This window comes from Actinopolymorpha sp. B17G11, assembly GCF_040196095.1.
Taxonomy (GTDB): domain Bacteria; phylum Actinomycetota; class Actinomycetes; order Propionibacteriales; family Actinopolymorphaceae; genus Thermasporomyces.
Genome location: NZ_JBEFTW010000024.1, coordinates 1 through 115,343 on the forward strand (window position 1 = coordinate 1; position 115,343 = coordinate 115,343).

Below are 115,343 nucleotides of genomic sequence, written 5' to 3' on the forward strand. Positions count from 1 at the left end.
GATCTCGGCCGCATCGGTGGGCTCGTGGGCGACCAACCTGCCGAGGATCCGCATCCGCTCGGCGAGGATGCGTTGCGACTCGCGGAACCGGCCCGCGCGGATGGCGGCGACACCGAGCAGGTCGAGGGCGGCAGCGATCAGGGCCGGTTCGCCGGTCTGCCGGGCCGCGTTCACGGCAGCGCGCGACAGCGTGAGTGGGTCCGTCGGGTCCGTCGGCGCGGTGGGCTCGGTCGGCTCGTGCCAGGCCCGGGAAGCGGCGAGCAGTGCGGCCGCCGTCGGATCGGCGCCGGCGGCCGCGGTCGCCTCCCGCAGCAGCTCCGACCGCTGCTCGGAGGTCACCGCGCCCCAGAAACCGTTCGGGTTGCGAAGGTTGACGACGACTGCCTGGGCCAGGGCGGCCGCTCGGGCGTTGTCCTCACCTTCGACGCGCGCCCGCTCGGCGGCGTCCAGGAGGAGGTCGAACGCCGCCGGACCGGCGGAGACGATGACGGCGGCATCGGCCGCGGCGCGCAGGTCACGACCCGCCGCCACAGCATCGGCGGCCCGGTCGGCGGCGGCGCGGTAGTGGCCGCAGGCCTCCACGAAGAACCGGCGCGCGAACGTCAGATGGGCCAGGGACCGGCCCAGGTTGTGGGCGGTGACGTCCGGGACCGGCTCCGTCCCGGCCAGCGCGGCGCGGAGATCGTCGGCGACGGCATCGAAGTCCGGTTCCCACGCGTGGGAGATCCGAGCCTCCAGCGCGGCCGCGGTGTCTGCCGCCCACTCCAGATGCCGCCGCCGGGCCGCGTCCGCCTCGCCCGCGTCGGCGAGTTGTTCCAGACCGAACGCACGCACCATGTCCAGCAGGCGCCACCGGCCCGGACTGGTGCCGTCGTGGACGAGCAGGCTCTGGTCTGCCAGCCGTCCGAGGAGGTCGGCCAGTTCGCCGCGGGTCGCGCCCGGTGTGGTCGCCTCCGCGGCGGCCAGGTCGAATCCTCCGACGAACACGGACAACCGGCGAAACAGGGCCCTCTCGTCCTGGTCGAGCAGGTCGTGGCTCCACCCGATGACCGCGCGAAGCGAGCGGTGCCGCTCGTCGGCCTGCCGACCGCCGGTGAGCAGGCGCAGCTGATCGTCCAGCGCCGCGAGCAGGCCCTCGATGCCCAGGGACGCCGATCGGGCCGCGGCGAGCTCGATCGCCAGTGGCATGCCGTCGAGCCGGGCGCAGATCCGCGTGACGGCCGACGGGTCGGCCGTGAAGTCGGGCGACACGGCCAGTGCCCGGTCCAGGAACAGGCGCTCGGCGTCGGAGTCCAGCGGCAGCGGTCGTACCGGCGCGACGTGTTCCCCGGTCAGCCCCAGCCGCTGCCGGCTCGTGGCCAGGACCGTGGTGCCCGGACACTCCGACAGCACCCGCTCCACGAACGTGCCGACCTCCTCCACGAGGTGCTCGCAGTTGTCGAGCACGAGCAATGACCGCCCCACGCCAAGCCGTTCGACGACGGAGTCCTCCAGCGACCGTGCCGGCCGTTCGGTGACGCCCAACCCACCCGCCACGGTTGGTACGAGGAAACCGGCGCGGACCGGCACCAGGTCGACGAACGCTCCGCCGCCGGGGTACGAAGGCGCGGCAGCCTCGGCCACGACCGCGGCCAGCCGCGTCTTCCCCACGCCGCCGGGACCCAGCAGCGTCACGAGCCGCGCCCGGGCCAGCCGCTCCAGTGCGACGTCGAGGTCTCGCGACCGGCCGACGAACGTGGTGCGGCTGTCCGGGATCCCGGTCAACCGGCCGCCGGTGGCCGGTGGCTCCGCCACTCGTGTGGCCAGAACGGCCAGCTCCCGGCGGTCGACGACACCGAGCTTGCGCAGCAGTGACGAGACATGGCTCTCGACGGTGCGTACGGAGATGTGCAGGTGGCCGGCGATCTGTGCGTTGGACTGGTGTTCGCCGACGGCAGCCAACACCTCCGCCTCCCGGGGCGAGATCTCCATCGGCTCCACCACAACATGGTCCCTCACCCGGTGTTCTGAGCTCGTTCCGTGCCCGCATTTGGCGGTGATCCGTGGTGGATCCGTGGTGGATCCGTGCTGGCCACGGATGGCCCACCTCGGCCGCCGGGGCCATGCTCGACAGGCCGGCAGATCGCCGGACCACCAACGAGATAACAGGGGTACAGACATGAGCAAGACCGTCTTCGACATCAGCATGTCTCTGGACGGCTTCGTGACCGCGTCGAACCAGACACCGGAGGAGCCGATGGGCGACGGGGGCCTGCGGCTGGTCGCCTGGGCGTTCGACACGGACGAGACGAACCGGCACTTCCTGGAGCGGTCCGGCGAAGCCCTGGGGGCCGTGATCTGCGGCCGCCGGACCTACGACCACTCGCTGCCGTGGTGGGGCGCGGACGGTCCGAGCGGGCTGGCCCGGCGGCCGGTGTTCGTCGTCACGCACGAGACCCCGGCCGACAACCCGCCGGGCGGGGTGTACCAGTTCGTGACCGACGGCATCGAGAGCGCGCTCGGGCGGGCCCATACCGCCGCCGGGGACAAGGACGTGTGCGTCATGGGCGGCGCCGACCTCGGGCGGCAGTACATCGAGGCCGGCCTGGTCGACGAGATCTCGATCCACCTCGTGCCCGTCCTGTTCGGCAGCGGCACGCGGATGTTCGAGGACCCATACGAGAAGCACGTACAGATGGAGGTGGTCGACGTGCTCTCCACGCCGTCGGCGACCCACCTCAGGTACCGGATCGTCAGGTAGCGAAGGATGTTGGGCATGACAGACCACGACATCGCGGCCCACGCTCAGGCCATCATCGACACGAACCTCTACCTGACGCTGGGGACGGTCGATGCGGCCGGCCGCCCGTGGACCTCCCCGGTCTACTTCGCCTCGGCCGGGGGCCGGGAGTTCTACTGGCTCTCGGCCACCGACGCCCAGCACTCACGCAACCTCGCCGAGCGTCCGCAGGTGAGCATCGTCATCTTCGACTCGACCGTTGCGCCGTACCACGGACGCGCCGTGTACGCCGCCGGCGAGGCGCGCGAACTGTCGGGGAGCGACCTCGACCGCGCGCTCGAGATCTACCCCCGTCCCGATGGAGAAGGCGTGACTCGATTCAACCGGGACGAGGTGGCCGCGCCAGCCCCGTACCGCCTCTACCAGGCAACGGCGGCGGACCTGTGGGTCCTGTGTCCCCGACAGCCCAGGCAGCCTTGCCCGCTCCACGGCCTCGCCAAGGACCACCGGACCCACGTGGCACCGCCCACCCCGTAACGGCACCATTGCACGATGGGTACGAGGGGTCGCGCTGGCCACTCTTCCCCGGCGGCAACTCTGCGGGGACGGTCCAGGCGAGGGATCGCCGGCCAAGATGGTGCGGGCGTCACATTTCGCCCCTGCACTCTGGTCCGCAGTGGTTGTAGCGTGATCCTGTGCTTGGCGTTGGCCGCGCGACCAGTGGAATCAAGCCGCCTGCATTACTCGGAATGCAGGTCTTCGGTGTGGCTGCGGCATATTACGCCGGTACGTACCTGGCTGTCCTCACGACACCGCCCGGTTTGCCGGTTACCTCGCTCTGGGTATCGGCGGGAGTTGCCTTGGCTTGCCTTCTGCTGTTCGGCGTCAAGGTGTGGCCGGGCATATTCGTCGGATCTTTCCTGTCAAATATGACGGCTGTGCCAGCACTCGAGGCGGTATTGGTCGCTTCTGGCAATACGATCGCCCCGGTATGCGCCTACTTACTCCTACGCCGGGTGGGCTTCCGGATCGAGTTGGATCGGATCAAGGACGCGGTTTCGTTTGTGCTCCTGGGCGCATTCGCGGCGATGTCACTGAGCGCCTCCATCGGCACTGCGGCTCTCGTAGCGGCGGAGTCCTGGCCGGCGAAAGACTTCCTGCGCCTGTGGTTCGCGTGGTGGTCGAGCGATGTGCTGGGCGTCCTGGTGGTGACGCCGCTCCTCCTCGTTCTGCGCGAATTTCGGCTCGCCAGGCACGTCGGATGGTCGAGACGGATTGAGTTCGTCGCCCTCCTCCTTGCCACCCTTGCTCTCACAATAGTCGCAAATTTCACCTTCGGCCTGGTATTTCTCGGTTTCCCGCTCATTGTGTTTGCAGCACTGCGGTTCCAGTTGGGTGGAGTGGCCCCCTGTGCTTCATTGGTGGCCGCAGTCACCATTGAATCCGCGGGTCGCGGGTATCGACCTTTCGAGGGCCGCGGCCTGCTGGAGAGCGTCTTCATCCTTCAAGTTTTCAACGGTGCCCTCGTGCTCACCGGCCTCCTCCTTGCCGTGGTGATAACGCAGTGGCACCGCGCGCGGGTCGACGTACAGCTCACCTGCTTCCAGTTGGCCGACGCTGTAGGCCGACTACAACGAAGCATGCTCCCGGACCTGGAAAAACACGGAGATGCGGGCAAAGTCCCTTCCCGAACAGTGGGTGAGGAGGGGAGTCCGCGCAGGCTGCGAGACTCTGGCCGGAAGTGGCGTGAAGCCAGCTGACAGTTCCGACCTTCCCCAACGATCAGAGGCTCCGGACCCGCCGCGGTGGATCATTGTGGCCCGCCAGCGGGTGGGTCGGGCGACGCTTGGGGCGCAGGACGGCGAAGAGGCCCGAGGCCAAGGCCATACCGACCAGCACGAGGAGGCCTCCAAGCACCTGACCGGTGGCGAGCTTCTCACCGAGGACGGTCACGCCCAGCAGGGCCGCCGTGACAGGGTTGAGGAGGAGCAGCGAAGCCGAGGTTTCCGCGCGCACACGACGCACGCTGGCCATCACGAGGGTCTGTCCGGCCACCATCACGAAACCGAGCCACACCAGCGCTACCACCGCGTCGACGCGCCAGTGTGTGGGCATGATCATGCTGCGCTCGAACGCCGCCAGCCAGGCGAGCACCACGACAACCGTCAGCACGGCAGCCGAAAGGGCGGTCTGTTCTGGCCTGATACCGAATGGACTGAGCCACCGACGGCCAAGGACCAGATAACAGGCGTAGCTGACGGCCGCGCCCAGCCCCGCCGCCATCCCCGAGGCACTCGTGTCTGCCAGGGAGAGCTGAGCGAGCAGACCCGTGCCTACCAGCGCGCTGACGAGACCGGCGACGGCGCGGGCGCGGAGCGGTTCGTGCAGAAGCAGCGGGGCGATGGCCGCTGAGAGGATGGAGTAGAGCGCGACGACGAAGCCCGTGATGGTCGAACCGACGCCTGCGACGGCAAAGTTCATGCCGACGATGAAGATCGGACCGCTGAGCGCACCGAGCACGAGTACGCGACAGCGGCGGGCCCAACGCGCAACTGGCTCCCCGTGCCCAGGTCGCGTCGCCCGACGCCTCCTGGTCCGCTGGACCAGGATGAGGGCAGCGAGGAGAAGGGCGCCGACGCCGCCGCGCCACATCGCCGCCGACGTGGGCGTGAAGGAGCGCAACTGGAACGCCGTCGCCACGAAGGCACTGCCGAACAACACCGCGGCAGATGCCGCCGCCCACGCGCCGACCCGCACCTGCTGAGAACTGGGCGTGGCCTGATGATCCGCCGCCAGCGGGCGTTCGCTCCCCTCGCGATCGCTCACGGATGGATGAGTGGGACTCATGGGCCGGCCTCCCCATCCCTGCACGATCCACACCGGCGCGCGGGGAGGTGCGGACGACCCACCTACAACACCTGGCCGGCCAGGGCTCCGGTGACCGCGCCATTCGCGACCGCGTGCTGACCGTTGACGTAGACAGCCGAGATCCCCCGTGGATTGCGGGCGGGAGTTCGGTAACTCGAGTCGGTCGAGACCGCGTCCGCGTCGAAGACCACCAGATCGGCGGCATAGGACGTACGGACGAGTCCTCGGCGTTCGAGGCCCAGACGTTCGGCTGACCGTCCCGTCATCTTGGCGATCGCCTGCTCGAGGGAGAGAACACCTTCCTCGCGGACGTAGTGACCGAGCACGAGGGGAACCCAGCCCCAACAGTTGGGGTGATGGGCGACTTCGCCCGGCCCGCCGTCCCTGGTGCCGCGCCAGCCATCCGATCCGATCGTGAAGAGCGGATGGGTCATGCAGTCGCGCACGTGCTGCTCGCTGAACAGGCGTCCGTTGACGGTGACACGGCCCATGCCTTCGCCTTCGTCCTCGAACAACTGCAGCAGGGCGTCGTACGCGTCGGTACCCAGCCTTTGGCCAAGGACGTCGAGACTCTCGCCGACCCATTCCGGATGGGCGCTGGAGTAGGCGAGGGTCACCCGGTCCCAGGCGCCGGTGGCCGCGAACCTCCAGTACCGGTCGTTGTCGTCGTGGATCCGGGCTCGCAGCTTCGGATCCTTCAGCCGTCGCAGCGTGCCCGTAGCCCCGCCCTCGAGAGCCCACCCAGGCAGAAACGCCGTGGCCAAGCCTGGTCCGGTGTCGAAGGGAATCATGTCCGCCTCGACGTCGAGACCGGCTCGACGTACCTCCTGTAGCTGGTCGAGGACCCGCTCCGTCGCACCTGGAGCGTGGCCAGGCTTCGCCATGAGATGTGAGAGTTGCAGTGTCGCCTGGGCATCGCGACAGGCGCGAAGAATCTCCGCCGTGGACTGCTCGTAGTGCTCGTCCCGGTTCCGCATGTGGCAACCGAGGAAGGCATCGTGGCGTCCAACGACCGTCGCGAGTGCGGACAACTCACTCACGTCAGCGCGGCGGGTGGGCGGGTATTCCAACCCGAACGAAAGACCGCGTGCTCCATGGTCGAGAGCCTGCTCGGCGAGCCTGACCATCGCCCTGACTTCCTCCGAGCGCGCGGGACGATCGTCGAACCCCATCACCGCACTGCGGATGGCGGCATGCCCGACGAGGTAGTAGCAGTTGGTGCCGGTACCTTCACGCACCCGTTGCAGATACTGGTCGACGTTCTGCCAGTCCACCCGTACGCCTGGCTGCCAGGCAAGGGAGCGCTGGGTCAGGCCATCGGCGTTGAGGTCACTGATGGGAGCGTAGGACTGGCCGCAGTTGCCGACGACCTCGGTCGTCACGCCCTGCCGCAGAGCCGACCTGCCGTGGCGCTCCTCGAGCATGGTGAAGTCGGAATGCGTGTGGATGTCGATGATGCCGGGAGCGACGACCTGACCCGACACGTCGACAGTGGTCCTGGCGGCAACGCCTTCGTCTGTTCCGACATAGGCGATCACGTCGCCCTGGATTCCGACATCGGCCCTGAACCGGGGCTGTCCGGTGCCATCGACCACGACGCCGCCCTCGAGCAGCACGTCAAGCGGGGCGGCGGTCACGACTGATCACTCCCCGCCGGAATGGGCATCTGGAACCGCGCCATCTCGCACAGGACTCCGGTGAGCTTCTCGACGATCAGGTCGGCCGTTCCGCGGCCACGCTCCGGCGTGGACTTGCGTGGGTCGCCCATGACACCGGTGGTCGAGACGTCCTGCGAAAGCCAGGCGAAGGTGACCGGTCCTCGCAGGGTCAGGTGCTCGATTCCGTCGGCCATCTTGGGGAGTTGTCCCAGCGACTCCGTCCGCTCTGTCCGGACCAGGTCCGGCGCGAGATGGAGCAGGAGGGATGTCTCCCACTCACCCGCATGGGTTCCCCATCGGGCTTCGTCATCATCGTGTTCTTCGTCGTGAAGACCCATGAGAAAGACCGTCAGAGGAAACACCATCAGTCCGGTCTTCTCCCGCACGTCGCGGGCAACGTGACTGAGAACACCGGGATTTCCACCGTGACTGTTGAGGAGCACGAGCCGTCGAAAGCCGCTCCTCGCCACCCCGTCCGCGATGTCGTGGATGACGGCGGAGAGCGTGGACGCCGAGAGCGTGAATGTCCCGGGAAACGCCCTGTGCTCGTTGCTCTTGCCGTAGACAAGGGGCGGCAGCACCCACAGGCGTGCGTTCTGCGGTGCGCGCTCGAGCGCTCGGCCGAGCAGGACCTGGCCGATCAGCGTGTCGCTCACGATCGGCAGGTGCGGTCCATGCTGCTCGATGGAGGCCACCGGCAGAATCACGGCGGCGTCGGCTTTGGGCAACCCCTCGATATCGGTCGTCGTCAGGTACGGCAGGTATCTTTCCTCCGGGATCGGCCCATGAAGGTTCATGGTGTTCTTCCCCACACAGGGCATCACTCCATCGGCCAAAGTTTGCGGACCTCGAGCCCGGTCCGCTCGTACAGGTTCCGGGAGTGCTCGGCCGCGTCGCGGAGCACTTCTTCCTCATCGATGTGAAGCAGGTGGCGGCCTTCCATCACGATGTCTCCGTTGATGACTGCCGTGTCCACGTCGGCACCCGTCGCTGAGTAGACGAGGTTGGAGACGGGGTAGTCCGCGGGCGTCCAGTGGGGGGCGTCGGTGCGTAGCACGATGAAGTCCGCTCGCTTTCCCACCTCGATGGAACCGATCAGATGGTCCATGGACAGGGCGCGGGCGCCACCGAGGGTGGCCATCTCCAGAACGGCCTCGCCCGGAACCACGGTGGGGTCGTGGTGACGGAGCTTCTGGAGATAGGAGACCCACTTGAAGTCTCGAATGAGATCGGCACCGTTGTTGGCGGCGTTCGCATCCGTCCCCAGCGCGACGTTGACGCCCGCGTCGACGAGCTCACGAACTGGCGTGATCCCGCTGCCCATCTTCGCGGGCCCGGTGGGGCAGTGGACCACGCTGGTACCAGTGCCCACCAGAGCGGGGATCTCCTCCGGGGGCAGGCCGCTGCAGTGTGCCAGAACGACGTCCGCGCCCACCAGGCCAACTCGGTGCAGATACTCCCCCGGCGTGGCGTCGAAGTTGTTCCTCAGATAGGCCAGCTCCCGGTCGGTCATCGCGTAGTGCTGGCAGATGCCCATGCCGCGTGACCGAGCGGTCTCGACGACCTCGCGGAGGAGGGGCTCGGGGCATCCACCGGTCGAGCGCGGACCCAACCAGATCTTGATCTGTTCGGAATCCTTCCACTGACCGGCTACGGCGACGGCCTCCTCCATCGCGATGTCCGGCGGCTCCCGTAGCCCTTCGTGCAGCGGCGCCTCATCGAGGTAACCCCCTCCATCTCCAACGGCGCGTGGCAGAACCGCCCGCATTCCGGTCTCGGCGATGACTTCGGCAAGTTCGCCCAGCGCGTGCCGGCCGAGCACCAGCGTCTCCAGGAAGGTGGTCGTCCCTGCCTTGAGCATCTCCACGATGGCCAGCCGGGTGGACACCTTCGCGTCCGCAGATGTGAAGTTGCCTTCGAGGACGAAGATCCGCGAGGACATCCACTGGTGGAGTGGGAGCTCGTCGGCCGATCCGCGGAGAAGTGCCTGGGGCAGGTGAACGTGCCCGTCGACGAGCCCAGGCATCACCAGCCAACCCCTCAGATCCTTGACCGGCTCGTCGGGGTACTGCGCTCGCACCGTCACGCGGTCACCCACCGCCACGATCGAGGACCCGACCACTGCGATCGCTCCGTCCCGCAGAATCCGCCGTCGCGGATCCATCGTGACGACCACACAATTGTCAAAGATCACGATATTATTTTATCTGCCGATAAGACCCCCATGCAATGCATGGTGGGTACGAGCCGCTTTTGTGGCCCGACCTATGGAGCAATCCGGACAATCTCTGAGCAGTCAGGCCAACGGCATGCGGCCCCGAAATGCGAAGGACTGTGATCAGCCCGCAGAGCGTTTTGTCCGCCTGGACCGCGGCTGTCGCATGCCGACCACGAAGCGTTCGAGCGGCTCGAGGTGGTCGTTGACCGCCTTCTCGATGATGTCGACGTCCCTGGTGATCAGGGCGTCCAGCAACTCCCTGTGCAGATCCAGCACGGTTTCGCGGCTCTCGATCCGTGTGACGTAGTCGCCGAACTGGATGACGAGCTGTTCGAGAATCTGGTGCTGGTATCCGGCAAGAGCTTCGCTCCGCGCACTTCGACCGATGACGTAGTGAAAGCGGTGGTCGTAATGCGTCCAGCCGTGCTTCCCGACTCGTTTCTTCGTTCTCATTCCTTCCATGCGTGCGAGCGAATCCTCGAGCAGATCGAAGTCATGCTGAGTCGCACGGAGGCCGGCCAGCCGAGCCAACTCGAGTTCGATCGGACGGCGAGCCTCGACGAGTTCGGCCGGCGTGAGGTCCCACCGATTCGCCGTCAACCCCAGGACGTCGACTGGAATGATGTCGCTGATGACAATCACGCCCCCCGTCGCCCCACGTCGCGTCTCGATCACCTTCGCCTGCGACAGAACCTTCAGCGCCTCACCCACGGTCGGTTTGCTGACGCCCATGCTCAGGGCGAGTTCGTCCAGGTAGGGAAGGCTGTCGCCAGGTGCGAAGTAGCCTGCGCGGATCGCATGAGTGATCTGGTCGACGACCTCCTCGTGCGCCCGGGAGTTCACGACCGGATGGAACCGTGCACGTGGCTCTTCAGAACGCATCACGTCTCCCCTGGCTGTCGCCTCGCTGGTCCGCACCAAAGGGAGTGAACCGCCTCCCCTGCGTGAGGCGTCGTGTCCCTGCCCTGCGCGACACCTCGTCGGCTCGAGCCTGCGCCTCGCGCATGAGCGATCCCTCGTCCACCCTGGTGGACACGCCATCCTGGATCACGATCTCGCCATTGACAAGCACCGTGTCCACGTTGGCCTGCGTCGCGCCGTACACGATGCTCGAGATGGGGTCGTGCACAGGCACTGTCTTCACGTGCCATGGGTCGAGGAGAAACAGATCGGCGTGCCGTCCGACCTCGAGCGCGCCCAGATGCTCAGACAGTCCGAGTGCCTTCGCCCCTCCCATGGTTGCCAGACGCAGCATGTCGCGGGCGTTCAGGGCGCGCGGGTCACGCTGCTGGGTCTTCGCCAACACGGCGCCGAAGCGTAGCGCCTCCAGCATGTCCTGGGTGTTCCCGCACGCGCCGCCGTCGGTCGCCAGGCTCACGTCGATGCCATGCTCGAGCATCCGGACGACCGGTGCGATGCCGTTGCCCAGGTAGCAGTTGCTCACCGGGTTGTACGAAACCTGCATCCCCGTCCGGGCCATGATCTCCATCTCGGCCTCGTCTACCTGAACGCAGTGTGCGGCAACGACGCGGGGACTCAGGAACCCGATCTCCGCACACTTCGCGAACGCGTTCATCCCCCAGCGATCGATCGCCAGGTCCCGCTCCTCGACGTACTCCCCCATGTGGATGGTGATCTGGGCGCCCTCGGCATCCGCGTACTCGGCGATGCGCACCAAGCCCTGCGTGGTGACCGTCCGGACCGTTCCTGGGGCCGGAAACACACTCGGGACAGGGAGCCCGCTGGGGAACTCGGCCGCGAGCTCGCGCATCTGGTCGAAGACCTCGTCCAGCGGGAGGTACCACGGATCGCGATAGCCACTGTCGGGATTGAGATCGCGGATGGCACGACCGAGGAACCCACGCAGACCGCTGTCGCGGAAGGCACGCAGCACCGCTCGGTGATATTCCGGGTCGGGCAGTCCGAACATGAAGTCCAGCAACGACGTGCACCCACTCTTGAGCGCTTCGACACAACCGAGCAGCGCGGCCGTGTAGACATCCTCGGGTCTCATCACCTCGCTCGTGGTGAGGATGATCGCCTCGACCCACGGCAGGAGATACATCTCGTCGCCCAGACCCTTGACGAGGTTCTGGAACAGGTGGTTGTGCGTGTTGACCAGTCCCGGGACGGCCATCTTGCCGCGCGCGTCGAGCGTCCGTCGGCTCGTCAGGTGGCGCGCCTCGCTGGTGGGGCCGATCCAGGCGATCCGGCCGTCGCGGATGCCGATCGCGCGTCCGTCGACGACGTGGTACTGGTCGCCGTCGAGGTCCCAGAACTCGCCCGTTCCACCGAGGACAGCGGTGGCATCCGTGAGGAGAAGGTCCAGCGGCGCGATCGGACGGGACTGCTCTGGCGGCGACTCCGACTGGTGGGAATGGGACTGTGCCTCGGTCATGTCAACCTCTTCCACGGAAAACGTACGAGAGAAGCAAGCCGCGCCCTTGTGGGTTGATCCCTCGATGATCGCGTCAGCCCGACGCCACCTCACATGTCCTCACGCTCCTCGACGCGGCGCCAACGGACCACTCGCCTCTCGACGAAGGTGACGACGGAGAAGAGCAGCACACTGGCAAGAGTTGCCACGAGGATGCCGGCCCACACGTTGTCGGAACGAAATCGGACGCTCTCGTTGATGATGTACTGCCCAAGGCCCTGCGAGGCGGTCAGCCACTCGGCGATCATCGCACCGGGGACGACGACACTGACGCCGACACGCAGCCCGACGAAGACGAACGGTAGGGATGCCGGCAGTCGCAGCTTCCACAGCACCTGAGGTTCGGACGCGGCCAGAACGTGCATCAACTCCCTGCCCTCGTCCGTCACCGAACGGAGACCGCGAATCATGTTCACCATGATCGGGAAGAACGAGATCATCCCCGCTACCAGAAGGGCGGTAAAGGTGTTCCTGCCCACGATGAGCGCGATGATGGGCGTGACAGCCACGATGGGTACCGCCTGTAGCGCCATCACCCAAGGCAGCAGGCTCAACTCGAACGTCCGCGAGCGCTGCACGCCGATCGCCAACAGGGCCGCCACGAGAATCGCGAGGACGAACCCACCGATCGCCTCCATCAACGTGGCCAGTAACGCGCTTCCGAGAGTGGGCATCTCATGAAAGACCGCCGCGGCGATGACTGACGGCGCGGGAAGGATGAACTCCCCCACGTCCAGGAGGTGAACCGCTGCCTCCCAGAACCCCACTACCAACGCGATGATGAAGAGGCTGATCCCCCTCGCGACCAGCTTCGTGGGCGACCAGCTCATCCTGGGCCCCTCAGGCGAGCCGACAGTCTGGGCCATCACCCGCTCCTGCCGGAGGCGAGGGTCGTCGCCCGCGTGGCTGAGCGGCGCTTCGCTGCCACGTCTACGACTCCAGTCGGGAGGTCTTGACCGACTCGTGCCAGGGAATGAGGACCTTCTCCGCCAGCCCGAAGATCCCGTAGCCGGCCAGCGCCACCACCGTCGTCAGGATCATGGCGGTCCAGAGAATGTCGACCTGATACTGGAACAGCGAGTACAGCAGGACGACACCGAGTCCCTCGTTGGCACCTACCCACTCACCGACGACCGCCCCGAAGACAGCGGCCGGTGCCGCGACCTTGAAGCCGTTGATGAGGTACGGAAGGGCTGACGGGACGCGAAGATATCGCAGGGTCTGCAGCGGACTCGCCGATACGACTCGCAGAAACTCGACTCGGTTGCGATCAACCGCCCGGAGCCCGCGGACCGCGTTGACGAGCACACCGAAGAACACGGCAAGGGCACTCAGCGCGACTCGCGGACGGGCACTACCCACCCCCAACCAGAGCACGAAGATCGGCGCGACAACGATGAGGGGCACTGCGTACAGTGCCAGTCCCAGACGAAGGACGGCGTGTTCGACTGACGGATGCACCAGCGACATGAGCGCCAGGATGATCGCCAGCGTGCAACCGATGACGAAGCCGAGGACGGCGACCGATCCGGTGCTCACGGTCGCCGACCAGAGTGACGCGGCACGATCGACCAACACCTGCACGATCTCCGATGGTGCGGGCAGGAACTCGAACACGGGGGCTCCGATGAACTGCCACCCGAGAAGTGCGCCCGCTGTGATCGCCACGGCCCGGGTGACAGGACTCCCGAGTCCGCCGGCGAGCCTCGGACGGTCCGGTCTGCCAGGTCGTTCGGCGGCTGCCGTCGAGATCGGGCCTGCCGGATCATCGGCCATACGTCACCTCTGGGCTGCCGGCAGTCAGGTGCAACGCGTCGCTGATCCGCGTCTCGAGCGCGAAGAAGCGTTGCTCGCGATACATCTCGATCTGCCGTGGTCGCGGCAGGTCGATGCGTACATCGTCGGTGATGGTGCCTGGGCGCGGTGACATCACGAGGACGCGGTCGGAGAGGAAGACAGCTTCTGACAAGCTGTGCGTGATCAGCAGAGCCGACGTGTGTGCCTGCGTCCAGATCCTCAGCAGTTCGAGGTTCATCCGCTTGCGGGTGATCTCGTCGAGTGCGCCGAAAGGTTCGTCCAGCAGGAAGAGTCTGGGCTCGAGTACGAGCGCGCGTGCGATGGCGACTCGCTGTCTCATGCCGCCGGAGAGTTGGTCAGGGCTGGCTTCGAGGAAGTCGCCCAGGCCGACGAGGTGCAGCAGTTCCTCACTCTGTCGGCGTGAGTCTTCGTTCAGCCGGCCGGCGATCTCGAGCGGCAGCGACACGTTGTCGAGCACGTTCCGCCACGGGAAGAGCGCCGGGTCCTGGAACACCATCCCGAGCTCACGCCCCAGCCGCGCCTCGCGAGGTGACCGTCCGTTGACCGACAGCTGTCCGCTCGTGGGTTGGTAGATGTCGGCGATGAGTTTCAACATCGTCGACTTGCCGCATCCAGACGGGCCGATGATGGAGACGAACTCACCCGGCTCGACCGCGAATGTCACGTCATCGACCGCGGTCAGGGCCTGCTTGCCGACGTTGAAGGTCTTCGTCACCGCATCCGCGTGGATCACGTGCACCATGGCGACATCCCCGGTCGCTCGTTCTCCATCTGACCGATCACTCAGACTTCCAACAGTGAGCTTGCCCCGTCCATGGCCTCGGCCTGAATCTCAGGCGTGAAGATGTCCGTGGCGGGAATGCTCTTCGGGAGGGAGCCGGCGTCGGCAAGGAAGTCAATCATGTCCTGCCACCTCTTCTCCCTCGTGTAGAACAGCCCGTTCTCGTCGGTGTCGGAGCTCGTCACGTCATCGACCTGGAACTCGCTCTCCAGCTTCTGCTGCTCGAGTTGCAGCTCGTCGGTGCCGTACTTGTCGACGGTGAGCTCCGCGGCCTTGGCCGGGTTCGCGACCACCCACTCCCAGCCCTTGATCGTGGCCCGCATGAACCGGACGAGCAGATCCCGCTCCTTCTGCAGGGTCTCTTCCAGCACGAAGATCGGTGCATCGTAGGGGTCGAAGCCGAACTGCTCGTAGGTGATGTAGTTCATCTCCATGTCCTGGAGCTCCAGGGCCACGCCCTGGTCGGTCCGAAAGCCCTGGAAGAAGTCGATCTCGCCCTGGACGAGAGGCGAGGGGTCGAATCCGCTCTGGACGAACTTCCAGTCTTTGCGTGGCAGCCCCGCATTCGCCAGCAGGGCTTCGATGAGTGGCACGCCTTCAGGCGTTGTCCCGATGCGCTTGCCTACGAGATCCGCGGGCTTGGTCCAGTTGTTCTGTCCCAGTGACATGAAGACGGCTGGCGTCTTCTGGTAGAGGCATCCGATGATCCTGAACTGGAGGTCCTGCTCGATCTTCCCCCGGATGATCCGGTCGGTGATGCCCTCACCTATCGGCACGCCACCGCCGGCGACCACCTGCTGGACGTCGAGGTTCGGGCCGCCAGCAATGACGTTGAGGTCGATGCCCTCTTCGGTGAAGTAACCGTTCTCTATCCCGGCCCACCAGCCGCCGAAGGCGACGGTCTTCAACCAACGGATCTGGAAGTCGAGTTTCCGCACCTGCGTGGCCCCGCTACCGGAGTTCCTCGCGCAGGCCGCGGGGCCGAAGGCAGTCACAGCCAGCAACGCCCCGGTGGCGCCGCGGATGAGCGTCCGCCGGTCGATGCCTCCGTTCGCGATGGTGATCTGGTCGAGCTGGTTCTTGTCGCTCATCGTGGTCCCTCCACGCCGTGCCGATGGGCAGACACACCTGCGACGCACCTGCCCTGACCCGCCACGGCGATCCGCCGATGTGCCGGCCGAGATGGCGCAATTGAAGTCATGGCCAGAGAAAAAGTCAAGTAGCTTAAACTTTGGAACATTGTGACGATATCGCGTGTCCTGCCCGGATATGCGTCGCGCATGGGGCGAGTCAACCTGCTCCGGCGCGGCGGAGGAAAAGAGCGAGTCTGGAAGAACCTGCGAACAATCTGAGGCTTGGCTACTTCCTCAGCGTCCTTGCCGTAGATAGGAATCATGAGGGCTCTGACCGAGTGGGGACCTTGGCCCGCTCCTCACCATGGCCATCGCTGCACGCTTCTTGCCATTCGAGTGAGCCTTGCTACGCTCCCCCTATTGCCATCTGTGAGCAGATCGATGTGCGACAACCCGCGGCCCCCTGAGTCAGTTGCGCTGTTCGTGCCGCATGTGTAGAGCGCTCCTCATGGAGGTGCGGCACAGCATCAGATGGGCCGTACGAGAAATGTGGCAATCAACAACTCGGTGGTCATATGGTCCTTCCGATCTCGTACGAAGTAGAGGATCGTTCGAGAAACTGGCTTATGGCGGCATCGGAGATTACTCGGGTGTTGCTGCGAGAAACCAATCTCCGAAAGTCGTTACGGGTGGTAGCTCGGAGGCTGCGGGAGGTCTCCGCGGCTGACTATGTATCGATCAGCCTGGCCGACCCGAGGTATCCGAGAGGAACCGCGATCGTCGAAGCTGCCGACGGAATGGGGGCCGAGCACCTGGCCGGCCATATCCTGTTGAACAACAAGCAGGCGTTGTGGACCCAGGTCGCCCAGTCGGGCAAAGGCATCATCAGCCGCGACATCACGAGTCATCCTGCCTACAACCCACCCAGTGAGTTGGCCGAGACCATGTCTGCCATCGGCCTTGCTATGTACCTTCCGCTGGTTGCGGGTGAGACCGTCCTCGGCGTCATGTGTGCCGGTTGGCGATGCGGCTCGCCGTATACCGATATTGCCGAGCAGGAAGTCCCCTGGATGGAAGTCTTCGCTGGCGAGGTGGCACTGGCCCTGCAGCAGGCCCGCGCCCAGATGCTGGTGATGGAGGATCGCGACCGAATCGCCAGAGAGCTGCACAACGTTGCTGTCACCCGGCTGTTCGCCATCGGCACACACCTGCACGTGCTCACTGGTATGGCCGGTCAAGCGGAGGTCCGCCGACGCCTGGGCCACGCCATCAACGACATCGACGAGACGATCCGACGGATCGGCCCTGCGGTCTTCGCCTGCAGTGAAGGCGCAGCCACGGACCAACAACCGGTGAGTGTGCAGTTGGTGGAGGAGGTCGACGCTGCCAGCAGTCTGCTGGGCTTCACGCCGCGCCTCGTGGTGTGCGGCCGACTGGATGACCGCCTGCCCGCGCACGTGGGATCTGAGCTCGTGCTCGCGGTCCGCGAGTCGCTTGCCGACGTCGCCACCCACACAGCCGTGAGCAGGATCGACGTGAACGTACAGGTGGCGGCGGACCAACTCACTCTCACCGTCAACGACAACGGCCAGTCAGGGGAGCGCATTGTCGGAGGCAGCACGCTTGGTTGGCTACGGGATAGAGCCGAGCGGTTGGGAGGAACCGTGGCGGTCCAGGCGGCAACGCCGCCGGGAACGACGCTTTCCTGGTGCGTGCCCCTCGAACGGCAGTCGTAGACCGTGATCAGGCCCGGAGTTGACGCATCGGGGAGGATGCGCGGAATCAGGTGGGAGCAGCACGGTCGCTAGAGTGCGGTCTCGTGATCACGGTTGTCGATTATGACCCTGCATGGCCGCAGCGTTTCGAGACCCTTCGACAGGAGTACGCCAAGGCGATGGCCGAGGCTGGCGTACCTGTCATGGCGATCGAGCACGTCGGGAGTACCTCGGTGCCTGGCCTGGCCGCGAAGCCGGTGATCGACTGCGACATCATTGTCGTGGAGGCTGATGTCGCTGCCGCCTCGGATGTCCTGGTGTCTTTGGGCTTCGGCCCGCTGGGTGAACTCGGGATTCCGCAGAGGTGGGCCTTCAAGGAGCCTGATCGGTTCGCCGGCACCAACACCTACGTGGTCGTCGCCGGGTCGTTGTCGCTGCGCAACCACCTCGTCGTCCGGGACACGCTCCGCTCCGACGCGGACCTGCGGGACGAGTACGCCGCGGTCAAGAAGCAGGTCGGGGCCACGGCGGCGAATATCGACGACTACGGCCGTGGAAAGAACGCCATGGTGCAGAAGATCCTCGCCGAAGGCGGTGTGAGTGACGCCGAACGCGCATCGATCGACGGTAACCAGGTGCCGTCGCACGAGGACGTTCCTCGGTAACTCCGGTCATGGATCCCCGGGCGCAACGTCCCGTGACGCGTCACGGAACGACCCACACTCACCTCGGTGGCCGTCGTCAGCCTCGCATCGCCTGACCACCATCGACGGTCAGGGTTGATCCGGTCATGTACGACGCCAGATCGCTGAGCAGAAAACACGTCGGCCCGGCGATGTCGTCGGGAAGCCCGGTCCGGCCCAGCGGACACCGCGACCGGATCGCCTCACGACCGAACTTGTCGATGAGGGCGGTCGCGGTCTCCGTTTCGGTCCATGCCGGCGCAATACAGTTGACCCGGATCTGGTCGGGCGCGAGTTCGCTGGCCGCCGAACGCATGAACGCGATCTGTGCGCCCTTGGACGTGGCATAGGCCGAGTTGCCGCCCGCGCCGGACTGGCCTGCTGTCGAGGTGTAGATCACCATGCTGCCGCCTCCGGCCGCGCGCATGTGCGGTGCAGCCAGTTGCACGGCGGTGAACGTCCCGCGCAGGTTGACCGCCATCACGAGGTCCCATGCCTCGGTCGTCAGGGTGTCGATGGGCAACCAGGTGTCGGCATAGATGCCTGCCGAGACGACGAGACCCTGCAACGGCCCGAGGGTGGCTACCGCGTCACCGAACGCCCGGGTCATCGCATCGGCGTCGGCGGCATCAGCACAGTAGGCACTCGCGCGTCCGCCCAGCTGCTCGATGTCCTTGACCACAGCGACCGCCTGGTCGGCGTGCTGTCGATAGGTCAACGACACCGCCGCTCCGACAGACGCCGCCATCCGTGCGGTGGCTGCGCCAATGCCGCGGCTACCGCCGACGATCATGACGTGGCGGCCAGAAAGATCGATCATCGTGTCTCCTGTCCAAGCGCCAGTGCCGTTTCGTACCCCGGCCTAGGGATACACGATCGGGTTCCTGGCGCCATCGAGCGGAACCTTCTCGCTTCCCCAGTTCTTCGTGACGCCGTGCGGCCAGCGGGTGTCTGCGGGTGTGTAGGAGAAGATGTAGCACCAGCGTGCCCGGTCACTCGTGTTCGGCGGCGCACCGTGAACCATGTAACCGTGATGGACGGTCGCGTCCCCGGGCTGGTAGTGGAACGGCGGCGACATCTCATAGAGATCCAGTAACTTCGGATACTGCTGGAGAAGGTCCCGCTCGTCCCTCAGCACGGCACCCAGCGGGCCAGCGCGGTGGACGCCGGACAGGAACCGCATCGCACCCATCTCCGGGGTGACCTCGTCCAATGCAAGCCAGAACTGCAGCTCTCCGGCCCGATCGGAGCCGTGCTCGACCGAGTCCTGGTGGTAGGGAGTTCCGTGGGCGCCGCCCGGCGGGCGACGGACGAAGTGGTCGGCCCGGTATCGCAACGGCACCTGCACGTCTGTCAGGCGCCTTCTGTTGATCAGTCGCTCAGCGTTGCGACCCATGCGTTCGCTGAACATGAGCGCCCGAAACGGCTCGACGCCGGGATCGGTCGCGAGGGAGTTCCACGAACCCGGCGGATGGATGCCGTCTTCGTGCGCTTCGCCCACGCGCCGAAGTTCTCGTGCGTACTCAGGAGTGACCAGCCGGTCCAACTTCACCCAGCCGTTCTCCTCGTAGAACGCGACCTCCTCAGCCGTCACGTCGCGGATGATCGCTGCCATGTCGACGGCATCAACGCTCTCCGCCATCACCATCGTCCCTTCCGCCACTCGTGTCGTACTGATCGTCGACATCAGTCTCACCTGCCACAGCTCGGCCAGGCAATGGCGAGTGTGGGACAGCCTGATCTCCCCTGATCCGGGTCGAGCACGCCAGGTAGTCTCCGACGGCCACCTCCCAGGTGAGCGTCTATGTTGGGTGCCTTGACGAAAGAACGGGGGCACATGGCCGAAGCAGTCGTCTTTCCGCAGCCAGGCAAGGTCGAGTTGTGCGAGGTCGAGCTACCCGGTCTCGATCCTGGTCAGCTTCTGGTACGCACTCGCGTATCTCTGATCAGTACGGGCACCGAGGGGATCGTGTACAACGGCACCTTCGCACCCGGAACGCACTGGGACCGGTGGTTCAGCTATCCCCATCGACCCGGGTACTCGCTCGTGGGCGAGGTCATCGACGTCGGCAGCGACGTCACGGGCGACTTCGGTCCAGGTGACCGGGTTGTGGCGCTCCTCGGCCACGCGTCGCACCATGTCGCCGACGCCAGCTTGTGCACGCGGGTGCCTGACGACGTCTCAGACGAGGATGCCGCGTGGTTCGCGGTGGCCAAGGTCGGGTTCGTCGGCGCGGAAGCCTCGCACGCCCGTCTTGGCAGTTCGGCGCTGGTCGTCGGGGCCGGCCCGATCGGTCAGATGGCCGTACGTTGGCTGGCGTCTTCTGGAGCGGCCGAGGTTGTCGTGGTGCACCGCAGCGGGCGACTACGGCTCGACCTCGCCCAGGCGGGCGGGGCCACCACGGTCCTGCAACAGGACCTGGCCGACGGCCTGTCGGGAATCGCGCCGCCGGACACCATCATCGACTGCACAGCCGACCCGAACGTTCTCACTCATGCGCTGGCTGCCGTGGCCGACCATGGCCGCGTGGTCGTCGTCGGCGACGTAGGTGATCCTTCCCAGCAGCGGCTCAGCTCCGACCTGATCGTTCGTGGCCTCACGGTGGTGGGCGCACATGGCCGCCACCTCCTGGGCGAACGTGAACACGAGGTACGCCGGCTGTTCTTCGGCCTCGTGGCGTCGGGGCGCTTCGCGGGAATGGCCAACCTCGTCACACACAGGTTCACGCCCCTCGACTGTGCCGATGCGTACGCACTGCTCGACGCCGACCGTTCAGCCACCATGGGCGTGATCTTCGACTGGCGGTAGAGGAAGCTCCGCGGGTGCCACCTCGCGTAGGTCAGGCGGGTCCTTCGAAGTCGGGTGGCTGTTGCCGGCCCTGGTAGGGGCGCACTGGGAGTGGATCGTCGGCGAGGAAGGCCCGGACGGTGGCGAGGAAGGCGTTCGGCCGCTCCTGATAGGCGTTGTGTCCAGCACCACGGAGGTAGACCAGCCGGCCCTTTCGAAGCACGTCCAGATAGCCGATCGCGGACGACCACGACAGGTAGTCGCAGGATCCCTTGATCACCAGCCCTGGTACGCCGGCGCGGGCAAGGTCGGCTCGGCGGTCGCGGGTCCGAGACCGGACCGCCGACTGCGGATACAGGTTGGCGTAGGCGCCCAGGCCGTGCAGCTCAGGACCGGGCCGCCCGTCGCAACGCAACGCCGAGCGGGTCCGGTTGTAATGGGCGTCGAAGCGGGCGTCCATGTCCGCGTCACCGGTCAACGTGTGTGCGGCTTTCGGATTGACCTGGACCACGGTGTACGCCAGCAGGTCGCGCGGCCGCATCAGGTACGCGTACACCTCCAGCTTCCGGCCGAGGCTGAGCCGAGGGGTGAGGCTCGCACCTCCCGCCGCCGGGTCGAGGTCTCCGGGTGAGGAGTACACCGTCTTCACCACCCTGGACGGGTGGTCAGCGACATAGGCGGCGGCCAGGCTCGCGCCGAAGGAGTGGCCGATCAGCGTCACCTGGTCGGCGCCGATGTGGCGGCGGAACGCCTCGAGGTCGGCGAGGTGCCGGTCCATGGTGTACCCCGCCGGGTCGGCCAGCCGCGCCGACGCCCCCGAACCGATGTGGGCGTAGACGTAGACGTCGTGGCCGTCGCGGGCGAGCTGGCCGAAGTACGCCGTGTCGCCGGCGAGGTCGGGCACGCCAGGACCGCCGTGCAGGAAGATGATCGGCTCGGCGTGCTCCCGAGGTGTCGCCGGACGCCGGACGTAGGCGATCCGCGAACCCGTCGGCAGGAGGACGGATGTCTGGCTGGCCACCGGCTCGGGTGGGAGCGCCGGCTCGGCTGGAGGTACGACGACGGTGAAGGTGAAGCCGATGATCCCGGCAGTCGTGCCGATGAGCATCGCTCGGCGTCGCCCGCGGGTCCGGTCGGGCCAGCCTCGGGTCACCAGAGCGACCAGGGCGATGCTCGCACCTACGAACACCACAAGCCCCGCGGACAGGTACAACGCCTGCGTCGCGCTGACCGCCGCGACCGCGACCAACGCACCGAGGCCGCCAAGACCGGAGACGCCGAACGCCAGAATGAGGGGAAGTAACCGCTTCATGGTGCCCGATCCTCGCCCGACGGCACCCTGCCGGCCATCTGCCGAAGGACGGATCCACCCCCTGTTCATCGCCGGCCGCAGACGGCACATTGGCCGCGACGTCGCAGGTAGTAGGCGTACGTGGCGGTACCGAGGCCGATGCCCCAGAGTGGCCAGAGGGCGCCGGGAGCGACAGTCCCCCAGTCCTCGCCCATCGCCCCCTCCGGGAAGTAGCCGAGTACCGCCGAGCGGACCCAGCCCACTCCCGGCCCGGTGATCAGGAACGCGACCGCGGTCGCGGGAATGATGGCCGTACGCGGGCGTACGGGCTTGTTCCGCAGCCACGGTACCCAGCGCGGATACACCTCGCCCCAGCGCTGCACGAGCCCGAGGGTCAACGTGGCTCCGCCCAGGGCCAGCGCGGCCATGAACGCTCCGGCGACGAAGATCTCGGGGGTGTCCACGGCCTGCTCGGTGAGGAACCTCCGGGAGACGCCGAGCGGGATACCCGCGGCCCACGCGAGGCGGGTGGCGGCGTACACGGCCGGGACCGCGATGGCGGCGCCCACTCCCCAGCGGCCCCACCGCGCGGCCGACTGTGGGGTCGTCCAACTCGCCGGGACCTGGGTACGACCGCATGCGCTGCAGGCCCCCACGGCGCGGCGCCGGAAGATGACCGCCGATGCCGCCCAGGTAGCGCCGAGGAACATCAGGATGAGCTGGTTGGCGACCGGCCATGACACCTGGCTGGAGATCGTCACCCCCGGCGGCCACCCGAACGGCTTTCCCGCCAGGAGAATCGGGATGTGCGCTGCCGCCACCAATGGTCGCCCGTCGGGGATGACGAGGGAGTACACAACCGCCTGGAGCCAGGCCGCGCCCAGGAGCAGCCGTCCGACGACTCCCATCGCGCGCAAGCGAACCATCGCCAGTGCGACGCAGACCCCGAACAGGCCGGCCGCCGCGACCCAGGGAGCGGCATTCACGCGGGTCACGTGTTCGAGGACGGACTGATGGTGGGCCAACGGATCGTTCTCGGTTCCGAACGGAAATCCATGACCTCCGCTGGTCCAGTACAACCCTGCCAGGGCGTAGCCCGCGCTCAGTGCCGCAGCGACATAGGGGACCATCCCCGCCCGGGCGCCAAGCCGGTGGTGCCGGCCGGGTGAGTGGGGCCCGCCCAGCTGTTGATCGGGCAACCCTTGTCGATCGTCGAAATGCGCGGTTCCTGAGGAAACGTCGATGCTGTTCATGGCAGCCACTGTCCGCGTCGCGGCCGAAGGCCACCATCCCCCGATCGGCAGGTTCGCAAGGCATCTGCCGATCGGCCGATGCGGTCGGCCGCCTGCCAGGCCCTAACCTGACGGGCATGCAGGTCATCCGATGGCGACCCGATCTTGCTCGGCCGCGCCCGTGGGTCGTCATCCCCGCGGTCGTGGTCGCCGTCGCCTCCCTCGCTGCCACGGCCTACGTCGTGCACACCGGCTCCGCACCCAGTCAGGTCGCTGGTCTCATCGGCAGCGTCGAGGTGGTTGCCCTGCTGCTCCTGCTCGCCTTCGTCGTCCGGTGGGCGCCGGCCCGTACGGCCTACCTGGTCGGCACGGTCATCGCGGCCGCGCAAACCCTGTGGATCGTGCGCTTCCTGCCGACGGAGGAGCTGACGCCGCTGAGCGTGATCGGTGGCTGCGCGTTGTGGTCACTTGCCTCGGTGGGTGCGGTGGTGACGGGCGGTTACCCGCGGATCGCGGCCGTACGACTGGACCGGTCGGTGACCGCTGCCCGGCAGGCGCAGCGGCTCGACCTCGCGCACGACCTCCACGACTTCGTAGCGCACGATGTCAGTGGAATTGTCGCGCAGGCGCAGGCCGCGCGGTTCGTCCACGCCGACGACCCCGCTCGACTCCGGGCGGCCCTCGAACGGATCGAGACGGCTGGCCTGCAGGCACTCTCCGCCATGGACGATCTGGTCGCGATGCTCGCCGACAGCCACGACTCCCACGACCACCGGCCGCCGTTGGCGAGGCTTTCGGACCTCCCCGACCTGGTGGAGCGCTTCCGGGTCGAACGCCCGCAGAGTCACGTGTCGCTGGCGCAGGACGAACGCAGCCAACGTCTGGTGCTACGACGACCGCAGGTGGAGATGACTGCGTACCGGATCGTGGTCGAGGCGCTGACCAACATTCGGCGGCACGCCCCGTCGACGGAGCAGGTCACCATCGAGGTGCGGGTCGATGACAAGGATGTCCTTCAGGTCCGCGTCAGCAATGACGTCGGCCACGGCGCTCGGATCACCAGCGTCAGCCGTACCCACGGGGGCAGAGGGCTGCTCAACCTCCGCGAACGGGTGCGCGCCCTCGGCGGCGACCTGAACGCCGGGCCAGACGAACACGGCAGGTGGACGGTTGCCGCCTGCATGCCCATCTCGCGCGCGGGAGCGAACCGTGGTTGACAAACCGATCCGTGTCCTGCTGGCCGATGACCAACGCGACATCCGGGTGGCGTTCAAACTGATCGTCGACTCCCAACCGGACATGCTCGTCGTCGGCGAGGCAGCCGACGGCCGCGCCGCGCTCGACCTCGCCCGCCATGTACGACCGGACGTCGCCCTGATGGACATCCGGATGCCGCACCTCGACGGGCTTGAGGTCACCCGTACCTTGATGGAATCTCCTGCCAGCGCAGGGATCCGGGTGATCGTGGTGACCACGTTCGATCTCGATGAGTACGTCGCGAAAGCGCTCTCGCTCGGCGCCTGCGGATTTCTGCTGAAGCGGTCCGGACCCCCGCTCCTCATCGAATCCATCCGCGCGGCGATGAGCGGTGACATGCTCATCAGTCCCGAGGTCACCGTACGCCTGCTCAGCCATCTTCTCGGCGGCACAGCCCGACCAGCTGGCGACACCGCACGAGCGACGTTGAGCAGCCGCGAGATCGAGGTCGCCCGCCATATCGCCATGGGAAAGACCAACAGCGAGATCGCGTCCGACCTCTACATCACGGCGGGAACGGTGAAGACCCACATCGCCAACATCGGCGACAAGCTCGGCATCCGCAACCGGGTCGGAATCGCCGCCTGGGCCTGGGAACACGGAATCGCCCAACCCCGCAGCGGTAACCGTTCCTGACGACGAGGTCCGTGCCGGCCCCGCATCGTGCCGCCGCGGCTCCCGGTCACGACTCGCCGTCCCCTCGAGGAGACCCCGCGTCCGATGCGGGGACCGGCGCCGCGATCATGATGAGGTTGCCGCACGTGTCATCGAGGACCGCCGTCATCATCGGCCCCATCGCCGTGGGCGGCTGCACGAACGTCACTCCCTTCGCGGTGAGGTCGGCGTGGGCCTTCTCCAGGTTCTCGACGGCGAACGACGTCGCCGGAATCCCGTCCTCCACCAGGGCCTGCTGGTAGGCCTTGGCCGCCTCGTGGGCGTTCGGTTCGAGGAGCAGCTCCACTCCATCGGGGTCGGACGGACTCACCACCGTGAGCCAGCGGTACTCGCCCGTCGGCACATCGTTCTTGGGCAGGAAGCCCAGTTTGTCGGTGTAGAACGCCAGAGCCCTGTCCTGGTCGTCCACGAAGACGCTCGTCACGTTGATCTTGAGCACGCCGGCTCCCCTGTCTCGGTTGGGCTTCCATCGCTGGCCGATGAGATCCAGCTCGTCAGTACGCAGGAAGTGCAGTTTCGTGCGACCCTCGCGCTGCACCACGAGCAGGCCGGCCTCCTCCAGCACACCCAGGTGATGGGAGACCCCTTGCCGGGTGATCGCGACGCCGTGTCGCGTGATCAGCCGCGTACACAACTCGAACAGCGCCTGACCATCCCGGGCAGCAAGCTCGTCGAGGAGCAGGCGCCTTGTCGGATCGGCCAGCGCAGCAAAGACATCTACCATCAAGGACATGATAGGCAAGTTGTGGCTTGCGTATCAAGTCTCAGGCACCACTACGCCTCGCCTGGGGCGCGACGTCGCTCTTTTCGGCAGTAGGGCCGGCCCGGGGACCGATGAGTTTGCCGGTTATCTGAGGTCTCCCTGTGACACTCCCGTTTCTACCGAGGATCGGGAACGGTCCCACAGTCATGGAGGAGAGATGGAGACCAGGGTGAGCAATCCGATCCGGCTGTACATGTCGATGTCGCTCGACGGCTATATCGCTGGTCCGGACGACCGACCCGGCCAGGAGCTCGGACGCGACGGTGGACGCCTCTTCAACTGGCTTGACGATCGGGAGTCCGACGGCCCCAGCGGGCAGGTATTCCGCGAAGCGATGGCCACCGGCGCGGTGATCTCCGGCCGTCGTACCTTCGAACTCGCCGGGCGTTGGCAGGGCGACCATCACGACGGCGTGCCGATCTTCGTCCTCACCCACCACGTGGACGACGAGGACGTGCCGCCCGGCCACGCGCGATTCGTCACCGACGTCGAGGCCTGTGCCCGCGAGGCTCGTGCCGCCGCCGGGGACCGCGCGGTCATGGTCCATGGGGCGGGCGCGGCCCAAGCGCTTCTTCGAGCCGGGCAGATGGACGAGATGGAGATCCACCTGGTTCAGGTCCTCCTCGGGGAGGGCCGGAGGCTGTTCGACCACCTCGGAAGTGATCACATCGAACTCGATCTCGTCCGCCGGCTCGAGGATCGAGACGTCACGCACCTCCGCTACCGCGTACGCCGCACCAACTGAGACCGCATGAAGCCGATCTTCGTCCCCTACCGCCATCGCGGATGAGCTGGAAGTCAGGCCCGGTCGAGGCGCTCCATCTGGTCCGGAGTCAGCGTCAGCTCCGTCGATCCGAGCGACTCCTTCAACTGGGTGACCGAACTCGCGCTGAACAACGGGAGGATCGACGGCGAGCTTGCCCGCATCCAGGCGAGCACCACCTGGTTCGGTGTCGCGCCCAGCTCGTCCGCAACCGAGCGAAGGGTCGCGAGTCGCGCGGACGCGCCGGGATGGTCGTACATCGGGTCGATCCGTTTGTCCGCGCGGCCGGTGTACGCGCCGCCCATCAACGACCAGTACGCAACCAACGTCACGTCTTCTTCTTCTCGTACGTAGTCGAGCAGTTCGTCGCTCGCGGCCGGCATGAACGCGTCGTAGGCACCGGGGCGCGGCTGCAGATACGTGTGGCGCTGCTGGACGCAGACATAGGACGGCCACGCGTGTGAGGCGGCGATCCGCCGGGCGCGCTCGATCCGCCACGACGGTTCGTTGCTGACGCCGAGCGCACGAGCCTTGCCGGACTCCGCAACCGAGGCGAACGCGCCAACCGTCTCCTCGAGTGGGACTGTCCGATCCTCGTGATGCGAGTAGTAGAGGTCGACGTAGTCCAGGCCCATTCGTCGCAGGCTGACGTCGACCTGGGAAGTCACCACCCGGGCCGAGAGCCCCTCGATGTTGGCCGGCCACGAGTCCCCGCGCCCTGGATCGGGCCGGGCGCCGGCCTTCGTCGCGATGACGATCCGCTCGCGTCCTGCTCCGGTGGCCAGTCCGCGGCTCTTCAGCCAGCGCCCGAGCAGCTCTTCGCTCTCATGCCCTTGCCCGTCGCCGGCCCAGAACTGATAGCAGTTCGCCGTGTCGATGAACGTCCCGCCTGCCTCGAAAAACGTGTCCAGCAAGGCGAACGACGTGTCCTCGTCCACCGTTGTCCCGAACATCATCGCCCCGAGACACAACCCGCTGGCCTCGATACCACCGATTGCTCGCTTGTCCATGCCGCATGACTGTACGGGCCGAATGGCCCACCAGGACCGCCAATCCGATCCCAAAATTCCAGACCAATACGCGTCACGCTGGTGCACCACGACGCGCGCGAGTCCGGAGCGCGTTACCTGATGAGCTGATCGCACGCCGCGAGTCGCCTGACCACCCGCTCGTTGGTGTCCACGCCAGCTCGCCGTAGGGCTAACAGTGCCGCGCCCGCAGCGGGCTTGAGCACCGGGTCGACAACGTCCATGCGTTTCCCTGGTGCGGCTGCCAGCTCGGTCTCGACACTCTTTGCAAATGCAGCGGACCGAGCTAGGCCTCCCTGCAGGGCTACTGAGACGGCTGTCGATTCGAAATGCCCGGCGAGCAGGCGAATACCCACACAGGTCGCCACGGCAAGTTGGCAGCATGCGGCAGTGGCAAGTGGAGACGTCTCCGCTGCGGCTGTTATCAGCTGAGCCATTCGGCCGTAGAAGTGTTTGACATCATTGCGGTCCGCAGACTCGTGGTCACGGACTATCTTGCGGAGCCCCTGCTTGTCGGATGCTCCCCAGAACTGGAACACCTCACGCACCAGGTCCGCGTCTGCGTCGGTGTCCTCGTCAATCAGAATGCGTGCCATGGCGTCGAAGGACAAGTGCCGAGCACCGCCGGCATAGTGGAAGTATCGGTCGTTACGAATCTGTTCTCCCGCTTCAGTAATTCCAAAGATCATGGAGCCTGTACCGGCCACCACGATAATCCCCGAGTTGCCAGCAAAAGCTCCAGCGTGGGCCACAACTGCGTCATTGACGATGTAGCGCGGGCACGCGAGGCCAACGACGTCGACATATTCCGAAGCCCAGTTCAGGTCGCGGTCGCCATCGAAGCCAGCCATGCCGGATACCAGTCCAACGGCGTTGCCAACCTCAACGCCAGCTCGTCGTATCGCCTCGTGAATGGCGGACTGAACATGGTCCTTAGCATTGACGTTGTGCGTAGGACTGCCCCCAGCGGCCTGCGACGACCCCCTCATTTGTCCGTCGAGGTCTACGCACACAACCCGAGTGTGGCTGCCGCCAGAGTCAACACCAATCACGTACTCGTCGCCCATTACCACCTGCCGTCGTCCTGCTGCGCTCGAAAGACCGTTGTCGTAGGCATCCCTCACACTACCGTGCGCCCGGCATTGAAGCTGTAGCAGATCGTCCGGAACATGGCCTACCGTGACACCCATGACAGAGTTCCGCGACCAGGACCTCACCGGCGCACGCTTCGAGCGGGTGAGCCTTCGGGACGCCACCTTCACCGAGGCGTACCTCAACAACTCCAGGATGCGCGCGGTCGACTTCACCGGAGCCCAGATCCGCGGCGGCCGGTTCAGCGAGAGTCAGCTGCGCGGAGTCGAGTTCGTGAACGTGGAGATCTATGGAGAGCTTCAGAACGTCGTCGTGAACGGTGTCGACATCGCACCGCTCGTCGACGCCGAACTGAACCGTCGCATGCCCGACCGGGCGAAGATGCGCCCCGACGACGCCGACGGGTTCCGTACGGCGTGGGCCATCCTGGAGCGGCTGTGGGAGGGCACCGTCGCGCGGGCGAGGACATTTTCCGAATCGGCGCTCCACCGCAGTGTCGACGACGAGTGGACGTTCATCCAGACGCTGCGGCACCTGAACTTCGCGAGCGCTGCGTGGGTGGATCGGATGATCCTCGGCAACGCCTCGCCGTGGCACGCGTGGGACCTGCCGTGGGACGAGGCGCCCGGGTGGGACGGCATCCCGTGGGACCGCGAGGCACGACCCTCACTCGACGAGGTGCTCACCGTCCGCCGCGAACGCCAGGCGATGGTCCGCCACGTCATGGAGTCACTCACCGACGAGTCGCTCGGATCCGAGGTGACGCGCACCGAGCCGGGCTGGCCCCGGCTGGAGAACTTCCCTTACGCAGAATGTCTGCGCATCGTCCTCAACGAGGAATGGGAACATCGGCTCTACGCCGAACGCGATCTGACCGCCCTGGAGAATGTGAACTGATCATGGACATCGTCCTCATTGCTGGTCTCTGGCTCGACGGATCCGTATGGAACGACGTCGTGCCCCCGCTCGAGAAACTCGGCCACCGCGCCGTGCCGCTCACGCTGCCGGGCCAGGGCGACGGATCCGCGTACGCCACGCTCGACGACCAGGTGGCAGCAGTGCTCGCCGCGGTGGACTCCTTGTCTGGAAAGGTCATGGTGGTGGGGCACTCCGCCGCCTGCACCCTTGCTTGGCTGGCCGCCGAGGCGCGACCGGACAAGGTCGCCAAGGTCGCCCTCATCGGCGGCTTCCCGTCTGCCGACGGGGAAACCTACGCCGACTTCTTCGAGTCGAAGGACGGCGCCATGCCCTTCCCGGGCTGGGAGCCATTCGACGGCCCGGACTCCGCTGACCTTGACGAGGAGTCCCGGCGCCGCATCGCCGCATCCGCGATCCCTGTCCCCGAGGGGGTGACCAAGGGCGTCGTACGCCTCGTGGACGAGCGACGATTCGACGTCCCGGTCGTACTCATCTGCCCCGAATTCACTCCCGCGGAAGCTCAGGAGTGGATCCGCGCCGGCCAGCTGCCCGAGCTGGCCAGGGTCAAGCGCCTTGAATTCGTCGACATCGACTCGGGTCACTGGCCGATGGTCAGCAAGCCGATCGAGCTCGCCCCGCTCCTTGTCGCGGCGGCCCCCGCGAAGTGACCTGGCTGCGCCGGCACTGCTCGTACGTACGCGGCCGTCCACGACCCGCCTGCGGCGGACCCGGTGACCTACTGGTCTGCGGCGAGATCGGCCACCTCCCCCGCCAGTTCTGTGCACATGTGGCTCAGGTGGCCGTTGTCATGCGGTAGTCGTTGCCGTCCTCGCGCAGTCGTCGGAAGCCGAGCCGTGCGTAGAGCCGTTCGGCATTCGGGTTGTCCTTGTTCACGTCCAGCTCGACAAGTCGACCAGTTGAGCAGGCCTCGTCAAGGACCTGTTTGATGACCGCGGTGCCGACACCCTGACTCTGCCACGCCGGGTCGATCTGGATGCCGGCGATCTCGATGTGTTGCTCGGTGCGGACGAGGCGAAGCCGCCCCACAGGTCGATCATCGACGCAGACGACATAGGTGATGCTGTTCTCGATCCGTCCTCGGATCTGATCGAGAGCGTCCGGGCGATGGCTGTCGCCGAGCAGGCCGACGAGGAAGTCAACGTCCGCCAAGGACGCGGCACGAGTCGTGATCTGCATGGGGGTCGTGTCTAGCACCTGGGAAGCGCCCCTTGCCAACGCATTTCTGCTCGTCAAGGTCACCAGCCCGTGTAACGCTGTGGTGATCACGAACGGACTGGAGTCCTGCGCGGCCGGGTCGACTACCCGGCCCGTTCCTCGTGAGGTGCCGATTGTTGTCGACCGACCGGCGACCGTCATATGATCTGCGGCCACGGCTGATCCTGGCCGGTGGACTCAACTTCACATCGTCGTACAGGGACAGAGGCGGGCACGCGTAGGAGGCATGCGTGCTCAACCGTCTCGATGGCCTGTGGCGACACCCTGACTTCCTCAAGTGCTGGTCCGCACAGAGCCTGTCATTGCTCGGTATCCAGTTCGGACGGATCGCACTACCTCTCGTCGCCATCCTGACGCTGCAGGCGACTGCGGCTCAAGTCGGACTCCTGCTGGCGATCGCGGGCTCACCCTGGCTCGTGTTCGGGTTGTTCACCGGCATCGTCATCGACCGACTGCCGCGACGACCAATCCTCATCATTGCCCACGCCGGTCGAGGCATCCTGGTCGGCTCGGTGCCAGTGTGTGCCGCGCTTGGCATCCTCACCATGAACCAGCTCTACCTCGTGACGTTCCTTGCCGGAACCCTGGACGTCTGCTTCCAGGTTGCCTATCGCTCCTACCTGCCCTCGCTGGTCCCGGCCGTACACCTCCCCGACGGATACGCCAAGCTGGCCGTTACCGACGGCGCCATGCGTACGGTGGGTCCGAGCTTGGCCGGCGGACTCGTGCAGATCCTCAACGCTGCGGCCGCCCTTGGCGTCCAAGCGCTGGCCTTCGTCAGCTCCGGCCTCCTTCTGTGGCGTATCCGCCACCAGGAGCCAAGCCGCTCGGCGACCACCCGAGAAAGTGTCTGGCCCGCGCTTGTCGCAGGACTGCGATTCGCATGGCGTCAGCCACTGGTCCGCGCGTTCACGCTGTCCGACGCCACCTTCGTGTTCTCCTTCGCCATCGTCTACGCGGTCCAGATGGTCTTCTTCGCCCACGACCTCAACCTGTCCCCCGCCATGATCGGTGTCATCTTCACGGTCGGAAGCCTCGGCGGACTGCTGGGTGGCCTGGCCGCTCGAGCAGTTGGCGTGCGGCTCACGACCGGACGAACCATCCTCACAGGATCGCTGCTCCGCGCGGCCGGCATCGCCCTGGTCCCGCTCGCTGCACTTGTCGGGCCGGCTGCCCTCCCGTTGCTGGTCCTCTCCCGCCTGGTGAACGCGTTCGGCTGGACCTTGTGGGAAGTCCACCAGGAGACGACACAACAACTCCTCACCCCGAGCACCCTTCGGGGAAGGGTCAATGGCAGCGTCCTGTTCATCGTCCAAGGCGTAGACGCACTCGGCGGATTCGTCGGCGCCGGATTGGCGGCGCTTCTGGGAGTCCTCCCCACGCTCGCAGTCGGCGCAATCGGCGCGCTGGCTGGGACTGCCTGGCTCGCCACGTCGAAGCTGTGGCGCCTACGAACGCCGCCGCCCCCAGCAGGCTGATCCCGTGGCGGACGCCTCGTCGGAGCCTTTGCGCCCGACGCCGCGTGCATGCACGGTGAGGATGATGACGGCCGACACGAAGGCGAGCGCCGCGGAGACGAGGAAAGACGCCGCCAGCGAGCCGAACGCGATCACGGCCGATGCGGTAATGAGGCCGACGGACTTCGACGTACGTAACAGAGCAAAGCCTTCGGCGCGTCGGGCCGGCGGGAGCACGTCGTCGATGAACAGCGAGAACGACATCCCGAGCGGGGCGAGAAACAAGCCGACGAGGACGACCCCGGCGATCACGGAGCCGATCCACGCGTCCCAGGCGACGGCGACCATGCCGACAACGGTCAGCAGCATCATGGCGACGACGGTCCGCTGCCGCAGGCGGCGGTTGCGGACACTGACCCAGACGCCTCCGAGCACCGATCCGACACACAGTGGAACCGTGAAAAGCAACGCTGCGCTTGGCGCGAGTTCGTGGCGCAGTGCCAGCGCCACGGCGCCGACCTCGACCGAGGCCACGCAGGCGGCAGCGCTGCCAGCCGCCAGCAACCAGACCATCGTGTCCACGCGTATCAACTCCGGTGGAACGCGGGTCGACGCCGGCGGTGTGCGATGCGCGATGCGAGGGAGCGCCACCAGGGGCAGCGCGCTGGTGATCGCCATGATGGCGACTGCTGCGATCACCGACGCGCCTCCGATCGTCGAGGCGAGAATCGGTCCGCTCACGAAGACGAGTTCGTTGGCGGTCGCGGCGACGCCGAGCGCGCGCGGCAGCTTGTTCGAGGCCACCATGTCGTTCAGGAGCGCCCGCAGCAATCCGAAGATCGCCCCATTGACCAGCCCGGCGAGACTGGCGGCGACCACCAGGACAGCCACCGGCGCTCCGCCTGCGATGGCGAGAACGAGGCCGACGAATGCGAGCGTCCGGAACGCGGTGAGAACTCGGGCGTAGGCAGTCACGCAGAACCGTCGGCCCGCAGCGGCGATGGGTACCGCACCGATCACCTGCGCGACGGTCATAGCCGTCATCATCAGGGCACCCCCGTTGAGGTCACCTTGCGACAGAGTCGCCAGCCCAAAGGTGATGGGCGCCATCGACTGAGGAACCGCCGAGCCGACATTCGCCGCGATCCAACGGGTGAAACCGCGCGGTCGATCGGGGGGCGCGGTCGTGGATGCAACCTCCGCGTTGGTACGCCCCTCTATGTCTGTCACCAGAACAGGGTCCCAGAGCCCACCCTTACCGGCCCGTTGATCTCGATCGCCAGCCGTCCCGGTCGTGTCAGACGGCAGCACGCAACAGGACTCAGGCCACATTCCACCGGCGAGTTGCGCCGACGACTGGGCCCGTACCGCGGCCGCGCTGCGGCACAGTAGAAGGACGGAGGACAGATCCAAGGTTCCCACGGTCGGTGTCCGATGTTCCGGTTCGGAGCGTTTGGGGGGAGGAATGGTGACTTCCATGAGCGGCGGAGCGTTCAGGGATGGAACAGCCGTCGGCGTCGATATCGGAGGCACAGGGATCAAAGGTGCGCACGTGGATCTTGGTGCGGGCCGATTGGTCGCCGATCGCGTCCGGCTGCGCACGCCGTCTCCAGCCACTCCCGACGCGACCGCAGGTGTGGTGGTCGCGGTGCTCGACCAGGTCGGGGTCGGTGGGCCGATTGGGCTGACCCTGCCCAGCGTGATCCGGGCCGGCGTGGTGGAGACCGCGGCGAACATCGACCCAGCGTGGGTGGGAACGAACGCCGCGGAGTTGTTCGCACACGCCACTGGGCGGGCCGTTGCGGTGGTGAACGACGCTGACGCGGCGGGGATCGCGGAGATGCAGTTCGGTGCCGGCAGGGGCCAACGTGGTGTCGTCGTCGTTGTCACGCTTGGTACCGGCATCGGCAGTGCGCTCTTCTCCGACGGGACCCTGGTACCGAACAGCGAGCTGGGCCATCTGCCGCTGCATCACGGCGACGCCGAGGACTGGGCCGCCGAGTCGATCCGGGAGCGCGACAACCTTTCCTGGAAGAAGTACGCGCAGCGCCTGCAGGAGTACCTTGCCCTGCTGGAGAAGCTACTCTGGCCGCAGCTGATCATCATCGGCGGCGGGGTCAGCAAGAAGGCCGAAAAGTTTCTGCCACGCATCAAACTGCGCACCAAGGTCGTCCCCGCACAGCTACAGAACAACGCCGGCATCGTCGGCGCGGCGTTGCTCGCTCCCAGTCTCCCCACCCAGTCGCTCGACCGGTGAACCCTGCGGCGTACACCGTCGTGCGCACGGCCATGGGTTGAAGGGGCCGCAGCGCAGGCGACTTCAGTCCACGGTGCAGGTCCGAACTCAGGGACTGCAGGCCGAATTCAATTCCTCAAGAAGGAAATAGTTAGACTGCCCTCATGCCTGCTCGCCGGCCGAACCCGCTCACCAGCCCCGCGGCGGCGACCGTCTTCAGCATGGTGCTCACCCAGGGGCCAGTCTCGAGGGTCGAGATCGCCCGCCGCACCGGGCTTTCCTCGGCCGCTGTCACGAAGGTGGCCCGTCCCTTCATCGAGGCCGGCTATCTCGAGGAACTGCAGGCGAGTGAGCGTACCGGGCCCGGGGCGGGGAGACCGGCGAGCCCACTCGCGATCCGGGGGGACCGAGAGTTCTTCGCCGGCGTGAAGATCACCGAGAACGAACTGATCGGCGTGGTCACGGACCTGCGCGCGCAGGTGCAGGCGTCCGCGCACAGGCAACTGACCGCTTCCGCGCCGGAGCATGCGGTCGCCGAGCTGGCTGGACTGGTGGCCGACCTGCTCGCGACCTCACCCACGTTCGGCGACCGCTGCCACTCCCTCGGCCTCGCGGTCTCTGGGGACGTCGACCGGGGGGCAGGCCTGGTCCGCTATTCGCCGTTCCTCGGCTGGCACCAGGTCCCGCTGGCGAAGCTGGCCGCGGAGGCAACGGGCCTCGACGTGACCGTGGAGAACGACGTCAAGTCCCTCACCGTCGCAGAGCAATGGTTCGGTGAGGGCATCGGCGCCTCCTCGTTCGCCCTGGTCACGGTCGGCATCGGGATCGGCTGCGGCCTGGTCGTGGGTGACCGCCTCGTGGCGGGCTCGCACGGTGTAGCCGGGGAGATCGGGCACATCCCCGTCGGCGGCGACGAAGCGCCCTGCCATTGCGGCGGGAAGGGCTGCGTGGAGGCGATCGCCGGAACAGGCCCCATTGTCGAGGCGGTACGCAGGGCCACGGGAGATGAGTCGCTGGACGTCGACGCAGCCATCAGGATCGCGCATGCGGGCGACCGGAATGCACTGGCAGTCTTCGCGCGGGCCGGGTCGGCGATCGGGTTGGCCATGGCGGCGATGGCGAACCTCTTCGGCCCCGAGCGCATCATCGTGACCGGCGACGTCGCGGGGCTGTCGGCGTTCGACCTGTTCGAAGACCCGCTCAGAAGCGCCTTCGCCAGCCAGGCGTTCGGCGCGGCCGCGGAATGCGAGGTGATCCTGCGTCCGAGACCCTTCGAGCAGTGGGCTCGCGGTGCCGCCGCGGTAGCCATCGAGTCGATGTTCACTCTGTAGAGCCCCGACGGTAGGAAAGGTGAATGACAAGCCCACCATCCGCCACCCCATCGCGAGGAACCCCCTCGCCCGCGACGGCTTCGCCGGGTCCGAACCCAGGCACGTCCCCTGAGACGGGCTGGCAGCCGTACGACCAGCTCCCGCGCGACACCACAACGGTGTCGTCCGGGCTGCTCGCCGGCGGGACCGAACTCATGCTCGACGTGACAACGTCCACGGAGGTCACCTGGGCCGTGCGTCCACTCGGCAACGGGATCGCCGAGGTCGAGATCATGCCCGACGCGCCCGCGGCCGTACGGGTCGCGTGGCAGGTCCCGTGTGTCGACACGACCGCCTACTGGACGCCGGACAGCAACGAGCACCGCGGTCTCCCCCAGTTCTGGCGGCGCCCCAGGACCTCCGCGCTCGAGAAAGCGGCGCCCGTGGGCTGCCTCGTCGGCGCCGACGATGTGGCGGTGTGTACGTTCGCCCTGCGTGAGGTCGTCCGGCCGGTGCGCATCTGCGCTGGGGTCGTCGAGGAGACGGGGTACTTCGGGTTCTGGGCCGAGCACGACGCCGAACCCGGAACCGGCCTGCTGCTCAGACTCGACCTCAGTGGGCGACCGTTCTCGCACACGTTGGCCGATGTCGCGACGTGGTGGCTGGCGAACGCCGTACCCACGTGTTCGGCCGTGCCACGGGTGGCGCGAATGCCGGCCTACTCGACCTGGTACACCATGCAGCAGCACGTCGACGCGCCCGGTGTGGAGCGGCAAGCCCGCCTCGCGGCCGAACTAGGCTGCCAGGCGATCATCATGGACGACGGCTGGCACAGCGACAACCGGCAACGTGGCTACGGCTACGTCGGAGAATGGGAACCGTTCCCAGCCTCGTTCCCCGACATGGCGGCGCACGTGGCACGGGTGCACGACGACGGCCTCGCCTACCTGCTCTGGTACTCCCTCCCGTTCGTCGGCAAGCACGCGGCACTGTGGGACCGGGTCCAGCCGTACATCTTGGCGGACAAGGACCGCATGGACGCGGCCGTCGTGGACCCGCGCTACCCGGTCATCCGCGACCTGCTGGTCGAGAAGCTCGCCAGGGCGGTGCACGAGTGGGGCATGGACGGACTGAAGATCGACTTCATCGACCAGTTCGCCGTCGACGATCCGCCGCCAGCGGGCCCGGACGCCGACTGCGCGACGGTGAACGAGGGCGTCCACCTGCTTTTGAAGGAGCTCGGTGCCGCCCTGCCGCCGGACGCGCTGGTGGAGCTGCGGCAGCCGTACGTGAGCCCTGGTCTCTGGCCGTACGCCACGATGATCCGGGCCTCCGACTGCGCGTTGAGCCCCGCGCACAACCGGCAGCGCACGGTGGATCTGCGACTCGTCGCCGGCCCGCTCGCCGTCCACGCCGACATGATGATGTGGCACTTTGCGGAGAGCCCGGAACGTGTGGCGGCCCAGCTCATCAACGTACTGTTCGCGGTCCCGCAGATCTCCGTCGACCTCGCGACGCAGACACCGGAGCAGCGTGCGGCGCTGCGGTTCTGGCTGCAGTTCTTCACCGAACACGCCGACATCCTGCAAGGTGGACTGTTCGAACCCATGCGTCCCGACCTCGTGTATCCGCTTGTCCGCGCGGTCGGCGAGGAGACCGTCATCGTCGGCAGGTACGGGCCGATCCCGGTACCTTTCGAGCCGGGCCGCACGCTGCTCCTCGCCAATGCCGACGACTCGACCGACGTACTCCTGACAGTCGCGCGGCCCTGTACCGCCAGCGCCACCGTGCTGGACTGTCAGGGACGACCGGTCAGTGAGCGAACCATCGAGCTGGCATCTGGGGTCCACCTGATCGAGGTACCGACCGGCGGGCTGCTCACCCTTGCCGACCTCCGGAAAGAAGCTGCCCGCGACTGCTGAGGTCGTCGCTCATGCGGTTGCCTCCGAATCGCCATGCCGCAGGCGGAGCGTGAAGCCGCCGTTGGCGGCGACCGGAACATCGACCTTGCCGCCGACGTCGACGGTGATGGTCTCGGCGATGATCCGGTCGACCGGGCCGTCCCGGTAGACGTCTGCCGTCCACGTGCCATCGCCCAGGAAGTCGAGCGACACGGTGGCGACGCGCGCGTTCCCGGAGAAGCCAGCGCCGACGTACCACTCATCGCCGCGACGCCTGGCGAGCACGACGTGACTGGTGGGGTCGCCGGACAGCAGCTTGGTGTCGTCCCAGGCGGTGGGGACCTCGGCGAGCAGCCGCCGCACCTCCGGCCTGGAGTCGTACGCCTCGATGCTGTCGGCGAAGTGCTGGACGCCGGATTCGAAGAGAACGGCCAGCGCGAGCTCGAACCCGGCAGAGATCTCGCGGACGGCCGTGAACGTACAAGGCGTGAAGTCCATCGGGCCCTGGACGTTGCGGGTGAAGACGAGCGACAGGTAGTGCGTTGGCGGATAGAGCGGTTCCTTGCCGGGCTTCGGCTTGATCCACTCCGCTCCCTTGACCGCCTCCGCGGTCATGAAATGGGGCCACGTACGCTCGGTGCCGCGCGGGATCGTGCCGCCATGGAAGACGACCATCAGTTTCAGCCGGGCGGTGGCGGCGAGGATCGAGTCGAACCATCTCATGCGGTCCTGTCCGTCGGACTCAGTGAAGTCGATCTTGACCCCGACCGCACCCCATTCCTTCCAGAGCGCGAGCTTCTCGCGGTGCTCGATCTCGCTGTCGACGTGCTGCCAGTGCGACCACAGCCAGATGCCCACGCCCCGTTCGGTGGCGTACGAGATCAGCTCGGGTATCCAGTCCGCGCGCCAACCCGCGTCGACCAGGAGGTACGGCCAACCTTGCGCCGCGGCGAAGTCGACCCATCTCCGCTGGGCCTCGGCGTCGCTCGCGGACGCGCCGTCGGACCACCAGGACCAGGCGGCTGCTCCCGGGTTGATCCACAAGGTGTCCTCGACCTCCGACGGCTCGGCCAGGCTGGTGACGAGGTCGCTCTCCACGATCGTGGCGAGGTCGCCCGTGATCATCGTGCGCCATGGCGTCACGAGTGGACTCGCGGTGGTGACGTACGAATCCGGCAGGTCCACCCGGAACGCGGCTCCGTCGAACCGCAGCCGGGATCCCGCATAGGTGGCGTCGAGATTCGACTCGGTGACCAGCACCCAGACGTCGCCGACCTCGAACAGCGCCGGGCAGCCGTACAACACCTCTTCCGCGTCGGCGACAGACGTGTGGTGGTGGATCTCCTCGTAGTCGCATCGACCGTTGTCGTACGGCAACAGCACGGCGCGGGCGCTTGACGGAAAGACGTACTCGGAGACCTCCTCGCAGACGGTCACCGGGCCGGTCCACGGCACGGAGTACCGATAGGCCACGCCCTGCTCGCTGATGCGTACCTGGAGGTCGAGGCGGTGGCCGCGCTTGGTGAACGACAGCGTCCACTCCTTGGCGACGTAGCGATGCTCCCGTCGCTTGCCCGTCACCGTGGCGTAGGAGTCGTCGATCTCGCCGGTCGTGATCGCCTCGAAGGCAAGTCCCTGACTGAGATCCTCATGGGCCGCCCGGAGTCCCAGCCTCGACGGTGCGATGACGTCGCGGCCGCCATGCCGTAACGCCAGCGAGAGTTCGCCCGCGTCCGAGAGCGTGACCTCGGCCTCCAGGTCATCCGCGGCGAGGGTCCAGTTCGGCATGCGGGCAGTCCTTCCACACGAGGAACGTCACACGGCAGAACACGGGAGGCGTGCCCGGCACCTCCCGTGGCCGTGCGGATCCGCCGACGCGCCTGTGTGGCCCTTCCCGCGTTCGCCCGAGCCTATGTTGCAGTCACGTTAGATTCAATTCTTGACGAAGTTAATTAGTGGGTCTACGGTTCCGGCAAGCCTCCGGACCGGAGGCACCACAACGACCGGAAGCGCCACCCAATCATCGGAGGCTCTCAGGTCGACCAGTCGCCGCCGCGAAGGCCGAGGTCGCACGAAGTGCAGACCGAAGCGACGGCCAGTTCGACGACTCGACCGGCAATGCCTCCACCAGCCGGCCGCACTCCACCCGTACTCCACCCCAGGGCCCTCCGCAGCCCACGGCGCTGACGATGCCACGGCTGGGCAACCGCTTTCCAGCGACGCCTTCCGCCGTGATCGTGCCGGTGATCGAGGTCTTCCCGCGAAAGGCAGCCGTTCCATGGACCAGCGCACGATCGTTCAGACCCTCCAGGGGTTGGACACCACAGGCATGTCCCGCCGACGGGTGCTCAACCTCGCCGCGATGGCCGCCCTGGCCGCGCCCCTTGCGGCATGTGCCGGCGACGAGCGGACCAGGCGAACCGCCCCGACAACCGACCCCGCCGGCAGTACCGCACCCGTCGACACCGATCGCCCGGAAAACGACACCTATCCGTACGACGAAGCAAAGACGCTCTTCGAGTCGCTGGACTGGCCGACGACCAACATCCCCGATCCCCAGTCCAAGGTCACCGTCACGATGGCGATCACCTCCGACGAGAACGCGGAGGTTCGGCACGCACAGTTCGCGAAGTTCTTCCGGGAACTGCATCCGAACATCGAGATCAAGCGCGAAATCACCCCGTGGGACGACTTCCTGACGAAGTACATGACGCAGGCGGCCGGCGGGTCACTGCCCGATCTGATGTACTCCCACTACAGCTGGGGCCAGAACCTCATCAAGAACAACATCATCGCTCCGCTCGACGACTTCATCGCCGCGACACCCGACTTCAACACCGACGACTTCACGGCGACCGCGCGAAGCTATTGGGAGAAGGACGGAAAGCTGCACGGCGTACCGACCGACTCCGCCCCGAAAATGCTCTGGTACAACAAGGAGATGTTCGACAAGGCGGGTGTCGAATACCCCGACGAGTCCTGGACCTGGCAGAAGGTTCAGGAGGCGGCGATCGAGCTGACGTCAGGCAAGGGCATAAAGAAGATCTTCGGTATGGTCCAGATGCCGGTTCCCTACCCCGACCTCACCCCGATCTATCTGCTTCCTTTCGGAGCCCGTTTCCTGTCGCAGGACGAAACCGAGGTGATGATCGATTCGGATACCGCGCGCGATGCGCTCAAACCATGGGTGGATCTGCAGGTGAAGCATGCGGCCATACCCAGCATCGCGGAAATGCAAGCTCGCGAGAATGCCGATCCGTATCGCGCAAACCAGGCGGCCATGGCGATCAATGGCACCTGGATCCTGAACGACCTCCTGAACCTGCCTCCGGAAACGGAGTTCGATTGGGGTATGAGTCACATGCCCTCAGGCCCAGAAGGACGGTCTGCCCCAGGTGTCGGCAGCGCCTTCGGACTCACCACCAAGGCAGCCAATCCGGAGGCGGCATGGATCGTGCTCAACGCCTTCCTGTCGTCGGCCGGCGCCCAGTACTTCAGGTTCAGTCCGCCGGCCCGACTGTCGGCCATCGACGCCAACCTCACGGCCATGAAGGTCCCTGACCAGGTCATCACGGACACCAAAGCGGCGCTACAGGACTACGCCACCAGCGACGGCGTGCTCAAGATGCCCGCCACGCAGAAGGTCGTCGACACCGCCACGCCGATCTGGGACCGGGTGCGGACAGGAAAGCTGTCGCTCGACGATGCACTGAAGCAGATCAAGGAACGCGTCACGCCGGTCGCCAAGGAGAACGTGTGAGCACGGCTGTCTCGCCGAGACGCCTCTCGCGGCGGCGCCAGGCACCCCTGGCCCGCCGCGAGGCGCGCAGGTTCCACCTGTTCGCGCTGCCGTGGCTCATCGGGTTCATCTTCTTCACCGGTGGCCCGATCGTCGCCTCGATCGTGATCAGCTTGACGAAGTGGGAGTTGCTGTCGTCCCCCGAGTGGATCGGGCTCGACAACTACCGGCGGCTGCTCACCGACCCGGACTTCTACGTGGCACTGAAGAACACCGTGTACTTCGGTGCGGGCTCGGCCCTCGTCGGCGTCGTCTTCAACTTCGTTCTCGCGCTGATGCTCAACATGAAGGTGCGCGGACAGGCGATATTTCGCACCATCATCTACATGCCGTCGGTGCTCAGCGGAATCGCCACCGCGCTGCTCTGGATCCACGTCCTGCATCCCGACTACGGCCTCATCAACCACCTGCTGGCCTATGTCGGAATCCAGGGGCCAGGCTGGCTGGTCGACGAGGCGTGGGCAATTCCCGGCCTGGTCATCATGTCGGTCTGGACTGCCGGGAACGCGATGGTCATCTTCCTGGCCGGTCTTCAGGGCGTGCCGCCGTCGCTGTACGAGGCGGCGGAAATCGATGGCGCCGGCTGGTGGGGGCGGTTCAGGCACGTCACAGTTCCGATGATGTCCCCCGTCATCTTCTTCAACATGATCGTCGGATTCATCGGCAGCCTTCAGGCGTTCACCCTGGTGCTCTTCATGACCGGCGGGGGGCCCGCCAACGCCACCCTGGTGCTGGGCTTGTACGTCTACCGTTACGCCTTCCAGTACTTCGACATGGGCTACGCGTCGACAATCGCGTGGGCTCTGTTCCTTCTGATCATCATCTTCACCGCCGCGCAGTTCTGGCTTGCCAGGCGGTGGGTCCATTACGAGTTCAAGTAGGGCGTCACGATGGCACTGGAGACAAAGCCCACTCGGCAAACAAAGCCCACCCGGCCCCGCATGCCGGTGGCGCGGACCGAGCCTCGCTCGCTGTCGGCGGAACAGTCCGCGCAGATACAGCGCATCCAGCGCGTCGGCGCGTACATCCTTCTCGTCCTCGCGTCTGCTGCCTTCATCCTGCCGTTGCTGTGGATGTTTACCACATCACTGAAGAGTTCCACGAGCGTCCTGGAGTTTCCCCCGAGGTTCTTCCCCAACGAATATCACTGGGAGAACTATCCGAATGCCTGGACGGCGATGCCGTTCACCAGGTTCCTCCTGAACAGCATCCTGGTCACCGTACTTTCCGTTCTGGGAAATCTGATCTCCTGCATTCTGCCGGCGTACGCCTTCGCCAGACTGCGGTCACGCGTGCGCGGGGTGATGTTCGCGGCCATGCTCGCGACGATGATGATTCCCGCCCAGGTCACCCTGGTCCCGAGGTTCCTTCTGTTCTCCCAGGCCGGGCTGGTGGACACCTACTGGCCCCTGGTGCTGCCCAACTTCTTCGGGACCGCGCTGCTCATCTTCCTGCTCCGGCAGTTCTTCACCACGATCCCTCAGGAGCTGGTGGACTCCGCCCGGATCGACGGTGCCGGAGAGCTGCGGATCCTGTGGCGGATCATGATTCCGTTGTCCAAACCGGCGATCGCCACCGTGACGTTGATGTCGTTCATCGCGACGTGGGGCGAGTATCTCGATCCGCTGATCTACCTACGCAGCACGGAGAAGTTCACCATTCCGCTCGGCATCGCGCTCTTCAGGGGCGAACACGATGACCAGTACCACCTCATGATGGCGGTCTCCATGATGGCGCTGGCACCGATCATCGTCGTCTTCCTCGGAGCCCAGAAGTACTTCATCCGCGGCATCACACTGACCGGCATCTCAGGACGATAACCGGAGGAACCCATGCATAAAATCACCCTGGCACAGTACCGCCCGCTGCCCGGCTACCGAGTCACCTCAGGTGGCGTCGCCGTCCTGAAGCCCGGCGAGGTCAGCCATCCCGGGCGGCGGCATACGCACCCGGATCCGGAAATCTTTCTCATCCTCGAAGGCCACGGCCGGATCCACATCGACGCGAGGCCCGTCGACATCGCCACCGGTGACGTACTCATTGTCGAACCCGGCGAGGACCACCACCTGGAGGCCGCTGACACCGTGGTGACCAGCTGGCTGCACCTGGAGCGGGCATGACTGTGCCACCCGTGAACCTGCCACAACTCGGTCTCGGCGGCGGCCCGCTCGGTAACTACCTCGTGCCGATCACGGACGACCAGGCGTACGCCGTGGTGGACGCTGCGTGGGAGGCGGGGATCCGCTACTTCGACACCGCACCGTTCTACGGGAACGGGCTGTCCGAGCGGCGGATGGGTATGGCGCTGCGGGCCCGCCCGCGCGACTCGTTCGTCCTGTCGACCAAGGTCGGTAGGCTCGTACGCCCGGGCCCCGGCGAGCCCGGCATCTTCGACGTTCCGCCTACTCATCACTGCGAGTGGGACTTCAGCCGCGACGGCGTGCTCCGTAGCGTCGACGAGAGCGTTGAACGGCTCGGAATCGACCGCGTGGACGTGGTGCTCCTCCACGACCCCGACCGGCACTGGCCGCAAGCCCTCGACGAAGCCCTTCCCACCCTGGCCGAGCTGCGCGCCCAAGGCGTTGTCAGGGCCGTCGGGGTCGGGATGAACCAGGCCGAGATGCTCGACCGCTTCGTGAAGTACGCCGATCCGGACCTGGTGCTGGCCGCCAACACGTGCACGCTGTTACGGCGTACGGCGTTGGCCGAGCTTCTGCCACGATGCGAGAGCCAGGGCGTGGCGGTCGTCGCGGCCAGCGTCTTTGACCGGGGGCTGCTGGCCACCGATCCAGGCGCCGACGCTCCCGGGGAGATCCAGCGCATCGGCCGGGTCTGCGCCCGCCATGGCGTACCTCTCGCGGCGGCCGCGATGAGGTTTCCCCTGCGCCAGCCGGCGGTCCGAAGCATACTCGTCGGTGCCCACCTTCCCGGTCAGATCCGCGCCAACATGAACGCGTTCGCGCGCGATATTCCCGACGAGTTCTGGGCCGACCTCGAACGCGTGCTGCCCTGAGTACCGAGAGAGCGCCCTGGGTCGCGAGGCGCTCAGCCGTCGGGTCCAGCAAGGTTGACCAGCCGGGCACGCGGCGGGCCGTCGCCCTCGTTTCGCCTCAGTACCGCAGGGCCCGCAGGTTCGCGTAGCTGGCCCTCGCCGAGGTGATGCCGTCTGGCTTCGGACTGTCGTTCTCGACGAAGTAGTACTCCACACCGGCCAGCTCGCTGTGGGCGAAGATCCGCGCGAAGTCGATCGTGCCCGTCCCCACGTCGGCGATGGAGCCGTCGGGCGCGCGGTCTTTCACGTGGAGCAGCGGGAACCGGCCGGGGTACTCCGTGAAGAGATCCACCGGGTCGACGCCGCCGACGACTGACCAGTACAGGTCGAGCTCCAGATCGACGAGGTCCGGGTCGGTCTCGCGCACGAGGATGTCGTACAAGCGTCCGCCGTTCTCGGCCTCGAACTCGAAGGCGTGGTTGTGGTACGCGAGCGTGACGCCGTCGGCATGGGTGCGGGCACCGGCGTCGTTGAGGACGCCGGCCACGCGCGAGTACTCCGCGGCGTCCCACGATCGGGAGCCGGAGATCCGCACGTAGCGGGCGCCGAGCGCCTTCGCGGTGGCGAGGACGCCGTCGAGGTCGTCCTCGATCTCACCGAGCCCGAGACCGACCGACGGTGCCTTCATGCCGGCGGCGTCGATCAGCGCACCCAGCTCCGCCCCGGTATAGCCGTAGAGCCCGCTCGACGGCTCGATGTTCACGTATCCGCACGACGCCAGTGCCGCGAGCGTCGCCTCGGTGTCCGGTGCCGGCATGGCGGCACGCACCGTGTAGCCGACGACACCGATCCGCTCGTTCGGTACAGCCCGGTCACCCGGCGCCGACCGCGTGCCGCTCCCGGATTCCGCGGCGTTCATGATCCTCACCCGCTCCCTCGAATGTCGGTCCCCGCGAGCCTACCGACGCACTCGCGCGCCCAGCCGAGGGTGAGCGGTAGCGGACAAGTTTCTTGACGGCCGAAAATAACGAACCTACGGTCGCCTGAGTCGCCTCGTCCACGCCGTCCATGAACGCGCTCGCGTTCCCGATCCGGCACGTGCACGTCCGCGACAGCCAGGACACGAGGGGCGCCAACGAGTCGAACACCCTCGGCTTCGTCGACCACCTCCAGTTCACCCGCGTCACCGTCCACGGGGACCAAGCCTGACGCCGTCGGTCGAGCGCCAGACAAGAGCAGCGAAAGGAACGCCTCATGGGCAACCGTGGTCCCCGTCGTCGTGACCTCCTGCGGATGGCAGGTGGCGGTCTCGTGGGTGCGGCCACCCTGGGCGGTTCCGCCCGCGGGGCGGTCGCCCAGCCGGCACCGCCGTACCTGGCACCTGCGCCCCACCCGGCACCGGCTCAACTCTGGCAGGAGTACCTCGCCGCACCCGACACCCATCCCCAGGTCCCGAACGTGTCGTACGCCGGCTACCGCCGCGGCGAGCGGGACATCCCGCGGCTGCCCGAACGGGTCAACGCAAAGACGTTCGGCGCGACGGGCGACGGCAACACCGACGACACCGTGGCGATCAACGCGGCCATCGACGCGACCGCGGCGGCCGGCGGCGGTGCGGTGGTGCTGCCGCCCGGCACCTACAAGACGTCCGGGCTGATCCGGATGCACCACTCCGGTGTGGTCCTGCGCGGACTCGGTACGAGCAGGACCGTGATCTTCTGCGACAAGTCCCTGGAAGAGGGGTACGCGTTCAACCGCAGGGAAGGCGATCTGAGCCAGTGGTCGTGGAGCGGCGGCCTGGTCTGGTTCGTACCGAAGCGCCTGCTCGAGTCGATGAGGGACGCCGAGTTCCTCGGCAACGAGGGCTGGATGGACAACGAGACGCTCACCCCGGTCGTCGCCGACGCTTCCCGAGGTGCGCGCACGCTCGCCGTCGAGGACGCCGGAGACATCCGCGCCGGGGACCATGTCCTCCTCGCCGTCCGCAACGTCCCGGACTCCAGCCTCCTGGCCCATCTGGCCGGAGACGTCGACGGCACCGCGGCCTACGACTGGAACTCTCGGGCCACCCGGCTGCGCCCGGAAATCAGTACGTGGGCTGGCGCACCCAACTTCGTCGACTACCGCTGGCCGGTCGAGGTGACCCACGTGTCAGGGGACCAGGTGACGCTGGCCCAGCCGCTGAAGTTCGACCTCCGTACTGTGTGGGAGCCGCGCCTGCAGACGCTCGGCCCGGTGGTGCGGGAGTCCGGGATCGAGGACCTCACCCTCCGGATGCGGCTCACCCAGCAGCAACCGCACAACCGCGACTTCGGCTTCAACGGCCCCGCCTTCTCGGCGGCCCTGAACTGCTGGGCGCGCAACGTCCACGTGGAGAACGCGGACAACGGCTTCGGCCTGCACTCGTGCAAGGGCGTCACCCTACGGGACGTGTCGGTCGGCGGCCGGCAGCGCCACCACTCCTACATCTGCCGGGTGCAGGCCCACGACAACCTCGTCACCCGGTTCCGGATCGACCGGGCCACCGTGCCGCTGCCGTCGGGCTCGACGCATCACGGCATCAACGTCGAGGGACTCGCGTCCGGGAACGTCTGGTCGGACGGCGTGATGGAGAACGGCACCTTCGACTCCCACCGGGCACTGCCATTCGAGAACGTGCGTACCGACATCACCGTGACCAACGACGCCTTCGTCGGTGGCGCTGGCGACGCGGGTCCGCGGTTCGGCGCGCGGTTCGCACACTGGAACGTCCGGGTCACCAACGGCCGTACGTACGCGGTCGCGATCCACGACATGGCACCACGGGCCGCCGTCGTCGGCATCGCCGGCGCCACCACCTTCGCCAGTGGGCTCCCCCGCGACTTCACCGGCGATCTGGGGTCGGTGTCGGAGGCGCTCGGCTCGGGAGCCGTCCCCGCGGATCTGCACGCTGCCCAACTCCGCGCGCGGTTGTGAGGCGGGCACTCGCCGCGGCGGCGTTGCCGGTGTGCATCGTCGTGGCGATGACACTGGGCGGAACCGGCGCGGCGGCCGTCCCCGCGGTCGAGGACACGCCGTCGACCGGGGCACGGCCGCCGGGAGAGCAGGTCCGCGGGTGGAACGTCCTCACCGACAGCGTGCCGGACGGCCTTCGCGCCATCGGCGCCGCGGCCGGTTACGACATCAACCACCTGCAGATCAGCCACGACGTCATCCACGACCTCCGGCACGTCAGGGACTCTCGCCGGCTAGGTATCGCGGAGACCTACACCGCCGCGGCCCGCGAGGCCGGCATCGCCGAGGTCGCCTTCTGGGACCACTCGCTGTACTCCCTGAGTTACTACCCCGACGAGTTCAAGACCGGCCCCGGCGGCACTCTCGACCTCGACGACCCGGCGTTCTGGGAATGGTTCAGGGCCGACTACCGCGAGATGCTCGACGTCGCCCCCGACATCGACGCGCTCATCCTCACCTTCGTCGAGACCGGCGCCCGGGTCGAGAACCAGCACTCCGACGTTCTCGTCACCGCTGAGCAGAAGCTCGCCTACCTGGTCGACCAGGTGGCCGACGTCGTGGTGGAGGAGCGTGGAATGAACCTCTACGTCCGCGACTTCGGCTACTACCCCGAGGAGATCCAGCGGATCCTGGGCGCGATCGAACTGATCGACAACCCTCGCGTCCGGGTCATGACGAAGGAGACGCCGCACGACTTCTTCCTCACCCACCCGGTGAACGCCTTCACCGCCGGGCTCGACCGCGGCGTGCTGGTCGAGTTCGACGCCACGGGTGAGTTCCACGGCCAGGGCATCATCGCCAACACGTTCCCCGAGGTGGGGATGCAGCGTTGGCGGGCGTTCGAGCGGCAGTCCAATGTCGTCGGGTACGTAGCCCGGACCGACCGCTACGACACCTCCGGGATCGTCGACACACCGACCGAGATCAACCTCTACGGGCTGAAGCGCGCTGTCGAAGACCCTGCGGCGACCGCCGACGATGTCTACCGGGAGTTCGTCACCCGGCGGTACGGGTCCAAGGCGGCACCGATCGTGGAGAAGGCGTTCCACAACGCCCGGAACATCATCACGTCCTCGATGTACACGCTGGGAACCAACATCGCCAACCATTCCGAACTCGACTACGACCCCTACTGCTCCAGCTACTACCGCCACGTGTCCGGGAAGTGGCTCGACCCGCCGGTCGTGGACGTTCGGCACACTGTCAACCGCAGCTTGCACTACTGGACGGGTGTGGTCGACCACCTCGGTCCGGTCAGCTGCAAGAGCGACTCCGGCGTCGCCCGCGAGGTGCCGTGGGTGCTCGAGAACGGCTGGCTCGACCAGGAACACGACCGGATGGACGCGACGTATCTCGGATACGTCGTGAAGGAGAAGGACCACGGCGTGCGGCTGGCCGAGGAGTCGCTGGGGCTCGTCGACTCGGCGCGGAGCGTCCTCGCGCCCGACCGTTACGCGGAGCTTCGAGGCTACTTCGAGCGAACGGTGCTGACCGCGAAGATCCATCGGGCGGTCGCCACGGCGTACTTCGGCTACCGGCTCTACGCACGCGGCGTACCGCCGGACGACGAGGAGGAGTTGGCCCGCACGATCTGGACCGGGTTGGACGAGGCGCACGCGGTGGCCGAGCAGATCCGCGCCTACCCCGGCCCGGTGTCGGAGGGGCAGTGGACCTGGAGGGTCGACGCCGACCAGGCCGACCTCTACATCGACCGGATCGCGAACGGCTGGGACAAGTACGGCGGCATCGCCGTGCCCCGGCCGGCATCGACAAGCTCATACGGGGTCGGACCTGAAGGAGGACTTCGATGAACGCTGCAGACGGTGCCGCGGCCGGTCGGTCGCGGTGGTGCCGGATGGCGGTGGCGCTCGCCGGCCTCGCGGTCGGCGCCCTGGTGATGGGCATGGTGGCGCCACCCGTCGCGGCCGCCGAGCGCTGGACGGTACGGGCGCCCGATCCGGGTGGTCCCGTCGCGGACCTGACCTACGACGCGGTCACTGGGACCGTGGCGCTCTCGGTGTCCCGGGGCGGGACGACAGTGCTGGAGCCTTCCACGGTCGGCATCGTGACCGAGCAGGCGAACCTGGCCGCCGGGTTGCGATTCACCGGACGGTCCGACCGCGTGGTCCTGGAACGCTATGCCACGACGGTGGGCAAGCGGATCCAGCGCCAGACTCCGATGACGGAGGCGAGGTTCGGCTTCGAAGGTGAGGGCGGCGCCAAGCTGTCGCTGGTCGTACGCGTGTCTGCCGACGGGGTCGCTTACCGGTACGTCCTGCCGGCCGACTACGGCGCGGTGACCGGTGAGGCGTCTGCGTTCACGGTGCCCGCGGATGCGTCGGCGTGGCTGGCCCGGCACCGGCGCGACTACGAGAACCCGTTCCTCGAGTACACCGCGGCGTCCGCGCCCTTGGCGGACTTCCAGGTTCCGGCACTGTTCGAGGTCGACGGCACGTATCTGCTGCTCACCGAGTCAGCCTTGGACGGGTCGTACTCCGGTCCGAGGTTGCTGCACGAGGCGGCAACTGGCACGTACCGCCTCGACGTGTCGTTCTGGGATCCGCAGATCGCGGTGGACGGGCCGCTGGCCACGCCGTGGCGGGTGATGGTGGTCGGCGACCTCGCGACCGTGACCGAGTCGACGATGGTCGACGACGTGGCACCGGCGTCACGGCTGGCCGACACGTCCTGGATCCGGCCGGGGAACGCGATGTGGACGTGGCTGGCCGGCGGCCGGTCCGCCCAGCAGAGCCTCGAACGCCAGCAGGGATTCGTCGACTACGCCGCCGCGCGCGGCTGGCCGTACGTCGTGGTCGACGCGGGCTGGTACGACGACCTGGAGACCGGCGAGCGGGCCTGGACCGACCGGGTTCCGGAGTTCACCTGGATGCCGGACCTCGTCGACTACGCCAATGCGCGCGGTGTCGACATCATGACGTGGCTGCGGTTCTCCGACTTCGACACCGCCCCCGAACGCGCCGAGCGGTTCGCGCTGCTGGAGCAGTGGGGCGTCAAGGGTGTCAAGCTCGACTTCATGGACTCGGAGTCGCAGGAACGGCTGCGGTGGTACGACGACGCCCTGGCCGACATGGCCGAGCACCACCTGCTGGTGAACTTCCACGGTTCCACGGTCCCCAAGGGCTGGCACCGCACCTGGCCGCACCTCATGACGATGGAGGGTGTCCACGGCGCGGAGAAGTCGAGCAACCTCACGACGAGCCACCTCACCGCCCTGCCTTTCACGCGGAACCAGATCGGCTCGATGGACTACACGCCGATGGCGTTCCAGCGCGAGAGTCGGCCGACCTCCGACGCGCACGAACTGGGACTGTCGGTGGTGTTCGAGTCGGGCGTCCAGAACCTCGCTGGCAGCCCCGAGGCGTACGACGCGCGGCCGGAGGCGCGGCGGTTCCTCGAACAGGTGCCGACCGTGTGGGACGAGACCAGGCTGCTCGCCGGCCGGCCCGGTGATCACGTGGTGATGGCTCGGCGCAGCGGTGAACGGTGGTTCGTCGGTGCGGGGACATCGGGAGCCGCGCGGACCCTTGAGGTGGCGTTGGACCTCCCCGACGGGCTCTGGCTGGTCGAGGTCGTCAACGACGGCGCCGCCGGGCTGGTCCGCGACCCGGAGGTGCTGAACGCGGGCGAGATGCTGTCGGTCGATGTCGTGGCCGAAGGCGGGTTCGCCGGTCTCGCCTGCCGGTGGACACCGCAGCGCACCACGTGCGACTCCACGGGCTGAGCGACGGCCCTCCGCCACTCCCAAGCCTCGATACGCGCGGTCGCGGGCCAACATGGCCACGAGGAGCTCACCCTGAAGCTGGGATCGGAACTGGAGGGAGCCAGGATGAGCAGCGTGGGGACGTAGACGTCGACCGCGGCCGGGAGGTTGCCGACGTGCTGGCCGGTGTTTACGGCCTCAGCGTGCGGCGACTGCGCCCGGGCCCGGACGGCACCCACACCCGCAACTACCTCGCCGACGCCCACGACGGGAGCGTGTGGTTCGTCAAGACCTACCCCGGGGCCGACCGGGCGGAGCTCGATCGCCAGCGCGCGGCCGTGGCGCTGGCGGCGTTCGCCGCCACCGGCAACGTGCCCGTACCCGCTGTATTGCCCGCCGAGAACGGTGAGCTGCTGCACCACGCGGCCCCACGCTGACGGCTTCATGGGCTGGGCAAGGCAGGCGATCGAGGAGCGGCTGACCTGGTGGCCGACCTTGGCGCGACTGCTCGACGGCGTGCCGCCGCTGACGGTCCAGGTGGTGCACGGGGACCTGGCCTCGCCGAACCTGTTGCTGGACGGGGATCGGGTGGCGGGCATCATCGACTTCAGCCCTCCGAGCCCGCGGCCGGCGGTGTGGGAGCTGGCGCGCATCGGCTGCGACCCGCGCACCGTGCTCGCCTGCGAGGACTGGCCGTACGGCGTTGCCCGGCTGGTCGCCGCGTACCAACACGCCTACCCCGCGGTCCCCGCCGCCGAGTTGGTGGCGTGCGTCCGGGTCGGGCTCGTCTACTCCGCCACCTCGTCCTATCCGCTCGCCGAACCGCTGGTGAACCCGACCGCCGTCACCCCCTCGCTGCAGACCTACGCCCGCGCCCGCCACCGCGCCGCGGAGTTGATGCTCGAACGACTTGCGGAGGCCGAAGCCGTGCTGCGCATGGGGACTGGAGAGATGCCGAGGTAGCCGGTTGTCAGGGCCAGGCGTGTTGTGACACGCTCGGCTCGTTGTTGAAGAGTCGTCTCGTGGCGTTCCGCCGTCGAGATGGCAGTTGCTCGCAGCTGCCCACTTCCCGATCGAGGGGTGGGTGGGATGCTGCGCTCTTTTTCTCAGCCGGCAGTTGGCCGTGCGCACCGCCGTCGTCTTGGCGAGCTGCAGGCGGCGCTCGAGGCCCATCAGGCGTACTGGCACCCCTCGCCGTTCCACGTGCGCCGCCCGGACTGGTGTGCGGCCCGACCTGAGTTGGCCGACGCGGTGCTCGGCATCGACAGCCTCACGGTCGAAACGCTGTCCCACGACCCCGACGCCTGCCGCGACTGGCTCACACCCTGGCTTCCGGTCGTTGACACACTCGGCCGGCTGGTGAACCTCCCGCCTCTGCCTGTCCGTGATCTGCCGGCCATGCCCCCTCGCCTCGACCGACGTATCCGCGGCCGCAAACGCGACCAGATCGAGGCCTTCGCCGCGCACGCACCGCCTGCACAAGGGCCCCTGCTCGAGTGGTGCGCCGGGAAGGGGCACCTGGGGCGGCGGCTCGCAATCGCCGACCGAGTACCCGTGCAATCGCTGGAGATCGACCCAAAGCTGTGCGCCGACGCCACCCAGCTCGCCGAGCGCGCCGGCATCGACCAGACAGTGCTCTGCGCCGACGCCCTGGACGACGACTCCCATGCATTTGTGAAAGGCCGTACGGTACTCGCCCTGCATGCCTGCGGCGAACTGCACCGCGCTCTCGTACGCGGTGCGGCACGCGCTGGCGCCAACGGCTACGTCATTGCCCCGTGCTGCTACCACCGCGGGATTGCTGACGCCTATCGTCCGCTCGCCCGCGACGCCTCGCTGCCTCTTGACGCCGACCTCATCCGGCTGGCCGTGACTGAAACCGTGACGGCTCCGCGTCACGACCGCCGGCGCCTTGCCCGTGACCAGGCCTGGAAGTTGGGGTTCATCGCCTTGCGCAACGAGCTCGAAGGAGAGGCGGCTCGCACCTTCCGCCCAGTGCCTTCGCGCTGGGTGTCAGGCGACTTCACCGACTTTTGCCGCACACTGGCACAGCGCGAGGGTGTAGACCTGCCGGCCGCAGTTCAGTGGGCGCATTGGCTCGCCGTCGGTGAGCAGCGCCGTGCCGAGATCCGCCGCCTCGAGCTTGTCCGCCACGCGTTTCGCCGCGCATTGGAGTTGTGGCTCGTCATGGATCTCGTCGTTGGACTCGAAGAGGCCGGTTTCGACGTGCAGGTCGGCGACTTCTGCGATCGCTCGATCACCCCACGCAACCTGCTCGTGCTTGCGCAACGCTAGGTCACTGCCCGTTGTTGGGCTCAGTTGCGCACAACGACGTCGGGCCAGCGTCGATGGGCGGCCCAGTCGTCAGCCAGGATTGCCATGATGTCAGCGTCGATCCAGGCTCCTTCCCAGCGCAGAGCATGGCGCTTGGTTCCCTCGTGGACGAAGCCGACCTTCTGATAGACGTGCCGGGCTCGAGGGTTGAACGCGAAGACTTCCAGGCCAACTCGGTGCACACCGACCGTCTCGAAGGCGTACGCCAACACCAGCCGGGTCGCTTCGGTGCCCAGCCCGCGTCCGACCGCGTGAGCGCCGATCAGCGCGATCCGGAACGAGCACGATCGATTGTCCTGATCGAGCTGCATCAGGACTACCTCGCCGACATACTGCTCCGTGGCCCGCTCCACGACCGCCAGATCGAGGCGGTCATCCTGCTCACCCCGCGTCGCATACCACCGTTCCAGCCGCTCCCGATCCAACGCCGCATGCGTGCCGGTTAGCCGGACCGTCTCCGGATCGGTGACCAACTCGGCCGCGCCATCGACGTCGGCCACACCGACCGGCCGCAGCAGTACGAGATCGCCGAGCAAGGTCGGTTTGGCAGCGAGCGTGATGCCGTTCACCATGACCACGATCCTGCCCTGCTCGATGATCCGAGCGCGAACTGTGCAGCGGCCCCTGCGTTCTCTGTCGTAGCGATCCGTGACGGTGTACGCAGGAAGGGAAATCGTGACGACCGTGACCGGCATGTTCCCCTCCTTCGCCGGTGCGACGGAACAGGCTCCAGGCGACCATCCGCCGGTGCCTTCAACTCCACTGGCGGAAGACGGGTGTGAACGGAAGGATGTCACCTCGTGTTCGCATGCCTTCCCATCCTCGTCGTCGTGCCTCATGCTGACGCCGGCGACCGCACCAAGTGGACATCTGATCAGGATCTCCGGCCGTTGACCGACCTGGGCCGCGCCCAAGCAACGATGCTCGCGGCGGCCGTGGGACGTGTCGATGCGATCGTGAGTAGCCCCGCTCGCCGCTGCGTGGAGACCGTCGAACCGATCGCAGCTGCCTCCGGTGCGGAGATCGAGTTGGATGAAGACCTACGCGAGCTGACCTATGTCACCGAGCACGAGAGTTGGGACGCCTGGACGCTCGATCCACGGTGGCGCGCCCAGTTGCTTGCCGCCGCAGGTCTCGGACGTGCAATACGGACGCTCGCGAGGATCGAGGAGTCCGTGGGCGCCGGCGGTCGTGTCGCGATCAGCGCGCATGGCGACCTCGTTCCGCTCTTCGGTCTGCTCGCGGCGGGATACTTCCGGGTTCCCGCTCCCGTGCCCGCCGCGCGCGGCGGGTGCTACGAGATCGACCCAACGAACGCGTCCCGCCCGATCAGAACGCTCGGCGCACTGGTTCCACGACCCGACCCAGCCTGACGTCTCGGCATCCGGTCGAGGAAATCGCCAGACCAAGATCCACCGTTTGGTCGGACGCCCGCTGATCGGGACCTGCAGGTCCTCGCTCGGAGCGCGGAGTCCACGCACCTGGATCTTCTTGCTGTAGGGCACCAAGTGCCCGCAGGGGTCCAGCTGGGCGATCAGGTCGTCGAGGTTTCCTCGGCCTGCGTGGTGTGCGGGCCTGCGCCGAGTTCGGTGTCTGGCTCGCCGTCGAGTGAGAGGATGCCGGTGACTCCTGCGGGGAGTTCGGTCTCGACCGTCAGCCCGCCGTTGTCGGTGCGCCAGCTGACCCGGATTGGGCCGTGTGGCGTGTCGAGACTGGTCTTGGCCCAGGTGAGGCCGCCGCCCGGTCGCGGTGCGATCAGGACCCGCGAGTAGCCCGGTTCGAGCGGCGCGATGCCGCCGATCACCCGGTGCATCCAGTCCGCGACCGCGCCGAGTGCGTAGTGGTTGAAGCTGGTCATCTCACCGGGGTTGATGGTGCCGTCGGGCAGCATCGAGTCCCAGCGTTCCCAGACCGTGGTGGCGCCCATCGTCACCGGGTACAGCCATGACGGGCACTCGCGCTGCATGAGCAGGGCGTAGGCGGCGTCGAGGTGACCGGTCTTCGTCAACGCGTCGGTGATGAACGGAGTGCCGGCGAAGCCGGTCGAGATCCGGTAGCCGCTCTCTGCCACCAGCTCGGTCAACCGCTTGCCCGCGAGCTGCTCGGCCGGCTCGTCAAGCAACCCGAAGGTGATCGCCAGCGTGTAGACAGTGGTGCAGTCGGAGACGATGATGCCGTCGCTGGAGACGTAATGGGTGTTGAACGCCGTGCGGGTCCGGTCGGCCAGCGCCTGGAAATCCGCCGCGTCCTCCGCACGCCCCAGCAGCGCGGCGGTCTCGGCGACGATCCGGGCGGAGCGGAACAGGCACGCGGTAGCGACCACACCCCTGTCGGCCTTGGCGTTCCACGGCTCGTGCGGTGAGGCGTCCGGGTCGAGCCAGTCACCGAACTGGAAGCCCGTGTCCCACAACCCGTTCGGCGACGTGAGTGTGCCGACCCGCCGCACGTGCGCGGCCATCGAGTCGTACTGGCGCTCGAGCACACCGCGATCGCCATAGGCCTGGTAGAGCGTCCAGGGCACCCACACCGCGGCATCGCTCCAGACCGCCGTGCTGTCAGGCTTGGGAAACTCCGGCGGGCTGGGCAGGAGTTTCAGCACGTCCGGGATCACGAACGGCACCACGCCCTCGTGGTGGCGCTGCTCCAAGGCCAGGTCGACCAGCCAGTCCGACAGGAACGCACCCACATCGAACAGGTACGCCGCCGACGGTGCGAAGGCGGCGATGTCGCCAGTCCAGCCGAGCCGCTCGTTGCGCTGCGGGCAGTCGGTCGGCAGATCGAGGAAGTTGCCCTTGGTACCCCACACCACGTTGCGGTGCAGCTGGTTGAGCAACGGCTCAGAACACTCGAAGAACCCGGTACGCCGCAGCTCGGAATGCACCACGACCGCCTCGACCGAGGCGGACGTCAGCTCCCCCGGCCAACCGCTGATCTCGGCGTACCGGAACCCGTGGAAGGTCATCGTCGGCTCGAAGAAGTCCTCGCCACCGCTGAGGATGAACCGGTCGGTCGCCTGGGCATCCCGCAACGGCCGGACGCCGAGCTCGCCATCCTCGAGGACCTCGGCATGTCGGATCCGGATCTCGGCGCCGCGCGGGCCGCGGACGGTGAACCGCAGCCAGCCGACCAGGTTCTGGCCGAAGTCGACCAGCGTCCGCCCCGATGGTGAGCTCCAGACCTTCACCGGCGCGAGCACCTCGTGCCGCTTCACCGGCGGACCGACGTACGGCACCAGCCGGGCCACCTCGAAGTCGAGCCCGCGCGCGTTCAGAACCCCCCACTGCTGCTTCGCGCCGAAGGCGTACCAGTCCGGGTCCCGCCGGCGGGCGTCGATGGTCTGCCCGTCATAGATGTCGTCAGCCAGGACGTCGGAGCCAACAACGGTCCAGGTCCCATCGCTCACGACCACCTGCCGGTGCCCGTCGGCGAAGCCGATCTCCAGCTGGGCGATGATGCCGAGCCGGTCACCGTACAGCTCGCGCATCCCGGAGAAGCCGAGCCGGCCGCGGTACCAGCCGTTGCCTACAGCAACGGTGAGGACGTTGCGGTCCGCCAGGTGTGCGGCGACGTCGTAGGAGCGGTACCGCAGCCGCCACTCGTAGCTGCTCCAGCCGGGGCTGAGCACATCGTCGCCGACCGGGCGGCCGTTGATAGCAGCATCGAAGACACCGAGGCTGCTGATGTGCAGCACTGCAGACTCGACGCGACCGTGACCGGCGTCGAGCTCGACCTCCTTGCGGAACAGCGGAGCCGAGCCAAGGTCGGCGTACGGCGTGATCATCGAGGCGGACCAGGAAACGGACATGTTCACCTTTCGGCCGGGCGGTCGCGGTGCGGGCTCAGCCCTCACGAGGTGCGCGCGCAACCGCGAGTGCGAGGTCCGCTGTGTAGGCGGCCTCGAGGTCTTCGTCCCATGGCTCTGACTCTGCTGCCAGCGAGTCGAGAACGGTTTCGGGTCGGGTAGCGCCCGAGACCACTGACAGCACGGGCGACGATGCCAGAAGAGCGCGTAGTTGCAGGCGTTGGAGTGAGACACCACGCGCGTTCGCCATGCCCGCGAGGCGTGGTGCCTGGGCCGCGGCCGAGGACCGCACGGGTGAGTATGCGAAGAACGGAACGTCGTTGGCTTCGCACCAAGCAAGCACGTCAGCTGACTCACGCCCCATCGAACTGTGGTGATTCTGTACGGCGTCGATGCGAGCGACTGCAGTAGCCCGCTCGAGCGCGCCGATGCTGACGTTCGACAGTCCGATTCGGGCCACCTTTCCCTCGTCGCGAAGCGATGCGAGAGCTGAGACGCCTTCCTCTACGGGTTGTTCGGCGAGATCGACTCTGTGCAGGTAATAGAGATCGAGGTATTCGCCGCCGAACACGCGCAGGCTTGTCTCGACGTCAGATCGGATCCGACGTTCGCTGATGTCCGCATCCCAGGAGGTCGCGCCGATTCGCGAATGTCCTCCCTTCGTCCCGACCATGACGCTCGTACCTCTGGCGGCCTCAGCGGCCAACTCTTCGCCGTACAAGGTCGCATCGACGTGGGCGTACGCACGTGCGGTGTCGAGGATCGCAGTGCCCGCATCGATGCCGGATCGGATCGTGGCGAGGTCAGCCGACCGGTCACGCGGAGCGAACGAGAAGCCGGCAACCCCGAGAGCCACGCGGCCGACAAGTGCCGTCATACGGCCCCCTCCCTCACCGCCGATCTTGGTCTGCGATGGGTCTTGACCTGATACTTCGCGATGCCTTCCGCAGCGGCCTGGCTCGCGATCCAGGTCCCGGCACCTGGGCTTGGCGTTCGAGTCGGAGGTGACCACCCAGGCGACGCCTGCGAGGAGGCCGACGCCGCAGACGGGCCGATCTCTGCGCTGAGAAACGTTACCCCAGAGGGACTGATGTCCGCGACAACTGACCGCCTCCACGGTCGGGCTGTCAGGCCCAGCCATGCTGGGCCGCGAGGCGGTGCGGCGTCACTCAGGTCGAGGACTTTACCTGGAGTGGTGTGTGCTCGGCGATGGTGTCGATCAGCCTCGGTTGATCGAGCTTGGGGACCACCCGATGCACGGTGGACAGGACCACGGCCATCACCAGGAACGTGGCACCGGTGACGCCGGTGGCACCGGCGACATAGGCACCGAGCAGTCGGCTGGTATCGAGGTCGACCGGCGGTGTCAATTCACCCTGGTCGGTGGGCCGGTGGCGAGCACCGCAACAGCAAGCAGACTGCCACCCACCAGAGCCAGGATGGCGACCGTTCGGTGATGAGAATCGGCAGGTTCGCTGACCGGTTGGTTTCTCTGAGCAACAACCAGCAGATAGCCACCCCCGGCCGCCCACGACCCCACGATGAGCAGAGAAGCCAGCGCGTCACTGGGCCTGTGCCAGCCAGCCGACAACGTGGCGATACCCGTCAGCGCCGTGTACGCCGCGCCGACCACCGCAGTCGGACTGCTCAGCCGCGACGGCAACACCAGCACAGCCGCAACGGTAATTGCAGCCGCCACCGTCACATGACCACTCGGCATACTGTTCGGTGCACCGATGTTGGTCCCTGCGATATCGAAATCCGGGCGCTCGATCAAGAAACGCTTCAACACCTGGCTGGTGACATTGGCACCGACGACCAGCAATGTGGCAACAACCGCGAGACGATAGCGACGACGAGCAACCGCAACAAAGCCGATAGCCACCGTCGCCACCACCAGCGAAACGACCGTCACTGCGTTGAGTATCAGGTTGACCAGATCCTCGACCTGGCTCCGACCAATGGTGCTGGCCCGCAACACACTGGCATCAAGCACCTGGCCACGGGGCGTACGGATAAAGATCCACCAGACCAACGCCAACCCGACGACCTGCGAAAACGCCAACAGAAGCAACCAGCCGGCAACCAGCCCACGCACAAGACGCATCATGCGCGCACGTTACCCGGGCATTCACCGGAATACCCCACAAAACATGGCACAATCCGGCACGCCGGGCCTGGATACGCGGCCCGGGTTCTCCTCAGTCAACGACGGTTCACTACTGGTGACCGCACCAGGAGGAGGATGGCCGCGAGCGCTCTTAGGACATTGGGAGGCTACGCGGCGAGTCAACGGACGCTGCTGTTGGACGGACTCGGCCGGCCGTGCGGATCACCGGTCGCGCGGCTTCGGCCCTGGGACCTCCGAACCGCCGGGCGGCCGGTGCCGGTCATGTGCGTGGGTCTGCTGTGGAGCCTGGGTATGGACTCCGGGCGCGGAGGGGCCGAGGGTGAGCGGTCGCGCTGATCGTGCCGTCAACGGATGGCGGCGGCCGGTGGGTCAACGAAAGGGGAGGGGCGGGTGGATGCTGTTCAGGCGGCGTCTCGTGACGATCTCGTGGTGGGCGAACGATACGTCGTTCGCGACCAGCTGGGGACCGGCGGTTGCGCTGTCGTCCACCTCGCCGACGACCTGCGACTCGGCCGTCGCGTCGCGGTCAAGATGCTTCACCCACACCTCGCTGCCGACGCGGAGATCGCTTCGGCGTTCGTACGTGAGGCGTGGATAGCCGCGTCGCTGAACCATCCAGGCATCGTGGCTGTCTACGACGTCTGCGATCCGGAAATCATCGACCAGGATGTGCCGTGGATGGCGTTGGAACTCGTCAACGGTCAAACGGTCCGGGAGATCCTCGAGACGAGCGGGCCGATGACCCCCCGAGAAGCCTTGACAGTAACCGCGCACGTCCTGGACGCGCTCGGGCACAGCCATGCCAGCGGGATCGTCCACCGCGACGTCAGTCCCGGGAACGTCATGATCACGGTGTCTGGTCAGGTGAAGGTGACCGACTTCGGTATCGCCGCCGCGGTCAGTTCGACGACAGGTGCCGGTTCACGAGCTGACGACAGCCAGGTGGTACTCGGTACGCCTTCCAGCATCTCTCCCGAACAGGCACGTGGTGCCGAGATCGACGCGCGTAGCGATCTGTACTCGGTCGGATGCCTGCTCTTCGCACTGCTCACCGGAACGGCGCCGTTCACCGGCGAGTCGGCGCACGCCACCGTGTGGGCCCACGTCCACCAGGAGCCGCCATCTCCCTCGGCGATCAATCCGGACGTTCCGCGCTCCCTCGACCCACCGGTCCTACGGGCACTCGCCAAGGATCCTGCCGACCGCTTTCCGGACGCTGCGGCGATGCGAGCGGCGATCATCGCCGCCGCTCACGACCTGCCTGTCGACGACCACTCGCGGCCCCTCGCCGCCGACCTGCTACCAGACACCCAGGACCCTCCCGCGCGTCAGCCAGGCCGGCTCGTGCTCGCCATGACAGGCGCCGCCCTGGTGTTGTGTCTGCTCTCAGGGTGGTCACTCTGGTGGTCCACGCTGGATCGACAGGCGCCGGACGGGAGTGGCGAACTCGCCTCAGTCGTCGTTCCGGATCTTGCGGGTCTGACGGTCGCGGAGGCCGAACACCGCCTACGTGCCAGGGGGTTGCGTACCGGCGAGCACCGTGTTGTGGAGAGCGATGCTGTGCGGTCAGGGCGGGTGATTCGTTCCGAACCGCCGGCCGGTGCACTGGTCGCGCGGAGGGATACGGTCCGGCTGGTGGTGTCCTCCGACGCCGCAGAGGTGACAATGCCGCAGCTGGCGGGTCTCTCCCTCGACCAGGCCAGCATCGCCTTGGACCGAGCTGGGCTACGGCTCGGCGCGACCACCGAACGGGACGCATCCGACAGGGCACGAACGGTGCTGGATACTACGCCGGTGGGCGGCGCCACCGTGCTGGCCGGCACCAAGGTCGAGCTCACCGTCGCCAGTGGGTGGTCGTCTGTACCAGACGTGACCGGATACTCCGTAGCGGACGCTCGCCGCGCGCTGGAGCTGGCCGGCTTCCGGCCACACCTGACCAGCGAGGGAACGTCGTCATCGTCGGTTGCCAACCAGCCAACGGTCCTGAGCACCCGCCCGCAAGCCGGGACCAGGTCACGAGTGGAAAGCGTGGTACACATGCTGTTGGCTGGCAAGGAGGTGTCGCCCACTCCTCGCGCGTCGACGAACGGTCCGAAGCCGACCCCCACTCCGTCCTCCCCTCCGCCGAGACCGTCTCCACAGCCGACGCCAAGCACGCGCCCAACCACTCCGAGGCCGACAGAGACGCCCACTCCCACACCCACACCCACACCCAGTCCGAGTCCCTCACCGACACCCACATCCGAACCGTGACAGCGCTCCTTGTGGATGCCGCCGCTACTGCATCGGGTGGGCACGTGCGGTGAAACCCCACAGACGCCTTTGGTGCCAGATGGCCGTCAGCTGAGCTGAACCCAGATGGACTTTCCGCCGGCAGTATCTGTCGTGACCCCCCACCGAGCGGCGAGCTTGTCCACGATATGCAGGCCCCGGCCACCCTCGGAATCACTCGTCAAGTCCCTCATGGCCGGAGCAACTGCAGATCCGTCGGAGATTGCCAGGTAGACGCCGCCACTCTGATCCGCGCGGACGAGGAGATGCAGGACCCCTCCGTCACTCGCATGCCGAACTGAGTTGGTGACGAGTTCGGAAACGACCAGGCGCGCAACTTCCACCGCATCGTCAAGATAGGGCCGCCCCCAGGTGAGCAGGAGTTCCTCAACAAGGCGTCGGGCAGCCCCGGGCGAATGCACCGTAGCGGGAAGGTCTATCTCGGCCCACCACTCTGTGTCCGCCATGGACTTCACCACTTTTCCGTCCCCGATTGCTACCGAGTCACCTTCCCGGAGACGGACGACAACGACCCAGATGTCCGGTACAGGCCGCCATGGCCCCCAAGCGTGACCGGGCAACTGCGCTCTGGAGACAGCCCCCACAGTTCACCCGAACCAGTCCAGGCACACGGCGGTGGCGTCGTCCTGCAGCTTGCCGTCGCAGTAGTCCATCACGCGTGAGGTGATCTGCCGCACGAGTTCGGTCGGGGCGTGCGCCCGGGAGTCGGTGAGGACGGAGGCGACTCGCGAGCTGCCGAAATGATCAGAGCCGTCCCCCGCTCTTCCGTCAAGGATGCCGTCGCTGACCAGGAGCAACCTGTCATCGGGCCGAATGTCCACGCGATGAAGGGTGTAGTCGTAACCAGGCTCGACGCCAAGCGGTGGGTCTGGCGGAAGGGCGAGGGGCACCACCTTTCCCTTCCGCAGGAGGAGAGCTGCCGGATGTCCGGCGTTGATGGCGCACGCCTCGCCGGTGGCCGTGTTCAGGTGCACCATGAGGCTGGTGACGAAGGCGTCCTCGCCAAACTGCTCCACCAGGCGATCGGAGGCCGCTTCGGCCTGTTGCCGAATCCCGCCGTTGCACCGGCGGACGTTGCGCTGGGTCGACACCGTGAGGCTTGCCATCAGTGCCGCGCGCAGGCCGTGGCCCATCGCGTCGTTGACGGTGGTGGTGACGAATCCCCTGTCGACGGCGTAGTCGAAGCTGTCCCCGCCGATCTCATAGGCAGGCTCGAGGTTCCCGGCGATGGACAGGGTTCGATCCTGGTAGGCCAGCACAGGAAGCAACTCCCACTGGATCTCGGCAGGGAGTTGGAGGTCACGACGCCGGCGTACCCGCTCGAATCGATCCGTGTAGCGGCGCGCTTCGGCTATGACATAGCCCAGCAGTTGGGCCACCAGGCGCAGCTCACTCCAGCAGTCCGGCTGTTCACGCTCGAGTCTCACCGCAAGGACTCCGAGGCGTTCCCGCCGAACGGAGACCGGGACGAACACCAACGTTCCCGACCCGTCGTCGACGCTCACGGGTCGTTGGGTCCGGAATGCCTTGCCCGCGGTCGGCCCATCCACCTGATGGACCTCGGCTGCCAGCGGACCCCACTGCCCAGGAACGGGTTCCAGGGTGGTTTCCGCGTAGTCGGCGAGAAGCAGGACGCCTGCGCTGGCACCCGTGGTGTCGCGGAGACGATGGAAGAGAACATCCATGAGCTCGAAAGGAGGAGAAGCATCCAGCTCCACCAGCAGGTCGCCGAAGTGGCGGCCAAAGCCAGCTCCAGCCGTATCCGGTTGACCGTTTCCGCTGACGCCGTCCTGAGGGTGGCTCGGACCAATCGGGCCGTTGCGGCTCATTCCCATCCCACCGACTGCCGGCGCCCCCGCGGCCCGCCCTGGGCCCGCCGCCACCCTACGTTGCGACCCGAGGCAGGTTCGCTGTCAGTCGCGACGATAGCGGGCGTCGTAGAGGCAGTAGGTGCCGAAGCAGGCCAGGCCCGCCGCCACCAGTCCGAGCAGCACCCGTCCGTACGGCTGGCCGGCCAGCGTCTGCAGAGCGGCATCAAGACCGAGGGGCTTGGCGGGATCGTGGGTAACGGCTGCGACGATGACCAGGCCGCCGAGTGTGCCGTACGCGACGCCGAGAGCCGGGTAGCCGATCTGTCCGAGCCGGACGGCAGCCTTGCGGGCAACGGGTCCGGTGCCGGACAGGTCGAGGTCCTCGGTGAAGCGCCGCGTCAGTCCTCGGTGGACAAGGAAGACCGCGATGACGACCACGGCCGCGCCCACGGTCCCGACCAGCAGCGGACCGTACGGAAGTGCGAGGACCTGAGCGGTCACGGTCGTGTCGACGCCAGAAGAGCTGTGGCCGCTCGTGGCGACCTTCCCGGCGGTGTAGGCAAGGACGCCGAACACCACCGCTTCGCCGACGCTTGTCAGGCGCTTGCGGATCCGCGTCGTCCTGGACCTGGTGCCGCGGTAGCCCCAGACGGCCTCGGCGACCTGCCAGAGAGCCAGCGAGCTCAGACCGACCACGACGGCCCAGAGGATGAAGGGACCGCCGGGCTGGGACGCCAGCGCCTGCAGGGCACCTGACTTGTCGGTCTTGGCGCCGCTGCCGGCCTCGCCCGTGGCGACTTTCACCGCCAGGAAGGCGATCAGCAGATGGACGAGCCCGTAGGCGATGATTCCGATGCGACCCAGCAGCCGCACCGGAGAGCTACGTGCGGCGCGCCTGGTGGCGTCCTCGGCCTCGGCGGCCGTGTGCAACGGAGCCGTCCGTTCTCAGCGACGGCCGCGGCGGCCGCGGACCGCGCGCCAGACCAGCAGGACCAGGACCGACCCGGCGATCGCGGTCAGCCACGATGACGCATCCCAGAACCCGTCCATCGGGTCGGACTTCAACAAGGCGGTGGCCAGGAAACCCCCGACGAGGGCGCCGATGACACCGATCACGAGTGTGACGAGAAGGCCGCCAGGATCGCGGCCTGGTAACAGGAACTTCGCGATGACGCCGCAGAGCAGGCCGAGGATCAGAAACGCAAGGATTCCCATCGATGCTCCCAGGTCTTGGGGTGTGGTCGGCGCCGGTCAGCGACCGATGTGGGCCCCGACTCGACGAACCGGGGTCAACGCGCCGTTGCGCCGAGCCGGATCATTCGTTGTACGGCTCGAAAGTCCCCGCGAAAGGCGTAGTCAAACCGTAACTATTCGCTGTCACGTCGCATGCGGGGCTCCGCCCCACGGTTGTGGTCGGTTTCGCATGCGCGCATACTCGGCCTTGTGGAGACTCCGCCGACGCGGGGGAAAGCACCGCAAATTGTGCCGTCTCGGGACGGGTTGTACCTGGCGGGGGACATCGACCGGTCGGCCTTAGAAGAGTTACGCCGCTGCCTGGCTTCGTTGGGTCAAGTCAAGGGCGACGTACACCTCCACCTCGGCGACGTGACATTCATCGACGTTGCCGGTGCGACGGAGATCGCGCGCTTGGCTTCACACCTGGGGCCAGACGACGGGCTGGTGTTGCACGATCCGCCGGACGAACTTCGGCGAGTCCTCGACTTGATGTTCGGAGTGCCCAAGAACATCCGGGTGGTTTCGTCATGAACAGTCTGAATGGCCAAACGAAACCGTTTCTCCATGATGCAATGTTCTACCATTCCACGCCTGGCTTCTTGGCAGGCGCCATGCGATTCATTCGACATGGCCTGAGTTCGGGCTCCGCGGTACTGGTCGCGGTGGCACCACGCAAGATCGACCTGCTGCGCTCCGAGCTGGGACCGAAGTGGCCCCGGGTGCGATTCGTCGACATGGACAAGGCGGGCAGAAACCCGACTCGGATCATCGCAGAGGTCCTGTATGCATTTGCCGACGAACACACCGGCCAGCGCGTGGCCATCGTCGGCGAGCCGATCTGGCCCGGCCGCACCGACGACGAGTACGTGACGGCGGTTCAGCATGAGGCACTGATCAATATCGCGTTCGCGCATCGACCCGTCGAAATCATCTGCCCCTACGACCTGGACGGCCTGGATTCGAGGGCAATCCGGGATGCGATGCGTAGCCACCCGACCTTACGCTCCGAGGGCGGAACACGATGGGATAGCTGCCTATACGCGGACCCGACTACGCTGGCACGTGAATGCCTCAAGTCGTTGCCGGAGCCAGCTTCTGCACCCGAGACACTTGTCTTCTCCGACGGTGCGCTTGACAGCGTCCGACACCTCGTGGCTGCAGTGGCCCGACGGGCCCACCTGCGGCCTGATCTGGTCACAGACCTCAGGCTGGCGGTGAACGAAGTCGCCACCAACACTGTCGCCCACACCGACGGTCCCGGCATCCTCCGCGTTTGGCACGAGCACGACGAAGTTGTGTGTGAGGTCAGGGACGCGGGTCACATCTCCGACCCACTTGTCGGACGGCACCCCGTACCAACTGACGCTGACAGCGGACGCGGCCTCGTTCTGGTCAACAAGATCTGCCACCTGGTGCAGATCGACCGAGGCGCAGTAACGACCACGATCCGCCTGCACATGCACCTCGCATCGGCGGCATAGAGGGTCAGCGGTCATACGGGCACCTGCTGGACTCGGCCCAGGGCGAGAAGTCACTACGAGGCACGCCTGTATCGAGCCACGCCGCAGGACGGCAACTGCTCGGCGGACATGCTCCTGACCAAGCCATCGTGGTGGGCCAGGTCGGCGTCGGCACCCACTGGACAGATCCCGGCCATGACACCCGCGAGGGGTCAGACGATTCAGGAGTCACAACGGGCGCCGAGTGGCCGGCGCTCACCCTGCCAGCCAGCCCCAGGCCAGCCGTCACAAACTTACAGACGACTCAGTCGAACTGGCGGACCAAGAAGATCTTGACCCCGCCTGAGCTGGGCAGACGCAACCCAACGCTGCGCGCTCCACGGTTGGACACACGCCCGATCGCCGGCCCCACACGCGTTCCCGCAGGCCACCCCCGAACTCGGCGGCCTCATGCGTCCATCACTGCGAAACCAGGGTCCGTCGCCCTCCCGGTTACAACGGTGGAAACAGGATGTGGGCAGGACCCTTGCGCAATCTTTACAAGGATGCAAAAGTGCCGTCGGTCATGTCGGACTGCTACGGCGTCACCGGGGGCGGGGCCTGCAACCGAACGGGTATGACTTCGAGGAGGAAGTCCATGAACCGTCCATTCTCTGTCGCTCCAGACCCCGATCGGACTGGACGTGCGGCGGCGTCGCAGCTCGGTCGGCGGGCTCTGCTCGGCGGTGCGGTCGCGGCCGGAGTCGGACTGGTCGCTGCATGTAGTCCGGGATCCTCGGGCCGTCCGGGACAGACCGCACCGAAGGGCGACGGTGGCGCCGAGGGCTACGACGGCCCGGCAGTTGAGCTTGCCTTCTGGCACGGCCTGACCGGTGGTGACGGCCCGATCATGAAGGACCTCACCGCCAGGTTCTCCAAAGAGTTCCCCAAGATCACCATCAAACAGCAGGCGATCGCGTGGGAGCAGTACTACGAGAAGTTGCCGGCGGCGGTCAGCCAGGGCAAGGGTCCGGACATCGCGATCATGCACATCGACCGGGTGCCGACGAATGCCGCCCGGCGGGTGATCCAGCCACTTGACGACGTCAATGACGCGCTCGGGCTCGGCGAGGGTGACTACGTGCCGATCGCCTGGCAGGCCGGCCAGTACGACGGTCAGCACTGGAGCGTTCCGCTGGACATCCACTGCGCCGGGCTCTACTACAACAAGAAGACGATGGAGCAGGTCGGGCTCGATCCGGAGACGCCGCCCACCAACGAGGAGGAGTACCTCTCCGCGCTGGACGCGGCGAAGTCCAAGGGTGTGCAGGGCATGTGGGTGTCCGCGCTGAGTGCCCCCGGGCTCCTCTGCCAGACCCTGCTGTACCAGTTCGGCGGCCAGATGGTGGCCAAGGACGGCTCAGCGGTCGAGTTCGGGTCGGAGGCCGGAGTCAAAGCCGTCGAGTGGCTGAAGATGTTGATCGAGGAGGGTTACAGCCCGCCGAAGGCGGCCGCCGACGGTGACGTGGTGTCGTTCCAGAACAACAAGTCGTTGTTCATGTTCAACGGCTCGTGGATGGTCACGCCGCTGAATGACGTCAAGGAGCTGGAGTGGGGTGCCGCGATCGTGCCGAACATCGGCGGCACCGAGGCGGTCTGGTCCGGCTCGCATCAGATGGTGTTGCCGGACAACCGGGGCGGTGCAGACGAGAACCGGTCGAAGGCGGGCCGGGTGTTCCTGAACTGGCTGTCCAAGCACTCTCTCGACTGGGCCGATGCCGGCCAGGTTCCGGCTCGCAACGACGTCCGCGACGATCCCAAGTTCGACGAGAAGGGTCCGGTCGTCGAGTTCGCCAAGCAGCTGGACTACATCAACTTCACTCCGCCGATTCCTGGTATCACCGACTGCCTGGTGGACTGGGCACCGGCGGTCAGCTCGGCGATGCTCGGTCAGAAGGACACCGCGACCGCATTGGGTGAGGCGCAGGAGAAGGGCAACAGAATTCTCCAGCAGAACATGGAGAAGTACGGATGAGCACCGCCACCACGCCCGGGTCGGTGACAGGGGTAGGTCCGGGCGCGCGTGGCCAATCAGCGCCCAGGAAGGTCCGCTACCACCATCCGGTGACGCCGTATCTGTTCATCCTGCCGTTCGTGATCTTGCTGGTTACGTTCGTCATCGGGCCGGCGTTCTTCGGCGTGTGGATCAGTCTGCACAGCTGGGACTACATGCTTCCGCAGAAGCCGTTCGTCGGGCTGAAGAACTACACAGACCTGTTCAGTCCGGGGTCGTTGACCTTCGAGAGCTTCTGGAACGGGATGCGGGCAACCGCGATCTTCACCGTGATCAGCGTCCCGTTCCTGGTGATCTGCCCGTTGGTCGTCGCGTTGATCCTGAACCGTAAATTTCCCGCACGCAACGTCTTCCGGGCGATCATCTTCGCTCCGTTCGTGTTGGGGATCGCCATCGTCGGCCTGCTGTGGAACTACCTGCTCGACACCCAGTTCGGGTTGATCAACGCCTTTCTCGGCCTGTTCGGGGTGCCACCGGTCGGCTGGACGCAGGAGCAGCCGGCCGCCTGGGTTGCCTTGGTGGGGATGACGGTCTGGTGGACCCTCGGCTTCAACTGCGTGATCTACCTGGCCGGACTGCAGTCGCTCCCTGACGAGCATTACGAAGCCGCCGAACTCGACGGCGCAGGAGCCTGGGGGAAGTTCCGCCACATCACCATTCCCGGCCTGCGCAATATCTTCGTGTTCGTGGTCACGATCACGATCCTGGCCAGTGCGAACATGTTCGGCCAGTCCTACCTGGTCACGGGCGGCGGTCCCGGTGACAGCACCAGGACGGCGTTGATGGTGATGACCGAGGAAGGCCTGCGACGGTTCCAGATGGGCACCGCGTCGGCGATGTCGTACGTGCTGGCGTTCTTCCTCGCCCTGATCGCGATCGCCAACTTCCTGTTGCAGAGGGAGCGGAAACCGTGACGGCCATCCATGAGACGTCGGAGGCGACGACACCGGACTCGCGGTCGGCGATCGGCAGGACGCGACGCCGCAGGGCGTACCGCAGGGATCGCAACGGGCCGTTGTTCTGGGTCGCGATCGTGATCCTGGCGTTGGTCTTCGTCGTGCCGATCCTGTGGATGTATCTGACCTCGTTCCGGACCGAGGCCGATGCCCGGACCATCCCGGTCACGTTCATCCCGGATGAGCTGACATTGCAGGCGTACCGGTTCGTGTTCCTCGACAGCGAGAATCCGGTGCTGCTGTGGACACTCAACTCGTTCATCGCCGCCACCCTGCACTGCGTCCTGGTGCTCGTGGTGTCGTCGTTCGCGGCGTACGCACTGGCGAGGATGCAGTTCCGGGGCAAGAACCTGCTGTTCGCCGTACTGATCGCGACGCTGTTCCTGCCCGGTTTCGTGTTCCTGATGCCGAACTACCTGTTGGTCGACACCCTCCGGTGGACCGACACCATCTGGGCGCTGGTTGTCCCCGGTGCGGCCGGGGCGTTCAGCGTGTTCTTCCTGCGGCAGTTCTTCCTGTCCATTCCTCGTGAGCTGGAGGAGACAGCGCTGATCGACGGCGCGAACCAGTGGATCATCTTCACCCGGATCATCCTGCCGTTGTCCAAGCCGGCATTGGTAACCCTGACTGTGCTGGCATTCCTCAGCAACTGGAACGACTTCATCTGGCCGATCTTCGTGCTGTTCTCACCGGAACGCCTCACCCTGGCGCCAGGGCTTGCGACCCTGCAAGGTGCGGAGTCGACGAACTACCCAGTCGTGATGGCCGGCGCGACCATCGCGTCCATCCCAGTGTTGATCCTGTACGTCGTCCTGCAGCGCTACATCATCGAAGGCGTCGCCAACTCCGGCATCAAGGGGTAACCGACCCGGACTCACCCACCAAGACCGTTCATCTCCCAGATGGCTGGTCGTAGGACGCGCCAGATGCCCAAGTCCGAAAACGTCTGCCGCGCTGAGTCGGAGCGGTCGGATCGTCCGTGTGAGTCCACGGCTGTCCAGTCCCGGTGTGAGCCACCGAGGGCCGCGTAGGAGGCTCATGATCACGCGCTTGGAAGACTGCGAACGGTCCGCCTCGGACTCGATGTCCTGATCCGCGTGGTCGATGGAAGCGGGGACTGTTAGCGTTCTGCGAGTGCATCGCAGCCGATTCTCAACCCTCCTGATCGATGTGCCGAGTGATGAAGTGCCCGCCGCCACTACATTCTGGTCGGCCGCACTGGGAGTCCCGGCACGACCAGTCCCAGGTGAAGAGCAGTTCATCTCGCTCCCTGAGTCGTTCCCCGGGCTCGTGATGGCAGTTCAGGCGGTCGATGATCAAGCTCGCTACCACCTGGACATTGAAACTGATGATGTAGAGGCAGAAACGGCGCGGCTCGTTGGCCTTGGGGCAGTCGAGATCAACCGGTGGCTCGACTGTCGAATCCTCCGGGCTCCGGGGGGTCACCTCCTCTGCGTCATTCCTCAACACAGTGACACCGAGACCTTCGAGAAGTACTCCCGGGTCTGGGAGTAGGGCGTCAGCGAGAGGGTCGCTTCTACTCGTCGTAGATCACGCGAGCTCCGGCTCTGGCGACGAGCCTTCGCGCGCGGCTCGCGGGACCAGACTGATCAACGCGTACAACGAGCGGATTGCTGGTGGCTCGGTCGTGTACCGCAGCCTGTTGACTCTCAGCCAACCTGAGACCTCACCATGGTGGGCATGGGTAACGACGACCTGATGAGTATCGGCATGCGTTCGATCGATCTCCCCATCGACGAGATCCGGGAAGCGATCCACGCCGACGACGCGGCCATCGAACGCGTCCTCGCGCGACACCATGACCGACTTCTCAACCGGGCACGCGCGGTCAACGAGTTCTTGGAGAAAGGAGTCCCGATGCAGGAGAGCACGGCTGCAGCCAGGCCGGTTCAGATCACCCACACCGTGGACTGGTCCTGGCAGGTGTGGGTTGTTGATGGCTGGTGACGGCCGTCCGGGGGCAGGTCAGGGGCGGGCACGGTGGTATCAGCGACTTCCGTTCAAACGTGTCGCCTTTGTGGCCGCCCGGCTCGTACCATGCGGCGGTGGACGTGTTGGGGATAGAGGTCGAAACGTCACTCGTGCGACGCTGGGCTGCCTGGCTGGCGCCCACCCGCCAGCCGTTCTTCTTGACCGCCGCCGAAGCGGCCGAACTCGGGCTCACATCTGAAGGTTTCGCACATGACCTGTCGCCCGAGCTTCGCGACACCTACGAGGTGTGGAATCTCGCCAAGGATCTGGAGACCGTGTGGTTTGACGAGGGCGCGTTCCGTGCTCAGCCGCGCGATGTGCGTGCCAGGCTCGTCCGAACGCAGGCCAGACATGGGCGAGGTGCAGTGCCCTCCGTCAGCGATTGGACGGACATCCTCGATGCACGCGTGCTGCGCGAGCAGGCTGACGGGCATCGGTTCGTCTGGTGGCCGGCCCTGGTGGAGCCTCATCTCGATGACGTCCTCCAGCGCGTTGCCAGTGAGTGGCAGCTGCCATGTCAGCGCAGGTCGGTACCGGAGGAGATCTGGCAGGCGGCCTCGTCCATACTTCCCCGTGCCCGAGAACTCAGCGGAACCTTCGCCAGAGGGAGCAGAGGAAGTTCCTTCGCCCGAGGAAGCGCTACGTTCTGTTTCGCCACCGTCATGGCGGCAGCAGGTGTCCACGACGCCGACGACGAGCCCTTCGAAGCGTGGCTAGCCGCCAACTGCGCCGTGGGAGGCAGCGACGACCTGCCAGGCACCGTGCTGGTATGGCGTGACGCCGACGGCAACAACACGCATGCGGCGGTCACTCTTGGAGGCGGCTGGGTGCTGCACAAGCCAGGTCAGGAATGGCTTAGCGCTCACCAGGTTCTCACCGTGGGCGACCTCAACAGCCTCGCTCCACCGGGAGTCACACTTCACCGGTACTCACTGCAGGACGCCGGCGTACGCTCCACCTCGGACGAGCCAGCCTGAGAAGCGGAAGGTCGGCAGTTCGATCCCGTCCCTGGCCCACCACCCTGCCTCATGCGCACGCCGGCGACCGATGTTGGTTCCAGGTGCGCGCTTCAGCTGGGGGTCGGCGGCGGGCACGCGCTCCTTGCGATGGGCTCGGGCAGCTCAGCCGATGCCGATGGTCTGTCGTTCGGGTTCGATCACAAGCACGACGCGTTCCTGTCCTCGGGGGTAGGGCGTACCGGTGTACTTCGTGGCCAGCTGGTCGATGATCTCCCACGCCGCATCGCCTTCGATCCATTCGACGACCCGCCCTCGGATGACGACGGGCGTGAACGGGTTGTCGACGGGCGCGATGGACAACGCGATCCGGGGGTCGCGGCGCAGGTTGCGTGCTTTGCGCATGCCCGGGCCGGTGAAGAAGACGACGCGGTCGCCGTGGGCGCCGACGTAGACGGGAACGGTATGGGGCGAGCCGTCCGGAAGAACGGTGGCCAGGTGTGCGATCGAGGTGCCGTCGAGGACGCGGCGTACGTCGGGGTCGAGCATGGGTCAGTGCTCCTTCAGCTGGCGTTGTCGGCTTCAGCGGGGGTTGTCGGCGCGCCACGCGACGTAGTCGGCGACCGCCGCGGCGACGTCGAAGGCCGGCGCGAAGCCGGTGTCGCCGGTGAGCCGGGTGATGTCGAGGTACAGGTTGTCGCCGGGTCCGTGCTGCCGCCCGGGCAGCAGGTCGAGCTGCAGGCCAGGGGTGATCGCCTCCAGGGCGGCCACGAGCTCGCGGTGGGTGGACGGTCGGCCGTTGGAGACGTTGTACGTGTCGTGCCGCAGGGTTTCCGCGGTCGTCAGCAGGGCGATCGCGCGCCCGGCGTCGGGGGCGTAGCAGCTGTCGCCGCCGTCGTCGGCGTACAGCGGCGGCGGCGTCTCACCGCGGAGCACGGCACTGATGTACGGCGGGATGGGGTTGAACGGTGATTCGGGGTCCATCAGCGGTCCCCAGATGCTCCCGATCCGCAGCAGGACCGGCTGGACGCCGCTGCCGTGCAGGGCATGGGTGGTGAGCGGCTCGACGGCCTTCTTGAAGGCGACGATCAAGTGCGGCAGGTCCGCGGCGGGCAGCGCGAGTTCCTCGTGCCAGGGGATCTCGGTCCGGCCGATGTACACGCCGATACTGGAGGCGGCGGCGAACCTGCGGACGCCCCAACTGCGGGCGGCGCCCAGCGCGTTGAACAGACCGGCCGTGTCCGTACGGAAGAAGTCGACCGGGTCCTCGCCGGGGATGCTGCCGGCGAGGTGGACGATGTCGCTGATGTCGTGACGGCCGCCCAGGGCGAGGAACGCGTCCCGGTCGGTGACGTCGAGAGACTCCACGGTGACCTTGCCGGCCAGGAACGACGGAACCTCCGATTGGCGGTGGGAGGTGACGACGACCTCCTGTCCGAGGTCGAGGAGCGCGCGGGCGGTGTGGGCGCCGATCATGCCGAGGCCCCCGGTGACGAGGATCATCGGACCACCTCGTAGTGCAGGTGGGTCACGCCGGGCGCCGGGACGGCCTCCAGCAGCCGGAGACGTACGTGCTCCGGGAGCTCCTGGAAGAACGGTCTGCCTCCGCCGAGCAGGATCGGCACCTGGTGGAGGATCACCTCGTCGACGAGCCCCGCTTCCAACGCGGACGTCAGAACGCCCCCGCCCATCAGGGCGACGTCCTTGTCCCCGGCGGCCTCGCGTGCCGTCTCGATCGCGTCCTCGATGCCGGTCGTGACGAAGGTCTGCCGCTCGTTGACCTGCGGCGCCGGGCGATGACTGAGCACCACCAACGGGGCGGTCGGGTGCGGGGTGCCCCCTGCGGACCATCCGGAGTCGTCGTAGGTGTTGCGACCGGCGAGGCTGGCACCAACCCGCCCGGCCTGGGCGTCGAAGAAGGGAGCGCTGAGTTCGCTCAGCCGGAACCCGTCGAAAATCTTGCTGGGCGTGTCGCCGTCGAAGTACCAGTCGAACAGCATCGTCCCGTCGCCGAGCCCGCGGCCGACGCCCGGATCGCGACCGGTGATGTATCCGTCGACCGACACTGAGAGGGCACAGATGACCTTGCTCATATCTCTCCTTCAGATGGCTTGGGGGAAGTCGAAGAACCGGTGCGGGTCGTAGGCGTTCTTGACCGCTCTCAGCCGGGCGTAGTTGCCTGCGTGGTACGCCGCGGCCCAGTCGTCCAGCGCCGGGTCGGGGAAGTTGGGGTAGACACGCCCCGACCCGTCCGTATGGGCGGTCGCCCATGAACGGTCGACCCAGGGATCGGCCGCCCCGGCGATGTGCGCAACCAGGAAGCGTTCGCCGCGATGGGCGAAAGCGGTGGCGTCCTCGGCGACCCTGTTGTAGGCCCCGCCCATCGCGGTGAAGGCGATCTCCCGTCGACCCTTGGACGTTCGGCCGTCGAGCTGGGTCAGGAGCGATGCGAGCGTGCCGTTGGCCATCGAGTGGGAGAAGAACTCCGACCTCATCCGCAGGGCGCGTTCGGGTCCGTCCTCCCGTTCGGCAAACGTGCTCTTCAGGCAGTGGTAGGGCAAGCCGGCGTGCAACTCGATCTCGGGGGCCACGCCCGCCAGGTCGATGAACTCCTGCAGCAGTTCCCGGGTCGACCCCTCCTCGAGGGTGGAGGCGCCGAACAGCTTGGCCTGCCCAGGTCCGCCGGGCTCGGACACAAGGCTGAGGTCGACGGTGAGGTCGTCCGGGGCGTCCGGTGCCCAGGCTTGCCAGGCCAAGACAAGTTCCTCGAGAGCGATGCCCGACCAGTGCGCCTCGATCCGGGTGGTCATCGGCTCGGGGACAGTGTCGAACCGCAGCGCCGTGACCACACCGAACTGGCCGCCCCCCGCGCCGCGCAGACCCCAGAACAAGTCTGGTTCGTGGTCGTCGTCGCACTCCACGACGCTGCCGTCCGGGAGCACGACCTGTGCGCCGACGAGGCGATCGCAGGTCAGCCCGTGCTTACGCCCGAGCAGCCCGATCCCGCCGCCGAGGGTGAGGCCGGTGATGCCGACGGTGGGACCGCACCCGGCTGGCAGGGTTCGGCCGTGGGCGTGGAGCGCCGCGTACACCTGTTCCAGGCGGGCGCCGGCTCCGATCGTGGCGATTCGGTCAGCTGCCACGGAGATGCCATGGAAGCCGGACAGGTCGAGCACGATCCCGTCGGTCGACGATCGGCCCGCGAAGCAGTGTCCCCCGCCACGAGTGGCGATGCGGTCCCCGGTGGCTGTCGCGTACGCCATCGCGCGGGTGACGTCCGAGACCGAGCGGCACAGGACGACGTGCCGGGGACGCACCTCCCGGTAGACGACGTTGACCGGGACGCGGATCGCTTCGTAGCCCGACGAGTCAGGGCTGAACAACTCGCCGTCGAGCGAATTGGCGAACTCGGCCAGGTCGGGCATGAGCTTCACGCTATGAGCTGCCAGCCGACGGGTCTTGAACGAATCGCGCAGGCTCAGACTCGTAGGAGCGGCCTGCTCCGGTTGGCAAGGAAGGGCTGGAAGGAGGCGGAGTGGTCATGGCCACAGGCGCACCGGTCGAGGTCGCCGCCGAGGAGCGCGCTCGGGGTGAGGCCAGTCAGCCGGAGGCATTCTCGGCTGAGGTGTGCTTGGTCGGCGTACCCCACGTCGATCGCGAGTCCTGCCATGCCGTCGGCACCACGCCGACCCGTGGCTGTGGCGCCGGCCTGGGCCAGCGCCAGAAATCCCTGAAATCGCAACGTCCGCTGGAGGACCTTGGGGCTCACCCCCACCGCGTGCAGGCAGCGTCGGCGCAGCTGGCTCGCGGAGAGTGCCAGGTGGGTGGCCAGGGTGTCGATGTTGACCGGGTGCCAGGGCATCAGTGCCTTCACGGCTTCGCCCACCAGCGGATCCACGCGGACCGTACGTCGAAACTCCTGCAGGAGGTGGGCCTGCACAAACATGAGCGCCCGCTCGGGCGTCCCGGCCCGGGCGACCGCCTCCACGAGGCGGTCCACCGAACCTCGCCACAGCTCCGCCAAGCCCAGGCGCTGATCCACCAGGTCGTCGAGCACCGTCGGAAGGGGCGGCGCGGTCCCCGGATGGAACCGCACACCCACGATGGTGGTGTGCGCCGGAATGACCTCGATCGCCGGACGGGTCAGCGGGCCAACCAGCTGGGGAGGACCACCGATCGGAAAGTGGATCTCGACGCCGCCCGTGGGCAGGTGCCGTTGCACGTACACCGCCTCACCGGTGCGCTGGATCCAGACTGTCCGCACGACACCCGCCAGTCCCGGCAACGGCGGGCGCTCCACGTAGCACTCCATGGTCATCCTCGCGCGCGGCGTGGCTCCCGGCATGACCATCTTCTAGGGATAGGGGTCGACCGGCGTCACGACGTGGCGGTGGATGACCACGTCGTACCACTCCGCCAGCGTGCCCCCGGTCGCGGACGAGGCTTCGCCGGCCTCTGGGTAGCCGCGGGTTCGGAACGGTGCCGACAGCCAGTCCCGGACCGGGCCGGGTGCGCCCCGGCGCCGCAGGTCGAGGGCGGATTGCTCGTGGGTGAGGTCATGGAACCGTCGTTCGTACCACTCAGGCAGCGGTTCGGGCAGCGTGATGGCCCCGTCGTTGGTCGGATAGGTTCCGTGGTCGAACGCGAATCCGATCACCCGATAGCGATCGCCGTACCATCGGGCGAGGTGTGACCCGACCGGGGCGTAGGCCGTCGTACCTGCCGGCGCCGTGAGCTGCACCTCGGCCGCGCGAGACGTGTGCGGCGCGGCGGCCCAGTAGGCAGTCCGAGTGCCGGAGTGTGCGAGCCACCAGCGAATCGTCTGGGCCGATCCGGCGTCCCGGTAAGACGGGATCTCGGTCTCATCGAGGCTGTAGTGGGTGTAGAACGCCTCGATCTGCCGTGCCGTCTGGTAGGCGAGCGAGTAGTCGCGGTCGCCCGCGGGCCGGTGGATTCGGTTCACCAGAGCCCTGAGCCGTGCGGCTCGGCGCAGATAGGTTTGCTGCACCTCCTGGCCTGCCTCCTCGAAGAACCACCAGGCGTGCTCACCGATCGGCTTCGCCGGATCGGGCCGCAATGCCTGGATCAGGCCAGCGGCTTCGGCGTGTAACTCAGGTGCGGTCTCGGCGATGTACCGGGAGAGCCGGTCGTAGACGAACGCCCGGGTGCCGTAATGCTCGGCACCCACGAAGTGCACCCGGTTGTGCGGGTGGGTGAGGTTGTAGCCGCGTAGCCAGGTCAACACCTCGACCACCTCGCGGTTTCGCCAGGCGCCGTAGCTCATTTCCTGCACCAGGGCGTCGAGGTCGCCCTCACCGGTGCATAGGTAGTCATCGATCAGCAGGCCGAGGGACCAGTCGTCCTCCCAGATCACGGTACGGAAGCCGAGCTGCTCGACCAGCAGCCGCAGCACGCGGTGCTTCAGGGTGGTGATCTCCGCGAGGTTGTGGGCCGGTTCACCGAGCCCGACGAGACGTACTCCGTCGACGTTGCTCTTCAACACCCGCAGGTCGACCAGCGGAGCATGCGGGTCGACGGTGTCGAGACCGGCCGCGTTCGCGGCGATCCATGCTTCGATGCTCCCAGAGTCGGCCCGGGCGGTCGCGGGTGCGGCGGCCGCCGCCGCGAGGCCGCCCGCGACCATCAGCACACGCCGACGGGTGATCATCATGGCTCGTCAATCCTTTCCAGGGCCGGAATCGTGCGCGAGGTGCGGTGTGCGGGGTGCGCGGTGGAGCCGAGCGTTCACCCACACGTTCCAGCCTTGCGTTCCGGGGCGAGCCGGGGCATCGCCACCTGAACGTATCTCCGGCTACGCCACGGGGCGTATACGGGAGTTTCCCGCCGGATCGTCATCTCCGCTGAGCCACCACGCCCGCCTCGTCCTGACCACCTCAACCGGGACTCCGACGTCCAGCGCGCGTTCGATCAGCTCCGGCCTTGTTGCTCTGATCGACCCTCCTGGGACGATCGGAGAATGTCGATCTTCCTGGAGACCCCCCGTCTGAGGTTGCGGCGCTTCACCGAGGCCGACGAGGGCGACCTGGCCGAACTCCACGGCAGCCCCGAGGTCATGCGGCACATCACCGGTGAACGGCCAACGGCCCGCGCGGAGATCCGTGACCGGATCCTGCCCATGCTCCTCGGCTACTACCAGCGGTTCGAGGGCTTCGGATACTGGGTGGCCGAACACAGGGCCACCGGAGGCTTCCTCGGCTGGTTCCTCTTCCGGCCCCGTCGGCCCGAGCCCCGCGAGGGCGAGATCGAGCTCGGGTACCGCCTGCGCAGGTCAGCGTGGGGCCAGGGGTACGCAACCGAGGGCTCGGTCGCGCTGATCCGCAAGGGCTTCACCGAGCTCGGTGTGGAGCGGGTCTTCGCAGAAGCCATGGCGGTCAACCACGGCTCCCGGCGCGTCATGGAAAAGGCCGGTCTGACCCTCGTCCAGAGTTTCCAGCGTCTGGACGATGTCGACGGAGCCGAGCACGACCTGGTCGAGTACGCCCTGACCCGTGCCGATTGGCAGTCCGCACCGTCCTATCGGCAGTAGGGCGGCTCTGCGGACTTCGCTGCGCGTCCCACCGTTTCACTTTCGGACTGAGGTGCCCACATCACCGGGCGGAAGCCGTCGGGCGTCACTCGGTGGCCTCGCATGCGAGGTGTCCGCCGAGCTCGCCGTCGACAGCGTCGACCAACGCCGGTGGGCGGCGATCGAGTCGGCGCGCTGAACCGGCGCGCCCCTCGAGCTAAGGGTTCTTGAGCAACTCGACCACCGGCGCGAAGGAGTCGACGTAGCCGGCGTTGATGGTGATGTAGGAGATCCCGAGCTCGTCCCGCCAACGCAGCAACGTGTCCGCGCCCTGCCGGGCCGGCCCGGGCAGGACCGTCACAGCCCCACCGGCGACGAGCTCGGCCACTCCTACGCCCGTAAACCGCTCCAGCCAGGGCGCCGGGTCATCGCCGACCGCCAGCAGGTTCGCCGCGAGCTCGATCTCACTCATCCGGGCGCCAGCGGCCTCGCGGAACCGGTCTATGAAAACCCTTGCCTCTCCTTCGGACGTGCGAGGCCCCCATGCCATGGTGACGGTGTCGGCTTCCCGCGCCGCGAGAGTGAGCATCCTGGGCCCGGACGCAGCGGCCAACAGCTTCGGTCGTCCAGGCTGCTGACGTAGATAGGCAAGCGTCCTGCCCAGGCGCTCGACCCGTGCCCCGGCGGAGCCGAATTCTCGGCCCATCTCGGCGCTGCGTGTCGCGGCGTCAGGACGCCCCGTGCCGAGTCCGAGTTCGAACCGCCCATTGGTCAGGGAAGTCAGCGAGCGCGCCTGCCACGCGAGCATCCGGCGCTCACGGAACCGTTCCACCGCGACGAAGGTGCCGACGTGCAGGGTGGTGGTGACGGCCGCGGCAGCGGCCAGCGTGGTCATCGGGTCGAGTTCACCCTGTGGGTCGGGCGACACCAGAGTGTCGTAGCCGAGGCCCTCGACACGGCGAGCGAGCGATGTCATAGACGGCAGGTCAGCCGGTACGCCGACGATGCCGAAACGGAAGGGACGCTCTGTCATGACATGACTCTGACGCACCCCGTCTGCGAGCGCATTCCTCGGACGACGCAGCATGCACTACGTTCTCCGGCGTACACGATTCGCCGGCCATGGACCAGACTGGAGATGCTTGGGGGATCGGAGCGACGGTCTCATCTCTCGTCGCCTCAGACGTCTGTGGGAGAGTCGCTGCTATCCAGGTGGCTGCGCAGCCAGCGGCCGGTGAACGACGCGGGGTGGGCCGCGATCTCCTCGGGCGTGCCTGCGGCAACCACCCGGCCTCCCAGGTGCCCGCCATCGGGGCCGAGGTCGATGACGTGGTCGGCATGCTTCACCACGTCCATGTGATGCTCGATCACGAGGACCGTGTGCCCCGTATCGACCAGCCGGTTGAGGCAGTCCAGAAGCCGCGCGATGTCGGCCAGGTGGAGGCCGGTGGTGGGCTCGTCGAGGATGTAGACGGTGTGTCGGCCGCGCTGCAGCTTGGACAGCTCCAGGGCAAGCTTGAGCCGCTGCGCCTCGCCTCCGGAGAGTGTGGTGGCGGACTGGCCCAGCGTCAGGTAGCCGAGGCCGAGCTGGTCCAGCAGCGCCAGCTTGCGCACGATCGGGCGGTGGCCGGCGAAGAAGTCCAGCGCCTCCTCGACGGACAGGTCCAGCACCTCGGCGATCGACTTCCCCTCGTGCGTCACCTCCAGCGTCTCGGCGTTGAAGCGGGTGCCGCGGCAGGCCTCGCACGGGGTCTCGGTGTCGGGCATGAAGTGCAGCTGGGTGAGCACGGTGCCGGTACCCGCGCAGTCGGGGCAGCGGCCTCCCTTGACGTTGAAGCTGAAGTGGCCGGGTCCGTACTCGCGGTTTCGCGCCTCGGGCGTGGCCGCGAACAGCTCACGGATGGCGGTGTAGAAACCGAGGTACGTGGCCGGGTTGGAGCGCGGGGTGCGCCCGATCGGCGACTGGTCGATGTCGACCACGCCCGAGAGATGCTCGAGCCCGTCGATGCGGTCGTGGAGGCCGTAGAGCTGTCGGGGATCGATCATCAGGTTACGCAGGCGCTGGTAGAGGATGTCGTTGACCAGGGTGCTCTTGCCTGACCCGGAGACCCCGGTCACGCACACGAGGAGGCCGAGAGGGAACTCCACGTCGATGCCACGGAGGTTGTTCTCGCGGGCGCCGCGGACCACAAGCCGGCGCCCATCCGGCCGCCGCCGCATGCTCGGCATCGGGATCGAGCGGCCGCCAGAGAGGAACTGTCCAGTCGGGGACCGCTCGCAGGCAAGGAGGTCGGCCAGGTTGCCCTGAGCGACGACCTCCCCTCCGTGTACGCCCGCCCCGGGCCCCAGCTCGACCAGGTGGTCGGCGGCTCGGATCATGTCCTCGTCATGCTCGACGACGACCACCGTGTTGCCCAGGTCGCGCAGCCGGCGGAGCATGGCCACCATCCTCCCCGCGTCACGAGGATGGAGGCCGATGGTGGGCTCGTCGAGCACGTAGAGCATGCCCATCAGGCCCGATCCGATCTGGGTCGAGAGCCGGATGCGCTGCGACTCCCCGCCCGAAAGGGTGCTCGATCGGCGGTTGAAGTCGAGGTAGTCGAGACCGATGCCGACGAGGAGCTCGAGGCGGCCGGTGATCTCGTCCAGCACGTGCCCGGCCGCGCTACCACCCCGGCGCGGCGGCGGCAGAGAGCGCAACGCCTGCAGCAGCTCGACGAAGTTCAGACCGCCGAGCTCGTGCAGCGTACGCCCCCCGATTTTGAACAGCTGGCGTGAGGGACGCAGGCGGGCGCCCCGGCAGTCGGGGCAGGTCATCTCCACCATCACCCGGCGCAGCCACTCGTCCATCTCCCTGCGCGTGTCGGAGCGCTGGCGGTAGGCGCGATAGGAGCGCTCGATGTGGCCCTGGACACCGTCGAACGCCATCTCCAGCCCGTCGCGGTCGAAGCCCCGGTCCCGGCGCAGCGCCTCGGGAGGGCGCAGCAGCGGGATGCGGACACCACGGGTGCCGTGGAGAAGTACGTCCTGGGCCGGCCCGGGCAGGTCGGCGAAGGGGGTGTCGAGGTCGAAGCTGTAGCGCATGGCCAGGCTGTAGAGCATGCGCGAGAACCAGGTCTCGGCGTCATAGGTGATGGTCGAGAAGCAGCCCTTGCGGATGCTCCTGCCTGGGTCGGGTATGAGCAGGTCCCGGTGCACCTGAAGGTAGGTGCCCAGCCCGGAGCAGGTGCGGCAGGCGACGGCCGGGTTGTTGAACATGAACAGCTGATGGGCCAGGTCGGAGGCGACGAACCCGTGCTCCGGGCAGCCGAGCTCGAGCGCCGCCGGAGCGGTGGGCACAATCCGAACGAAGTTCTCGCCCGTGACCAGGGCATCGCGCACGGCGGTGAGCAGCTGCCGCTCCGCCCCACGGTGCACGCTGAGACGGTCGCAGACGACCTCGAGAGCAGCGAACTCCTGGTCGGGCAGCTCGAGGTCCTCGGCCAGGTCCAGCTCGCGGCCGTCGGCGACGAGGTGGCGGTAGCCCTTGCGCCGCAACTCGGTGAGGACGAAGCGCTGGTCCTCGCCGTAGACCGGATAGACGGGCGCGCGCACGTCAACGGGCGTGCCCGCCGGCAGAGCCAGAACGCGCTCCACGACACGGCCCGGGGAGAGCACCGGCACCCCCCGACCGCAGCGCGGGCAGTGGGCGTCGGCTGCGGTCGCGTAGAGGAGGTTGAGGTAGTTGCTGACGTCCGTCATGGTGCCCACGGTCGAGCGCGGGTTGGCGGTCGAGGTCCGCTGCTCGATCGAGATGACGGGCGAGAGCCCGAGGACGAAGTCGACCTCGGGCTTGCGTACCTGGGCGATGAAGCGCTTCGCGAAGGTGGACAGCGACTCCATATAGCGGCGCTGCCCCTCCGCGTAGAGCGTGTCGAAGGCGAGCGAAGACTTACCCGATCCGGAAAGCCCGGTCAGCACCACCAGCTGGTCGCGGGGGATGTCGACGGTGATGTTCTTGAGGTTGTGCTCGCGCGCACCCCGGATCGAGATCTCGGTGCGTGGGGAAGCCTCCATCAGCCGGGGATCAGGTAGGCCTGGGCCTCGAGCTCGACCCGGCTGTGCTCGGTCAGGTGATAGGGCACCGAGGCCGGCACCAGCACCCCGTGGGCGGCAAGCCACGGGCAGGCGAGGTAGGCGGCGAAGCCGATCCCGTACTCGCGCTCGAAAGTAGCGCTGATCTCGGTCAGGGAGCGGATCGTCGCCTCCTCGCGGAAGTAGTCGAGTAGGAGCCCGAACAGCTCTTCCTGGCGCGAGACCAGATAGTCGTCGACGCGGTCCAGTTCCGTACGCACCGAGTCGCGCGTGGGCGGTGCGCCCAGGAAGCGGGTGTAGGCGCTCTCGAAGAAGGCGGGGTTCAGCTCCAGAGCCCGGACCAGCGCCTCCCGGTTGGGAATCTCGCCCCGGAGGAGCACCTCGACGACGGCCAGCGCCCGCACCGCGTCCATCAGCCACACGGCCGCGTAGTGCGGGTCGTCCGCGACCTCCAGCCACTTCTCCGTCTTGTCCAGCAACGGGACCACGCCAGCGGCGCTGCGCAGCAGGGCAACCCGCCGGTCGTGCTCACCGAGGATGCGCGCGTCCTCGAACACGCGGCGCAGGCCCTCGTCGCGGGTGAACAGGATCCGGCCCAGGGAATTCATCGACATGAAGGCCCCGGTAGCTGACTGGATCCTGCGCCGGAACTCGGCGCGAGTCATGACGGAGGCGTTGATGAGCACGCCCTGCTCGGTCAAGGGCACGCTCTCCGAGCCACTCCGAGCCTTTCGGTCATCGCGGACGATGACCAGGTCGATGTCGGAGCGCTCCCACACCGTGGCATAGGCCAGGCTGCCGAAGAGCATCGCGGCCACGACCGTGGGGTCGGACTCGAGCTTGCGGACCAGCGAGGCGAGGGCAGACTCGAAATGCTCTCGCACGGGGTCGGAAACCACCACTGGCATTCGAAGCATATTGCCACGCGGCATCCGCCCATGCAACGGCGATAGGCCGCAGAACCTTGTCGACGAGCTTGAGACCGCCGCCCCACCATTGTTCGGCGTGTGTGGCATGTGGGAGGTCGGCGGCACAAGTCGTTCGCGGCCGCCAGTGCAATATGCTTGAGTATTGACATAAATACATGATCGGTGCACAGTGCTGACATGAGTGAGGACCGTCCCACGGTGCTGCGGCTGCTCCGGGAGAGCCACGAGGAGCGAGTTCTTGCAGCCCTGCGCACGCGTGGCGCGCTCGGACGGGCACAGCTCGAGGACATCACCGGCTTGTCTCGAACCACCCTGTCGGCAATCGTCCGGCACCTGATTGCCATCGGCGCGGTAGTCGAGGTCACCGAGGTCACCGCTTCCCAGCGCAGGCGTGGACGCCCCGCCGGCGTCCTGGCGTTGAACAAGTCCGGTGGACTGGCGGTCGGAATCGACCTCGGCCACCGGCGTACGCACGTCGTCATCGTGAACGTTGCGCACGAGGTTGTCGCCTCACGCGGAGCACCCTGCGCCGAGAAGACGTCCTGGCGGCGCAGAGTGGAGCTCGCACTCAGACTGGTCGATGACCTCACGTCGAACTCCGCGATATCGCTCGCCGCCCTGGGCGGTGTCGGGGTCGGCGTCGTCGGTCCGGTGGCCGGGTCAGCAGCAGGGGCGGCCCGATCGCGACCGGGCCGCACGGACCTGGTTCACCGCATGCTTGCCGAACGGTTCGACGTCCCCATCTTTGTCGACAACAACACGCGCCTTGCCGCACTCGCAGAGGCCATCTGGGGCAGCGCCACGGGCATCCAGAACGTCCTCTACGTGCGGCTGTCGTACGGCGTCGGCGGTGGACTCATCCTCGGTGGGCACCTCTTCGCTGGTGCCGACGGCGGCGCTGGCGAGGTTGGGCATGTGTCGGTCGATCCGCAGGGACTTGCCTGTTGGTGCGGGGGTCGCGGATGCCTGGAGCGCTACGTGTCGCTCGGTGCGGTGCTGGAGCAGTGCCACTCTCGCGATCTCGACGGAGTGCTCGGACGACTACGTGCAGGCGACCCCGACGTCAATGCCGTCTTCGCCACAGCGGGCGAGCGGATCGGGCGGGTCCTCGCGGCCTCCTGCAATGTCCTCAACCCGGAAGCCATCGTCATCGGAGGGGAGCTCGCTGCCGCGGGGCAGCCGCTCCTCGACCCTGCCTGGGAGGCAATCCAGGCATACGCCCACCGCCAGGTGCGCCGCCGGCTGTCTTTTCGGACCGCCAGCCTCGGCGAGCTAGGAGCCGCACGTGGAGGGGTCGCGCTGGTTCTCCGCCAATCCGAGCTGCTCGCCGGGTATCCGAGCGGAGGCCCGGCCGGGAGGACGAAGCAACGAAAGAGAGTCACCAGCAAACGCTGCTCGTAGCCGATGGAGGGATCATGCATCATCCATCTCGAAGCGACGGTCTCACCGAGCAAGGCGCACTACACCACGAACAAGAGCACACGCGATCACTCTCACGTCGCCGCATGCTGACCCTCCTGGGCGTGGCCGGCACCGGCATCGGCGCCGCATCATGCGTCGACACCTCCGGAACCACCAGCGGCACGGGTGGTTCGCCGGACTCTCAAAGGCCGACCGGGACGATTCGAATCCCCGACCCGGCGGGCACGCTGCCAACGGGTGACGTGGAGCTGCGCTGGATGGACTCCGGCGACATGAAGGCACGGTTCTTCGAAGACTTCTTCCCGGTGTACGAAGAGAAGCACAAGAACATCAGCGTCCGCTACGAAGGGACGAACTGGAACCAGATCACCGAGGTGGTCACCCTCGGCGTGCGCAACGGCACGGCACCCGACGTGTTCCAGTTGCCGGTCCAGATCACCATGGGCATGGCCGTGTCGAATCGTTGGATCGGTGCGTACGACGACATCGTTCCCGACTTCTCGGCTGTCAAGGAGCGCTTTCCGGCGGGTGCGTTCGCCGACGGCGTCACCGACTTCGGTGGAAAGACGTACGCCCTGCCGCTGACCGGGCAGCAACGGATCAACACGCTGCTGCTCTTCAACGCCGACCTGGCCAGGGGACTCGACGCCGACCTGGGTACGGAAGTCCTCACCTGGCAGCAGTTCCGCGAGGTCGCCAAGCAAATCACCAAGCAGGGCGCCGGAAGTTACTACGGCACCATCTTCGGGCTCGCCCAGCCAGGAGGCCTCTCCACCCCAATCAACGCGATGTGTGAGATGGCTGGTGTGCACGGTGGCGCCGAAGGTGTCGACCTGCGCACCGGCAAGTTCAACGTCACCAACCCGGCAGTGATCGAGGCGATCGAGCTGATATTGGCGATCAAGTCCGACGGCAGCGCCCATCCGGACTCGATCAACCTCGACGCGCCAGGCGCCAGGGCGCGGATGCCCCTGGGACAGGCCGGGATCATGATGCAAGGCCCGTGGAACATCGTCCCCTGGCAGGAGGAGAACCCGGAGTTCCGGCTCGGCCTCAACCTGCCTCCGCAACAGGACCCGAATGACATCTGGCCGTCGACTCACGGTCCTGGGGGTTCGAACAACTACGTCTACTCGAGCAAGTCCAAGCTCACCGCGGTCATCGGCGACATCATGGCCTATCTCACCACGGCCGCCGGGCAAGTGCAGATCGGTCTACGCATCGGTGCGGCCGACCCGCCCGCGCTCCCCGATGCCATCCACGAACTCGATCCCGATCCTCTGCAGCGTAAGGCACTCGAGCTCGGGACAAAGCACACCGTGTTGCGCCCCGAACCCGCCGCGCGGAACCCCGACGTGGCGAAGGTGTACGAAGCCCAGGTCCCGGCCACACCGACTTTCAGTGACACTCTCGTCGGTCTCTACACCGGCCAGATCAAGGACGGTGTCGAAGCCGCGATGCGGCAGATGGAAGACCGGCTGGAAAAGTCACTGGACGATGCGATCGCGAAGGCCAGGTCGCGCGGCGCGGACGTCGACCGGGACGACTGGGTCTTCTCCGACTGGGATCCACGCAAGCCCTACACCGCGTTGTACGAACAATGAGCAGGTCCTCGCTCACACAGCGGATCCGGGCCGCGTGGGCGGTCTACCTGCTGATGGTTCCGGGGTTCATCCTCATTGTGATGTTCTCCTTCTATCCGCTTGTCATGTCGTGGTACTACGCGTTCTTCGACTGGAGCGGAGTCGACGCGGCGAAGTACTTTGTCGGCTTGCAGAACTTCCGCGAGCTGATGGCCGACGAGTACTTCTGGAACGCCTTCGCCCGCTCGCTGTGGTTCGCCGGTGTAGCGACCCCGATCGAGTTGTTCCTGTCACTCCTACTCGCGATCGTCCTCAACGACCGGGCGCTCCGGCTGGCACCGTTGTTCCGGACGCTCTTCTTCATTCCGGTGGTCACGACGACCGCGATCGTCAGCATCGTCATGAGCATGGTGTTCTCCAGCTTCAACGGGCCGGCGAACCAGGCGCTGCGGGCGCTCGGCGCGATCGAGGAACCGATCGGTTTCCTCGCCGACACCCGGACGGTGATGTGGACGGCGATCGGGCTGTTCGTGTGGAAGTGGCTCGGGCAGCCGATGATCTACTGGCTGGCCGGATTGCAGACCATCCCGAACGAGTTGTACGAAGCCGCACAGGTCGACGGGGCTGGATGGTGGCGGCGCACGATCTCGATCACCGCACCGATGCTGACGCCGTTCGCGGTCGTCATCGCGCTCATTGTGCTGGTGGGGAATATGCAGGTGTTCGCGTTCATGCAGGCGCTGACCCACGGCGGGCCGTACTTCTCCACCGAGGTGATGGAGCTCTACATCTACCGGATGGCCTTCGGCGCCCAGGGGCAGGTATCGATTCAGCGTCTCGGATACGCCTCGGCGGCCGGCGTGCTGTTCGGAATCCTGCTGATCATCCTCGCCGTCGCACAGATCTTCACCGCACGCAAGTTCCGTCGCGGCGCCGGCCTGGCGGGAGCGTCATGACAACGACACGAGACGTCTGGGCCCGTTCCTCGCCGGACACACGTCCGGATACGTCGACGAGGCGCTGGTGGCACATGCCCCGCGGCGGCGTGTCCCGGGGGCGCGGCCGGAGGCTGCTGACCTACGCGATCCTCACACCCATCGCGCTGGTGTGGATCTATCCGTTTCTGTGGATGATGTCGGCGTCGGTGCGTCCGAACGGAAAGGTGTTCGCCGGGCTCGGACTCTTCCCTACCAAGTGGTTCTGGAACAACTACACCGATGCCTGGGTCGACGCGGAGATCGGAAGGTACTTCATCAACACGGTCATCGTGTCGGTCTCGGGGGTGGCCATCGTGGTGTTCACCACCGCGACCATGGGCTATGCCTTGGGGAGGTACGCCTTTCCCGGCCGCAAGATACTGTTCGCGGCTCTGGCCGCGCTGGTGTTCCTTCCCCAGGGCTACACGATCATTCCGATCTTCGACCTGATCACGAAGCTGAATCTCGACGGCACGCTGTTCGGCATTGTCCTCGCCGAGAGTGGGCAGGCCCACATCATCCAGCTGCTGCTCTATGCCGGCTATTTCCGCCAGCTTCCCAAGGAGTTGGAGGAGTCGGCCACGATCGACGGCGCCGGCTTCTTCACAGTGTTCTTCCGGATCTTCCTGCCACTGGCAAAGCCCGTGACGGCCACCGTGATCATCCTGCAGTTCATCGCCAGCTGGAACGACTTCCTCCTGCCTCTTGTGCTCACGTTGAGCCAGCCAGAGCTGCGCACCCTCGCAGTGGCGGTCTACTCCTTCCAGGGCGAGAACTTCACCAACTATGCCCAGATGAACGCCGCCAGCACGATCAGCCTGCTGCCCGTCATCGTCGTCTTCCTGTTGCTCCAACGCTATTTCGTCGAAGGGATCGCAGGCGCCGTCAAACAGTGACCTGCGAGAGCGCGCAGCACCCGAGCACGTCCGCACCTCGGGCTCGGGCCGCGCCACGCAGAAGGGATCGGAAGAGATGGCCGAGCCGAGCAAGGTCGACAGTCGTCATTCCCCCACGGGCCTGTCCCGCAACTTCCGGAGGGCGGCCGGCATCGCCGCTGTCGCCGTCGTGCTCCTGGCCTCCACCGCCCATGCAGTGGTCGGCGTGGGCGAGCGAAATACCCCCACCGGCGACGCCACGGTCGACGCCACACAAGACCCGCGGACCCGGATCGTCGTCGAACCGGCACGGGCCAGGGGTGCGATCAGCCCGCTGCTCTACGGCGTCAACCACCGCTACGCCTACGACGGCTTCGGGATGTGGGACAGCGACCAGCACCGCGCGTATCCAGGGCTCGTCGCCCAGACCCGCGCGGCCGGAGTGACAGCGGTCCGCTACCCGGGCGGCACGATCGCGAACACCTTGCGCTGGAAGCGCGCAGTCGGCCCCGTCGGGCAACGCGAGCGGAGCCCTCACGGCACGGCGTCCTTCGGTGAGCCACTGACCGCGGAATTCGGTCCCGACGAGTTCGGCCAGTTCCTCGAACAGCTCGACGCCGCCGGCAGCATCGTGGTCAACTTCGCCACCGGCGACGCCCGGGAGGCCGCCGACTGGGTGGAGTACATGACTGCGCCGGCCGGGTCCAACCCTGGTGGTGGCACGGCCTGGGCCGACGTCCGCGCCGACAACGGTCATCCCGCGCCGTACGACATTCCGTACTGGGAGGTCGCCAACGAGCCTGATCTCGCCGCTCAGGAGTACTGGCGCTCCGGCGAAAGTGCGGCGTCGACGCACGAGCTCTATGCGTTCGGCGGCTCGACGCGGTTCGAACGCCAACCGGTCGCGACCTACGACGATCACGGCCCGAACGCCGCCGTCAGCAACGGCGCCGCCGGACAGGTGAAGTACGCGAAGTACCCACCGGTCGCGACGTCCGGCCAGACCGTTCTTGTCGATGGTCAGGAGTGGCGTCAGGTCACCGACCTCGACTCGGCCGGCACAGAGGATGTCTACGAGCTGGACCGCGACACCGGAAAGATCACCTTCGGCGACGGCGCGCACGGCAACATCCCCGCCGAGGATGCCGTCATCACGCTCACCTACACCTCCGGACCGCACGACGGCTTCGTCGACTTCTACCGCGAGATGAAGGCGGTCAACCCCGACATCCAGGTGTGCTCGGCGATGCCGACGGTCGGATTCCTTGCCGCGATGGGGTCCGAGCATGCGTACGACTGCGTGGTGCAACATCCCTACGTCGGCCCCAACCAGCTGTCGAACGACCTGCCCGTCGAGGAGTTTCGTGCACAGTTCCTCGCGCAGGCGGACAACCGATCCGCGGTGGTCGCTGCTGCGCAGGAACGGATCAGGACGTACGCCGGTGAACGGGCCGAGGACGTCTCGATCGTGGTGTCGGAGTACGGCCATCTCGCACGAAGTAACCCACAGGGAGTGGAGCATTACCACCGCTCGCTCGACCAGGGTCTCTACAACGCCGAACTGCTGCGCGAGCTCATCGACCTCGGCGGAGTGTCGGTCGCGATGCGGCACACCCTCGTCGACTACGTCTTCGCCGAACCACCGGAGGGCTCGACGGCGGTCGGCGCCCCGGACAACGCGATCATCGCGGGCCCCGGGCCCGAGACGGTTCCGCAGGGACAGGCCCACGTCTTCACCCTGTTCACCCAGATGATGGGCGGCACGCTCGTGGCGAGCCAGGTGGTCGACTCGCCGGTACACATGCTGCAGAACGGTGACCACCTGCAGGCGGTGACCGCGCTCGCCGGCACGGACGACCGCCGACAGCTGTACCTGATCGTCATCAACCGCGACGCCCATCAGGACGTGACGGCCCGCGTGGATCCGGTCGGCTACCGGCACGGTTCCGCAGCCGAGGTGTGGACGGTCAACGGTCCGAGCTACCTGTCGTACAACACCCCGACCCGCCCCGACACGGTCCGGCTCACCACCCGGACGGTCGCCGTCGGGCATGGAGGGTTCACCTACACGTTCCCCGCGCACTCGGTGACCGCGATCAAGCTCAGTGAAAGGAGCTAGGCGTGACAGGCAATCCCGGGTTTGCTCAGCTCGATCGCCGGCGTTTCCTCGAGGCGACGCTCGCCGGAGGCGGCGCTCTTGCAGGTTGGTCGCTTCTCGGCGGTGCCGAGACTCGGCCGGCTTCCGCGGCGTCCACGTCCTACCAAACCTACGGCGGAGCCGCGCGGATCCTGTCGATGAACCGGAACTGGCTGTTCGGCGGCCGTCTCACGCCAGGGAGCACTAGCCCTGGCTTCGACGACACGCAGTTCGCGCGGGTAGCCGTCCCCCACACGGTGGTCGATCTCTCCTGGCGCAGATGGGAAAGCTCACCGTGGGAGGAGGTCTTCGTCTACCGTCGCCACTTCGACGTACCTCCCGACCTGCTCGGCCATCGACTGTTCCTCGACTTCGAGGCGGTCAACGTAGTCGCGACGCCGTACCTCAACGGCAGCGAACTCGAGCGACACTCTGGCGGCTACCTTCCCTTCAGCCGTGAGATCACAGATCACGTGAAACAGCGCGGAAACGTGCTGGCACTGGCCGTCGACTCACGCTGGCTCCAGGTGCCGCCCTCGGGCGACCCAGCCGGCGCCCCTAGCCCGGACTTTCTCCAACCCGGTGGAGTCGTCCGTCCCGTCACCCTGCGGGCGGTACCGCAGATCTTCGTCAAGGACGTGTTCGCCAAGCCGGTGAATGTCCTTGACGCCGATCGTCGCGTCGACGTGATCTGCACGATCGACGCTGCAGTAGCTCCCGCGCGGCCCGTGCGCGTGGACGTCACCTTGCGGCAGGGTTCACGCGTCGTCGCCCGCGACTCCACCGCAGTCGAGATCGCACGCCCCGGTGAGGCCACGGTGCACCTCACGCTCCCCGACCTCGGGACCATCGCGCTGTGGGATGTCGACGCCCCGCACCTGCATGACGTCGAGACCGTGCTTTCGATTCCTCCGCAGCCGGTGCACGAGCACCGAGCCCGTCTCGGATTCCGCGACGCGCGATTCGAGATGGATGGATTCTTCCTCAACGGTCGCAGGCTCCCGCTGTTCGGACTGAACCGCCACGAGCTCCATCCGTACAGCGGTTTCGCGATGCCCGCGCGGGTCCAACGACGCGACGCCGAGATACTCCGACACGAACTGAACTGCATCATGGTGCGCTGCTCCCACTACCCGCAGTCCGCGGCCTTTCTCGACGCCTGCGACGAACTGGGACTGCTGGTGTGGGAGGAGATGCCGGGCTGGCACTTCATCGGTGACCAGGCATGGCAGGACCTCGCGTTGCGCGACGTGGAGCAGATGGTGCTCCGCGACCGGAACCGTCCCTCGGTGGTGGTCTGGGGTGTACGCATCAACGAGTCCGTCGATGATCCGGCCTTCTACGCCCGCACCGAGCAGGCCGCGAAGACGTACGACGGAACGCGTCCCACCTCGGGTGCGGTGAATGGACCGCGGTACCTTTCCGAGAACTTCCAGCACGACGTCTTCGGTTTCAACGACTATTCGGGCACCGCGACCTTGCGTCCGCCGCGCGAGGACCGTCCGTACCTCGTCACCGAGGCGGTCGGCCAGTGGCCGCGCTTCCAGCAGTTCTACCGGCGTACGGATCCACCAGATGTCCAGCAGCAGCAGGCGCTCTACCACGCCGAGGTGCACAACCACGCGAACTCGAACGACCGCTACTGCGGCGTGCTCGCCTGGGCGGCTTTCGACTACAGCTCGGCCCGGTCCAATACGTACGACCGGCTGAAATGGTCGGGCGTGGTCGATGTCTTCCGCGTCCCCAAGCCGGGCGCGGCGATCTACCAGGCACAGGTGGATCCGGCTACTCGACCGGTGATCCAGCCCGCCTTCTTCTGGCACTTCGGTGACCTCATGCCGGAGGGCCCGGGTGCCGAGGCGTTGGTGGCGTCGAACTGTGACCGCCTCGAGGTCCTCCTCGACGGTCGCCACCATGCCACTGTCGTCCCGGATCGGGACCGGTTCCCCCATCTTCGGTATCCACCGTCGCTCCTCGACCTCGGGGGCGTCGCCGCCGAACGACCGCCGGAGCTACGGATCGACGGCTACGTCGGCGACCGGCGCGTCGTGTCCCGTTCCTTCTCCGCCGATCAGACGCGTGACCGGCTGCTCCTCGTGGCCGACGACGACAATCTCGCGGGCGACGGCTCGGACGCCACCCGCGTGGTGTTTCGCGCGGTGGACCGTTACGGGGCACCGCGGCCCTACGCGGGGGGCACGGTCACCCTGCGGCTCACTGGTCCGGCGGATCTGATCGGCGACAACCCCTTCCCGTTCGCCGACGCGGGAGGTGTGGGCGCGGTCTGGGTCCGGTCGGTCGACGGTGGTGCTGGGCGGGTGTGCGTGACCGCCACCCATCCCGACCTCGGATCCCCGTCGATCACGATCCTGGTCCGCGGCGTCGCACCAGAGTGGGAGGGATGAACCATGGAATCCAGGCGATTCGGTGTGTGCGCCGCACTGACGACGACGGTGTTCTTGGCCCTGCTCGCAATGTCAGCCGCGGTCGAACCACCGAGGTCTCACGCGGAGAGCGTCAGCACGGACGTGGCACAGGACGACCGGCCCTGGTTGGACTCGTCCCTGCCGATCGGGCAACGCGTCGAACTCCTGCTCTCGCAGCTGACGTTGGAGGAGAAGACCCAACAGATGTACGGCGTCGGCCGGCCACGCGGCGTGCACTCGGTCGGCTACGTCCCCGGTGTGCCACGCCTGGGTATACCGCCCTTGCAGTTGGCCGATGGCCCTCTCGGCGTCAAGGACAGTTGCTTCGGAGAGATCTATCCGGACAACTGCAAGCTGGGGCCGTCCACAGCGTTGCCGGCCACCGTGTCCCTCGCCGCGTCGTTCGATCCTGACCTGGCCCATGCGTACGGACGGATGATTGGCGAGGAGGCCCGCGCCCGCGGCGTCGACGTACTCTACGGCCCGGCGATGAACATCGTCCGGGTGGCACAGGGTGGGCGGAACTTCGAGTACTTCAGCGAGGACCCCTACCTCACCGGACACCTGGCTGCCGCCTGGTCCCGCGGCCTCCAGAGCCAGGACGTCGCGGCCCAGCTCAAGCACTACGCGCTGAACAACCAGGAGCTCGACCGCCACAGCACCACGTCGAATGTCGACGAGCAGACGATGCGGGAGATCTACCTGCCCGCCTGGCAGATCGCCGCCACAGACGGGCAGGCGTACTCGGTGATGTGCGCCAACAACATGGTCAACGGTGTTCACAACTGCGAGAACGCCTATCTGATCCGCGAGATCCTCGAAGGAGAATGGGGCTTTGACGGAGTGGTCGGCTCCGACTATGCCGCCACCACCAGTGCGATCGGCTCGGTCAACGGCGGCCTTGACCAGTCGTTCACCGGCCGCGAGTGGGGAAAGTGGTACGACCAACTGTCCGACCTGGTGCGGCAGGGCGAGGTCAGCGAGGCACTGATCGACGAGCGGGTGCGTCGGATCCTCACCATGAGGTTCCGCCTGAAGATGTTCGACGACGACCGCGTGCCAGCAAGGCCGGTCGCGGTCGAGCGCAATGGCGCGTTCTCCCGCACGGTGGCCGAGCAGGGTGCTGTCCTGCTGAAGAACGACCGGAGTGTCCTACCGCTGGACACGTCGTCGCTGCGTTCGATCGCGGTGATTGGTGACTATGCGGCCGTCGCACACCCGGGCGGCGGCGGAAGTTCGCGGGTAGTTCCGTACTACACGGTCAGCCCACTGAAAGGGATCCGGGATCGGGTCGGTGACGGCGTGCAGGTGACCACCACCACCGGCAGGGACCTCGACCAGGCCGCGGAGCTCGCACGCGACGCGGACGTCGCGGTGGTCATCGCCCACGCCGACCAGAGGGAAGGCGAGGACCGCGCCGACATCGACCTGCCCGGCGACCAGAACCAGCGCATCGAGAGGGTCCAGGCGGCCAACCCGCGCACCGTCGTCGTCTTGAACACCGGAGGCGCTGTGCGGATGCCATGGGTCTCAGACGTCCACGCCCTGGTGCAGATGTGGTATCCCGGTGAGGAGAACGGCAACGCCTTGGCCGCCTTGTTGTTCGGCGACGCAGACCCGTCTGGCAGGTTGCCAGTGACGTTCCCGGTGAACCTCGAGCAGGACTGCTGCCACAGCCCGCCGCGCTACCCGCACACCGACGGTGTGTACGAATATTCCGAACAGCTGCAGGTCGGCTACCGGTGGTACGACGCGCAACGCATCGAGCCGCTGTTTCCGTTCGGTTTCGGCCTGTCGTACACCACTTTCGACTACGCCGATCTGGAGGTCGCACCCACATCCGCCACCCCGGGCCGAGCCGTCAAGGTCAGCTTGCGGGTGACCAACACCGGGCCGCGCGCCGGAACCGCGGCACCGCAGGTCTACCTCGGGTTCCCTGACACTGTGAGCCAGCCACCCCGCAGACTGGTCGCGACCGAGAAGGTCCGCCTGGCCCCCGGCCAGAGCGAACGCGTGACCATGACCCTGTCGGCCTCGGCGCTTTCGTACTGGAACACCACAGCGCACAATTGGGACGTCGCGCCCGGCACCTACACGGTGTTCGCAGGCGCGTCGTCACGCGACCTCCCACTGCAGAAGACGTTCCAGGCTCACCATGCCGACGGCGCCCAGGGCCTCACCGTCACCGCGCCGGACCTGGTGGCCGGCGGCACGACTGCCGAGGTCGCCGTGACCCTCAACAACACCGGAAGCCAGGTTCTCGCCACTCCCCGCATCGGTCTCACTGCGCCTGCCGGCTGGGATGTCGCGTTGACCTCTCCGCCGCCGACCGTGGTGCCACCGCATGACAGTGTTCGGGTCAGCTACCGGGTGAGCGTTCCGCACGATGCTGGACCGGCGCTGTACGTTCTCACTGCGAGGGCACGATGGAGTGGCCTGGTTGCCGGCTCCGCAGCCCGGGCGATCAGCCTGAACGCGATCCAATGACAAGGAGGAGACGTTGCCCAGCCGTCACTGGCTCAACGGCCGCTTGACCAACAGAGAAGCGTCATTGGTATACACCAACGTTCCTTGACGAGGAATTAGCGCTCCAGGCGGACCGGGGCACCGGGACCGCGGCGGCGGAGAAGCCAAGCTTTCGTGATGTGTGCGAACATCGCCTCCGCCGCACCGTCGCGGTCGTGGTCCGCGATGCGCTCGTAGATGCGGCGATGACCGAGATTGGACTTCACCCGCATGCCACGCTCCTGCTGACCGATGTACTGCGCTGCGTTGACCACCTGACTCTGCAGGCTGCGTACCACGGCCCGGGCGAGGCGGTTACCCGATACCTGCATGATCACGTCGTGGAAGGCACGGTCATGCTCACGGTACGCGACCCGGTCGTCCACGAGATCGTCCATCCGATCCACCAGTGAGTGCAGCTCATCGATGACTTCGTCGGTGGCCAGCTGGGCGGCGACATTGGCCATGTCCGACTCCAGCACCCGCCGGGTGACCACGAGGTCATCGACGATACCCAGACTCTTGTCCCTCTCGATGCTCGCCGCCAGTACCAGCCCGTCGAGCATGTTCCACATCGCCGGTGGGGTCACCGTGGTGCCGGCGCCGTGCCGGACTTGCACCAAACCCTTCTCCTGAAGCATCTTCACTGCCTCGCGGACGACCGGTCGGCTCACCGAGAAGGTCTCACAGAGAGCGGGCTCGGGGGGTAGAGGTGTACCTGGCTGGTGGAGGCCGCGCACGATCCGCTCCACAAGCTCCGCCATCACCGCGCTGGCGAGGTTCGCCGGCCGTCGCGCCCAGGCCGGAGGCGCCGCAGCGCCCACGGCGGATTGCTGCGGTGCGTTCATGGATCCTCCGGGCTGACCTACTGCGCGATAGATTAACTGGCCGAAGCATACGCAACCCGGTGACGGCGCCGTTGATCATGCTGGGCCGGGGTACACCCCGCGCCACGGGATCCCCGCGGAGAGTGTGATCTCCTCGATGCGATGGGAAGTGTTCGGCATGCATAGTTGATAGTTTCCGTCTCGGTCTGCGATGAGCTCTACTGTGCATCGATCAGCGCTCCACTCGATCGCGACCGTGACGCCTCCCCTTGCCCGAAGACCACGCACCCGGCCTTTCGTCCACTCCGATGGCAACGCTGGAAGTGGGCGGATGACCCCGCGGTGACTTTGCAGCAGCATCTCCGCCACCGCTGCCCCGAATCCGAGGTTCGCGTCGATCTGATGAATCCCACGCAATGAGCGGTAGCTCAGACCGTGCCCGATCAACCCGGCTTCGAGGAAGTGATCGAGCACCCACTTGGCACGTTCACTGTCCAACAACCGAGCGAACAGGCATCCCGTCCAGGCGTGTCCCCATCCCGAGCGCGGATTGGTGCCGTCCGCCATTCGACCCAGCAGGCTTTTCAACGCGGCGTCGGCGAGTTCGGGGGTGGTCGCTGGGTCAACCTCTCGGCCGGGGTAGACGCCGTAGAGATGAGAGAGGTGCCGGTGGCCCGGTTCCGGCTCGCCGTATTCCTGCGACCACTCCTGGAGACGCCCATCCGAGCCGATCGGCGGCTCGTCGAGTTCTGCCCGGAGTTCGGCGACTGTCGTCGTGAGATCGTTCTCGATCCCGCACCGCTTGGCCAGTCTCAGGTAGCTGTCGAATGTTTCCCGAACCAGCCAGAGGTCGTACGTCGTCTGGATGTCGACGTCAACAGCCTGCCCCGCGCTGTCCAGGTAGCAGTTCTCCGGCGAGGTGGACGGAACCACCACCCGACGATTGGTCGTCGGATCGATCATCAGGAGGTCCCGCGCGAACGTGGCCACACCTTCGATGACAGGGAATATCCGCTCGCGCACCAGATCATCGTCCCGGTAGAACTCCTCGTGATCGACGATGCAGGAGGCCATCCACATACCGCAGGTCGGGGCAAGAGACCACGTTGGCCGGTTCTGTCCCGCACCGATCGGCCAGGACGAACGCCAGATGTCGGCGTTGTGGTTGACGCACCATCCGGCGAACCCGAACACCTCACGCGCGGTCACCTGACCCGCCTCGGCCAGCGACTCGACGTAATTGATGAGGGGCTCAGTGCACTCCGCCAAGTTTCCGGGTCCGGCGACCCAGTAATTCATCTGGACGTTGATGTTCGTCGTGAAGCTACAGAACCAGGGCGGGTTACGTCGGTCGTTCCAGATTCCCTGAAGGTTCAGCGGAAGGGCATCTGGACGCGATCCCGCGATCATCAGGTACCGCGCGAACTGGAACAGGTCGGCGAACAGACCTGGGTCTGATCCGCCAGCGGTGACCGCATCGACACGTTCGGCAGTGGAGAGCGTTCGGCGATCGACGGAGGAGCCCAGATCCAGCTCGACGCGACGGAACAGTGCACCGTGGTCGGCAACGTGGTCGTCGCGAACACCTGCGACATCCCGTGCCGCGGCGGCGGTGGCGCGCTGGGTGCTCACCGACATCGGCGTCGACAGGTCCCGGCCGGGGGCTTCGCGCCAGTCCTCGATATTCGTTTCGGCGGCCAGGATGAAATGGAACCTCCTGCCCGACGCTCGGAGGCCATCTGTCGTGGCCGACACGGCACAGTCGCCAGCGGCGTGCAGGACAGAAGCGAATCCGACCCCGCCGGCGTCGGAGTATTCCAACCCTGGGTACGTCGTACCCCCCGGATCGACCTTGTTGAGGATCCTCTCCTCCACATAGGTCGGGGCGAATCCTGTCATGAGCACCGACCGCCCGTTCGGCACCTGGTACTCCACCGGATGGGGCGACACCATCCTTGCTGTGATCACGATGTCAGCGTCCGCTTCGACGGTCACGACCAACGCCTGATCCGGGTGGGAGATGAAGGCCTCCCGCACGATCCTGACCTGGTCACGCCGGTAGCTGACCCGCACGACCCCGGATGCGAGGTCGAGCTCTCGGCGGTACTCGTCGACGTTCTCGGCAGGCCCGTCAGTCTGCCCAGCAGACCCACTGTGTTCGAGCAGCAAGTCACCCAGCGGCTGGTATGCCGAGTTGAACGGGCCCTGCAGCCCGCGCACCATGTGGTCCGCGGCCACTCGGTCATCGCCACCTAACAGGTGTTCGCGAATTTTCGCGATGATCTTCGGCCCGTCCTTGACCCCGTGCTGGCGCGGCCGCCCGGACCAGAGAGTGTCGATGTTCAAAGCGATGCGTTCATGGTCGGTCCGGCCGAAGACCTTTCCTCCCAGAGAGCCGTTCCCTACTGGCAGGGCGTCGATCCAGTCCACTGCGGGTTCGTTCCACCACATCAACGTGTCGACGGTGCCCGCTGTCATGGAGACCTCACCGGCGCCTCCACCGGAGCGATCACGCCTCGCGCAACCGCCGCGCCTTCCTGAAAGGTCGCCAACTCCGACGGCAACGTGAGGTTTCTTGGGAGGGCGATGCCGGGCTCGGTCGGGGCGTGAAGCATTCCGTCCGGCCCGATCTCAGGCGGGCGCTTCACCGGATCCGAGGTGATCATGGATTCGAAGTAGGTGTTGTTCGAGATCGCCATACAAAGGTGACGACTCGTCATGTCCGCGCTGTGCACTTCCGCACGGAGTCGATAGGCGTCCGCGAGATGCGCGATCCGCAACGCGCCCGTGATCCCGCCGCGCAACCTGGTGCTGGCTCGAACGCCATGGGTCGCACACCCTGACGCAATGAAGTCAGCGGCGTTCAGGTGAGCACCGTCGGATGTCTCCGCCACCAGCAGGGGAACCGCGGTATTTCGGCCAAGGAGCTTGTAGGCGGTCACGCTGAACTCGCGCATCGGCTCCTCGTACCAGAGGTAGTCGGCCTCCGACAGCGCCTGGCCAACCCGAATCGCATCGGGCAGATCGAACCCCGCAGAGCCGTCGTACATGAGTGGGAAGCCCTCGCCGACGTGCTCCCGCAGCGCATGGATCAGCGCGACATCACGTGCCACGTCTCCCCACGCGTGCAGCTTGATGGCGCCGTAGCCGAGCTCACGACACTGGTCAGCGACATCGAGGTACTGCTCGATCGTGTCGAAGGTGACAGTCGAGGCATAGGCGGGGACGGACGTTCGGAACCCGCCCATCAGCTTCCAGCTCGGCAGGTCGAGGGCCCTGCCGGCAAGATCCCAGAGAGCAACGTCAACCTGGCCGAAGATGTAGATGGGCAGTTCTTCGAGGCGATCCAGCTCCCAGATGCGGTGCCACCACCACTCGCGGAGCAACGGATCCCTGCCAACCATCTCCGTCCGGAGGTGGCGCTGAATGAAGTCTTCCAAGAGCACTGCCACCTGCGGTCGGCCGACCAGAGCGACTCCGACGTGTCCGGTGTCGGTGTGGATCCGGAGCACACCGCCGGTAAATGTGGGCCGCGACCCCGGTAGTCCGCCGCGCCACTTGTAGGGCGGGTCATGCGCGGGAACTGTCACCGGAACAACGTCAAGGTCGGTGATCTGCACACGTACTCCTGAGCAGGCAGGCGGGGGTTCAGGGACGTCGGGGTTTCGGCGGCGCACGGTGCTGACCGAACTCGATCACGGCAAGCTGGTGGTCAGGGTAAGAGGGAAGACGTATGACGTCAAAAGAGACTCCGCGCTCCTCCCCCTGTGCGGAATGGCAGGTCGCCGTCGGCCGTCTCTTCGCAACTTCGTGTGGGTCAGGCGCCGCAGCGAGGCCGTACGACGTTGCTCAGGTCGTCGGGTTGCTGCCAGGACGGACCAGGCCAGTCTCGTAGGCGAGTACCACGAGTTGGGCGCGGTCCCGTGCCCCTGTCTTGGTGAGGACGCGACTGATGTGAGTTTTGACGGTGAGTGGGCTGAGAAACAACTCGTCGGCAATCTCGTCGTTCGAGCGGCCGAAACCGACATGGGTGAGCACCTGGAGCTTGTGCATCGCCGCTGGATCGGTGTCGGGGTGGGCGAGGAAGCGACTGATGAGTGCGCGGGTCGCGCCCGGTGTCAGCAACGCCTCGCCGCGGGCGATCGTATGGATGGCGTCCAGGAGGACGTGTGGTCTGACGTCTTTGGCGAGGAGCCCGCTCGCGCCAGCACGCAACGCCTGGACGACGTCGGCTCGGCGTGCGCGGACAGGGGCGAGTGCTTCAGAGCCATTGCTGGCTTCGCCGACGACTTCGAGATCCCTGGCGGAGTCGACCAACGCCCGGAAGCCGGCCCGGACCAGCTGCTGATCATCGACGAGGAGGACGCGAGTCGTCATCGGTCGTCACTCCCCCGCAGAGTCAAGGGCAGGTCGACGGTTCGATCCCGTCCCTGCCCGCCACTCTCACCAAGTCATATCGCGGAGTGTCACCGCCCGCAGGTGCCCTTGTTTGACCCTCATCGACCGCCGGTACTCGCTCCGCGCGGTCCATGTGGGGCGTGCGATAGTGGCGTCGCCTGTGACCGCCGCCGTTGGCCGCATGGGAGGCAAGACATGGCCGAGTACGCCGCTCTCAGCCCATCCACGCCGGCGCCGGCGCGCTGGGTGTTTCAGGCCCTTGAGCGAATTCAGGCCGGCGGGTCGGTGTCCCACGACGAGCTAGCCTCCCACTACACACCTGAGTTCCTTGAGGCCTTCACGCCCGAGCAGATGCTTGCGCACTACCGCGAAGTAGCGCCTATCGCGGCGGACGTGGCGACGTTCCAACCCGAGTTCCTTGTCGAACGGGGCACCGCAATCGGGATAGTCACCACACTCCGCGACGGTCGCCGTTACCGCTGGGAGTTCGGCCTCGAAGCCGACCGCCTCTGCATGCAGGTCCTCGCCAGAGGCCCGCTACCCGCCTATACCGACCGTGTGATTCAGGGTCCGACCGCTGAGGTACTGGTCCGGGACTACACCGACGTCGGCTCCGTGCCCGAGCACATCCTGCTGCTGCACGCCTTCGGTGCGGACGTCGGAAGCTGGGACCTGGTGGCCCCTTACGTCAAGGATGCTGCGACCGTGCACGCCCTGGACCTCCGCGGCCACGGCCGGGCCGACCTACGCCACGGTTACAGCATCCAGGGGTCACTTGAGGACACCACCGCCGCGACCCGCGACCTAGCCAGCAGCGACCTCATCGTCGCCGGCCACTCCCTCGGCGGGTACGTGGCCCTGGAGTACGCCGCCCGGACACCCTGCCGCGGGCTCATCACCTTCGATGGGCCAGAGCGCTTGCGCCGCAACGACACCGAGGAAGAGATCGCGGCCACATCAGAGCCGTTGAGATCGGTCCTCGCCGAACACGCCAAGACCGACTACGGCCAGCTCATCGCAGGCATGACTACACCGGCGCTTTTCGTGCTCATCCGAGGCACTCCTGACCGGCCCGAACCGCACGAAGCGATCGAACAGCGGGAGCGACTCGCCGACTGCGCGATCAAGTACGGTCACACCGTCCGATGGGTCGAGGCCGACCACGGCTTCGCTGAATCCCAGCCCGAACTCACCGGGCACATCATCAACGACTTCCTCACCACTCTCAAGGCGTCGTCACCGTGACTGAAAGATCGTCAGTTGCCTACCGTTGGTCTGGTGCCAAGCAACGCGACCCCTCGCCGACAGTTGGTCAACGACGGCCTGAAGATCATTCGCGGAGGTTGTGAACGAGCCGCGCGCTCCAAAGATCGCCTTGCCGGGATTCGAGTTCGGCCAGGGTGGTGAGGCCTTGGGCGTACTCGGCGAGTGCATCTGAGACGAGCCGGGCGAACGTCCAGGCCTTTACGCGTTCGGGGTCGAGGTCAAGACGGGCGCAGAACTGGGCAATCGCCGGTGTCCATTCGGTCGTGGGATCTGCAAGGTCGCCCATGCGGAACAGGAGATACTGCACCGCGTCGTAGGCGCGGTCACCAACCATTGGCAATGGGTCGATGGCCAACCACTGTTCCCGCCCGGCGGACAGGATGTTCTCGAGGTGGAAGTCGCCGTGCAGCAAGACTTCGGACGGACCAGATTGGCAGAGGTGACCGAGTAACTCGACCGCGGTGTCGAGCAACCATTGCTCGAACGGTGCGCCGGCCATCTCGTACCGCGCAGGCAGCGCGTGCGCAAGCTGAATAGCGCGATCGGCAAGACGATCGAACTGCGGCCCGTGCGGGCCAGTCCGGTGCAGTCGGCCGAGGATCTCGGCCGCTACCCGATCGGCGTCATCATGGTTGTCGAGGTGGTCCAGGCTCGCGCCGGGTACGCAGCGCTCAATCAGCATGGCGCCGGTAGCGGGATCATGCTCTACCAGCTCGACCGCCCCGTCGCCGGCCCATTCCCGCAATGCATCGGCCTCAGCGGCGCGAGCACCAGCGGGCAGGGTGCCCAACTCAACCGTCGACGGCATCGGCACCTTCAATACCAGCCGACGCGGACCTCGGCTCGCCGTGATCACCAGTGACACGTGACACCCAACAAACGGCGAGCCCAGGTCCAACGACCACTCATCGCCGAGCCGGCGGCACACCTCGGGAAGGTCCGCAAGCCACTCACGGCTGCCCTGGCCCACGTTCGACGCCTTCGTGCGCAACCGCTCTGGGATCGTGATCATGTCACTCCTGTGCTCACGGGGACGCAGATGCTGGCCGCACGACTCTTGCAGTCGGGTCACACGAGGGCCTGATGCCTACGTTCAGCTAGCGAATGCCGGGAAGAGCGGTGGTGCTGGGTCAGCGGCGTCCGACCATCGGTCGATCATGGCTGTTTCTAGCTTTCCGAGCCAGCCGATGAAGCCCGAGTACCCTTCGGCCCGCTCGGCCAGCTGTGTATATGTCCGAATCTGCTGCACGATCTGCCCGCGTCGGCGCCAGCTGTCGTGCCGGGACTGGCCCGAACTGGCGACCAACGGCAGTCGGCTGATCCGTCCGATCAGAGTGATCGCCGCGCCGTCGGCCAACATCTGGTCGTAGTCGTGGAGCACCAGATCGGCACCGCCGAGAGCGAGAGCGGATCGATACGCCCCGTCGGCAGACTCGATGACCGCCTCTGGCAGCAGTCCCCAGGGGTTGCTGTGGTGCGGGAACGGGTAGTGCAGGAAGGCTGCGTCGATCCCAGGGTGCCCGAACCGGCAACCCTCGAAGTCGACCAGGCAGGCGCCGCAATCTGTGATCAAGACGTTGGTCGGGTTGAGGTCCATGTGCGCGAGTGCAGCAGTTGCGCCTGGATCGTTGACCCGCTTGAGCAGCTGCACCACATCGTCTCGTGCTGACCGCGCCGCTGGCAGGCCCAGCTCGGTGCAGGCCCGCTCGATGGCATCCCAGCGTCCCGCATCAAAGTTATAGGGCAGGCCGGTGTCCACGTCGGCACCGAACGCGTCAAGCGTTCGCTGATGATCGTCCCATCGGCCGAGAGTCGACGCATGCAGTCGGCCCACCGCCGTAGCAAGCTCGACCATGCCTGCTGTCGCCGCTTCCGGATCGTTCGCCAACAGTCGATCCTGCAGGCTCGGCCAATCACCAAGATCGGTCTGGATCACCACGCCCACTGCATCATCGGCGTGAACCAGCCGCGCGGACACACCGCTCGCCGTGGCCGTTCGTAGACCTGCCGTCTCCCGTCGCAGGAACGCCGGACCCCCGTGGCCGTCGCCGTCTACTCGGCAGGTCTTGACCACGACCGACGAACCGACCCCGGGCAAATCGCGATCGAGAACCAGGCGGGTGACCGGAGCCCACTCGTGGCCGAGGGGCTGCTCGGAGACCACTCGACAAGTCCGACCCGCGATCGCCGTCAGCACAGCCATAACGTGCTCACGGCGCACAGACGTAAGGGGGTAGACGGGCATCGCACCAGGCTACTTGCCAACGACAGGCTGGAGAATCTGAGTACAGACTCACCGCGCCAATCCACTCCGCACTTTGGGTAACCGTCCCATCGGCACCACCAGGAGCGCGCCGGGGGGTCCAGTCTCCTCAGTGCTCGAACGGCTCCTTTCGAGCTTGATGTCCCTGCGGCTAGGCCGTTCGCGGAGGGGTCTCATCCATAGAGCGACCTCGCCGCTAGATCGCGCGGTTCTCGAGCGGGGTGTTCGCGGGGCCCTGCAGGATCGCACCGTCGATGGCGAACCGAGATCCGTGGCACGGGCATTCCCATGCCCTCTCCGCGTCGTTGAACGCCACGATGCAGCCGAGGTGGGTGCAGGTGGCGGAGACCGCATGTGTGCGACCTGACTCGTCCCGGTAGACAGCACATCGTTCGCCGCTCACCCTCACCACTGCGCCCGAACCTGGCTCGATGTCGTCGACACTGTCCCGGAACGAGCGGGCTCTGTCGCCCACGAAGTGACGGGCAACCGATGCCTGCTGAGTGAGCAGCGCACCTGCTTCGCTAAGCGGGCGCAGGCGACGCGGATCGTACAGCTCGGCTTCGGGACCGACCTCCGCACCGGTGATCAGTGCGGTGAGCAACCGACCGGCCATGACGCCGCCGCTCATCCCCCAACCGCCGAATCCGGTGGCGACGAAGACATGGCGGGAGCCGGGGTGGAACAGTCCGACGTACGGGATTTTGTCGGTCGTCGTGTTGTCCTGCGTCGCCCACCGATAGGCGGTCGGCCCGACATCGAACCGTTCGCGTAGCCAAGCCTCGAGTCGCTCAATACGGGAGGAGACACCGGGTGCCCCCGGCTTGAACTTCTCCCCCGTGACGATCAGGAGACGCGTGCCGCTCGTATACGGTGCGCTCCGCACCGACCGGGTGTTGTCCTCGGGCGAGATGAAGACGCCACGAGGGTCCTGATCGGCCGAGATCGGGGCGGCCACCGCCAGTTCCCGTTGAGGTTCGAGCCGGGCGAACAGCAACGCACGGTCGAACACCGGATAATGGGTCGCCACGACCACATCCTGCACCGTGACGGTGCGCCCGTTCTCCATCTCGAGCCGACATGGTTCTCCCTCGGACAGTCCGACGACGCGCGTCTGCTCGAAGATGTCGACACCACGCCGGGTCATCTCCTCTGCCAGCGCGAGAAGGTACTTGCGCGGGTGGAACTGAGCCTGATCCTCGACCCTGACCGCGGCAGCAATCGGGAACGGCAAGGGGGCCTCGGTAACCAGTGTCGCCGAAAGTCCTGCCTCGCGGGCGGCCTCTGCCTCGGCATGGATCTCGCCCACCCGGTCGGCCGAGTCGGCCCACGTGAACGCTGGACGACGTTCGAGTTCGCAGTCGATGCCGAGCTCGGCGACGATCCCCGCCACATGCTCGACCGCGTTCTGCTGGGACCTCGCATAGGTGCGGGCCCCGTCGGCACCGACCGACCGCGTGAGTTGCGTGTAGATCAGCGTGTGCAGCGCGGAGAGCTTGGCGGTCGTGTAGCCAGTCACGCCGGCGGCGATCCGGTCCGCTTCCAGCACCACGACCGAGCGACCCGCCCGAAGCAGCTCCCACGCGGCCGACAATCCCGCGATGCCGCCGCCGATCACGGCGACGTCTGCGGTCTGGTCGCCCGCAAGCCATGGATACCGGGTCGGGCCGGTCGAATCCATCCAGTAGGACTCGCCGCCCATCGCTCGCGAGGAAGACATGAAGGGCCTATACCCACGGGGCGAACCGCATCACACAACCCGCTACCTGCTGATCGCCTCAGTTGGCCTTCTCGAGCTGGCATGCTGAACGTTGCCGTGAGCTGGAGCTGGGCCTGGGCCTGGGCCTCGGCCTCGGGACCGGCCCCTCATGAACGCTCTGGTCGTTGAGAACCGCATCCCTGAGCCGGGACATTGGTCTGGTCGATCAACCGCGACACGGTAGTGGCCGGTGCCTTGGCGGGATGACACCCACGTTCCTCAGGCGAGTGGTTTGCCGCCCGTGACGCCGAGGATCTCGGCGTTGACGAAACTGGACTCGCCCGACGCCAGGAACACGAACACCGGTGCAAGCTCCGCCGGTTGGCCGGGTCGGCCCGTCGGTGAGCTGCCGCCGAACTTCGCGGTCTTCTCCGCATCCATCGAGGCCGGGATGATCGGCGTCCACACCGGGCCCGGCGCGACGGCGTTCACCCGGATGCCGCGCTCGATGAGCTCCAGCGCCAGACCCTTGGTGAACGTCACGATGGCGCCCTTGGTCGTGGCGTACGGCAACAGCGGCGGTGAGGGCTGATAGGCCTGGATCGAGGCGACGTTGATGATCGACGCGCCCGGTTTCAGGTGCGGCAGTGCCTCCTGGCACATCCAGAACATCGCGATGATGTTGGTCTTGAACGTGTGCAGCAACAGGTCGTCCGGAATCGACTCGATGCCGTCGAACGTCATCTGGTACGCCGCGTTGTTCACCACGATGTCCAGCCGGCCGAACTCCTCGACCGCCCGGCTGACCAGGCGTCCGCACTGGGCTCGCTCGCTGATGTCACCCGGAATTCTGACCGCGCGCCGGCCCGCCTCCTCGACCACCCGGGCGGTCTCCGCCGCGTCGGACTCCTCAGCCTCCAGGTAGGACAACGCCACATCGGCGCCCTCACGGGCGAACGCCAGCGCGACCGCTCGGCCGATGCCGGAGTCACCGCCGGTGATGACCGCCGACCGACCCTCCAGTCGTCCGAGGCCGCGGTAGGTGTCGTACCCGTAGTCCGGCTTCGGCTCCATCTCCGAGTCCAGACCGGGATGCTCCTGTACCTGCTCTGGAAAGTCCGGACGCGGGTAGCGTTCCCGCGGATCCTGCGGCCTTGTCTGATCACCGCTCACGGTGCCGCTCCCCTGCACTCCATCCATCCACACTGGGAGGCATCTCACACGCAGCCTCCGGCGCGCACCATCCCAGGACCTTCGGGTCACGCAGGAGCGCCAAGATCTAGGGCTGTGGGCGGTCGACTTCTTCGCGCCAGGCGCCAGTTTCGGTGCCACGGGCTTCGATGAACGCCTTGAACTTTCGCAGGTCAGCCGACGTCTGTTTGCCTACCACGTCCAACTTCTCCGCAGCCGCTTCGGCAACCCCTTCGGGCTCCATGTCGAGCTGGACCAGCACCTTGGTGTGCGTCTCGTCCAGTCGATGGAAAGTTACGACGCCGGCCTGGCGAACCTCGCCCTCCTCGGTCGTCCACGCTATCCGCTCATCAGGACGCTGCTCGGTGATGCGAGTGTCGAACTCTCGCCGTACTCCACCGATATTCGTAACCCAGTGATTGTGTGTGTCGTCCACTTGGACAACCCGCTCGACTCCAGACATGAACCGCGGGAAGTCCTCGAATTGAGTCCATTGGTTATAGACCGTCCGCACCGGAACATCTACGACGATCGACTCTTCTGTCGTCATGCTCAACCACACCACTCTCCACTAGGTAAACGGTCGTCTATATACACGGCCCGCCCCCACATATTCACGGCCTGCCCGGCAGTGACGAGCTATAGGGGGAGCTTCTCTTCCTGCCGCGGGCTTGTCTCCAGCCTCACACCAGAGCGGTTCCAGGGCAGGGGATGACGTCCTGTCACGAAGCGACATCCGTCACCCGCGCCGCAATCCAGGCGCACTGCGACAGCCTCGGAGTCCTTCCTTCACCGGCGCGCCGGTGAAGGAAGTCGAAGACCTGAAAGACACCGGCCGGGGTGGTCGGTTGTATCTTCTTAAAGGAAGTCCGGTCTTCCGGTGTGAGCTCCGGCTGGGCTCGTGCACAGCCAGCAACCGGACCACATCAGAGGTAGGCCTTGGAGCAGTCCGCGCGAGATCCCTCTGACGTGTGTCGTGGACCGCTCCATCGAACGGTCTAGACGAGGACGGCGGTGAGTTGTGCCCGGCTCCTATGCGGCTGGCCGTGCGGCTGGCATTGTCACCGGCTTCGGACTTGGTGGATTCGTCGACGGGATCGTCGCTCACCAGATCCTGGGCTGGCACCACATGCTGTCGGGGTGGGTCGCCATCGGGACCGAGCAAGGCATGCGAACGAACATGATCGGGGACGGCATCTTCCACCTCTTGTGCCTGACTGTCGTCGTGATCGGGCTCTTCCTGGTCCGAAGCAACGGACAAGCAGCGAACGGCACGCAGTTCATCGGTGCGCTACTCGCAGGGTGGGGTTTGTTCAACTTGCTCGAAGGAATCGTCGACCATCAGATCCTCGGGGTGCACCACGTCCGCCCAGGACCGAACGAACTCTTGTTCGACCTCGGATTTCTCGCGGTAGGTGCAATCCTGCTCATCGCCGGGCTGGCGCTGTCCAGGCCGACACCCACGCGGCCGGCTGTTGCGAGGGCCAGCGGTAGGTGATCGCCACCAGGCCGCCGCCGCTTCCCTGTGGCGCGCTTGGCGTTCTTCTTACCCGCCTTCTGCTCGACCTTGTTGCCACAGCCGTGGTGCCGGACAGCCGCTCGTCCGGGACCGTGGGCGGTGGCATGGGTACGCCCTCCTTGAGCTCGTCCAGGTACGCAGGTTCGCCGGCGCAGGGATTGCTGGCCGATCTCATTTACAACGTGAGAGATCGTCAATATCGTGATTCAGTCCGTTCGCCCTCAGTGGGCGTACCCATGCCGAGGGTCACAGGAGAAGCATTGAACCCGACCTCCGCATCGCGTTCCTTCGAACCGTTCCGTCCCGCCAGGTCCGTCAGCCGGCGAGCGCTGCTGGTCGCCACCGGCGGCGCCGCGGCCATCGCAGCCCTGGGCGGCACGATCCCGGCCCGCGCCCAGGGCACCGGCGGGTATCAGAACCCAGTTGAACCGACGAACCACCCTGATCCGGCGGTGCTCTACGCCGATCGAGCATTCTGGCTGTACTCGACCGCAGGTCAGATGGGCGCGATGCCGGTACTGACGTCGCCCGATCTGGTCAACTGGACCGAGGTCGGCAACGGAATGCCGGTGATCGCCCCGTGGTCTGTGCCGGGGCGACATTGGGCGCCCGAGGTCATTCAGGTCGGACAGCGCTACCTGTCCTACTACACCGCTCGTCGTGCTGACATGAACCAGCAGGCAATCTCGGTTTCGCTGGCCGACTCTCCGGCGGGGCCGTTCGTGGACGACCGCACAACGCCCTTGATCGGTCAGACCGACGAAGGCGGGAGCATCGATGCGTCACCCTTCCAAGACGCTGACGGTTCGCTGTGGCTGCTGTGGAAGAACGACGGGAACTCTCGTGGCCTGCCGTCCTACATCTACCTCCAGCGGCTCACCGACGACGGACTGGAGTTGGTCGGCGAGCCGAAGCGCATCATCGGCATGGACCAGCCTTACGAGATCTACACGATCGAGGGCGCGTCCGTGATCATCCACAAGGGCGTCTACTACTGCTTCTACTCGACCGGCGAGTACTGGAGGAACACCTACGGCGTCTGCTGGGCAACAGCGCCCGGGATCACCGGCCCGTGGACCAAACAGGGCAACGGTCCGATCCTTGCCGGCAACGACGTCGCCGCCGGCCCCGGCCACGGCATGCCGATCAAGGTCGGGCCGCACTGGTGGTACGTCTACCACGCCTGGCAGCCGGACGCCGTCGGGTCGCCCCCCGGCCGCCTGGTCTGGCTGTCCCGGCTGAAGTTCACCGACGAAGGGCCAGTGATCGACGGACCGAACGAGGAGAACCCGTTCGAGCCAATCCTCTTCTGAGCCCTCGCCTTACACGACAGGCTGCCCGACACGCCGAACACTGCGAACATGATGCTGAAGGCCGGCGGCCCCGACCGTGTAGCCAGCAAGCGGCCTGGTTGTCTTCGGCGACGTGATGTCGGCGGACCTCAGCCCGCCGCCCAGGAATGGGGAGGTTGCATCGACCCCGGGTAGAGACGACCCGGGGTCGATGCAGATCGCTGGGCGAGCCAGAGAGCCCGATGACAGGTGCGCCAGTGGACTCAGCCGACGAGTGGGCACAGCACCTCGAGTTGCACCTGATGGAGGAGCTAAACCGGCGGGGCGTAGGCAAGGATCGCCTGGACCTTGTTCGTATGGTGGCGACCGAGTACGACGTCGGTATCCCAACCGGTTGTCGGCTGATGGAGTCCGGGCTCAACGACACCTACGCCGTAGAGGTCGATGGATCCTGCTACGCGCTCAGGCTGCACGGACAGAACAAGCCATGGATTGCCGGCGAAGGTGACCTTCGATTTGAACTCAGCCTGCTGGACCATCTCCACGCTGACGGCGTGCCGGTGTCGGTCTCGGTTCGACGTCGCGATGGCGACTCCCTGGGCTTGATCGAGACGGCCACCGGGAACCGCTACTGCGTACTCTTCACCTGGGCTCCGGGTCACGCCGGTGCCGACACCGAGGAGCACGCTCGCCGGGTAGGCCAGACGCTTGCCGCGATCCATGTCGCGAGCGATGGGTTCCGGACCACGTACAACCGGTACACGCTCGACGTGCGACATCTTCTGGATCGCCCTTTGAAGAGATTGGAATCCTCAGCCAGGGAGTCCGATTCGGGCGCCGTCGAGTTCATCCGGGGTCACGTTTCGGAAATCAGGCGCCGGCTGCAGGCGTTCAAGCCTGGGCCGGGCGGTTGGCGTGTCATCCACGCCGATCCGCAGGTTCTCAACATTCACTTCACCGACGGCGGACAGGTCACTTGGTTCGACTTCGACCTGTGCGGATACGGCTGGCGCGCCTATGACCTCGCCTATTACTACACCCGGATTCCCGAACGTTTGAGAGCGGCCGCTCTCGACGGCTACCAGGCGGTCCGCCCGCTCTCAGACGCCGAGCTCGACATGCTTCCCACGCTTGGACGGGCGGCGTGGGTCTGGGAATGCATTCCCCCCGCTGACCTCGTTGAGAAGCTGAAGAATCCGTATGACGTTGAGTGAGGCGTCGGCAGTGGTGGCTCCCTGCGCTGACCCTCACATGTTGGCGGGCCCATGTGTACGGCGTGCGATGTGCCCTTGGCCGCGTTTCCGCAGGTCAAGGGCACAGTTGGTTGGTGGGCAGGTCCCGGGTTCGAACCAGTCTAGGCGCTGCTGACAGTAGATGTCAGGGTGACCCTCGTAGCCTCGTCTGCCTATGTAGCCGACGTCATCGCCTTGGGAGGCTTCGATGAACGAACGTGGATTCTTGGCTGGAGTCGTGCTCGACTCGACGGATCCTCAGCGACTCGCACGCTTCTATGCCGACGTACTCGGCTTTGTCGTGGTGGAGGATTCGCCCGGATGGGTCGAGCTCAAGGATCCGAACGGTGGCTGGCCGCATCTTTCCTGCCAAGGGATCAACCAGCATGTCCAGCACGGTGCCGGTACGTCGAAGGGCAACCGGTTCCACCTCGACCTTGGTATGGCTCCACCTGGGCCCGGCGTCCTGCCCACGGCGCATCAGGTTAATGCGGAGGTCTCACGGCTCGAGCGGCTTGGCGCTCGCCGGGTTGAGAGAATCACCCAGCCCGAAGGGGAGTCCATCCATTGGGTTTGGGCGGACCCTGAGGGAAATGTATTCTGCGGTCCTGGAGTGTAGGGGTAGGTCTTCCGTCGGCGTCGTCCTCGCCATCGGCGGCAGGTTCGGAATCGTCGAGGGAGATGCCGGCGCACTCACCGCGACGACGTACGCCTCTTCTGCTGCAGCAGCAGTTGTAGCCGCCGTCCGTTGCCGACTACACCGCTGAATTGATCTGGCACGCTCATGACGTGCCGTCTGAACGAGTACGGTTGTTTGCGGTCGTGATGCGGATGGCAAGTGCTGGTATTGCCAGCATCGCGAGGAGGGCACGACGGGCCACGCGCTACACGGCGGAACCATGCTCACCTGTCTTCACGGGCCCAGTCGATGACCCGCTTTGCAGCCGCGTGCGGAGGCATCGTGGAAGTGTCGAGGACCAATGCGTCTGGCGGAGCGGGAAACAGACCCTTGGTGCGTAGCGTTTGAAGCAGGCTGTCGGGGTCGATCATCTTCTGCCGCTCGGCCCTTGCCGGTAGCACGACGCGCCTTACAAGCTCTTCCTCCGGGCAGGTCAGCCATACCGGAAAGAAGTGAGCCTGTCGTTCCTCGGCGATCGAACGGAGCTGTTCCAAGACTCGCCCCTCGGACGGATCGTCGCTCAAGTAGTTGGTAAAGATGTGGCTCGTCGTTTTGGTGGCTCGCGACACTGCCGTCATCGTCGCTTCGCGGACCTGTGCAGTAAGGTCCCAAATCCACTCAGGCAGCGGAGTGCGCCCGTCGGCACCGTACGCCAGGAAGATTGGGTCATTGATGAGATGGTTGTCGATCAGGGCTGCCCCGGTCATGGCCGACAGCTCCAGCCCGATGGTGAGTTTCCCACTGGCTGGTGGTCCGACAAGGTAGGTGATGGTGAGCACTCCGGCATCTTATGAGCGCCAAGGTCTGGCACCTGCGGTCCGTGTGGCCACCAAACCTGTTCCGGCAAACCTCCAACGCCATCCGACCTCGCCAAGCCCTCGGAATCGCACGTCCCGACTGGCTATCTCGACGACTGCAGCGCTGAGACGTCGGGCTTCGGCGATCGTCGTAGGTAGCGAATCTCGTGGGTTGCTCACGTTATCTGCGGCCTGCGTGTCGCGCCCGGAAGGCGGCTGCCTTCGTACGGTTCTGACACGGGGTGGAGCAGAAGCGTCGGGCGGCGTTGCGCGAGCTGTCGATGTAGACGCGGTCGCAGAGGTCGGCGCTGCAGACGCCAAGCCTCCCCGCCAAGTGGCTGCCGACCGCGAGGGCAAGAGCGGTAGCGCAACCGGCACTCCAGCCAATCGCCAAGGAGTCATCCGAGCCGTGAAAATGGACCTGCCACGGTTCGCTGTCCAGTTGATCCAGCTGTGGGCGCGCACCGGTTGAGATCAGCAGACGATTCAGCACGCTCGCCGCGCGTCCGATCTCGCCCCGATTGACGGCGTCGAAGATGGCCCGCATCGCTCCAGCGGTCTCGGCCAGATAGTCGGCCTCTTCCTGGGTGATCGCTCGCCCTACGGGCCACCTGCTTTCCGCCGGCAGGATGCCTGCGATGACGCGTGGGCGCTCTTCTCGCTCCGGCGCCGTGTATGACCGACCGCCCGCAGCACCATCGGTCAGCACATTGACCAGATCGACGGCGACCTCGAGCAGCGTCGCGATGTGACTGTCGAACAGCACTTGACCAGTCACCTTCCCTCACCTAGCCTCGTGACCGTCGTCATCCTAGACGACAGTCACAAGGTTGGCTGCGCGCCGGCAGGCCGTAGCGGCGATCGATCTCACCACACTCGACCCAAGCACCCACGCCACGGAAGGAACGCGCATGACCCTCGACGAAACACGCCAACTCTGGGATCAGGTGGCGTCAACGTACGACGACGAACGAGATCACGGCCTCCTCGACCCCCACATTCGCAGAGCGTGGCAGGAACTCCTCGTCGAGGTCATCGGATCCAACCCGACCAGAATCGCCGACCTCGGATCGGGCACGGGGACCCTTGCCGTTCTACTCGCCGCACTTGGCCACAGGGTGACCGGGCTCGATCTGTCTCCAGCAATGGTCGACCGCGCACGCGACAAGGCCACGAAAGGCGGCATCAACGTGGACTTCGTCCTCGGAGACGCCTCCAAGCCCCAGTTGCCGCCAGGACAGTTCGATGTCGTCCTCGCCCGGCACGTCCTCTGGGCAATGCCAGACCCAGCCGACGCCCTCGACCACTGGATACAACTCCTCACCCCCAACGGCCACCTCGTCCTCATCGAAGGCTTCAACGCCGGAGGTGGCATACACGCAACGTTCCTGAGCGAGCTACTCGAACAACGCGTCTCAACCATGACGCTCACACACATGCCTGAGCGCATCTACTGGGGCCGAGAGATCACTGACGAGCGCTACCTGATCTCCGCCCACAGATGATCACCACTGCTAACCCAAGGCAAGATCAACATCTGCCAGAAAGTTGACGCCCAACAGTTCGGCGTCTGATGACCTCGGGGTGTTCGCGCGTGGTTCCGCCCTCACCACGGTGCCAGACCCCGAAGACGATCCGGAGCCAGTCGATCTGCTCGCGTAGGCCCTTGTTCGCCGGCCGTATAGGACACAAGGTGTCCCTTACGTGCAGCATCGTAGGGCTGGAGCGGTGATGCTATGTCCGCGACCAACGACCGCTGCACCGACGTCGTGGATGGGGACGAGCGCACCAGCCCAGCGAAATGATCACCCTCAACGCGCTGCGCATCCTCCGCGCCGCTGGCCGATTGTAGGTGCGACGATGACCGCCGAAACGAACATCGAGATCCAGAACGTCGTGTTCGCCTGCCCTGGCAACTCGAAGGAGAGCTACGACCGCGGCGGTAGAGCGCTTGCCACGTTCTACGCCGACCTGCTCGGGATGCGCATCGCTCGCGAGGACTGGTTCGTACTCGAGGACGCCGACGACCTCGACGGGCTCAACCTCGCGTTCGGCGACGGGCCGATCGACTATCGTCCACCGCGCTGGCCGGACTCAGAGTCCCCGCAGCAGATGCACCTGGACATCTCCGTCCGTGACCTGGATGACGCCGAACAGCGGACGCTGAAGCTCGGTGCGTCGAAGCTCCAGGACAACGCATCCTTTCGCGTCTACGCAGACCCGGACGGACACCCGTTCTGCCTCTACGGCACCGCCACGCAGGCGGCACCCCGGATCGAA

103 protein-coding genes (1 of these 103 running past the window's edge) are annotated in these 115,343 nt (G+C 66.6%); 52 read left to right on the forward strand and 51 right to left on the reverse strand.

Annotated elements, in window-relative coordinates:
- Window positions 1–1,971: ATP-binding protein (locus ABN028_RS22490; protein ID WP_349697988.1), on the reverse strand; the 1,971-nt coding region annotated here is incomplete at its 3' end.
- A 187-nt stretch (window positions 1,972–2,158) separates the two neighbouring features.
- On the opposite strand from ABN028_RS22490, the gene ABN028_RS22495 reads away from it, so the two are divergent.
- The 3 genes from ABN028_RS22495 to ABN028_RS22505 all read left to right on the forward strand — a co-directional run bounded on the left by ABN028_RS22495 (window position 2,159) and on the right by ABN028_RS22505 (window position 4,479).
- Window positions 2,159–2,740 carry a dihydrofolate reductase family protein gene (locus tag ABN028_RS22495; protein ID WP_349325558.1) on the forward strand — a complete coding sequence of 194 codons (582 nt, stop codon included), beginning with the start codon at window positions 2,159–2,161 and terminating at the stop codon, window positions 2,738–2,740.
- A gap of 15 nt (window positions 2,741–2,755) precedes the next feature.
- On the forward strand, window positions 2,756–3,256 hold the full coding sequence (locus ABN028_RS22500) for a pyridoxamine 5'-phosphate oxidase family protein (protein ID WP_349325559.1): 501 nt from the start codon (window positions 2,756–2,758) through the stop codon (window positions 3,254–3,256).
- 158 nt (window positions 3,257–3,414) lie between these two features.
- Window positions 3,415–4,479 (forward strand): MASE1 domain-containing protein, encoded by a 1,065-nt coding sequence (locus ABN028_RS22505; RefSeq protein ID WP_349697989.1) that lies wholly within the window; start codon window positions 3,415–3,417, stop codon window positions 4,477–4,479.
- A 22-nt stretch (window positions 4,480–4,501) separates the two neighbouring features.
- Here the strand turns inward: ABN028_RS22505 and ABN028_RS22510 are convergent, their stop codons facing one another.
- The 10 genes from ABN028_RS22510 to ABN028_RS22555 all read right to left on the reverse strand — a co-directional run bounded on the left by ABN028_RS22510 (window position 4,502) and on the right by ABN028_RS22555 (window position 15,590).
- Window positions 4,502–5,545 (reverse strand): DMT family transporter, encoded by a 1,044-nt coding sequence (locus ABN028_RS22510; RefSeq protein ID WP_349325561.1) that lies wholly within the window; start codon window positions 5,543–5,545, stop codon window positions 4,502–4,504.
- A gap of 83 nt (window positions 5,546–5,628) precedes the next feature.
- Window positions 5,629–7,224 (reverse strand): N-acyl-D-amino-acid deacylase family protein, encoded by a 1,596-nt coding sequence (locus ABN028_RS22515; protein WP_349697990.1) that lies wholly within the window; start codon window positions 7,222–7,224, stop codon window positions 5,629–5,631.
- A complete protein-coding gene (locus tag ABN028_RS22520) occupies window positions 7,221–8,042 on the reverse strand; it encodes a creatininase family protein (RefSeq protein ID WP_349325563.1) in 822 nt (273 codons plus the stop codon). The genes ABN028_RS22515 and ABN028_RS22520 overlap by 4 nt, the downstream gene beginning before the upstream one ends.
- Before the next feature lie 23 nt (window positions 8,043–8,065).
- On the reverse strand, window positions 8,066–9,439 hold the full coding sequence (locus ABN028_RS22525; RefSeq protein ID WP_349697991.1) for an amidohydrolase family protein: 1,374 nt from the start codon (window positions 9,437–9,439) through the stop codon (window positions 8,066–8,068).
- A gap of 144 nt (window positions 9,440–9,583) precedes the next feature.
- Window positions 9,584–10,345, reverse strand: coding sequence for a FadR/GntR family transcriptional regulator (locus tag ABN028_RS22530; protein ID WP_349325565.1), 762 nt, complete (start codon window positions 10,343–10,345; stop codon window positions 9,584–9,586).
- Complete coding sequence (locus ABN028_RS22535; RefSeq protein ID WP_349697992.1) at window positions 10,335–11,861, reverse strand: amidohydrolase; 1,527 nt, start codon at window positions 11,859–11,861, stop codon at window positions 10,335–10,337. The genes ABN028_RS22530 and ABN028_RS22535 overlap by 11 nt, the downstream gene beginning before the upstream one ends.
- Before the next feature lie 89 nt (window positions 11,862–11,950).
- Window positions 11,951–12,730 carry an ABC transporter permease gene (locus ABN028_RS22540; RefSeq protein ID WP_349325567.1) on the reverse strand — a complete coding sequence of 260 codons (780 nt, stop codon included), beginning with the start codon at window positions 12,728–12,730 and terminating at the stop codon, window positions 11,951–11,953.
- 100 nt (window positions 12,731–12,830) lie between these two features.
- Window positions 12,831–13,676 (reverse strand): ABC transporter permease, encoded by an 846-nt coding sequence (locus tag ABN028_RS22545; RefSeq protein ID WP_349697993.1) that lies wholly within the window; start codon window positions 13,674–13,676, stop codon window positions 12,831–12,833.
- On the reverse strand, window positions 13,666–14,460 hold the full coding sequence (locus ABN028_RS22550) for an ABC transporter ATP-binding protein (RefSeq protein WP_349325569.1): 795 nt from the start codon (window positions 14,458–14,460) through the stop codon (window positions 13,666–13,668). The genes ABN028_RS22545 and ABN028_RS22550 overlap by 11 nt, the downstream gene beginning before the upstream one ends.
- Window positions 14,461–14,501: 41 nt before the next feature.
- The gene (locus ABN028_RS22555) at window positions 14,502–15,590 is read right to left on the reverse strand and encodes an ABC transporter substrate-binding protein (protein ID WP_349697994.1); all 1,089 of its coding nucleotides are present in this window, start codon (window positions 15,588–15,590) and stop codon (window positions 14,502–14,504) included.
- Between the two features lie 608 nt (window positions 15,591–16,198).
- Here ABN028_RS22555 and ABN028_RS22560 point away from each other — a divergent pair.
- Complete coding sequence (locus tag ABN028_RS22560; RefSeq protein WP_349697995.1) at window positions 16,199–17,308, forward strand: GAF domain-containing sensor histidine kinase; 1,110 nt, start codon at window positions 16,199–16,201, stop codon at window positions 17,306–17,308.
- 83 nt (window positions 17,309–17,391) lie between these two features.
- On the forward strand, window positions 17,392–17,952 hold the full coding sequence (locus tag ABN028_RS22565; RefSeq protein WP_349325572.1) for a GrpB family protein: 561 nt from the start codon (window positions 17,392–17,394) through the stop codon (window positions 17,950–17,952).
- Between the two features lie 76 nt (window positions 17,953–18,028).
- On the opposite strand, the gene ABN028_RS22570 is transcribed toward ABN028_RS22565, so the two are convergent.
- Window positions 18,029–18,790, reverse strand: a complete 762-nt coding sequence (locus ABN028_RS22570; protein ID WP_349325573.1) for an SDR family NAD(P)-dependent oxidoreductase — start codon at window positions 18,788–18,790, stop codon at window positions 18,029–18,031.
- A 42-nt stretch (window positions 18,791–18,832) separates the two neighbouring features.
- Window positions 18,833–19,657 carry a phytanoyl-CoA dioxygenase family protein gene (locus ABN028_RS22575; RefSeq protein WP_349697996.1) on the reverse strand — a complete coding sequence of 275 codons (825 nt, stop codon included), beginning with the start codon at window positions 19,655–19,657 and terminating at the stop codon, window positions 18,833–18,835.
- A 129-nt stretch (window positions 19,658–19,786) separates the two neighbouring features.
- On the opposite strand from ABN028_RS22575, the gene ABN028_RS22580 reads away from it, so the two are divergent.
- Window positions 19,787–20,779, forward strand: a complete 993-nt coding sequence (locus ABN028_RS22580; protein WP_349697997.1) for a zinc-binding dehydrogenase — start codon at window positions 19,787–19,789, stop codon at window positions 20,777–20,779.
- Between the two features lie 31 nt (window positions 20,780–20,810).
- Here the strand turns inward: ABN028_RS22580 and ABN028_RS22585 are convergent, their stop codons facing one another.
- Both ABN028_RS22585 and ABN028_RS22590 read right to left on the reverse strand, forming a co-directional pair.
- Window positions 20,811–22,070: an alpha/beta fold hydrolase gene (locus ABN028_RS22585; protein WP_349697998.1), complete on the reverse strand. Its 1,260-nt coding sequence runs from the start codon at window positions 22,068–22,070 to the stop codon at window positions 20,811–20,813.
- A gap of 65 nt (window positions 22,071–22,135) precedes the next feature.
- Window positions 22,136–23,302, reverse strand: a complete 1,167-nt coding sequence (locus ABN028_RS22590) for an NYN domain-containing protein (protein WP_349697999.1) — start codon at window positions 23,300–23,302, stop codon at window positions 22,136–22,138.
- Window positions 23,303–23,418: 116 nt separating this feature from the next.
- On the opposite strand from ABN028_RS22590, the gene ABN028_RS22595 reads away from it, so the two are divergent.
- Window positions 23,419–24,498, forward strand: a complete 1,080-nt coding sequence (locus tag ABN028_RS22595; protein WP_349698000.1) for a sensor histidine kinase — start codon at window positions 23,419–23,421, stop codon at window positions 24,496–24,498.
- Window positions 24,491–25,174, forward strand: a complete 684-nt coding sequence (locus ABN028_RS22600; protein WP_349698001.1) for a response regulator — start codon at window positions 24,491–24,493, stop codon at window positions 25,172–25,174. The genes ABN028_RS22595 and ABN028_RS22600 overlap by 8 nt, the downstream gene beginning before the upstream one ends.
- Before the next feature lie 46 nt (window positions 25,175–25,220).
- On the opposite strand, the gene ABN028_RS22605 is transcribed toward ABN028_RS22600, so the two are convergent.
- Entirely contained in the window at window positions 25,221–25,937 is a 717-nt protein-coding gene (locus tag ABN028_RS22605) for a VOC family protein (RefSeq protein ID WP_349698002.1), read from the reverse strand.
- A 208-nt stretch (window positions 25,938–26,145) separates the two neighbouring features.
- Here ABN028_RS22605 and ABN028_RS22610 point away from each other — a divergent pair, with 208 nt between their 5' ends.
- Complete coding sequence (locus ABN028_RS22610; RefSeq protein WP_502877509.1) at window positions 26,146–26,721, forward strand: dihydrofolate reductase family protein; 576 nt, start codon at window positions 26,146–26,148, stop codon at window positions 26,719–26,721.
- Window positions 26,722–26,774: 53 nt separating this feature from the next.
- Here ABN028_RS22610 and ABN028_RS22615 read toward each other — a convergent pair whose 3' ends face one another.
- Together ABN028_RS22615 and ABN028_RS22620 are read right to left on the reverse strand one after the other, a co-directional pair.
- On the reverse strand, window positions 26,775–27,749 hold the full coding sequence (locus ABN028_RS22615; protein ID WP_349698003.1) for an aldo/keto reductase: 975 nt from the start codon (window positions 27,747–27,749) through the stop codon (window positions 26,775–26,777).
- 113 nt (window positions 27,750–27,862) lie between these two features.
- Window positions 27,863–28,957 carry a BadF/BadG/BcrA/BcrD ATPase family protein gene (locus ABN028_RS22620; RefSeq protein ID WP_349698004.1) on the reverse strand — a complete coding sequence of 365 codons (1,095 nt, stop codon included), beginning with the start codon at window positions 28,955–28,957 and terminating at the stop codon, window positions 27,863–27,865.
- Here ABN028_RS22620 and ABN028_RS22625 point away from each other — a divergent pair.
- Complete coding sequence (locus ABN028_RS22625) at window positions 28,956–29,756, forward strand: DinB family protein (RefSeq protein WP_349698005.1); 801 nt, start codon at window positions 28,956–28,958, stop codon at window positions 29,754–29,756. The genes ABN028_RS22620 and ABN028_RS22625 overlap by 2 nt on opposite strands.
- 2 nt (window positions 29,757–29,758) lie before the next feature.
- Window positions 29,759–30,445 carry an alpha/beta fold hydrolase gene (locus ABN028_RS22630; RefSeq protein WP_349698006.1) on the forward strand — a complete coding sequence of 229 codons (687 nt, stop codon included), beginning with the start codon at window positions 29,759–29,761 and terminating at the stop codon, window positions 30,443–30,445.
- 124 nt (window positions 30,446–30,569) lie between these two features.
- Here ABN028_RS22630 and ABN028_RS22635 read toward each other — a convergent pair whose 3' ends face one another.
- A complete protein-coding gene (locus ABN028_RS22635) occupies window positions 30,570–30,974 on the reverse strand; it encodes a GNAT family N-acetyltransferase (protein WP_349698007.1) in 405 nt (134 codons plus the stop codon).
- A 269-nt stretch (window positions 30,975–31,243) separates the two neighbouring features.
- Between ABN028_RS22635 and ABN028_RS22640 the strand changes: the two genes are divergently transcribed.
- The gene (locus ABN028_RS22640; RefSeq protein ID WP_349325586.1) at window positions 31,244–32,491 is read left to right on the forward strand and encodes an MFS transporter; all 1,248 of its coding nucleotides are present in this window, start codon (window positions 31,244–31,246) and stop codon (window positions 32,489–32,491) included.
- Here the strand turns inward: ABN028_RS22640 and ABN028_RS22645 are convergent.
- The gene (locus tag ABN028_RS22645; RefSeq protein WP_349698008.1) at window positions 32,462–33,949 is read right to left on the reverse strand and encodes an MFS transporter; all 1,488 of its coding nucleotides are present in this window, start codon (window positions 33,947–33,949) and stop codon (window positions 32,462–32,464) included. The genes ABN028_RS22640 and ABN028_RS22645 overlap by 30 nt on opposite strands.
- Here ABN028_RS22645 and ppgK point away from each other — a divergent pair.
- The 3 genes from ppgK (at window position 33,948) to ABN028_RS22660 (ending at window position 37,938) form a co-directional block, all read left to right on the forward strand.
- Window positions 33,948–34,727, forward strand: a complete 780-nt coding sequence (gene ppgK / locus ABN028_RS22650; RefSeq protein ID WP_349325588.1) for a polyphosphate--glucose phosphotransferase — start codon at window positions 33,948–33,950, stop codon at window positions 34,725–34,727. The two genes, ABN028_RS22645 and ppgK, sit on opposite strands and share 2 nt — an antisense overlap.
- A 143-nt stretch (window positions 34,728–34,870) precedes the next feature.
- Window positions 34,871–36,037 carry an ROK family protein gene (locus ABN028_RS22655; RefSeq protein ID WP_349325589.1) on the forward strand — a complete coding sequence of 389 codons (1,167 nt, stop codon included), beginning with the start codon at window positions 34,871–34,873 and terminating at the stop codon, window positions 36,035–36,037.
- 23 nt (window positions 36,038–36,060) lie between these two features.
- Entirely contained in the window at window positions 36,061–37,938 is a 1,878-nt protein-coding gene (locus ABN028_RS22660; protein WP_349698009.1) for a glycoside hydrolase family 36 protein, read from the forward strand.
- Window positions 37,939–37,947: 9 nt separating this feature from the next.
- Here ABN028_RS22660 and ABN028_RS22665 read toward each other — a convergent pair whose 3' ends face one another.
- The gene (locus ABN028_RS22665) at window positions 37,948–39,705 is read right to left on the reverse strand and encodes a glycoside hydrolase family 97 protein (protein WP_349698010.1); all 1,758 of its coding nucleotides are present in this window, start codon (window positions 39,703–39,705) and stop codon (window positions 37,948–37,950) included.
- Between the two features lie 490 nt (window positions 39,706–40,195).
- Here ABN028_RS22665 and ABN028_RS22670 point away from each other — a divergent pair, with 490 nt between their 5' ends.
- The 5 genes from ABN028_RS22670 to ABN028_RS22690 are packed head-to-tail and all read left to right on the forward strand — an operon-like array spanning window position 40,196 to window position 44,729.
- Window positions 40,196–41,677 carry an ABC transporter substrate-binding protein gene (locus tag ABN028_RS22670; RefSeq protein ID WP_349698011.1) on the forward strand — a complete coding sequence of 494 codons (1,482 nt, stop codon included), beginning with the start codon at window positions 40,196–40,198 and terminating at the stop codon, window positions 41,675–41,677.
- Window positions 41,674–42,597: a carbohydrate ABC transporter permease gene (locus ABN028_RS22675; protein WP_349698012.1), complete on the forward strand. Its 924-nt coding sequence runs from the start codon at window positions 41,674–41,676 to the stop codon at window positions 42,595–42,597. Before ABN028_RS22670 ends, ABN028_RS22675 begins: the two co-directional genes overlap by 4 nt.
- A 60-nt stretch (window positions 42,598–42,657) precedes the next feature.
- Entirely contained in the window at window positions 42,658–43,536 is an 879-nt protein-coding gene (locus tag ABN028_RS22680) for a carbohydrate ABC transporter permease (protein WP_349698013.1), read from the forward strand.
- Window positions 43,537–43,548: 12 nt separating this feature from the next.
- Window positions 43,549–43,836, forward strand: coding sequence for a cupin domain-containing protein (locus ABN028_RS22685; RefSeq protein ID WP_349698014.1), 288 nt, complete (start codon window positions 43,549–43,551; stop codon window positions 43,834–43,836).
- A complete protein-coding gene (locus ABN028_RS22690; protein WP_349698015.1) occupies window positions 43,833–44,729 on the forward strand; it encodes an aldo/keto reductase in 897 nt (298 codons plus the stop codon). Before ABN028_RS22685 ends, ABN028_RS22690 begins: the two co-directional genes overlap by 4 nt.
- 97 nt (window positions 44,730–44,826) lie before the next feature.
- Here ABN028_RS22690 and ABN028_RS22695 read toward each other — a convergent pair whose 3' ends face one another.
- Window positions 44,827–45,627: a sugar phosphate isomerase/epimerase family protein gene (locus ABN028_RS22695; RefSeq protein WP_349325597.1), complete on the reverse strand. Its 801-nt coding sequence runs from the start codon at window positions 45,625–45,627 to the stop codon at window positions 44,827–44,829.
- A 149-nt stretch (window positions 45,628–45,776) separates the two neighbouring features.
- Here ABN028_RS22695 and ABN028_RS22700 point away from each other — a divergent pair, with 149 nt between their 5' ends.
- The 7 genes from ABN028_RS22700 (at window position 45,777) to ABN028_RS22730 (ending at window position 53,718) form a co-directional block, all read left to right on the forward strand.
- The gene (locus ABN028_RS22700; RefSeq protein WP_349698016.1) at window positions 45,777–45,917 is read left to right on the forward strand and encodes a hypothetical protein; all 141 of its coding nucleotides are present in this window, start codon (window positions 45,777–45,779) and stop codon (window positions 45,915–45,917) included.
- Window positions 45,918–45,962: 45 nt separating this feature from the next.
- A complete protein-coding gene (locus ABN028_RS22705; protein WP_349698017.1) occupies window positions 45,963–47,663 on the forward strand; it encodes a glycosyl hydrolase family 28-related protein in 1,701 nt (566 codons plus the stop codon).
- A 47-nt stretch (window positions 47,664–47,710) separates the two neighbouring features.
- On the forward strand, window positions 47,711–49,513 hold the full coding sequence (locus ABN028_RS22710; protein ID WP_349698018.1) for an apurinic/apyrimidinic endonuclease family protein: 1,803 nt from the start codon (window positions 47,711–47,713) through the stop codon (window positions 49,511–49,513).
- A complete protein-coding gene (locus ABN028_RS22715; RefSeq protein WP_349698019.1) occupies window positions 49,510–51,444 on the forward strand; it encodes a glycoside hydrolase family 97 protein in 1,935 nt (644 codons plus the stop codon). The genes ABN028_RS22710 and ABN028_RS22715 overlap by 4 nt, the downstream gene beginning before the upstream one ends.
- A gap of 155 nt (window positions 51,445–51,599) precedes the next feature.
- Entirely contained in the window at window positions 51,600–51,860 is a 261-nt protein-coding gene (locus ABN028_RS22720; RefSeq protein ID WP_349325601.1) for a hypothetical protein, read from the forward strand.
- 7 nt (window positions 51,861–51,867) lie between these two features.
- Window positions 51,868–52,386: a phosphotransferase gene (locus tag ABN028_RS22725; RefSeq protein WP_349325602.1), complete on the forward strand. Its 519-nt coding sequence runs from the start codon at window positions 51,868–51,870 to the stop codon at window positions 52,384–52,386.
- A gap of 126 nt (window positions 52,387–52,512) precedes the next feature.
- Window positions 52,513–53,718, forward strand: a complete 1,206-nt coding sequence (locus tag ABN028_RS22730) for a methyltransferase (RefSeq protein ID WP_349698020.1) — start codon at window positions 52,513–52,515, stop codon at window positions 53,716–53,718.
- Window positions 53,719–53,738: 20 nt separating this feature from the next.
- On the opposite strand, the gene ABN028_RS22735 is transcribed toward ABN028_RS22730, so the two are convergent.
- Complete coding sequence (locus tag ABN028_RS22735) at window positions 53,739–54,452, reverse strand: GNAT family N-acetyltransferase (protein WP_349698021.1); 714 nt, start codon at window positions 54,450–54,452, stop codon at window positions 53,739–53,741.
- A gap of 135 nt (window positions 54,453–54,587) precedes the next feature.
- Here ABN028_RS22735 and ABN028_RS22740 point away from each other — a divergent pair, with 135 nt between their 5' ends.
- A complete protein-coding gene (locus tag ABN028_RS22740) occupies window positions 54,588–55,130 on the forward strand; it encodes a histidine phosphatase family protein (RefSeq protein ID WP_349698022.1) in 543 nt (180 codons plus the stop codon).
- Window positions 55,131–55,291: 161 nt separating this feature from the next.
- On the opposite strand, the gene ABN028_RS22745 is transcribed toward ABN028_RS22740, so the two are convergent.
- The 4 genes from ABN028_RS22745 to ABN028_RS22760 form a co-directional block, all read right to left on the reverse strand.
- A complete protein-coding gene (locus ABN028_RS22745) occupies window positions 55,292–57,562 on the reverse strand; it encodes an alpha-L-rhamnosidase (RefSeq protein ID WP_349698023.1) in 2,271 nt (756 codons plus the stop codon).
- A gap of 34 nt (window positions 57,563–57,596) precedes the next feature.
- The gene (locus ABN028_RS22750) at window positions 57,597–58,436 is read right to left on the reverse strand and encodes an aldo/keto reductase (RefSeq protein WP_349325608.1); all 840 of its coding nucleotides are present in this window, start codon (window positions 58,434–58,436) and stop codon (window positions 57,597–57,599) included.
- A gap of 292 nt (window positions 58,437–58,728) precedes the next feature.
- On the reverse strand, window positions 58,729–58,929 hold the full coding sequence (locus tag ABN028_RS22755) for a hypothetical protein (protein WP_349698024.1): 201 nt from the start codon (window positions 58,927–58,929) through the stop codon (window positions 58,729–58,731).
- A complete protein-coding gene (locus ABN028_RS22760; protein ID WP_349698025.1) occupies window positions 58,926–59,669 on the reverse strand; it encodes a phosphatase PAP2 family protein in 744 nt (247 codons plus the stop codon). Before ABN028_RS22760 ends, ABN028_RS22755 begins: the two co-directional genes overlap by 4 nt.
- Window positions 59,670–60,080: 411 nt before the next feature.
- Here ABN028_RS22760 and ABN028_RS22765 point away from each other — a divergent pair, with 411 nt between their 5' ends.
- Window positions 60,081–61,943, forward strand: coding sequence for a protein kinase domain-containing protein (locus tag ABN028_RS22765; RefSeq protein WP_349698026.1), 1,863 nt, complete (start codon window positions 60,081–60,083; stop codon window positions 61,941–61,943).
- Between the two features lie 86 nt (window positions 61,944–62,029).
- Here ABN028_RS22765 and ABN028_RS35455 read toward each other — a convergent pair whose 3' ends face one another.
- From ABN028_RS35455 to ABN028_RS22780, 4 genes are all read right to left on the reverse strand, one after another.
- A complete protein-coding gene (locus tag ABN028_RS35455) occupies window positions 62,030–62,428 on the reverse strand; it encodes an ATP-binding protein (protein WP_502879201.1) in 399 nt (132 codons plus the stop codon).
- 141 nt (window positions 62,429–62,569) lie between these two features.
- Window positions 62,570–63,667 carry a PP2C family protein-serine/threonine phosphatase gene (locus tag ABN028_RS22770; protein WP_349698027.1) on the reverse strand — a complete coding sequence of 366 codons (1,098 nt, stop codon included), beginning with the start codon at window positions 63,665–63,667 and terminating at the stop codon, window positions 62,570–62,572.
- 228 nt (window positions 63,668–63,895) lie between these two features.
- Window positions 63,896–64,723, reverse strand: a complete 828-nt coding sequence (locus ABN028_RS22775; RefSeq protein ID WP_349698028.1) for a DUF1206 domain-containing protein — start codon at window positions 64,721–64,723, stop codon at window positions 63,896–63,898.
- Between the two features lie 15 nt (window positions 64,724–64,738).
- Window positions 64,739–65,008 (reverse strand): GlsB/YeaQ/YmgE family stress response membrane protein, encoded by a 270-nt coding sequence (locus ABN028_RS22780; protein WP_349698029.1) that lies wholly within the window; start codon window positions 65,006–65,008, stop codon window positions 64,739–64,741.
- 171 nt (window positions 65,009–65,179) lie between these two features.
- Here ABN028_RS22780 and ABN028_RS35460 point away from each other — a divergent pair, with 171 nt between their 5' ends.
- From ABN028_RS35460 to ABN028_RS22815, 8 genes are all read left to right on the forward strand, one after another.
- Entirely contained in the window at window positions 65,180–65,560 is a 381-nt protein-coding gene (locus ABN028_RS35460; RefSeq protein ID WP_502879202.1) for an STAS domain-containing protein, read from the forward strand.
- A complete protein-coding gene (locus tag ABN028_RS22785; protein WP_349325616.1) occupies window positions 65,557–66,510 on the forward strand; it encodes an anti-sigma factor RsbA family regulatory protein in 954 nt (317 codons plus the stop codon). Before ABN028_RS35460 ends, ABN028_RS22785 begins: the two co-directional genes overlap by 4 nt.
- Window positions 66,511–67,126: 616 nt before the next feature.
- The gene (locus ABN028_RS22790) at window positions 67,127–68,503 is read left to right on the forward strand and encodes an ABC transporter substrate-binding protein (protein WP_349698030.1); all 1,377 of its coding nucleotides are present in this window, start codon (window positions 67,127–67,129) and stop codon (window positions 68,501–68,503) included.
- Complete coding sequence (locus tag ABN028_RS22795; protein WP_349325618.1) at window positions 68,500–69,456, forward strand: carbohydrate ABC transporter permease; 957 nt, start codon at window positions 68,500–68,502, stop codon at window positions 69,454–69,456. Before ABN028_RS22790 ends, ABN028_RS22795 begins: the two co-directional genes overlap by 4 nt.
- Window positions 69,453–70,361, forward strand: coding sequence for a carbohydrate ABC transporter permease (locus ABN028_RS22800; RefSeq protein ID WP_349325619.1), 909 nt, complete (start codon window positions 69,453–69,455; stop codon window positions 70,359–70,361). The genes ABN028_RS22795 and ABN028_RS22800 overlap by 4 nt, the downstream gene beginning before the upstream one ends.
- 241 nt (window positions 70,362–70,602) lie before the next feature.
- On the forward strand, window positions 70,603–71,013 hold the full coding sequence (locus tag ABN028_RS22805) for a VOC family protein (protein ID WP_349698031.1): 411 nt from the start codon (window positions 70,603–70,605) through the stop codon (window positions 71,011–71,013).
- A gap of 186 nt (window positions 71,014–71,199) precedes the next feature.
- Window positions 71,200–71,466 carry a hypothetical protein gene (locus tag ABN028_RS22810; protein ID WP_349325621.1) on the forward strand — a complete coding sequence of 89 codons (267 nt, stop codon included), beginning with the start codon at window positions 71,200–71,202 and terminating at the stop codon, window positions 71,464–71,466.
- 98 nt (window positions 71,467–71,564) lie between these two features.
- Window positions 71,565–72,467: a hypothetical protein gene (locus ABN028_RS22815; RefSeq protein ID WP_349325622.1), complete on the forward strand. Its 903-nt coding sequence runs from the start codon at window positions 71,565–71,567 to the stop codon at window positions 72,465–72,467.
- A gap of 144 nt (window positions 72,468–72,611) precedes the next feature.
- On the opposite strand, the gene ABN028_RS22820 is transcribed toward ABN028_RS22815, so the two are convergent.
- From ABN028_RS22820 to ABN028_RS22845, 6 genes are read right to left on the reverse strand one after another with little or no spacing between them, the layout of a single operon-like run.
- Window positions 72,612–72,995, reverse strand: coding sequence for a PPOX class F420-dependent oxidoreductase (locus ABN028_RS22820; protein WP_349698032.1), 384 nt, complete (start codon window positions 72,993–72,995; stop codon window positions 72,612–72,614).
- 33 nt (window positions 72,996–73,028) lie between these two features.
- Window positions 73,029–73,949: an NAD-dependent epimerase/dehydratase family protein gene (locus ABN028_RS22825; protein ID WP_349698033.1), complete on the reverse strand. Its 921-nt coding sequence runs from the start codon at window positions 73,947–73,949 to the stop codon at window positions 73,029–73,031.
- Window positions 73,946–74,539: a dihydrofolate reductase family protein gene (locus ABN028_RS22830; RefSeq protein ID WP_349698034.1), complete on the reverse strand. Its 594-nt coding sequence runs from the start codon at window positions 74,537–74,539 to the stop codon at window positions 73,946–73,948. The genes ABN028_RS22825 and ABN028_RS22830 overlap by 4 nt, the downstream gene beginning before the upstream one ends.
- 9 nt (window positions 74,540–74,548) lie before the next feature.
- On the reverse strand, window positions 74,549–75,871 hold the full coding sequence (locus ABN028_RS22835; RefSeq protein ID WP_349698035.1) for an FAD-binding oxidoreductase: 1,323 nt from the start codon (window positions 75,869–75,871) through the stop codon (window positions 74,549–74,551).
- A 53-nt stretch (window positions 75,872–75,924) separates the two neighbouring features.
- On the reverse strand, window positions 75,925–76,758 hold the full coding sequence (locus ABN028_RS22840) for a helix-turn-helix domain-containing protein (protein ID WP_349325627.1): 834 nt from the start codon (window positions 76,756–76,758) through the stop codon (window positions 75,925–75,927).
- A gap of 42 nt (window positions 76,759–76,800) precedes the next feature.
- On the reverse strand, window positions 76,801–78,117 hold the full coding sequence (locus ABN028_RS22845) for an erythromycin esterase family protein (RefSeq protein WP_349698036.1): 1,317 nt from the start codon (window positions 78,115–78,117) through the stop codon (window positions 76,801–76,803).
- 306 nt (window positions 78,118–78,423) lie between these two features.
- Here ABN028_RS22845 and ABN028_RS22850 point away from each other — a divergent pair, with 306 nt between their 5' ends.
- On the forward strand, window positions 78,424–78,993 hold the full coding sequence (locus ABN028_RS22850) for a GNAT family N-acetyltransferase (protein ID WP_349698037.1): 570 nt from the start codon (window positions 78,424–78,426) through the stop codon (window positions 78,991–78,993).
- A gap of 196 nt (window positions 78,994–79,189) precedes the next feature.
- Here the strand turns inward: ABN028_RS22850 and ABN028_RS22855 are convergent, their stop codons facing one another.
- The 3 genes from ABN028_RS22855 to ABN028_RS22865 all read right to left on the reverse strand — a co-directional run bounded on the left by ABN028_RS22855 (window position 79,190) and on the right by ABN028_RS22865 (window position 83,954).
- Entirely contained in the window at window positions 79,190–80,005 is an 816-nt protein-coding gene (locus ABN028_RS22855; protein WP_349325630.1) for an LLM class flavin-dependent oxidoreductase, read from the reverse strand.
- Window positions 80,006–80,151: 146 nt separating this feature from the next.
- The gene (uvrA, locus tag ABN028_RS22860) at window positions 80,152–83,028 is read right to left on the reverse strand and encodes an excinuclease ABC subunit UvrA (protein ID WP_349698038.1); all 2,877 of its coding nucleotides are present in this window, start codon (window positions 83,026–83,028) and stop codon (window positions 80,152–80,154) included.
- Window positions 83,028–83,954, reverse strand: coding sequence for a nucleotidyltransferase domain-containing protein (locus ABN028_RS22865; RefSeq protein ID WP_349698039.1), 927 nt, complete (start codon window positions 83,952–83,954; stop codon window positions 83,028–83,030). The genes uvrA and ABN028_RS22865 overlap by 1 nt, the downstream gene beginning before the upstream one ends.
- 198 nt (window positions 83,955–84,152) lie before the next feature.
- On the opposite strand from ABN028_RS22865, the gene ABN028_RS22870 reads away from it, so the two are divergent.
- From ABN028_RS22870 to ABN028_RS22900, 7 genes are all read left to right on the forward strand, one after another.
- The gene (locus tag ABN028_RS22870; protein WP_349698040.1) at window positions 84,153–85,376 is read left to right on the forward strand and encodes an ROK family transcriptional regulator; all 1,224 of its coding nucleotides are present in this window, start codon (window positions 84,153–84,155) and stop codon (window positions 85,374–85,376) included.
- Window positions 85,377–85,480: 104 nt separating this feature from the next.
- Window positions 85,481–87,001, forward strand: coding sequence for an ABC transporter substrate-binding protein (locus tag ABN028_RS22875; protein WP_349698041.1), 1,521 nt, complete (start codon window positions 85,481–85,483; stop codon window positions 86,999–87,001).
- Entirely contained in the window at window positions 86,998–87,936 is a 939-nt protein-coding gene (locus ABN028_RS22880; protein ID WP_349698042.1) for a carbohydrate ABC transporter permease, read from the forward strand. The genes ABN028_RS22875 and ABN028_RS22880 overlap by 4 nt, the downstream gene beginning before the upstream one ends.
- Window positions 87,933–88,853: a carbohydrate ABC transporter permease gene (locus ABN028_RS22885; RefSeq protein ID WP_349698043.1), complete on the forward strand. Its 921-nt coding sequence runs from the start codon at window positions 87,933–87,935 to the stop codon at window positions 88,851–88,853. The genes ABN028_RS22880 and ABN028_RS22885 overlap by 4 nt, the downstream gene beginning before the upstream one ends.
- Before the next feature lie 76 nt (window positions 88,854–88,929).
- Complete coding sequence (locus ABN028_RS22890; protein ID WP_349698044.1) at window positions 88,930–90,951, forward strand: alpha-L-arabinofuranosidase family protein; 2,022 nt, start codon at window positions 88,930–88,932, stop codon at window positions 90,949–90,951.
- A gap of 2 nt (window positions 90,952–90,953) precedes the next feature.
- Complete coding sequence (locus tag ABN028_RS22895; protein ID WP_349698045.1) at window positions 90,954–93,374, forward strand: glycoside hydrolase family 2 protein; 2,421 nt, start codon at window positions 90,954–90,956, stop codon at window positions 93,372–93,374.
- Between the two features lie 3 nt (window positions 93,375–93,377).
- Entirely contained in the window at window positions 93,378–95,882 is a 2,505-nt protein-coding gene (locus ABN028_RS22900; protein WP_349698046.1) for a glycoside hydrolase family 3 C-terminal domain-containing protein, read from the forward strand.
- A gap of 95 nt (window positions 95,883–95,977) precedes the next feature.
- Here the strand turns inward: ABN028_RS22900 and ABN028_RS22905 are convergent, their stop codons facing one another.
- The 4 genes from ABN028_RS22905 to ABN028_RS22920 all read right to left on the reverse strand — a co-directional run bounded on the left by ABN028_RS22905 (window position 95,978) and on the right by ABN028_RS22920 (window position 101,104).
- Window positions 95,978–96,748: a FadR/GntR family transcriptional regulator gene (locus tag ABN028_RS22905; protein ID WP_349325640.1), complete on the reverse strand. Its 771-nt coding sequence runs from the start codon at window positions 96,746–96,748 to the stop codon at window positions 95,978–95,980.
- A gap of 75 nt (window positions 96,749–96,823) precedes the next feature.
- Window positions 96,824–99,205: a glycoside hydrolase family 95 protein gene (locus tag ABN028_RS22910; protein WP_349698047.1), complete on the reverse strand. Its 2,382-nt coding sequence runs from the start codon at window positions 99,203–99,205 to the stop codon at window positions 96,824–96,826.
- Window positions 99,202–100,347, reverse strand: coding sequence for an enolase C-terminal domain-like protein (locus ABN028_RS22915; RefSeq protein WP_349698048.1), 1,146 nt, complete (start codon window positions 100,345–100,347; stop codon window positions 99,202–99,204). Before ABN028_RS22915 ends, ABN028_RS22910 begins: the two co-directional genes overlap by 4 nt.
- 229 nt (window positions 100,348–100,576) lie before the next feature.
- Window positions 100,577–101,104 (reverse strand): response regulator transcription factor, encoded by a 528-nt coding sequence (locus ABN028_RS22920; RefSeq protein ID WP_349698049.1) that lies wholly within the window; start codon window positions 101,102–101,104, stop codon window positions 100,577–100,579.
- Between the two features lie 216 nt (window positions 101,105–101,320).
- On the opposite strand from ABN028_RS22920, the gene ABN028_RS22925 reads away from it, so the two are divergent.
- On the forward strand, window positions 101,321–102,370 hold the full coding sequence (locus tag ABN028_RS22925; RefSeq protein WP_349325644.1) for an alpha/beta fold hydrolase: 1,050 nt from the start codon (window positions 101,321–101,323) through the stop codon (window positions 102,368–102,370).
- Window positions 102,371–102,455: 85 nt separating this feature from the next.
- On the opposite strand, the gene ABN028_RS22930 is transcribed toward ABN028_RS22925, so the two are convergent.
- The 5 genes from ABN028_RS22930 to ABN028_RS22950 all read right to left on the reverse strand — a co-directional run bounded on the left by ABN028_RS22930 (window position 102,456) and on the right by ABN028_RS22950 (window position 108,094).
- Window positions 102,456–103,361: an aminoglycoside phosphotransferase family protein gene (locus tag ABN028_RS22930; RefSeq protein ID WP_349698050.1), complete on the reverse strand. Its 906-nt coding sequence runs from the start codon at window positions 103,359–103,361 to the stop codon at window positions 102,456–102,458.
- A gap of 123 nt (window positions 103,362–103,484) precedes the next feature.
- Window positions 103,485–104,594 carry a phosphotransferase gene (locus tag ABN028_RS22935; protein WP_349698051.1) on the reverse strand — a complete coding sequence of 370 codons (1,110 nt, stop codon included), beginning with the start codon at window positions 104,592–104,594 and terminating at the stop codon, window positions 103,485–103,487.
- Between the two features lie 256 nt (window positions 104,595–104,850).
- Complete coding sequence (locus ABN028_RS22940) at window positions 104,851–106,374, reverse strand: FAD-dependent oxidoreductase (protein ID WP_349698052.1); 1,524 nt, start codon at window positions 106,372–106,374, stop codon at window positions 104,851–104,853.
- Window positions 106,375–106,632: 258 nt separating this feature from the next.
- Window positions 106,633–107,526, reverse strand: coding sequence for an SDR family oxidoreductase (locus ABN028_RS22945; protein WP_349325648.1), 894 nt, complete (start codon window positions 107,524–107,526; stop codon window positions 106,633–106,635).
- 106 nt (window positions 107,527–107,632) lie between these two features.
- Window positions 107,633–108,094 carry an SRPBCC family protein gene (locus ABN028_RS22950; protein WP_349698053.1) on the reverse strand — a complete coding sequence of 154 codons (462 nt, stop codon included), beginning with the start codon at window positions 108,092–108,094 and terminating at the stop codon, window positions 107,633–107,635.
- Window positions 108,095–108,565: 471 nt separating this feature from the next.
- Between ABN028_RS22950 and ABN028_RS22955 the strand changes: the two genes are divergently transcribed.
- The 4 genes from ABN028_RS22955 (at window position 108,566) to ABN028_RS35465 (ending at window position 112,206) form a co-directional block, all read left to right on the forward strand.
- Window positions 108,566–109,042 (forward strand): DUF2243 domain-containing protein, encoded by a 477-nt coding sequence (locus ABN028_RS22955; RefSeq protein WP_349325650.1) that lies wholly within the window; start codon window positions 108,566–108,568, stop codon window positions 109,040–109,042.
- Between the two features lie 281 nt (window positions 109,043–109,323).
- Window positions 109,324–110,376, forward strand: coding sequence for a glycoside hydrolase family 43 protein (locus ABN028_RS22960; protein ID WP_349325651.1), 1,053 nt, complete (start codon window positions 109,324–109,326; stop codon window positions 110,374–110,376).
- A gap of 236 nt (window positions 110,377–110,612) precedes the next feature.
- Window positions 110,613–111,569: a phosphotransferase gene (locus tag ABN028_RS22965; protein WP_349325652.1), complete on the forward strand. Its 957-nt coding sequence runs from the start codon at window positions 110,613–110,615 to the stop codon at window positions 111,567–111,569.
- 226 nt (window positions 111,570–111,795) lie between these two features.
- A complete protein-coding gene (locus ABN028_RS35465; RefSeq protein ID WP_502879203.1) occupies window positions 111,796–112,206 on the forward strand; it encodes a VOC family protein in 411 nt (136 codons plus the stop codon).
- A 284-nt stretch (window positions 112,207–112,490) separates the two neighbouring features.
- Here ABN028_RS35465 and ABN028_RS22970 read toward each other — a convergent pair whose 3' ends face one another.
- Together ABN028_RS22970 and ABN028_RS22975 are read right to left on the reverse strand one after the other, a co-directional pair.
- Window positions 112,491–113,045: a DEAD/DEAH box helicase family protein gene (locus ABN028_RS22970; protein WP_349698054.1), complete on the reverse strand. Its 555-nt coding sequence runs from the start codon at window positions 113,043–113,045 to the stop codon at window positions 112,491–112,493.
- A gap of 199 nt (window positions 113,046–113,244) precedes the next feature.
- Window positions 113,245–113,829, reverse strand: a complete 585-nt coding sequence (locus ABN028_RS22975; RefSeq protein ID WP_349698055.1) for a CGNR zinc finger domain-containing protein — start codon at window positions 113,827–113,829, stop codon at window positions 113,245–113,247.
- Between the two features lie 145 nt (window positions 113,830–113,974).
- Here ABN028_RS22975 and ABN028_RS22980 point away from each other — a divergent pair, with 145 nt between their 5' ends.
- Window positions 113,975–114,568 (forward strand): class I SAM-dependent methyltransferase, encoded by a 594-nt coding sequence (locus ABN028_RS22980; RefSeq protein ID WP_349698056.1) that lies wholly within the window; start codon window positions 113,975–113,977, stop codon window positions 114,566–114,568.
- A 355-nt stretch (window positions 114,569–114,923) separates the two neighbouring features.
- Window positions 114,924–115,343 carry the 5' portion of a VOC family protein gene (locus tag ABN028_RS22985; protein ID WP_349698057.1) on the forward strand. Its footprint extends 348 nt past the window's final position, so the window shows 420 of its 768 coding nt (coding positions 1–420); it begins with the start codon at window positions 114,924–114,926; the stop codon falls past the right edge of the window.

Bases quoted from the DNA above. Each gene is read 5' to 3' on its own strand.
- ABN028_RS22495 (WP_349325558.1), top strand. From the start codon at position 2,159: ATGAGCAAGACCGTCTTCGACATCAGCATGTCTCTGGACGGCTTCGTG.
- ABN028_RS22500 (WP_349325559.1), top strand. From the start codon at position 2,756: ATGACAGACCACGACATCGCGGCCCACGCTCAGGCCATCATCGACACG.
- ABN028_RS22520 (WP_349325563.1), bottom strand. From the start codon at position 8,042: ATGAACCTTCATGGGCCGATCCCGGAGGAAAGATACCTGCCGTACCTG.
- ABN028_RS22530 (WP_349325565.1), bottom strand. From the start codon at position 10,345: ATGCGTTCTGAAGAGCCACGTGCACGGTTCCATCCGGTCGTGAACTCC.
- ABN028_RS22535 (WP_349697992.1), bottom strand. From the start codon at position 11,861: ATGACCGAGGCACAGTCCCATTCCCACCAGTCGGAGTCGCCGCCAGAG.
- ABN028_RS22540 (WP_349325567.1), bottom strand. From the start codon at position 12,730: ATGAGCTGGTCGCCCACGAAGCTGGTCGCGAGGGGGATCAGCCTCTTC.
- ABN028_RS22545 (WP_349697993.1), bottom strand. From the start codon at position 13,676: ATGGCCGATGATCCGGCAGGCCCGATCTCGACGGCAGCCGCCGAACGA.
- ABN028_RS22550 (WP_349325569.1), bottom strand. From the start codon at position 14,460: ATGGTGCACGTGATCCACGCGGATGCGGTGACGAAGACCTTCAACGTC.
- ABN028_RS22555 (WP_349697994.1), bottom strand. From the start codon at position 15,590: ATGAGCGACAAGAACCAGCTCGACCAGATCACCATCGCGAACGGAGGC.
- ABN028_RS22560 (WP_349697995.1), top strand. From the start codon at position 16,199: ATGGCGGCATCGGAGATTACTCGGGTGTTGCTGCGAGAAACCAATCTC.
- ABN028_RS22570 (WP_349325573.1), bottom strand. From the start codon at position 18,790: ATGATCGATCTTTCTGGCCGCCACGTCATGATCGTCGGCGGTAGCCGC.
- ABN028_RS22575 (WP_349697996.1), bottom strand. From the start codon at position 19,657: ATGTCGACGATCAGTACGACACGAGTGGCGGAAGGGACGATGGTGATG.
- ABN028_RS22585 (WP_349697998.1), bottom strand. From the start codon at position 22,070: ATGAAGCGGTTACTTCCCCTCATTCTGGCGTTCGGCGTCTCCGGTCTT.
- ABN028_RS22590 (WP_349697999.1), bottom strand. From the start codon at position 23,302: ATGAACAGCATCGACGTTTCCTCAGGAACCGCGCATTTCGACGATCGA.
- ABN028_RS22595 (WP_349698000.1), top strand. From the start codon at position 23,419: ATGCAGGTCATCCGATGGCGACCCGATCTTGCTCGGCCGCGCCCGTGG.
- ABN028_RS22605 (WP_349698002.1), bottom strand. From the start codon at position 25,937: ATGGTAGATGTCTTTGCTGCGCTGGCCGATCCGACAAGGCGCCTGCTC.
- ABN028_RS22615 (WP_349698003.1), bottom strand. From the start codon at position 27,749: ATGGACAAGCGAGCAATCGGTGGTATCGAGGCCAGCGGGTTGTGTCTC.
- ABN028_RS22625 (WP_349698005.1), top strand. From the start codon at position 28,956: ATGACAGAGTTCCGCGACCAGGACCTCACCGGCGCACGCTTCGAGCGG.
- ABN028_RS22620 (WP_349698004.1), bottom strand. From the start codon at position 28,957: ATGGGTGTCACGGTAGGCCATGTTCCGGACGATCTGCTACAGCTTCAA.
- ABN028_RS22630 (WP_349698006.1), top strand. From the start codon at position 29,759: ATGGACATCGTCCTCATTGCTGGTCTCTGGCTCGACGGATCCGTATGG.
- ABN028_RS22635 (WP_349698007.1), bottom strand. From the start codon at position 30,974: ATGCAGATCACGACTCGTGCCGCGTCCTTGGCGGACGTTGACTTCCTC.
- ppgK (WP_349325588.1), top strand. From the start codon at position 33,948: ATGAGCGGCGGAGCGTTCAGGGATGGAACAGCCGTCGGCGTCGATATC.
- ABN028_RS22645 (WP_349698008.1), bottom strand. From the start codon at position 33,949: ATGGAAGTCACCATTCCTCCCCCCAAACGCTCCGAACCGGAACATCGG.
- ABN028_RS22655 (WP_349325589.1), top strand. From the start codon at position 34,871: ATGCCTGCTCGCCGGCCGAACCCGCTCACCAGCCCCGCGGCGGCGACC.
- ABN028_RS22660 (WP_349698009.1), top strand. From the start codon at position 36,061: ATGACAAGCCCACCATCCGCCACCCCATCGCGAGGAACCCCCTCGCCC.
- ABN028_RS22665 (WP_349698010.1), bottom strand. From the start codon at position 39,705: ATGCCGAACTGGACCCTCGCCGCGGATGACCTGGAGGCCGAGGTCACG.
- ABN028_RS22670 (WP_349698011.1), top strand. From the start codon at position 40,196: ATGGACCAGCGCACGATCGTTCAGACCCTCCAGGGGTTGGACACCACA.
- ABN028_RS22680 (WP_349698013.1), top strand. From the start codon at position 42,658: ATGCCGGTGGCGCGGACCGAGCCTCGCTCGCTGTCGGCGGAACAGTCC.
- ABN028_RS22685 (WP_349698014.1), top strand. From the start codon at position 43,549: ATGCATAAAATCACCCTGGCACAGTACCGCCCGCTGCCCGGCTACCGA.
- ABN028_RS22690 (WP_349698015.1), top strand. From the start codon at position 43,833: ATGACTGTGCCACCCGTGAACCTGCCACAACTCGGTCTCGGCGGCGGC.
- ABN028_RS22695 (WP_349325597.1), bottom strand. From the start codon at position 45,627: ATGAACGCCGCGGAATCCGGGAGCGGCACGCGGTCGGCGCCGGGTGAC.
- ABN028_RS22700 (WP_349698016.1), top strand. From the start codon at position 45,777: ATGAACGCGCTCGCGTTCCCGATCCGGCACGTGCACGTCCGCGACAGC.
- ABN028_RS22705 (WP_349698017.1), top strand. From the start codon at position 45,963: ATGGGCAACCGTGGTCCCCGTCGTCGTGACCTCCTGCGGATGGCAGGT.
- ABN028_RS22710 (WP_349698018.1), top strand. From the start codon at position 47,711: ATGACACTGGGCGGAACCGGCGCGGCGGCCGTCCCCGCGGTCGAGGAC.
- ABN028_RS22715 (WP_349698019.1), top strand. From the start codon at position 49,510: ATGAACGCTGCAGACGGTGCCGCGGCCGGTCGGTCGCGGTGGTGCCGG.
- ABN028_RS22725 (WP_349325602.1), top strand. From the start codon at position 51,868: ATGGGCTGGGCAAGGCAGGCGATCGAGGAGCGGCTGACCTGGTGGCCG.
- ABN028_RS22730 (WP_349698020.1), top strand. From the start codon at position 52,513: ATGCTGCGCTCTTTTTCTCAGCCGGCAGTTGGCCGTGCGCACCGCCGT.
- ABN028_RS22735 (WP_349698021.1), bottom strand. From the start codon at position 54,452: ATGCCGGTCACGGTCGTCACGATTTCCCTTCCTGCGTACACCGTCACG.
- ABN028_RS22745 (WP_349698023.1), bottom strand. From the start codon at position 57,562: ATGTCCGTTTCCTGGTCCGCCTCGATGATCACGCCGTACGCCGACCTT.
- ABN028_RS22750 (WP_349325608.1), bottom strand. From the start codon at position 58,436: ATGACGGCACTTGTCGGCCGCGTGGCTCTCGGGGTTGCCGGCTTCTCG.
- ABN028_RS22760 (WP_349698025.1), bottom strand. From the start codon at position 59,669: ATGATGCGTCTTGTGCGTGGGCTGGTTGCCGGCTGGTTGCTTCTGTTG.
- ABN028_RS35455 (WP_502879201.1), bottom strand. From the start codon at position 62,428: ATGGCGGACACAGAGTGGTGGGCCGAGATAGACCTTCCCGCTACGGTG.
- ABN028_RS22770 (WP_349698027.1), bottom strand. From the start codon at position 63,667: ATGGATGTTCTCTTCCATCGTCTCCGCGACACCACGGGTGCCAGCGCA.
- ABN028_RS22780 (WP_349698029.1), bottom strand. From the start codon at position 65,008: ATGGGAATCCTTGCGTTTCTGATCCTCGGCCTGCTCTGCGGCGTCATC.
- ABN028_RS35460 (WP_502879202.1), top strand. From the start codon at position 65,180: ATGCGGGGCTCCGCCCCACGGTTGTGGTCGGTTTCGCATGCGCGCATA.
- ABN028_RS22785 (WP_349325616.1), top strand. From the start codon at position 65,557: ATGAACAGTCTGAATGGCCAAACGAAACCGTTTCTCCATGATGCAATG.
- ABN028_RS22790 (WP_349698030.1), top strand. From the start codon at position 67,127: ATGAACCGTCCATTCTCTGTCGCTCCAGACCCCGATCGGACTGGACGT.
- ABN028_RS22795 (WP_349325618.1), top strand. From the start codon at position 68,500: ATGAGCACCGCCACCACGCCCGGGTCGGTGACAGGGGTAGGTCCGGGC.
- ABN028_RS22805 (WP_349698031.1), top strand. From the start codon at position 70,603: ATGGAAGCGGGGACTGTTAGCGTTCTGCGAGTGCATCGCAGCCGATTC.
- ABN028_RS22810 (WP_349325621.1), top strand. From the start codon at position 71,200: ATGGGTAACGACGACCTGATGAGTATCGGCATGCGTTCGATCGATCTC.
- ABN028_RS22820 (WP_349698032.1), bottom strand. From the start codon at position 72,995: ATGCTCGACCCCGACGTACGCCGCGTCCTCGACGGCACCTCGATCGCA.
- ABN028_RS22825 (WP_349698033.1), bottom strand. From the start codon at position 73,949: ATGATCCTCGTCACCGGGGGCCTCGGCATGATCGGCGCCCACACCGCC.
- ABN028_RS22830 (WP_349698034.1), bottom strand. From the start codon at position 74,539: ATGAGCAAGGTCATCTGTGCCCTCTCAGTGTCGGTCGACGGATACATC.
- ABN028_RS22835 (WP_349698035.1), bottom strand. From the start codon at position 75,871: ATGCCCGACCTGGCCGAGTTCGCCAATTCGCTCGACGGCGAGTTGTTC.
- ABN028_RS22840 (WP_349325627.1), bottom strand. From the start codon at position 76,758: ATGGAGTGCTACGTGGAGCGCCCGCCGTTGCCGGGACTGGCGGGTGTC.
- ABN028_RS22845 (WP_349698036.1), bottom strand. From the start codon at position 78,117: ATGATGATCACCCGTCGGCGTGTGCTGATGGTCGCGGGCGGCCTCGCG.
- ABN028_RS22850 (WP_349698037.1), top strand. From the start codon at position 78,424: ATGTCGATCTTCCTGGAGACCCCCCGTCTGAGGTTGCGGCGCTTCACC.
- ABN028_RS22855 (WP_349325630.1), bottom strand. From the start codon at position 80,005: ATGACAGAGCGTCCCTTCCGTTTCGGCATCGTCGGCGTACCGGCTGAC.
- uvrA (WP_349698038.1), bottom strand. From the start codon at position 83,028: ATGGAGGCTTCCCCACGCACCGAGATCTCGATCCGGGGTGCGCGCGAG.
- ABN028_RS22865 (WP_349698039.1), bottom strand. From the start codon at position 83,954: ATGCCAGTGGTGGTTTCCGACCCCGTGCGAGAGCATTTCGAGTCTGCC.
- ABN028_RS22870 (WP_349698040.1), top strand. From the start codon at position 84,153: ATGAGTGAGGACCGTCCCACGGTGCTGCGGCTGCTCCGGGAGAGCCAC.
- ABN028_RS22875 (WP_349698041.1), top strand. From the start codon at position 85,481: ATGCTGACCCTCCTGGGCGTGGCCGGCACCGGCATCGGCGCCGCATCA.
- ABN028_RS22880 (WP_349698042.1), top strand. From the start codon at position 86,998: ATGAGCAGGTCCTCGCTCACACAGCGGATCCGGGCCGCGTGGGCGGTC.
- ABN028_RS22885 (WP_349698043.1), top strand. From the start codon at position 87,933: ATGACAACGACACGAGACGTCTGGGCCCGTTCCTCGCCGGACACACGT.
- ABN028_RS22890 (WP_349698044.1), top strand. From the start codon at position 88,930: ATGGCCGAGCCGAGCAAGGTCGACAGTCGTCATTCCCCCACGGGCCTG.
- ABN028_RS22900 (WP_349698046.1), top strand. From the start codon at position 93,378: ATGGAATCCAGGCGATTCGGTGTGTGCGCCGCACTGACGACGACGGTG.
- ABN028_RS22905 (WP_349325640.1), bottom strand. From the start codon at position 96,748: ATGAACGCACCGCAGCAATCCGCCGTGGGCGCTGCGGCGCCTCCGGCC.
- ABN028_RS22910 (WP_349698047.1), bottom strand. From the start codon at position 99,205: ATGACAGCGGGCACCGTCGACACGTTGATGTGGTGGAACGAACCCGCA.
- ABN028_RS22920 (WP_349698049.1), bottom strand. From the start codon at position 101,104: ATGACGACTCGCGTCCTCCTCGTCGATGATCAGCAGCTGGTCCGGGCC.
- ABN028_RS22925 (WP_349325644.1), top strand. From the start codon at position 101,321: ATGGCCGAGTACGCCGCTCTCAGCCCATCCACGCCGGCGCCGGCGCGC.
- ABN028_RS22935 (WP_349698051.1), bottom strand. From the start codon at position 104,594: ATGGCTGTGCTGACGGCGATCGCGGGTCGGACTTGTCGAGTGGTCTCC.
- ABN028_RS22940 (WP_349698052.1), bottom strand. From the start codon at position 106,374: ATGTCTTCCTCGCGAGCGATGGGCGGCGAGTCCTACTGGATGGATTCG.
- ABN028_RS22950 (WP_349698053.1), bottom strand. From the start codon at position 108,094: ATGACGACAGAAGAGTCGATCGTCGTAGATGTTCCGGTGCGGACGGTC.
- ABN028_RS35465 (WP_502879203.1), top strand. From the start codon at position 111,796: ATGAACGAACGTGGATTCTTGGCTGGAGTCGTGCTCGACTCGACGGAT.
- ABN028_RS22980 (WP_349698056.1), top strand. From the start codon at position 113,975: ATGACCCTCGACGAAACACGCCAACTCTGGGATCAGGTGGCGTCAACG.